This window comes from Paraburkholderia susongensis (assembly GCF_900177725.1).
GTDB classification, from domain to species: Bacteria; Pseudomonadota; Gammaproteobacteria; order Burkholderiales; family Burkholderiaceae; genus Paraburkholderia; species Paraburkholderia susongensis.
In genome coordinates, this window is the sequence record NZ_FXAT01000003.1 from 1 (window position 1) to 112,370 (window position 112,370).

Below are 112,370 nucleotides of genomic sequence, written 5' to 3' on the forward strand. Positions count from 1 at the left end.
GTGCCCGAGAGCGAGCACGCGGAGTTCGAGCGGTTTCGCGAAACGCTGGGTTATCCGCATTGGGAAGAGACGCAGAACCCGGTGTATCGGCTGTTTCTCGCCTGATCCTTCCGAACCGGAACGCACCCATGGCGCTTTCGCTTACCGACAAACTGGTGGTCGCCATCTCGTCGCGCGCGCTGTTCGACTTCGAGGAGGAGAACCATGTGTACGAGACGGGCGACCCGCGCGCGTACGAAGCGTTGCAGCGCGAGCGCCTGAACGTGCCCGCGAAGCCCGGCGTCGCGTTTCCGCTGATCCGCAAGCTGCTCGCGTTGAACACGGGCGGCCACCGCGTCGAAGTCGTGATCCTGTCGCGCAACGACCCGATCAGCGGACTGCGCGCGTTTCATTCGTGCCGCGAGCATGGGCTCGCGATCGAGCGCGGTGTGTTCACGCGCGGCCGCGCGCCGTTCGGTTATCTGAAGCCGCTGAACGCGGCGCTGTTTCTGTCCGCGAATCAGCAGGACGTGAGCGATGCGCTCGCCGCCGGCTTTCCGGCCGCACGCGTGTTGCCGGAATCGGTGAAAATGGCGAGTAAATACCCGGACGAAATCCGCATTGCGTTCGACGGCGACGCGGTCCTGTTTTCCGACGAAGCCGAGCGAATCTTCCAGAAAGACGGCCTGAGCGCCTTCGTCGGTCACGAGACCGACAACAAGCACCTGCCACTCGCGGACGGTCCGCTAAAGCCGCTGCTCGAAGCACTGCACGGGCTGCAAAAACTCGCGGATGCGGCCGCGCCGATGCGCATTCGCACGGCGCTCGTCACCGCGCGCTCGGCGCCCGCGCACGAGCGCGCGATCCGCACCTTGATGGCATGGAACATCGAAATCGACGAAGCGATGTTCCTCGGCGGCCTCGACAAGAGCGCATTTTTGCGTGAGTTCGAACCCGACTTTTTCTTCGACGACCAGATCCGCCACTGCGAATCGGCCCGCGTCGTAACGGCGACGGGGCACGTGATGAGTGGCATCGTGAATGCATCATGACACCCGAACAATCACCGCTCGGCAAGTCCTCGACTTACACCGAACAATACGACCCCACGCTGCTGTTTCCGATTGCGCGCAGGAACGCGCGCGAGGCGATCGGCATTAACGCGCAACTGCCGTTTTTCGGCACCGACATCTGGAACGCCTACGAGCTGTCGTGGCTCAACGCGCGCGGCAAACCGCAGATCGCGGTGGCGACGTTCTTCGTGCCGGCCGACTCGCCGAACATCGTCGAATCGAAGTCGTTCAAGCTGTACCTGGGCTCGTTCGCGCAGACCGCGTTCGAGTCGGCCGAGAGCGTGCGCGACACGATCAAGCGCGACGTGTCGGCGTCGTGCGGCGCGACGGTATCGGTTCATCTGGCGACGCCGCATGAGTTCGGCAAGCTGCGAATGGAAGAATTCGACGGCCTCTCGCTGGACCGGCTCGATCTCGACGCAAGCGCCTATCAGCCGGACGCGTCGCTCCTGAGCGCGGCGCACGACGAAGCGCCGGTCGAGGAAACGCTGTTCTCGAACCTGCTGAAATCGAACTGCCCGGTGACCGGCCAGCCCGACTGGGGCAGCGTGCAGATTCACTACGCCGGCCCGCAGATCGACCATGCGGGCCTGCTGCGCTACATCATCTCGTACCGCAATCACACCGGCTTTCACGAGCAGTGCGTCGAGCGGATCTTCGTCGACATCATGAAGATGTGCAAACCGCTCAAGCTCGCGGTGTACGCGCGCTATACGCGGCGCGGCGGGCTCGACATCAACCCGTTTCGCACCAACTACAACCTGCCGATGCCGGACAATCTCCGGCTCGCGCGGCAGTAGCCGTCAACCTGCGATAGTCGTAAACGCACAACGGGTGCGCGACGGGCTGTCATGCCCGTGGCGCACCCGCTGAACGAGGACTTCCTTCCGTACGAAAGGAAGGAAGCCCCCGGCATTAAACCGAGCCGCGAACTCAGGCCGCCGGCTTCTTGTAAGCGACGCAATCCACCTCGACCCTGCAGTCGATCACCATCGACGACACCACACACGCGCGTGCCGGCGGATTCTCTCCGAAGTACTCGCGGAACACCTTGTTGAACGACGCGAAGTCACGCGGATCGTCGAGCCACACGCCGCAGCGCACGACGTGCTCGGCGCCGTAGCCGGCTTCCTTGAGGATCGCGAACACGTTCTGGATCGCCTTGTGCGATTGCTCGACGATGCCGCCGTTGATCACCTCGCCGTTTTCCATCGGCGTTTGTCCGGACACGAACAGCCAGCCGTCCGCTTCGACCGCACGTGCAAACGGCATATGCTGACCGCCCGTTCCCTTTCCGCCTTCAACACCATATCGCTTCATCGTCACACTCCTTGAAAAGTTGCGCATGCGCGCGGCGCCCTCGCCGCGCGCATGCAATTGATCGATCAAAAAATCAGAACGCGCCCTGCGCATCGCCCTTTGACGGCGCGCCGCGCGTAACGAACCGGCCGGCCCGCTCGCCCGTCACGGCGCCGTCGCGATACGACAGCACGCCATTCACCCAGACCGCGTCGATACCGACCGCCGCCTGTTGCGGCTTGTCGAACGTCGCCGAGTCGTGCACTTTCGCGGGGTCGAACAGCACGAGGTCGGCGTGATAGCCGACATGCACCTCGCCGCGCTGCGCGAGGCCGAAGCGCCGCGCCGACAGGCTCGTCATCTTGCGCACCGCCTCTTCGAGCGGCAGCAGCCCAGCGTCGCGCACGTAATGGCCGAGCACGCGCGGAAACGCGCCCCACAGCCGCGGATGCGGCAGCGGATCGTTCGGCAGGCCGTCCGAGCCGACCATCGTCGCCGGATGCGAGAGGATGCGCCGCACGTCGTCCTCGGACATGTTGTGATAGACCGCGCCGGCCGGTTGCAGACGCTTGCCCGCTTCCTGCTGCGAGACGCCCCACTGCGCGGCAATGTCCTTCACGAGCTTGCCCGCCATCTCCGGATGCGGCTCGGACCACGTGATCGTGATGTCGATGTCGCCCGTCACCTGCTTGAGATCGAGCGTCGACGAGCTGCGGTTGTACGGATAGCAGTCACAGCCGACCGGCTGCATGCCGCGCGCGCTTTCGAGCGACTTCAGCACCTCGACGCTACGCCCCCAGTTCGCCGGCCCCGCGCACTTCAGATGCGAGATCACGACCGGCACGCGCGCGTGACGGCCGACGCGGTACGCCTCGTCCATCGCGTCGAGAATCGCATCGAACTCGGTGCGCATGTGGGTGGTGTACAGCGCGCCCGCGACCGCGAGCGGCTCGGCGAGCGCCATCACTTCCTCGGTCGGCGCGGCGAATGCCGAACCGTATGCGAGTCCGGAACTCAGGCCCAGCGCGCCGTGCGCGAGCGCTTCCTCGAGCTGCGCGCGCATGCCGTCGATTTCCTGCGCCGTTGCCGCGCGATCGAGCCGGTCCATCTGGTTGCTGCGCAACGCCGTGTGGCCGATCAGCGCACCGACGTTGACCGCCGGCCGCGCGGCGTTCACCGCGCTCACGTAGTCGGCGAAAGTCGGGTACTGGAACGCGTCGCGCTCGCCGAGCAGGTTCATCGGATCGGGCGGATCGCCCTTCAACGACACCGGCGACGCGCTGATGCCGCAATTGCCGACGATCACCGTCGTCACGCCCTGAGTGATCTTCGGCAGCATCTGCGGCGAGCGGATCACGTGCGTATCGTCGTGCGTATGCACGTCGATGAAGCCCGGCGCGAGCGCTCGCCCCTCGGCCTCGATCACCTCTTCGGCGAGCCAGTTCGACAGATTGCCGATCGCGGCGATGTGCCCGTCGCGGATCGCCACATCGCGCTCGACGGGCGGTGCGCCCGTGCCGTCATACAGTTGCGCGCCGACGATCAGCGTATCGGCTGCTTCGGGATGCGAATGCATGGATCAGTCTCCTAACGGTTGTCGTTCGCCGCCACCGCGGTGCGTATCCAACGCGTGCTTCATGCGGCGCAGCAATTCGCGGCTCTCGTCGCCCTGACTGACGGCAAGTTCGGTGACGAGCACATCGAGCGCCATCATCATCGCGTAACGGGACGACGACGGCTTGTAAATGAAATCGGTTTCGAACGCGACGATCGGGATCACCCAGTCGGCGAGCTTCGCGAGCGGCGACGCGGGCGCGGTCAGCGCGATCACGGCCGCGCCGTAGCTGCGCGCGATCTTGCAGTTCTCGACCATCTCGGGCACGCGGCCCGTGGTGGACAGCGCGATCACCACGCACTCGCGCGACACCGTGCTCGCGACCATGCGCTGCAACAGCCCGTCCTGATAAGTTGCGACCGGCCGGCCGAGGCGCACGAGCCGGAAGCGCATTTCGTCGGCGAGCGCGGTCGAGCCGCCACCCATGCCGAACACGTAAATCATGCGCGCGGCGCGCAGCGCGGCCGCCGCGTCAGAGAGCGGCGCCTGGCGCAGCAGCTGGTGATTGTGCGCGAGCGCGGTTTGCAGTTCGTCGAACACGCGGGTCGCGATCGGCTCGGGTGCATCGCCGGCTGCGCCGGGCTGCAGAAAGCGCTGACCGACCGCGGCCGCCTGCGCGAGCCGCAGCTTCAGTTCGCGCACGTCGCGGCAGCCCACGGCCTTGGCAAAGCGCGTGACGGTCGCGATGCTGACCTCGGCCTGCTGCGCGAGGGCGCCGATGCTCGCACGCGACGCGCCCGTGAGATCGTCGAGGATCAGCGCGGCGACCTTGCGTTCGGCCGAGCGCAACTCCGGCGCGCATTCGGCGATGCGTGCGACGATGTCGAAAGCGAGCGGCTCGGCGCTACTATTCATGGCAAGACGGGGGCTCGTGAAGGCCACGTGAAAGCCGTGGTACTAAATAACATTTTTCCGAACATCGTACTTTCTGTAACATGCTAAAGTCAAATCTGTTTTAATTTAACCGGTCGATGGAGCACGGAGACATGAAAGTTACAAACTATCAGGGCGCGGCGATTGATCCTCACAGCAAGGGCCTGGGCATGGTTCCGGGCGCGAGCATTCAACTGACGGACGCCGCGCGCCTCGAATGGAATCTTCTCAACGAAGACGTGAGCCTGCCGGCCGCCGTGCTGTACGCCGACCGTGTCGAGCATAACCTCAAGTGGATGCAGGCGTTCGTCGCGGAATACGGCGTGAAGCTCGCGCCGCACGGTAAGACCACGATGGCGCCGCAACTGTTTCGCCGTCAGCTCGAAACCGGCGCATGGGGCATCACGCTCGCCACCGCGCACCAGGTGCGCGCCGCCTATCACGGCGGCGTCTCGCGCATCCTGATGGCGAACCAGCTGGTCGGCCGCCGCAACATGATGATGATCGCCGAGCTGCTGAGCGATCCGGACTTCGAATTCTTCTGCCTCGTCGACTCGCCCGAAGGCGTCGAACAACTCGGCGAATTCTTCACGTCGGTGAAGAAGCCGCTGCAGGTGCTGCTCGAACTCGGCGTGCCGGGCGGCCGCACCGGCGCGCGCGACGCGGCGCAGCGCAACGCGGTGCTGGAGGCGATCGCGCGCTATCCGGACATCATCAAGCTCGCCGGCGTCGAACTCTATGAAGGCGTGCTGAAAGAAGAGCCCGAAGTGCGCGCGTTCCTGCAAGGCGCGGTCGCGGTGACGCGCGAACTCGTTGAGCAAGGGCGTTTCGCGCGCTCGCCGGCGGTGCTGTCGGGCGCGGGTTCGGCATGGTACGACGTGGTCGCGGAAGAGTTCGCACAAGCAACGCAAACCGGCAAGGTCGAGGTCGTGCTGCGCCCCGGCTGCTATCTGACGCACGACGTCGGCGTCTATCGCAAGGCGCAGACCGACATCTTCGCGCGCAATCCGGTCGCGAAGAAGATGGGCGAAGGGCTGCTGCCGGCGCTGCAACTGTGGGCTTACGTGCAGTCGATCCCCGAGCCGGATCGCGCGATCATCGGCCTCGGCAAGCGCGACTCCGCGTTCGATGCGGGCATGCCCGAGCCGGCGCGCCACTATCGTCCGGGCAACGAAGCGCCGCGCGATATCGCCGCGAGCGAAGGCTGGGAAATCTTCGGCTTGATGGATCAGCACGCCTATCTGCGGATTCCGCCCGGCGCCGATCTGAAAGTGGGCGACATGATCGCGTTCGACATCTCGCACCCGTGCCTGACGTTCGACAAGTGGCGTCAGGTGCTGGTCGTCGATCCGAAGTATCGCGTGAAGGAAGTGATCGAGACGTTCTTCTGATCGGACTGCGCTGCGCTGAAGCGCAGGCTTTGGAAACTGAAAAAGCTGTGGACCGATGGTCCACAGCTTTTTTATTGCGCCGCGAATATGCGGCAGAACTCAGGTGCAGTCAGGTGCGATCAGGCGCAATTCAGGCGCGTTGGGCCGCTCCGTCGCCGGCGGTTTCCGGCGCGGCCGCGGCGGCTGTGTCAGCGGCGCTCGCCGCGGCCAGCACGTCGCCGATCCGCGACTCGAGCATTTTCAGCGCACCCGACAGCGCCCCGATCGCCTCATCCGGCAACGCCGCCATCGTGTCGTGCAAAAACGCATTGCGGCGCGGCAAGCTCGCTTCGGTCGCCGCCTGGCCCTCCTCGGTCAGGCGCACGTTGGTCACGCGGTTATCGCGCGTGTCCATGCTGCGAGAGACCCAGCCCATGCCTTCGAGCGCCTTCAACTGCCGCGTGAGCGCACCTGGATCGACGCGCAACCGCTCGACGAGCCGCTTCTGCGACGACTCGCCGGCCTGGTCGTGCAGCGCGAGCAGAATGCGCCAGCGCGGCAACGGGTGCCCCACCTGTGCTTCGAATGCCGACATGAACGCCCGATACGTACGGCCGAATTGCTGCATCACGGCGACGCGGTCCTGTTCTTCCATGATCTGCCTGTCAAACCTCAAGTCCAAAAATCAGTCCGCGTGAATCACCGGTTCGAGCTTGCGTTGCAGCTTGATCGGCGGCACACGGCGGCTTTGCCACACCGACACCACGGCGATCACCGCGGCCATCGCGAGACCCAGATGAATCGCCGCGACCAGCGACTCGCGCGCACTTTCGAGCAGCATCGCGCCGTTGTGGCCGGCGTGCGTCAACTGGTCGACGAGCGTGGTCTGCGCATCGCGGTTGATGAGGATTTGCGGATCGCCGAGGTCGGCGAACCAGTGCGACGCGCCCGCGCTTTCGAGCGCGCTGCGCACGCCGCTTTTGTACATGTGGCTCACCAGCGTGCCGGTCAGCGCCGTGCCGATCATGCCGCCGATCATCCGCAGCGACTGCAGGAGCGCGGTCGCGATGCCGAGGTGTTCGCGGCCGGCCGTCTGCTGGGCGAAGATCGTCAGGTTCGGCATCACGAAGCCAAGCCCGAGGCCGCCCACCACCATGAACGACATCAGCACCCATTGCTGCATCGAGCGGGTCGCGACGACGACGCCGAGACACGACAGCGCCATCATCGCAAAGCCGACGTACAGCATCAGGTTCGGATTCTTCACACGCGACACGATGCGCCCGTTCGCGATACTGCCGATCGTGATGAACACGACGAGCGGCGTAATGACGAGCCCCGCCTCCTTCGGCGACATCCCGAAGCCGCCCTGGAACAGCAGCGGCGCGTAGAACAGCAGCGAGAACATCGAGAAGCCGCCGAGCACGGCCAGCGTGAACAGCGCGGCGAGACTGCGGTTGCGGAACATGTCGACTGGCAGAATCGCGGTCGGGCAGCTTTTTTCCCACTTCCACAATGAGATGGCCGACGCGATGCTCAGCGCGAGCAGCGCGAACGCGCTGAGCGTGACGCCGTGCTTCGGCAGCAATTCGACGAACAGTTGCAGCGAGCCGAGCGCGACTGCGATCAGGATCGCGCCGGGCCAGTCGAGCCGCATCTTGCCCTCGTGCTCGACGTGCCGCAGATGCGGCAGGAAACGCCAGACGAAAAACAGCGACAGCAGCCCGACCGGCAGATTCACGTAGAACACCGAGCGCCAGCCGTAGTACTGCGTGAGAAAGCCGCCGAGCGACGGCCCGACCGCGTTGGCGATGCCGAACGCCGAGCTCATCAGCACCTGCCAGCGCAGCCGCACGACCGAGTCGGGGAACAGATCGGGAATGCACGCGAACGCCGTGCCGACCAGCATGCCGCCGCCGATGCCCTGCAAGCCGCGCGCGAGCACGAGAAACAGCATGCTGTTGGCCGCGCCGCACAGCACCGAGGCACCGGTGAACACGACGATCGACGCGATCACGAACGGCTTGCGCCCGTAGTAATCGCCGAGCCGCCCGAAAATCGGCACGGTGATGACCGAGGTCAGCAGATACGACGTGGCGACCCACGCGTACAACTCGAAGCCCCTGAGTTCGGACACGATAGTGGGCAGCGCGGTGCCGACCACGGTCTGGTCGAGCGCGACCAGCATCGTGACGAACGAAATGCCGAGCATGGCCAGCAGGGATTCACGGAACGGTAGAACTTGCCCACTCGAATGGTGGGCGGCGGTATGGACAGCCATTTTTGATGGAGCAAAAGTTGACTCGTCAAGAGATTGGGAATCATACCACGGCGCGACGCTCTAAGCGGGACGCGCCGCGCGCTCCAGCGCGCCGCTAAACTCACCGAAAACATCTACGACACGACGCCAGGGAGGCTCATGCAGCCGAGTTCGCTCGCAGCACCATCCTTATCGGGGCAGGATCTGAACGCGCTGCGGCGCGCGAAGCGCCAGCTCGAAAGCCCCGCGCTCGCGATGAAGCTCGCGAGCATCATCGGTGCGCCGATCGAGAAACTGCTCTCGCGCATCCCGGCGTTCGCCAACGAAAAGGTCGCCGATGCGACACAGGCGGCATTGCGCAAATGCCTGTCGATCGCGCTGCGCACGCTCGGCCGGCGCGACGCGGCAAAGTTGCTCGCGCCCGACAAGCCGAGCAACCTGCTGCACAAGTTCGCGGTGGCGACCACCGGCGCGGCCGGCGGCGCCTTCGGACTGGTCGCGCTGCCGGTCGAGTTGCCGGTCACGACCACGCTGATGTTCCGCTCGATCTGCGACATCGCGCGCAGCGAGGGCGAGGACCTGACCTCGATCGAAACGCAGCTGCAATGCCTGACCGTGCTCGGCATGGGTAGCACGTCGAGCGAGGACGACGACGCCGACCTCGGCTATTTCTTCATGCGCGGCGCGCTCGCGCAGGCGGTCTCGAAGGCGTCGTCGGAAATCGCGAGCAAGGGCTTCACGACGCACGGCTCAGCGGCGCTGCTGCGCCTGCTGAATGCGATCGCCGCGCGCTTTTCGGTGCAGGTGAGCGAGCAGATCGCCGCGAAATCGATTCCGGCGATCGGCGCCGTGCTCGGCGCGATGGTCAACACCGTCTTCATCGACCACTTCCAGCAGGTCGCGCATGGACACTTCACCGTGCGCCGGCTCGAGCGGCAGTACGGTCAGGAAACGATCGAAGCCGTGTATCAGACGCTCGATGCCACGCTCGACGCCTGAGCGGCATGAGCGTCTTGCGTGGCGCGGCTCGTCGCGCGCCGCACGAACGCGGCCGCGCGGTCGAGCGCGCGGTTCGCCTCCGGCATGAACGGTGCGAACATTTGCCAGACGTGCGGCACCTTGTTCCACACCTCGCATTCGCAGTCGACACCCGCCGCGCGCGCGTTGTCGGCGACGCGCCGCGTGTCGTCGAGCAGCACTTCCGTGCTGCCCGCCATCATGCAGAGCGGCGGCAAGCCGCGCAGATCCGCGTAGACCGGCGAGGCGTACGGATGTGTGGCCGGTGTGTCGCCAAGATAGACCTTGGCCGCGCGCGTGAGCGCGGCGCCGCAGAACATCGGATCGACGCCGTCGTTGCCGCGGATGCTCGCGCCGGCCGTCGCGAGATCGGTCCACGGCGAGAACAGCAGCCCACCCGCGGGCATCGGCTCGCCGGCATCGCGCAACGCGACCAGCGTGGCGAGCGCGAGGCCGCCGCCGGCGGAATCGCCTGCAATCACGATCGAACTGGGCGCAATGCCCATAGCGAGCAACTGGCGATAGGCCGCGGTTGCATCGTCGAGCGCAGCCGGGAAGCGATGCTCGGGCGCGAGACGGTAATCGAGAGAAAAGAGCCGCACATCGGCGCGCGTCGCGAGCCCGAACGTCAGCGAACGATGCGTGAGCGGCGAGCAGAAGTAGTAGCCGCCACCGTGGCAATACAGCACCGTGGGTTCCATGCCGCCGGCCAGCGCGCCGTTTGCACGCTCGAGCCATTCACCGCGCAACGGCGCATCGTGCTCGCCGTACGTTTCACGCAGCTGCCAGCCGCGCGGCACGCGAGGCGACCAGACACGCTTCGCGGTCAGCGCGCGCGCCCGTTCGACATCGATATGCGGTTTGAGGGTTTCCGGCCGGAAGTGCCTGCGCAAATACCAGCATGCGAGCGCATTTTGCCAGCTCATCGGGACATGCTCCTTCAATGACGTCCCGTCATGGTACGTGCGTTGGCCGCGGTGCCGGTGGATGGCGGGTTCTAATCGCGCGGTGAGCGTACGATCGCCCGCGACCACGCCCCGCGCGGCCAGCCAATGCCAACGTCGATGCCAGCACCGCCTCAGGTTAGTTAGCCGGTAAAACCTGCCCGCGAATCTCGCCCGTTGGGTTTTGCGCGGTATGAACGTTGAAGTACCACTGCCCCGCCATCAGATCCGTGACCTGCTGTTCGCTCAGCTTTGCCATACCTTTGATCGGGCTCGCGAGCGCGCTCTTCTCGATCGGCACCTGGACCTTCGCGTTCTGTCCGACCGGCGCGGGGCCATGGAAATGCGCGGCGGTGGCCGGGCCGCTCAGGCCTTCATAGGTGATGGTCCATTGCAGCGATTGGGTCGACGTGTCGAAGGTCGCGTTCAGCATGCCGTGCCCGTGACTCACTCGCGGCGGCACTTCGCTCGACGGCTCGAGATCCGCCTTCAGTGCCACCGTATCGGCGAGCGCAACACCCGACGCCAGCGCCCACAACACGACGGCCAGATTCAATTTTCGCAGCGTAATCATGGTCTTCTCCGGACTTTTGAGGCGCCGCCACGGCGCACTTCGGCCGCGCGGAGTGCCTTCATACTAGTGCAAATCCGGCTAAGCCTGGGGATGTGCGCGGGTGTCCCGGCGATGCCGATCGAGCCTGGACGAATGTCGATTCATTACTATCCCTCGTGGCAAAAATATGCGATACGCACAGGTGTTCGCATAAACAGCCCTGAAACAAGGACTCAAATCCGCGACGTGCCTGCTTTGATCGATTTGCTCAAACAGTGAATTGCGCAATCTGTAATGAATAAATGACACTATCTCGATTATGCTTCTGTTTGCGAGAAGTGACTCCTTCATCGAAGGAAGTCTCCAAATTTTCAACGCGGCTTCGGCCGCGTTTTTTTTCGTCCTCTGCGTTTGATTACCGCTGATTTCCGCTGATTCGCGCTCTTTTAATTCGCGCTCTTTTTGCGCGGCGATACGCTACGCGAGCAGCGCCGCCTGCTGTTCGATGCCGTCCATCATCGCCTCGCACTCGCGGATCAACACCAACCCGTCATTGCGCAAACGCTCCGGTGTCTTTACGGCAATGTCGCGGCGATATTCGTCGAGCGCGTGAAGGAGCGGCGGATACTGCAACACGCTCGCCGCGCCCCACACCCGATGCAGCCACTCGCGCACGCGCACGATCTCCGCGCCGTCGAGCAAGGACGTCAGCGATTTCATGTCGTCGCGCATGGACGAAACGAACGAGTCGAGCAACGCCTTGACCGTCGATTCGCTCCCCCACAATTGCGCCATTTGACCGAGGTCGACTGGAATGAACGGTTCCGCGCCACCTTGCTGAACCGATACTCCCTCGATGTGTGGCTTCGCGATCGTTTCCGCAGGCGCGGCTTGCCAGGCGCTGTCGGTGCCGAACCAGCGGCTCAGGTAGTCGCGCAAGGTGGCAAGCCGCGTCGGCTTGACGAGACTGTCGTCCATGCCTGCTTCGCGGCACAGACCGAGGTCGTCGGGCGCGGTGTTCGCCGTAATGCCCAGAATCGGCAGACGATGCGCGCCACCGCGCCGCATCTCTGCTTCGCGGATGCACCGTGTGAGTTCGTAGCCGTTCAGATTCGGCATGTGACAGTCCGTGAGCAGGCAGCCGTAGTTCGTATGCTCGAGCGCGGCGAGCGCCTCCACCCCGTCGTTCGCGACATCGCACGCAAAACCGAGCAAAGCCAGTTGATGGCGGATCAGTTCCTGATTGACCGGATGGTCTTCCGCAACGAGAATCAGCCGCCCGCTCGCGATGGCGCGCTCGCGATCGGGCGGCGTCGCGACGCCTTCAGTCGTATGCGGACCGCCCGGCACGTCCGCCGCGCGCGGCGCCATCGCAGCGAGGCCCGTCGTCGCGGCGGCGCACGCGACGCCGAGGCCGCGCCACGAAATCGGATTGATGCTCACGCGCACCGTATCGTCGAGAATGCGGTAGCCCGTGGGCTTCGATTTTTCGGTCAGCGTGATGATGCGTGCGCGCGCGCCGGGATCCACGGGCAGCACTAAGTCCTCACCAACGAATAGCAGGTCCGCACCTGCCAGCGCAGCGCGTTTGCGCGCTTGCGGCGCCTCGGGCGCAATACTGCGCAGCTCGAGCCCAAGGGCCTTGCCGAAGTGCGCCAGCGCCCGGCCGATGCGCGGGTCGCTCACGATCACGACGCAGCGCTTGCCGCGCAAGCCGTTGACCGAATAGCGCTGCGCGACGACGGGCAGCGTGAGCCGCACGATCATGTTCGTGCCGCAACCGGGTTCGCTGCGCAGCGTGAGCGTGCCATTCATCAATTCGATCAGCTTGCGGCAGATCGTCAGGCCCAGACCTGTGCCGCCGAAGCGCCGCGTGGTGGACGATTCGGCCTGCACAAACGGCTCGAACAGACTGACTTGCACGTCGGACGCGATGCCGATGCCGGTGTCGTGCACGCTCATTTCGAGCGTCTGCGCGAGTTTGCGCGAGGCGCCGCCGCGCGCGAGAACCGACACGCTCACACCGACCTCGCCTTTCGGCGTGAACTTGATCGCATTGCCGAGCAGATTGAACAGGATCTGCCGCAAGCGCACGCTATCGCCGCGCAGCGTGGCGGCGACGTCCGCCGCAATCTCCACGCGCACCTTGAGCCCTTTTTCATGGGCTCGCCCGGCAAGCAGGCCGACCGCGTTATCGACGAGTTCGCGCAGGTCGATGGGCTCGGCTTCGAGCGCGAGCCGCCCCGCTTCGATTTTCGAATAGTCGAGCAGGTCGTCGAGAATCTGCAGCAGCGCGCCCGCCGACTCGTGAATCATGCCGAGCATTTCGCCTTGGTCCGTGCTGAGCGGCGTGCTCTCCAGCACTTCGACAAGGCCGAGCACACCGTTCATCGGCGTGCGGATTTCGTGGCTCATCATCGCGAAGAAGTTGTCTTTCGCGCGCGCGGCCGCCTCGGCCAAGTCGCGGGCGCGCGCCAGTTCCTCGGAGCGCGCGTGCTCCACGCTCGCATCGACCCAGTAGCCGCTCCAGACGACGCTGCCATCCGCTTCGCGGCGCGGCACGAGTTCAGCACGCATCCACTTGAGCTGCCCGCCGCTCCTGAGGCGAAACTCCGTGTGCACCGGCGTTTCGCAACGGGCGGAGTGCTCCAGTTCGGCGAGCACGAGCGGCCGGTCCTGCTCCGACACGCGCTCAAAGTCGACCCAGCTATGCTGACCCGGCGACACGCCGCCGTCGCCGAGCAGATGCCCGGTGTCGCCGCCGATATACGGAAACGAATACGCGCCGGCCGGCGTGCGCCGCAACTGGAATACGACGGCCGGCAACGAGCGCGTGACGTCGAACAGGCGCCGCTCGGTTTCGCGCGCGAGCATTTCGGCACGCCGGATGTCGGTGATGTCGACCATCGTGCCGAGAACGCATACCGGCTGGCCGTCGTTGCCGTTGCAGACGCTCGTCCAGAAGAGCCCGTGCCGCGTTTCACCCGCGCTGCCCTCGAATTGCAGCTCGACCTTCGCGATGCCCTCGCCGCGCAGGATCTCGCGCGTCATGTCGTCGAGCATGCGGCTGTTCGCCTCGCCCCACGTGCCCACCTCCGCCGTGGTGTGCCCGAGAACAGCCTCCCGGCTCATTCCGCACGCTTTTTCATAGGCTTCGTTGATCGCGATGTAGCGCCCGTCCAGATCTTTCGCGACGAGCGGATAGGGCACCGTCTTCATCATCGTTTCCTGGAAGTTGAGTTGCAGCGCGAGTTCGCGCTCGGTTTGCTTGCGCAGCCTGACTTCGCGTTGCAGCAGCAGGTAGGCGCGCAACGTGACCAGCAGCACGACGCCAATGCCGATCAACACCGGCAGCAGCCGCATCGCCGTCACGCTCCAGACCCTTTCGCTCGACGCAACGGGGCTCATCCACTTCTGCCGGATGCGCTGCTTTTCAGTGGCCGGCATCGCCTGCAAAGCGCGGTCGATCAGTTTGACGAGCGGGTTCAGGTCCTGACGCACCGCGAAATACAGCGAGTCGGATTCGCCGAGCGTGCCGAGCACCGTGAGCAGGCCCGCATAGTGCTGCTGAAGCTGCGCATTGATGGCGGCCGCGTTGCCGACCAGTATGTCTGCCTCGCCGCTCGCGACCCTTCGCAGCGCGTCGCCGAGGCTGGCTGCGACGACGATGTGGTCGGCCGGCACGGCTGCGAGCGCCAGCAGCGCCGAGCCGCCCACATGCGGCGCAATGACGGTGCGGCACGACGCGAAATCGCCGAACGAACACGCGGGCGGTGCGCCGCTGCGCCCGACGATCACCATTGGATCGCTCTCGTAGACGCGGCTATGCCCGGTGCCTTCGAGAAGCGGGCCGTGGCTCGACGCCGTGGCGAGAATCGCGAGGTCGCCGCGCTGGAACGCCGCGACGGTGGCCGGCCAGCCGGTCATGCTCGCGCGCTTGAACACGACGCCAAGCGTGCTGCTCAGATACGCGAGGTAGTCGGCGCTCAGGCCGACGGAATGGCCCTCGTCGTCGACATAGCTGAACGGCGGCCAGTCGCTGTCGAAACCGACCTGCAACGGCGGCAACGAGCGAAGCCAGCTCTTCTCCTGCGGCGTGAGAGTAAAGCCGGGCGCCGCTGATGCCGGTGCAGCACTGAAGTTGCCGGAAAGCCAGCGAGCGCGAATTGCCGCGGCCTCCACTGGATTCATCGACGCGAGCGCGCGGTTCAGATGATCGCGCAACGCAATCCGGTCGAGCGGAAGGCCGAAGCGCAGGTCGAGCGCCTTGCCGCCCTGCTCGAACGCCACACGCAGGCCGCGAAACTCGCCGGTAGCCAGTTCGAACTGCACGACGGGCGTGAAGCCGAAGTAGATGTCGGCATCGCCGTGCAGAACTGCGGCAAGTGCCTCGCGCGTGGTCGCGAATGGAATGATTGCTGCGCGCGGAAAACCCTCGCGCAGCGAGCGCTCGCGCGCGAACCCCCGCTCTATCGCGATACGCGCTCCGAAGAGCCCGGCGGGGCTCGTATGACGGTCGTCGTCGCGCCGCACGACCGCCGACGCGAACGAGCGGAAATACGGCGCCGTAAAGCTCAGGCAGCGCTCGCGCTCGGGCGTGCGGGCAACGCTCATCACCAGATCGACGTTACCGGCGCACGCCGCGGCAAGCAGTTGCGCCATGTCGGGAAAAGTCCTCGCCTCGATGACGACGTTCGGCCCCACGAGCGCGCGCAACAGATCGCCGCTCACACCGGTGAGCCGCTCGCCCTGCAGGACGTCGAACGGCGGCCAGCCTTCGGCGAGTACACCGACGGTCAGTTTGGCGGGGGTGTCGGCGAGGTGGGTCGGGGGATAGGTTGCGGAATGGGTGGTGGAAGAAGCTGTGGAAGAAGCAGTGGAACGAGCAGCCGGCAACGCGGACGCCCGAGGTGCATGCGACACCTGCGACGCGCCGCGAGACGTTCCGACCATGCCGGTCGCAAACCCTGCCGCCGCGAGCACTGCCACCGCGAGGCATGACGCGAGCAGATGCCGCGGCGAACGCCGTAGCCCGAGCATTGCCGCCATGATGCGAGGGCAACAATCGCTGAGGAAACCCGCGCGAAACAACAGAGAATGGCGCCGGCAACCGCTCACGCAACGTCACTCCGCCGATCGGCCGACGATGCGGATGGATCGGCGTTGCCGTTCAGAAACGAGAACAGAACGCCCGCCGCCACCGCGCCCGATAACGGCGCAGCCCAGAACAGCCAGAGCTGGTCGAGCGCCCAATTGCCGGCAAAGAGTGCCTGCGCCGTGGAGCGAGCGGGATTGACCGCGCCATTGGTGACCGGAATGGACACGAGATAAGCGAGCATGAGACAGGCGCCCGTGATGAGCGGCGCGACCCGCGCCATCTCTCTGCGCTCGACAACCAGCAGGCAGGCTATGACGAACACGAAGGACAGCACGAACTCGATGACGAGCGCCGAATGCAATGGATAGTCCGCCGGCGAATGAGCGCCAAAACCGTTCGCCGCGAATTCGCTCGCGCCGAGTTCGAAACCGGGCCGGCCGCTCGCGACGTACACGAGAAAAGCTGCGGCGAGCGTCGCGCCGACAAGCTGGGCAGCGATATACGGCAGCAGGTCGCGCACCGGAAAGCGCTGCGCGACCGTGAAGCCGATCGTGACGGCGGGATTGAAATGCGCCCCCGAGGTCTCGCCGAACACATAGCTCGCGGTGGCCAAAGCAAGACCGAACGCCAGCGACATTTCGAGCGCGCCGCTGCCTTGCAGCACCCCGCCGATATCGAGCACGGTGCTGCCGCACCCGACGAACACGAGCCATGCCGTGCCCACGCCTTCGGCCCACAACCGCTTACCTAGCGTGACCATTCATTCTCCCATTCGTCGAGGTACATGGCAGAAGGCGCCGCACAACGGCGCGAAGGCATCTGCGCTGAATATTTCCAGCCATCTTCGATAAGGATGGCGAAATAACCGCAGCAATATTCACAACCCGTGGCGAGAAGTGAATAGCACCGCGATCAGTTCAATATTATTGAATGGCGCATTCACCCCACCAATCAGAATATTCCTAGAATTCAGAGCAATCTGAATCACGCCATCGCGAGAGACTTCGCGCATATGTCAAACATCGTCATATCAATCCGATCTGGCTTGCGTAGTTAATAAGATCGCCTTCCGTTTCCAGACCGAGCTTGCGCATCGCGCTGCGTTTCTGCGTACTGATGGTTTTTCCGCTGCGCCGAAGACGCACGGCGATTTCATGCACGGCGAGCCCGCGCGCATAGAGCTGGAACACCTCCCACTCACGCACGCTCATCGCGCCGGTGCGCAACTGCGGCCTCGGCTGCACCGTTTCGAGCACGGCCTGTACCTGCGGCGACAGATGAGTGCGGCCTGCGGCAACCGCCTCGATTGCATCGATCAAGGTCTCGGCAGCGTCGCGTTTATCGACGATTCCGCTCACGCCGATGCTACGCAAGCCCGTCAGCATATGCGCGTGGCTCACGATCGTGAGCACGACGACGCGCGGATGCGGCTTGCGGCGCAACAACCGGCGCAACAGCGGCACCGCGTTGCCGCCGCCTTCGAGCCCCGGCATGCCGATGTCCGACACGACGACATCGCACGTGAGAGCATCGAGCAGCTTTTCGAGCGCGCGGGTGTCGGTCGCTTCGCCGACGATCTCGATATTCGGCCGGCCTTGCAGCAGATATCTGACGCCCGCGCGAATGCAGTCGTGATCGTCCGCCACGACGACGTGAATCTTGTTTGCCATGCCTTGTTGTGTTGTCGACCGGCACGCCCCGCACGCAATGTGCTTCCCCGGGTCATGCCGATACGGATGCCATTCGCCGCGCGAGCGCGCGGCACATCGCCGCCTGCTATCGCCCCTGGCTGTGGTCCAGCTCCTGGCCCTGCCAGTGGTCCTGCTGGTAGTCCGGCGTGTGGCCGTACTCGGGGCTCCGGTCATGCCGCTCGGACACCACGCCGTGCTCGAACGCGAAGCGGAACAGTTCGGCATCGCTATTGAGCGCGAGCTTGCGCATGGCCATGCATTTCTGCGCGCTGATCGTCTTCACGCTGCGCCCGAGACGCGCGGCGATCTCGGTCACGCCGAAACCGGCCGCATATTGCGTGAACACCTCGAGTTCGCGGCGCGACAGCGTGGCGCGCACGATGTCGAGCTGCTGGCTCATCGCGACATCCGCGAGCAACGCGCGCACCGCCGGCCCGATATAGCACTCGCGCGCGAGCGCCATGACCACCGCCACGTGAATCAGATCGATGCGGTCGCGCTTGCTCAGCAGTCCGTCGACGCCGAGCGACATCACCTTGCGCAGCGTCGCCGCCTCGGTTTCCATGGTCAGGATCACGAGCGCGACATCGGGGTAACGCTCCTTGAACTGCCTGACGGCGTCGAACCCGCCGCCGTCGAGTCCGCCCGGCATGTAGAGATCCATCAGCACCAGGTCGCATGGACTGCGGTCGACTTCGAGGAACAGTTCATTGATATCCGCCGCACGGCCAACCAACTGCAGGTCCGGATAATTTCCGATCAGATGCTCGATGGCGAGCAGAACCAGCGGATGGTCGTCCGCGATGATCGTTCGAACCGGTGTGCCTGCCGCAGCAGTGGAATTCATCGTCTGACGCTCCTCATACGTTCATTGTCTTGTGTCCGATTCCGTATGATCGGCATGCCCGAAATCATTGAAGATTTCTTCGACGATAGACATAAGAACGCTCTGAAATGGATCAGACAATCCGCGAATCCATGCCGTATTTTTCCGATTCAAGGAAAGACATACCGCAAGCGCGCACACGCGAAAAAAGGCCGGCATTGCTGGTGGCGCCGAGCAGCACCATGGCTTCGCGCTTTTGCCGGCTGACCGTGCGGCGGTGGCAACCGAGCGCCGCCGCGATTTCTCCAATCGACTCGCCGCATACGAGTCGGCGCACGATTTCGGTTTGCCGTCCTGACAAACGCGCTGCCGGCACGAACTGGCTCTCGTTCTGCGGCGAATGCGCGAGCGCCGCGACGACGGAACGGCCGAGGTAGCGCGCGCCGTCCGTGCTATCCAGAACGGCCTGCTGAAGCTCGTTCAGCGAGTCCGTTTTGCCGAGCACGCTGATTGCGCTATCCGCCGCGGCCGCACGCAGGATGCCGGGGTTCGTTTGCGCGGTCACCACGACGACGCGCACCGCCGGCCAGTTGCGGCGAACCTGCATCACGAGAGCGAGGCCGTCTTCGATATGGCCCGTAGGATCCGGCATGGAGAGGTCGATCACGAGCACGTCGCACGGCGTGCCCTGCAACAGCGCGAGCAACGAAGCAGGGGTGCGCGCCTCGCCGACGATCACGACGCCATTGTGCGCCGCCAGCATGGATCTGAAGCCGAGCAGAACGAAGGGCTGATCGTCAGCCAGAATGATTCGAAGCTTCGCCACGGTGGATTTCACCTCTTGCAGGAGTGGTTGGCTCGCGCAGCGGAAAGCCGGGCTTCGCTGCACGGGTTTTGCTGCAAGGGTCGGGCTGCCTCCCGGCGGCGATCCGACCTGCCCAACGAGCCATGGAATCACCGCCACCCTCTCACCACAATCGGAATGCTCCGAATCCGCTTCAAAAGCTCGTCACTCGATGTCCGTCAGGCTGCATCGCAGGCGCGTGTCGGCCGCACCGCACGCACCGGGGCCGCGCGCGGCAACACCGGCAGCGCAATCAATGCGCATGCGCTCGCGACCGCCCACACCATCGGCCACGAACCGGCGGACAACAACGCAGGAATGGCGAGCGGCGTGAGGAACAGCGTGAGGAACACACAGGTGTTGCCCATCGCGAGCGCGGTGCCCGCGCGGCTCGTACCGGCGAGCGTCGCGAGTTCCGTGAAGGCGACGCCGTGCCACGCCGATGCGCTCACACCGCCCAGCACGATCATCGTCACGAGCAGCGCCGTGAGCGCGGTGTGATGCATGCCGGCGAGCCCGGTCGCGAGCGCGAGCAACGCGAACAGCACCGCCGTCAGCAGGCTGCTGGCCCGCAGATACGCGCGACGATTGCCGCGCCGGTCGGTCCACGCGCCGCTCCATATCCGCGCGAACACGGCGCCGGTCTGCACGGCGGCCATCGTCGCGCTGATCGCGAACACGCCCGCGCGGCTGAAGTCATGCAGGAACACCGTACCGAACGTGATGACGGCGATCTGCGGCACGCACAGCGCGCCTGCGCCCAAGGCGACGCGCCAGATAGCGATGTCGCTCAACGGCGAGACCGTCGGCGACGCGTCGTGCTGGCGAGCCGGGCGCAGTTCGCTTGCACCGCTCGCGCCATTCGCACCCTCACCTTCCGCGCGGGCATGCGCGGGCTCATGCAGCCAGCGCCACGCAAACCACGCGGTGATCGCACATGCCAGCGCCAGCACCGCATACGCGCTCGCAAAACCGAAGCGCGACGCGAGCACCGGCAGCACCAATGCGCCGAGTCCGCCGCCCGCCGGCACGGCCGTCTGCCGGATGCTCATCGCGAGGCCGCGCTCGCCTTCGCGAAACCACGCCATCACGGCACGGCCACTCGATCCGTTGACACTGCCGCCGAGCAGGCCAACCAGCAGCAGCCCGAGCGCGAGCATCGTCACGCCCGGCACGTGCGCGCCGCCCGGCGACACGAACAGTGCGAGACCGGCGAGCGCGGCCGCGGTCGACAGCAGCCCGAGCAGCAGCACGCGGCGATCGCCCCAGCGGTCGGTCAAGAGCCCCCACGGCAGCTCGCTGATCGCGATGCCGAGTCCGAGCATGCCGAGCACGAGACCCAGCCCTTCGTTACCAAGGTGATAGCCCGAGCGCAGAAAAACCGCGGTCGTCGGAATGCCGGAGAACGCCGCCGAAAAGCTCGCGTTCGCGGCAAAGCCCACGCCCAGCACCTTCCAGCGATGATTCGCGCCGCGTTCGGCCACACCGGTCAACGCCGCCATAGATCTGTTGTTCATTACACCCTCCGCAAAGAATTCAGGGGTATCCTACGGCTGGGCCTTCCATCGGAAAAGCCGGAAAATCAGATAATCCATATCGGAAAAACCGAATCATGAGCCAGCGCGGATTTGACTTGACGCAGTTGCGGACTTTCGTCGCCGTCGCCGAATCGGGCAGCGTGTCGGCGGGCGCGGAGCGCGTGTTCCTGTCGCAGTCGTCGGTGAGCGAGCAGTTGAAGAAACTCGAGGAGCGCGCGTGTCAGCCGCTTTTCGTGCGCAGCAAGCAGGGCGTGAGCACGACGTCCGCGGGCGAGCGCCTGCTCGACCATGCGCGCCGCATCATCGCGATGAGCGAAGCGGCGTTCGACGACCTGCAAGGCCGCTCGCTCGACGGCGAACTGCGCATCGCGATCACCGACTATTACCGGCCGCACGACATCGCGCGCATTCTGAAAACGTTCTCCGAACAACACCCGCGCCTGAAGCTGCACGTCACCGTGCAGCCGAGCACCGTCATCGACAGCGGCGCGGACGATCGCGCGTCGTTCGACATCGGTTTGTCGGCGCGGCTCGTCACGAGTCAGACACGCGCGCGTGGCGGCGCCGCGGCGAGCACCGTCGTGCGGCGCGAAAAACTGTTGTGGATGAGCGCCGCCGATACCGCGGCGCGAGCGGCCGCGCCGTTTCAACTGGTGGTGCTGCCGTCGACGTGCCAGTTGCAACGCTTCGTCGTCAAACTGCTCGACGAACACAAAGTGCCGTACGTGGTGTCGCATTCGGCGTCGGGCGTCGCGGGTTTGCAGCTCGCGTTGAAGGCGGGGCTCGGCATCTCGTGTCTGAACGAATCGTCGGCCGGCAACGGCGTGGTGGCCTGTCCGGCCAACACCGGCTTGCCCACGCTGCCCGCGGTCGAGTTTCATCTGCTGCCGGGGCGGCCGGGCGAAAGCGAACTCGTCAGCAATGCGCGCACCGCGTTGACGCGGCTCTTCGCATGAAGCGCAGCGCCCGACATCGAACGGTCACATGCGCGTTGACGCTTCGATCGCATTAGCCAAGGGCCTGGCCGCGCGGCCGCACATTGAAATTGCCGCATTTCATGCATAGCATGTTTTGATCTAGCTCAAATAGCCGTACACGCGCTGGCCGCTTCCGGTTGACGCCCCGAATAAATTGCTGCAACCTGATGCGCACTGCCTGGTACTTAATGCCTTCATTTCAAGGGCATCACTCGTGCAGCGCGATAGCCGCCATCACCGGCGCATTCAGTGCAGATCATCGTTTCAGGTTAGGCAATTGCATCGCCGTAGCGAATCGATATTTCGCCGTCCCAGGTACGTCCGTTCCGCTTTGCTGTTCAGGCAGTCCTTAGAAGAAAAACTGATGGTCCGTCATGCGTCGCTTGCCGGATTCGCCAAAGAGCCCGCAAACGCACGCGTGAAAAAATAGATCGAGAGAAAAGAACGTTCCCCAACGAGGCTTGGCGTGCATCGTAGAACTATCGGATCTTCGATTCTGTTGTTCGTGCTGTACGCGCTGTGCAGCGGCGCGGCGCTCGCGGCCGCCGGCGCGCCCGGAGCGATGCCCTCGGCCATGGACGAGCGCGTGCGCGCCTGCACGTCGTGCCACGGCGTGCAAGGCCAAGGCCTGAACAACGACTACTTCCCGCGCATCGCGGGCAAGCCGGCCGACTATCTGTTCAACCAGCTCACCGCGTTTCGCGACGGCGGCCGCACCTATCCGCCGATGGGCTATCTGCTCGCGTTCCTGCCCGACGACTATCTGCGCAAGATCGCCCAGTATTTCGCCGACCTGCAACCGCCCTACCCCGAAGCCGATCACACCAGCGTCTCGCCCGATGTGCTCGCCGCCGGCGAGCGGCTCGTGCTGCACGGCGACCCGGCGCGCAAGATACCGGCATGCATTGCCTGCCACGGCGCGCGCATGACCGGCACGCAGCCGGGCATTCCGGGCCTGCTCGGATTGCATGCGAGCTATATCGCCGGCCAGATGGGCACGTGGCGCTCGGGCACGCGTCACGCGCTCGCGCCGGACTGCATGCACGCGATCGCGGTCAAGCTGAACGACCGCGACATCACCGCGGTGTCGAGCTGGCTCGCGCGCCAGCCGCGTCCGGCCGATCCTCGGCCCGCGCCGGTTGCCGCCGGGCCGCTGCCACTCGCATGCGGGAGCCAGCCGCAATGAAGCCGATACTGCGTTCGCCGGGTTTGCTTCGCTCGCTGGGTGCGCGCCTAGGCCTCGGTTCTGGCTTTGGTTCTGGCCTCGGTTCACGCTTCGGTTTGGATCGCGCTTCGCGCTTCGCCATACTCCGCGGCATGCGCCGCCATCGCATGGTCAGGTCGCTCGCGGCCGGTTCGCTGACAGTGGGCCTCACCGTGAGCGGCGCGGCCGTGCTGCTCCACCTGCCCGGCGCACCGCTGATCGCGTCAGCCCATGCCGCAGCGCCGTCCGCCACGCCGGCCCCGTCCACGGACACCACCGCTTCGGCCGCCGACACCCGCCCCGACATCGTCAAGCGCGGCGAATATCTGGCGCGCGCGGGCGACTGCATCGCCTGTCACACCGCGCCACGCGGCAAGCTGTTCGCGGGCGGACTCGCGATGGAAACGCCGTTCGGCACGCTCTATTCGCCGAACATCACGCCCGATCCGCAATACGGCATCGGCACGTGGAGCGCGGACGCGTTCTTCAACATGATGCGCACGGGCCGCAAGCCCGACGGCACGCTGATCTACCCGGCCATGCCGATTGCGCAGTACACGAAGGTCACGCGCGAAGACTCGGACGCGATCTTCGCCTTCCTCCAATCCGTCGAGCCGGTGCGCGAGCCCAATCGCAAGCACACGCTGCGCTTCCCGTTCAACCAGCGCAAGCTGCTCTACGGATGGCGCTCGCTGTATTTCCGCGAAGGCGAGTTCAAGCCCGATCCGAGCAAATCCGTCGAATGGAACCGCGGCGCGTATCTCGTCGAAGGGCTCGGGCACTGCACGATGTGCCATACGCGAATCAACATGCTCGGCGGCTCGTCGCAGCGCGAGCAGTTCGCGGGCGGGCTGATTCCGGTGCAGAACTGGTACGCGCCGTCGCTCACGTCCGACAAGGACGGCGGCCTCGGCGACTGGAGCATCCAGGACATCGTCGACCTGCTGCAGGCCGGCATCTCGAATCGCGGCGCCGTGTACGGTCCGATGGCCGAAGTCACCTATCACAGCCTTCAGTATCTGAGCGACGAGGACGTTCGCGCGATGGCCGTCTATCTGAAGTCGCTGCCCGACAATCGCGGCCGCAAGACCGGGCCGAGCGTGACACCCGACCCGCAGGTGCTCGCGCTCGGCAAGCAGATCTACGCGGATAAATGCGCGATCTGCCACGGCGCCAACGGCGAGGGGCAGTTGCCGCACTACCCGCCGCTCGCGGGCAACCAGTCGATCGAAATGGACTCGGCCGTCAACCCGATCCGCATCGTGCTCAACGGCGGCTTCCCGCCGGGCACGAAGCGCAATCCGGAGCCGTACGGCATGCCGCCATTCGGCCAGGAGCTGAACGACGCCGAAGCGGCCGCTGTCGTCACGTTCATCCGCACCGCGTGGGGCAATCACGGCCTGCCGGTGACGGCCCGCGAGGTCAACGAGTTGCGCAAGGCGCCGCTGCATTGAAGCGCTGAACGGGACAACGGCGGCAACGGAAGCACAACGGCAACACAGCAGTAACAACAACAGCAACGCAACGGAAACACAACGCAACACCGCGGGGAGAACCACCGGAGAACCGCAGATGGAAGCGAACGAGATCCCTAACGCGCCGCCCACCGACGAAGAAGTCGAACGCGTCGTCGCGGTCGGCCCGCACGGCGCGATTGCGCTCGCCGGCGTCGCCACGCTGATCGTCATCGCGATCTGGTTCGGCTTCTACTTTCTGGTGTTCCTGCCGCGCGGCGTTATCCACTGACCATGTCGACCGAATCGAGCCATCAACCGGATAGCGGCCACGCGGTCGCATTACGTGCCGAGCGCCGCTGGGCTGTCTTCGCCACCGCGATGATCGTGCTGCTGCTCGCCGTGGTCGTGTTCTCCGGCGTGCATTGGGCGATGATGCCGCCCTCGCGCGTCGAGACGATCGACCCCGCACGGCTGCAACTGTCCGGCGAATTCGTCGAGGACAATCTCGGCAGCGCGGTCCAGCCGGACGGCTCGGTGATCGTGCGCTTCATCGCGCAGCAGTACTCGTTCACGCCGCAATGCCTGCTCGTGCCCGCCGACACGCCCATCACGATGCGCACGACGAGCGCCGACGTCGTACACGGTCTGCTCGTCAACGACACCAACATCAACACGATGGTCGTGCCCAGCTACGTCGCGACGCTCAACACGCAGTTCGACCACCCCGCCGACCACGCGATGCCCTGCCACGAATTCTGCGGCTTCGGCCATCAGACCATGTGGGCACACGTGAAGGTGATCGACAAAGCCGCCTTCTTCGAGCAAGCCCGACAATCACGGAGGCTCAGCTGTGTTTCACGCTAAGCGACTCGTTCTCGCGCATTTCTGGCTCGCCTTCGTGCTGTTCCTGGTCGCGCTCGTGCTCGGCGCATGGCAGATGCTGGTGCGCAGTCCGTTCGCGCCGTGGGTCGGCGACCCCGAGCTGTACTACCGGTCGGTGACGGCGCACGGCACGGTGATGGCCTACGCGATGCCCACGCTCGTCGCGATGGGCTTCGGCTATGCGATCGTCGAGCTCGCGCTCGCGCAGCGCCTTGCCGGCCTCAAGTGGGCGTGGGCCGCGTTCGTCCTGCTGCTCGTCGGCGCGGTCATGGCGATGGTGCCGGTCGCGCTCGGCGAGGCCTCGGTGCTCTACACGTTCTATCCGCCGATGATCGGCAGCCCGTTCTACTACCTCGGCGTGGTGCTCGTCGTGGTCGGCTCGTGGATCTGGGTCGCGCTGATGCACGTGAACCTGCGCATCTGGAAGCGCGCCAATCCGGGCAAGCCGGTGCCGCTCGCGATGTTCGCGAACGTGGCGGGCGCGTACTTGTGGGCATGGACCGCGGTCGGCGCGGCGCTCGAAATCCTGTTCCAGATCCTGCCGGTCGCCTTCGGCCTCACGAAAACGATCGACGCCGGCCTCGCACGCATCCTCTTTTCGTGGACGCTGCATGCGATCGTCTACTTCTGGCTGATTCCCGCGTACATCGCGTACTACACGCTGGTGCCGCGCGCGATCGGCGGGCGGCTCTACAGCGATTCGATGGCGCGCGTGTCGTTCATCCTGTTCCTCGTCTTCGCGATGCCGATCGGCATTCATCATCTGTTCGCCGATCCGCAGGTCGGCGCGGGCTTCAAGTTCCTGCACGCGGTCTTCACCGGCATGGTGTCGGTGCCAACGCTGCTCACGGTGTTCACGATCTGCGCATCGGTCGAAATCGCGGGCCGGCTGCGCGGCGGCAAAGGCGCGTTCGGCTGGCTCACCGCGCTGCCGTGGCGCAACCCGATGATGCTCGTGATCGCGTTCTCGTTCGTGATGCTCGGCCTCGGCGGCGCGGGCGGCCTCATCAACATGAGCTATCAGCTGAACTCGACGGTGCACAACACGCAGTGGGTGACCGGGCACTTCCATCTGATTTTCGGCGGCGCGATCGTCATCATGTACTTCGCGATCGCATATGAACTGTGGCCGCAACTGACCGGCCGCGCGATCTTCTCCGTGAAGCTCGTGCGCACGCAGTTGTGGCTGTGGTTCATCGGCATGATGGTCGTCACCTTGCCGTGGCATTACGTCGGCCTGCTCGGCGCGCCGCGCCGCATGGCCTATTACGACTACAGCATGCCGGGCATGCAGGGGCAGGCGTTCTGGGTCGGCATGTCGGCGGTGGGCGGGCTGATCCTGCTCGTCTCGGGCGTGCTGTTCATCTACATTCTCGCGAAGTCGCAGTTCGGACCCGCGATCGAGCCGCAGACGTTCTGCTTCGCGAGCGCCGCGCATCCGGTCGACCGAGTGCCGGTCGCGCTCAATGGCTTCGGTTTGTGGGTCGCGCTGATGATCGGGCTCACGGTCGTCAACTACAGTGTGCCGATTCTGCAGTTGCTCAGGCTGCCGCAGACTTCCGTGCCGGCGGTCGTCATCGGAGCACAGCGATGAGCGAAGAACGCGTCTTCAGCTTGCGCAATCCGTGGTTCACGTGGAGCGTGGGCGGCACGATCGTGATTGCCATCGTGGGCATACTGATCGGCTTCGTCTGGCTGCCTTCGGCGAGCACCGCGTTCGGCGGCCTCGATCTGTGGGCGCGCATCTGCGGCGCGGCGGGCGTGCCGTCGAGCTGGTATAGCGGCAGCAGCGGCGCGTCGACGGTTCCGAGTGACGTGGTCGTGCTGCCGCCGCAGCGAGCAACGCACGCCGCGGCGGATTCGATCGGCCGAGGCGCGACGATCGCGACGCAGAACTGCTCGATGTGCCACGGCGTGCTCGGTACGGCGCCGGTCACGGCGCCCGCGCTCGCGGGGCAATACGCCGACGTGCTCTACAAGGAAATGCGCGACTATCAGAGCGGCCAGCGGATCAGCGCGGTGATGCAGGCGATCATCGCGCCGCGCAGCGATCAGGATCTGCGCGATCTCGCGGCTTACTACGCTTCGCTCACACCGCCCCCCGCGGCGCAAACGCCGCGCGCCAGCGAGGCACCCGATGCGACCGCGGTGCGGCTCGCGATGCAGGGTGACCCCGAGCGCAATATCGCACCTTGCGCGGCCTGCCACGGACAGCTCGATCGCAAGGGCGCGGCGCCGTGGCTCGGCGGACAGTCGGCGGTTTATCTGGCGGCGCAGATGCACGCGTTCGCTGCGGGCGAGCGGCATAACGACATCAACGAGCAGATGCGCAACGTGGCGCGGCAGATGACGCCCGAGGAAATAGATAGTTTAGCTAAGTACTATGCGGCGATGCCGTAGCGAGCGAGTCGGATGCGTGACGGCTCGTGCAAAGCCGAGCCATCCCACCGCTGGGTTCAGGCCGCTACGAACCCGCTTTGACTGTGCGTTGCCGGCCCGACAGCCACACCGGCACGCTGCGCGGTAAACGAAGCGGTCACCCCGCTCGCCGTGCGGAACACCGCCACCGCCGCCGACAACTTCCGCGCCTGCTCTTCGAGCGAACTCGCCGCCGCGGCAGCCTGCTCGACGAGCGCCGCATTCTGCTGCGTGACCTCGTCCATCTGCGCGACCGCGAGATTGACCTGATCGATGCCGGTACTCTGCTCGATCGCCGCCGCCGCGATCTCGCCCATGATCGCACTCACGCGCGCAATCGCCGCGACGATTTCGCTCATCGTCGAACCCGAGCGCTCGACCAGTTGCGAGCCGGCTTCGACGCGCGCGGTCGATTCGTCGATCAAGCCCTTGATCTCCTTGGCCGCCGCCGCGCTGCGCTGCGCGAGCGAGCGCACCTCGCTCGCGACCACCGCGAAGCCGCGCCCCTGCTCGCCCGCGCGCGCTGCTTCGACTGCCGCGTTCAGCGCGAGGATATTGGTTTGGAACGCGATGCCCTCGATCACACCGACGATGTCGGCAATCCGCCGCGAGTCGCCGACGATGCCATGCATCGTGCCGACCACCTGCCCGGTCAGCTCGCCGCCCTGCGCGGCCAGCGTCGATGCGCCTTGCGCGAGCGAACTCGCCTGCTTCGCGTTGTCGGCCGTCTGCTTGACCGTCGAGGTCAGTTGCTCGATGCTTGCGGCCGTTTCCTCGAGCGAGGCAGCCTGCTCTTCCGTGCGTTGCGACAGGTCGGCGTTGCCCGCCGCGATCTCGCTCACACCGGTGTCGATCGATTCGGTGCCCTGGCGCACCGCGCTCACCGTCGCGATCAGCGACTCCTGCATCTTGCGCAGCGCCGCCGCGAGACGGCCCATTTCGTTGTTGCTCGTCACGTCGATGCGGCCGGTCAGGTCGCCGTTGGCGATGCGCTGAAACTGCGCGATGGTCGCGTCGACCGGACTGACGATCGCGCGCACGAGCACGGCGCGGCCCAGCCAGCCGCCAAGCAGCGACAGCACCATGCCCACCGCCACCGTGACGCAGATCACGTAGAACAGGTTCTGCGCGTCCTGATAGCGCTGCGCACCATGATCGAGCTGCAGTTGTTCGAGTGCGAGCATCGCCTTTTCGTATGCGCTATAGAGCGATGGCAGCTTGTGCGCCTGCAGTTGCTGGAATGCGTTGGTGTCGCCGGACTTCAACGCGGCGAGCGCCGACTCGACGCCTTCGCGCAGGAACGTGTCGCGCTGCTGCTGCATGTCGCGAATCAGACGCTGCTCGTCGGCCTCGCCGCTCGCGCGGCCCAGGTAGCGGGCAAGACGCTCGTCGGATGCTTTGCGGTACTGATCGAAGCGCTTGAGCACCGCGCTCGCGCCGTCCTGATCGTTGAGCGCGACGAGCGACGCGTACGTCGCCAGCGCGAGACGCAAACGCAACAACTGGCCGGAGCTGCCTTCGAGATCGGCGACGGCGGGCGTGTCCACGGTGTACATCTGCTGCAGCGACGCATTGCTCGCGCGCAGCGACAGCAGCCCGGCGGCGGCGCCGAGCAACAGCACGACCCCAAAGGACGCGATCATCAGCGTGAGGCTCTTACGAATCGACAGATTTTTCAACATCGGGTGGGTCTCCTTGGGGCTGCATGAGCGGCTTTCCAGCGCGGATTGCCTGCGCGGATTCTCAGCGCGAACCGGCCCGCAACGGCCCCGGTCATGCATGCTGCGCCCCAAGCCGCGTTGGCCCAGTCCGCAACGTGTGTCTAAGATTTAAGCGAACATCACATTAAGGGACTACGGCGGATGGGCAGAAAACTTTATGGTTTGCAGGCTTGCTGACGCGTGCGGCTTGAGCTACATCAATAAAGTGTCGCAATACGGTTCTTCGTCGGGAGCATTCCTATGTCGGAAGTCGGTTCGGCGGTACTGGTGTTCGCGCTACTGCTGGTCGCAACCGGCATCGGCGTCGGCGTGCGGCCGCTTCTGCCCGAAGAGCACAAGGCGCACGAGACCGTGCAACTCATCCAGCTCGTGATCGGCATGCTCGTGACGTTCGCCGCATTGGTGCTCGGTTTGTTGACCGCGTCGGCGAAATCGAGCTTCGACACCGCGTCGAACGATCTGCGCACCTACGCGGCCGAACTCATCGAATTCGATACGACGCTGCGCGAGCTAGGCAGCGCCACCGACGAATCCCGGCACCTGCTGCGCCAGTACACGGCGGCGGCGATCGCGTCGACGTGGCCGCAGGAGCCGGCGCCGTCCGGCGACTATCCGCGCATTGGCACGCAGGACAACTCCAGCCACCTCGAGAACGTGCGGCTCGGCGACATGCTCACCTCGGTAGGCCGGCAATTGCGGGAACTGCGCGCGCACGATTCGCTACAGCAACGCGCGCTCGACGACGCGTTGACGCAGTACCGGCGCGTCGTCGATGCGCGCTGGAAGATCATCGAGGAAGCGCACAGTTCGATTTCGCAGCCGTTCTTCAAGACGCTCACGTTCTGGCTCGGCGTGATTTTTCTGAGCTTCGGGCTGATCGCGCCACGCAATGCGCTCGCGCTCGTGACGATCTCGCTGGGTGCGGTGTCGATTGCTTCGGCGATCTATGTAATCGTCGATCTGGATACGCCGTTCACAGGGCCGATTGTGATTTCGAGCATGCCGCTAAGAGATGCGCTCGAGCACTTGCGAAAGTGACGCGCGACTACCCGCCCAACCTGCTTCAGCAGATGCCGCGTGGGCTGCCGCACGCGGCCGTGAGTCCCGCCGCGCCCGCTCCGACTATCAAGCCGTCGTCCACCCGCCCGGACGGTTTCATGACGAATCGACAGCCGGATCTTTACAGCGCTTCCACATTTCGACTAATATCGAAACATGGAAACGAACCAGACCATTACCGCCCTCTCGGCACTCGCGCACGAATCCCGGCTCGCCGTCTTCCGCGCCCTCGTGCAGGCGGGGCCGCAGGGCTTGCCAGCCGGGCAGATTGCCGCGCTGCTGGACGTGCCGCCGTCGTCACTGTCGTTTCATCTGAAGGAGCTGGTCCACGCGCAGCTCGTCACGAACCGCCAGGAAGGCCGTTTCGTCTTCTATTGCGCGAACTTCGCGACGATGAACGGCCTGCTGGCTTACCTCACGGAGAACTGCTGCGGCGGCAATCCCTGCTCGCCCGCGTCAGCGTGTTCGACGTCAGGCGCGCGCCAATCGTGACACGCATTCGCGTGCCTCGCCCATGACCACGAACGTACTGATCCTCTGCACCCACAACTCCGCGCGCAGCGTGCTGGCGGAGGGCATGCTCAATCATTGGGCCGGGAAGCTCGGCAAAGACGTGCGCGCGTACAGCGCCGGCAGCGCGCCGAGCGGCCGGCTCAATCCGTTCGCGCTGGAAGCGCTGACGGGCGCCGGCGTCGATGTCGACGGATACCGCAGCAAGAGCTGGGACGAATTCGTCGGCGATGGCGCACCTGAAATGCGCGTCGTCATCACGGTGTGCGACAGCGCGGCCGCGGAGACGTGCCCGTACTGGCCCGGCAGTCCCGTGAAGGTGCATTGGGGCTACGCCGATCCGTCGAACGCGCCGGGCGGCGACGAAGGCAAGCGGCTCGCGTTCGAACTCACGCGCGAGGCGCTCGGCTACCGCATGCTGCAGTTGCTGATGCTGCCGCTCGATCGCCTGAGCAACGCCGAACTCCAGGCGGCCTTGACCGACATCTCGCAAAACTGAGCGTTCGCATCGCGGCACGCACGAATCAGGGTGCCGCCTGCGTCTCCAAGACTCCCTGTCCCATGAACACGTCCAACGTCATCCCGCCTCGAAAGGCCGTTGCAACGCCTTCCATCAATTTCTTCGAACGCTATCTGACGGTCTGGGTGGCGCTGTGCATCGTCGCCGGGATCGCGCTCGGCCAGGTGCTGCCCGGCCTGTTCCGGCAGATCGGCCGGATGGAATACGCGCAGGTCAATCTCCCGGTCGGGCTACTGATCTGGGTGATGATCATCCCGATGCTCGTCAAGGTCGACTTCGGCGCATTGCACGAAGTGCGTCGGCACGTCAAAGGCATCGGCGTCACGCTCGTCGTGAACTGGCTCGTCAAGCCGTTCTCGATGGCGTTCCTCGGCTGGCTGTTCATCCGGCATCTGTTTGCGCCGATGCTGCCGGCCGGGCAGCTCGACAGCTACATCGCCGGGCTGATCCTGCTGGCCGCCGCGCCGTGCACGGCGATGGTGTTCGTATGGAGCCGGCTGACGGGCGGCGATCCGCTGTTCACGCTGTCGCAAGTGGCGCTGAACGACAGCATCATGGTGATCGCCTTCGCGCCGCTGGTCGGCCTGCTGCTGGGCATGTCCGCGATCACGGTGCCGTGGGCGACGCTGCTCACGTCGGTCGTGCTCTACATCGTCATCCCGGTGATCCTCGCGCAGATCTGGCGCAAGCGGCTATTCGCGAAGGGACAGGCGGCGTTCGATGCCGCGATGGCAAGGATCGGCCCCTGGTCGATCGCTGCATTGCTCGCCACGCTCGTGCTGCTGTTCGCGTTCCAGGGCGAAGCCATCCTGAAGCAGCCGCTGGTGATCGCGCTGCTCGCGGTGCCGATTCTGATTCAGGTGTGCTTCAACTCGGCGCTCGCTTACTGGCTCAATCGCGCCGTGGGCGAGAAACACAACATTGCGTGCCCGTCGGCGCTGATCGGCGCATCCAACTTTTTCGAGCTGGCCGTCGCGGCCGCCATCAGCCTGTTCGGTTTCCATTCGGGCGCGGCGCTCGCCACCGTCGTGGGCGTGCTGATCGAAGTGCCGGTCATGCTGCTGGTGGTACGCATCGTCAACCGGTCGAAAGACTGGTACGAACGGACTTGAGCAAACAGGAGAGCCCATATACATGAACATGACCGACATCACGATTCATCGCAACCCGAATGGCGCAAGGGCGATCGACGTGGAGGGCAGGCATGTCTGAGCGCCTGGATGACCTGCCGCAACTCGACACCGCATCGTTCCGGGTGCCGGACGCCGGCCAGTTGCGGCCAGCGTCGCCATCGGCCCATCCGCCCCGGTTCCTGCTCCTGTACGGTTCGCTGCGCGAGCGTTCGTTCAGCCGCCTGCTGGCCGAAGAAGCCGCGCGCCTGCTCACGGCGATGGGCGCCGAGATCCGCGTATTCAATCCGAGCGGCCTGCCGCTGCCCGACGATGCGCCGGAGAGTCACCCGAAGGTCGTCGAGTTGCGCGGGCTGGTGCAATGGTCGGAAGGCATGGTGTGGTGCTCGCCGGAGCGGCACGGCGCGATGACCGGCATCATGAAGTCGCAGATCGACTGGATTCCGCTGTCGATGGGCGCTGTTCGGCCGACCCAGGGAAAAACGCTCGCCGTCATGCAGGTCAGCGGCGGCTCGCAGTCGTTCAACGCCGTGAACCAGATGCGCGTACTGGGACGCTGGATGCGCATGCTGACCATTCCGAACCAGTCGTCGGTAGCCAAGGCGTATATGGAATTCGACGAAGCAGGCCGGATGAAGCCCTCGGCCTATTTCGACCGTGTCGTGGACGTGATGGAGGAACTGGTCAAGTTCACGTTGCTGACCCGGGACATCGGCCCCTATCTGGTCGACCGGTATAGCGAACGCAAAGAAAGCGCCGAGGAACTCTCGAGACGAGTCAATCAACCTCGCATCTAGGATTGGCTATTGGGCTGCCGTGAGGGCGCTCGATCAACTTTCGTCGCGACGTATCAGGTCTGCTCCGGCGTATTCGATCAATGGATGTCGTGGCGAATCAACAAGTGGCCCGATAAACACATATGGGTAAAGAAAAAGCCCGCTCTTCATGGAAGTGCGGGCTTCTGCCAACGAAAAACTGTTTTAGTCAGATTTAGAACGGAATATCGTCGTCCATCTCATCAAACCCGCCGCCAGCCGGCGCGCTCGGACGGCTCGCACCACCGCCGCCGCCACCACTGCTGCCGCCACGCGAGCCGCCACCCGACGTCGCGCGACCGCCACCACCGCCGCCGCCACGCTCCGCTGGCTCGCCGCGGCTATAACCGCCTTCGTCGCCGCCCATCGACGCGCCGCCGCGGCCGCCCAGCATCTGCATCTGTTCAGCGACGATTTCGGTCGAGTAGCGATCGGTGCCGTCCTGCGCCTGCCACTTGCGCGTGCGGATGCGCCCTTCGAGGTACACCGACGAGCCCTTCTTCAGATATTCCGACACGATTTCCGCGAGGCGGCCGAAGAACGCCACGCGGTGCCATTCGGTCGCTTCCTTCATCTCGCCGGAAGCCTTGTCCTTGTAACGGTCCGTCGTCGCAAGGCGGATGTTCGCCACTGCGTCGCCGCTCGGAAGATAACGGACTTCCGGATCAGCTCCGAGATTGCCGACGAGAATGACCTTGTTCACGGATGCCATGAGTTTCTCCTGTTGATTCCATTGCAGGCGGCGCGGCACTGCGCGGTTCGCGTCTCATGGCCGGCAGCCCCGAGACCAGAAAAGCGCCTCTGCCCGCCGCCGGGTGAGTTCTGGATGATTCGGGACGTGCCCCGAGTACGCTGTCTTATGCCTTGCGCGGCGGCTGTTTCATCTGTGCGGCGATTATAAGCCAGCAGAACACCAGCCCAGAGCACGCGAAGAACACCGCGCTCTGGCCATCCACCTTCAGCAGCCAGCCGCCGACCACGCCGCCCAGCGCAAGACCGATCGACTGCGTGGTGTTGTACACGCCGACCGCCGCGCCCTTGCGGGTGCCGGGCGCGAGTTTCGACACCAGCGAAGGCTGCGAGGCTTCGAGAATGTTGAAGCCCAGAAAGTAGATGAAAAGGATCGCCGCCACACTGAGAATCGTATGCGGTGCAACGCCCAATAACAACTGGCCGATCAGGATAAGACTGATGGCCGAGAGCAGCACGGCCTTCATCTTGCCGCGCTTTTCCGCGGCGATGATCGCCGGCACCATCATCACGAACGACAGGCCCATCACCGGCAGATACACCTTCCAGTGCGACGCGACCGGCAGGCCGCCCGCTTCGAGAATGCGCGGCACGACGAGGAACAGCGCGGTTTGCGTCGCGTGCAGCGCGAGCACGCCGAAATTCAGGCGCAGCAGCTCGACGTTATGCAGCACTTCGGCGAACGGCGCGCGCACGTGCACGGGCTTCGGCGCATCGGGCACGACCCACAGCACCACGCCGATCGCCAGAATCGCGAAGATGCCGACCAGCGTGAAGAGCCCGCTCATGCCGAGCCAGTGAAACACGATCGGCGCCCCGACGATCGCGACCGCGAACGATATGCCGATGCTGCCGCCGACCATCGCCATCGCCTTGGTGCGATGCTCCTCGGAGGTGAGATCGGCGATGAACGCCAGCACCGCGGACGACACCGCGCCCATGCCCTGAATGACCCGCCCGACGATGATCCACGTCATGTCGTGCGCGCCCGCCGCGACGAAGCTGCCGATCGCGAAGATCAGCAGGCCCGTCGCGATGACAGGCTTGCGGCCGACCTTGTCGGAAATCCAGCCGTAGAAGATGTAGAGCATCGACTGCGTGACGCCGTACGCGCCGAGCGCGATGCCGACGAGCAGCACGTTGTCGCCGCCGGGGATGGTCTTCGCGTAGATCGAGAACACCGGCATGATCATGAAGAGACCGAGCATGCGCAACGCGAAGATGGCGGCAAGCGACGCGGTCGCGCGCACTTCGGGCGCGCTCATGCGTGTGGAAATGGCGGACGGATTGGACATCGGAAGCGTTGTTTGAATGAGCTGGGCGGCACACCGCGCGGCGAGCCCGTGGAGACAGTCGCAGCCACGGCCCCGGCGCGGACGGCTCGCGGCATGGTCTGCGGGGCGGTTGCAAAGCCGGCCTATGAAGCCTGCCTACCAGGCCGGTCTGCAAAACCAGCCGCGCTGCCGCACCTCGCCCGACCGCACCGCACGTGGACACCGCACCTTGTACTCGCGGAAACCGGCCCCAGTTAGACCGCTTTCCCACGACGCCGAACCGCCGCCTTACAGCGCGCATCGAGCCTTGTTCCCGCTGTCAGGAAGCCGTAACGGCGGTCTGGAAAAGTCGTTATAGTAGCAGGTTTAGCCTCTTCCCCTTTCCGCAGTTCGTGGAATAAATCCGTGGAACAAATCCGTATTCGTGGGGCTCGCACCCACAACCTGAAGAACGTCAATCTCGACCTACCGCGTCACAAGCTCGTCGTTGTCACGGGCCTTTCCGGCTCCGGCAAATCGTCGCTGGCGTTCGACACGCTCTATGCGGAAGGACAGCGGCGCTACGTCGAAAGCCTCTCAGCCTACGCGCGCCAGTTCCTGCAACTGATGGAGAAGCCGGACGTCGATCTGATCGAAGGCCTGTCGCCGGCCATCTCGATCGAACAGAAGGCGACTTCGCACAATCCGCGCTCGACGGTCGGCACCGTCACCGAAATCCACGACTATCTGCGCCTGCTGTTCGCGCGCGTGGGCACGCCCTACTGCCCCGATCACGAGATTCCGCTCGAAGCGCAAAGCGTCTCGCAGATGGTCGACACGGCGCTCGCGCTGCCCGAAGAAACCCGGCTCATGATCCTCGCGCCCGTCGTGGCGGACCGCAAGGGCGAGCACACCGAACTGTTCGAAGACATGCAGGCGCAGGGCTTCGTCCGCTTTCGGGTGCGCTCGGGCGGCGGCACCGCCAACGAAGGCGCGGCGAAAATCTACGAAGTCGACTCGCTGCCGAAGCTCAAGAAGAACGACAAGCACACGATCGACGTCGTGATCGACCGTCTGCGGGTGCGCCCGGACATGAAGCAGCGCCTCGCCGAATCGTTCGAAACGGCGCTGCGTCTCGCCGACGGCCGCGCGATCGCGCTCGAAATGGATACGGACAAGGAACACCTGTTCAGCTCCAAGTTCGCCTGCCCGATCTGCTCGTATTCGCTGCAGGAACTCGAACCGCGCCTCTTCTCGTTCAACAACCCGATGGGCGCGTGCCCCGAATGCGACGGCCTCGGCCAGATCACGTTCTTCGATCCGAAGCGGGTGGTCGCGCATCCGTCGCTGTCGCTCGCGGCGGGCGCGGTGAAGGGCTGGGACCGGCGCAACCAGTTCTACTTCCAGATGCTGCAGAGCCTCGCGGCGTTCTACGACTTCGACATCGACACCGCGTTCGAAGACCTGCCCGAGAAAGTGCGCAAGATCCTGCTGTACGGTTCGGGCAAGCAGGAGATTCCGTTCTCGTACATCAACGAGCGCGGCCGCACATCGGTGCGCGAGCACGTGTTCGAAGGGATCATCCCGAATCTGGAGCGGCGCTACCGCGAAACCGATTCGGCCGCGGTGCGCGAGGAACTCGCGAAGTATCAGAACAACCAGCCGTGCCCGGCCTGCGCGGGCACGCGCCTGCGCCGCGAGGCGCGCTTCGTGCGCATCGGCACAGATAGCGACGCGCGCGGCATCTTCGAGATCAGCGGCTGGCCGTTGCGCGATGCGCTCGGCTATTTCCAGACGCTGCACCTCGAAGGCTCGAAGCGCGAGATCGCCGACAAGGTGGTCAAGGAAATCGTCGCGCGGCTGATGTTCCTCAATAACGTCGGGCTCGATTACCTGTCGCTCGAACGCAGCGCGGAAACGCTCTCGGGCGGCGAGGCGCAGCGCATCCGTCTCGCCTCGCAGATCGGCTCGGGGCTGACCGGCGTCATGTATGTGCTCGACGAGCCGTCGATCGGCCTGCATCAGCGCGACAACGACCGGCTCATCTCGACGCTCAAGCATCTGCGCGATCTCGGCAACTCGGTGATCGTCGTCGAGCACGACGAAGACATGATCCGCATGGCCGACTACGTGGTCGACATGGGTCCGGGAGCGGGCGAGCATGGCGGCATGGTGATTGCCGAGGGCACGCCGAAGGAAGTACAGCGGAACCCTGCGTCGCTGACCGGGCAGTACATGTCGGGCGCACGCACGATCGAATTCCCCGACGAGCGCAAGGAGCCCGACGAGCGGCGCCTGCGCATCGTCGAGGCGCACGGCAACAATCTGCACAACGTGACGCTCGATCTGCCGGTGGGCCTGCTCACCTGCGTGACCGGCGTGTCCGGCTCGGGCAAGTCGACGCTCATCAACGACACGCTCTATCACGCGGTCGCGCATCACCTGTACGGTTCGGCCACGGAGCCGGCGCCGTACGAGTCGATCGAGGGTCTCGAGCATTTCGACAAGGTCATCAACGTCGACCAGTCGCCGATAGGCCGCACGCCGCGCTCGAATCCGGCCACCTACACGGGCCTGTTCACGCCGATCCGCGAACTGTTCGCGGGCGTGCCGGCGGCCAAGGAACGCGGCTACGATCCGGGCCGCTTCTCGTTCAACGTGAAGGGCGGGCGCTGCGAATCGTGCCAGGGCGACGGCGTGCTGAAGGTCGAAATGCACTTCCTGCCCGACGTCTACGTGCCGTGCGACGTCTGCCACGGCAAGCGCTACAACCGCGAAACGCTCGACGTGCAGTACAAAGGCAAGAACATCAGCGAAGTGCTCGACATGACGGTCGAACACGCGTACGAGTTCTTCAAGGCCGTGCCGGTCGTCGCGCGCAAGCTGAAAACCTTGCTGGACGTGGGTCTCGGCTATATTCGCCTTGGCCAGTCGGCTACCACGCTGTCGGGCGGCGAGGCGCAGCGCGTGAAACTCTCGCTGGAACTGAGCAAGCGCGACACCGGTCGCACGCTATACATCCTTGACGAACCGACCACCGGCCTGCATTTTCACGACATTGCGCTGTTGCTGGAGGTGATCCACCGGTTGCGCGACCAGGGTAATACCGTCGTGATCATCGAACATAATCTCGATGTAATCAAAACCGCCGACTGGGTCATCGATCTCGGTCCCGAAGGCGGCGCGGGCGGCGGGCAGATCATCGCCCAGGGCACGCCGGAGCAGATCGCGAAATCGAAGGCAAGTTTTACCGGCAAATATCTGGCGCCGCTTCTGAAGCGCACCGCCAGCGCAATGTAACGCTGCACATCACGGGTTGGAGACGGAATAAGCCATGGCCAAGCGGAATCAGGCGCGCGACGACGGGCAGGTGCAAGACCTGCGGCCACGCCCGGTCAGGCTGACGAGCGACATGAGCCTGCCGAAGCTGTCGGCGGTCGAAATCGGCAGCTACGTGCTGATGCTGTTCGGCATGTGGGCGGTGATCGAACTGAAGCTGCTCGGGGCGCTGCTCGCCGGGCTGCTCGTGTTTCAGCTCGTGCAAACGATCGCGCCGCGCATCGAGCGCCACATGTCGAGCAAGCGGGCGCGCTGGCTCGCGGTGGTGATCCTGTCCACGGTGATCGTCGGCGCGCTCACGGGGCTCACGCTCATCATCATCGAGCACTTCGAAAACGACGTGCCGAGCGTGCAGAAGCTGCTCGATCAGGCGATGCAACTGATCGACGAGGCACGCGGCAGGATTCCGCAGTTCATCGCCAACTATCTGCCGGTCGACACCGAGCAGATGAAAGCCCGCGCCGCGGAACTCATGCACACGCACGCGAACATGCTGCAGCAAGGCGGCACGACCGCGGCGCGCGGGTTCACGCACGTGCTGATCGGCATGATCATCGGCGCGATCATCGCGGTCGGCGCGCAGAAGCATATCCAGCGGCTGCCGCTATCCACCGCGTTCGTCACGCGCGTGACGCGCTTCGCCGACGCATTCCGCCGCATCGTGTTCGCGCAGGTCAAGATTTCCGCGCTCAACGCGGTGTTCACCGCGATCTTCCTGCTCGTGATCCTGCCGATCTTCCACGATCAGTTGCCGCTGTCGAAAACGCTGGTGATGATGACGTTCATCGTCGGCCTGCTGCCGGTGATCGGCAATCTGATCTCGAACACGATCATCGTCGCGGTCGCGCTGTCGGTGAGTTTTCCGGCGGCGGTCATGTCGCTCGTGTTTCTGATCCTGATTCACAAGCTCGAATACTTCCTGAACGCGCGGATCGTCGGCGGACAGATCGAGGCGCGCGCGTGGGAATTGCTGATCGCGATGCTGGTGATGGAAGCGGCGTTTGGGATTGCCGGCGTCATCGCGGCGCCGATTTTTTATGCGTATATCAAGCGGGAGCTGATTTATTTGCGGCTGGTGTGAGCGTGAGGGGCTGGAAAGAGCGGGCGGGTAGTCAAGCCCAGTAGCTCAAGCCCAGCCGTTCAAGCCTGGTGGTCATGCCCGTCGTCAAACCGGGCAGTCAGAATCAGCACTCTCCTCGGGCGGAAAATTCAGGTAGCTGAGCGAAGCGGCACTACGGTGCCGCTTTTTTTTGCGCTTCATCTGGGGAGGCACTCTCGGCGTGCTTCCTGACAGAAAACTTGCGGCAGATCGCGCAAGCCCCTAAGATGCGAACAATTCCCATTTACAATCAGTCCGCATCGTGACATTCCGATCGAATTTCCGCTCGAAGTTGCACCCGGGTTTCCGCTTTTCTCCGCCGGTTCGCGCATGAGACGCCAGTTCGTCCGTCTGCACCGCTGGTTCGGTGTCGCCACCGCGCTATTTCTGTTCGTCGCCGGACTTACGGGGGCGATCATTGCGTGGGACCACGAACTCGATGCCGCACTGAACCCGTCGTTCTACCAGGCCCGCACGGCAGGTCCGGTGCTGTCGAGCCTCGAACTGGCGAACCGCGTCGAAGCCGCCGACCCGCGCCTTCAGGTGACCTATCTGCCGCTCGCGGTCGAGCCCGGCCAGACGCTGCAGATGATGGTGCTGCCGCACACCGACCCTGCAACGAAGCAGCCCTACCCGCTCGGCTTCAACCAGATCGCCGTCGATCCCGTCACCGGCGGCATTCAGGGACGCCGCGAATGGGGCGCCGTCTCGCTCGCGCGGCTCAACCTGATCCCGTTCATCTACAAGCTGCACTACACGCTGCAACTGCCGTTCACCGGCGGCATCGACATCGGCACGTGGCTGATGGGGATCGTCGGCATCGTGTGGCTGTTCGATAGCGTGATCGCGCTGTGTCTGTCGTTTCCGAGCCTCAAAGCCTGGCGCAAGTCGTTCGCGTTCCGGTTAAAGCGCGGCGGCTACGCGCTCACGTTCGATCTGCACCGCTCCGGCGGCGTGTGGATCTGGGGCCTGTTGATGATCGTCGCGCTGACGTCGATCTCGATGAATCTGCCGTCGCAGGTGGTGCGGCCGATCGTCTCACGGCTATCGACGCTCACGCCCGATCCCATCAACAACCCGGAAATCCTGCGCGCGCCGCAACCCGGCGATCAGGCGCTGAGCCGCGAGCGCATCGTCGAGTTGGCCGGGCAGGCCGGCCGCGCGATGCATCTCGCCGCGCCGCCGGGCGGCCTCTACTACGCCGAATTCCTGCACACGTACGGCGTCGGCTTCTACACGCCGGGCAACGATCACGGCGACATCGGCCTCGGCAACCCGTGGCTGTACTGGGACGCCGCCACCGGCAAGCAGCTCGCCGCGCAGATTCCCGGCAAGGGCTCGGCCGGCGACATCTTCATGCAGGTGCAATTCCCGCTGCACTCGGGGCGCATCCTCGGTCTCGGCGGGCGGATCCTGATCAGCGCGGTGGGCATCGCCGTGGCCGTGCTGAGCATCACGGGCCTGCTGATCTGGCTGAAGAAACTGAACGCGCGCCGCCGCTCTGCGCAAAACGCGAATCTTGCGCGGGACGCGAGCGGCGCGGCGGCGCGCTCATAGGGCAATCAGGGGAATGAATGCGCCGGCATCGACCGGCGCATTTTTTTAGCGGAACACCACCGTCTTGCTGCCGTTCAGCACGACGCGGTGCTCGACGTGCCACCTGACCGCGCGCGCGAGCGTCACGCACTCGACGTCGCGGCCGATCGCCGTGAGTTGCTCCGGCGTCATGCTGTGGTCCACGCGCTCGACTTCCTGCTCGATGATCGGACCTTCGTCGAGATCGGTCGTCACGTAGTGAGCGGTTGCGCCGATCAGCTTCACACCACGGTCGAACGCCTGGTAGTACGGCTTCGCGCCCTTGAAGCTCGGCAGGAACGAGTGGTGAATGTTGATCGCGCGGCCAGCCAGCGCTTCGCACAGTTTCGGCGACAGAATCTGCATGTAGCGCGCGAGCACCACGAGATCGGCCTGATGCTCGTTGATGACTTCGAGCACGCGCGCTTCCTGTGCGGCCTTCGCATCCGGTGTGCCGCCGAGCAGCGGGAAGTGATGGAACGGAATGTCGTAGCTCGCGGCGAGCTGATAGAACTCCTTATGGTTCGAGATAATCGCCGGAATGTCGATATTGAGCTGACCGGTGCGGTAGCGGAACAGCAGGTCGTTCAGGCAATGGCCGATCTTCGACACCATGATGACGACACGCGGCTTCGCGTTCGCGTCGTGCAATTCCCAGCTCATGCCGAACTGTTCGGCGAGCGTCACGAACGACGCGCGCAACGCGTCGAGCCCCGGGTCGCCGCCTACCTGCTGAAAATGCACGCGCATGAAGAACTCGCCGGTGCGGCTGTCGCCGAACTGCGCGGAGTCGAGAATATTGCTGCCACGTTCGAACAGAAAGCCGGACACGGCGTGAACGATGCCGGGCCGGTCGGCGCACGACAGTTTGAGGATAAAGCTGTGATCGGTCGACATGACCTGGGTGACTCCCTTCTTCGATGCGTGGTTTGTTTCAGTGCGTACTGGCTGCTGATGTGAGTTGCTTCACGGTGCTTCGGATTGCTTCGCATGCGGCGGCGCGAACAGCGCCTCGATGCCAGCGCAAGCGTCCTCGTCGATCCAGCGGCGGCGCAGCAGGCAATCGAGCGTCGCGAGGCTCGCGTCCACCGTCATCGCACCCTCCTCGACCCAGCGCGCCACTTCGTCGATGCGCGCAAGGCGGTGCTCGCCCACTTCGCCGTCCTGATTGCGTGGCGCGAAATCCGCGGGCAGCGCGAGGTCGTAGATGAAAATCTGTTCGGCCTGCGTGCCTTCCGGCAGCGACTGCAGCACGTGCGCCGTGCGGCCCGCGACCGCGCGCTCGGCGATTTCCGCAGGAATGCCGGCTTCTTCCCAGCACTCCTTGACGATTGTCTCGCCGATGCCGAAGCCCCAGCCGATCCCGCCCGCGACGACATTGTCGAGCATGCCGGGGTCGGTCGCCTTGGTGTCGCTGCGGCGCGCGATCCACAACTGCGGCACGCCAGCCGCATATTCTACGACGCCGTTCAGATGCACCGCGTAGGTCATCGTGCCGAAGAAGCGTGACGCCGCGCGCTCGATATAGGCGAGCGGCGGCGCGTCGAACGCGTTGCGGATCGCGTAGGTCTCGTCGCGCCAGCCGGGAATGCGTCCTTCGGCGGCGAGCGCGCCGATCACGGAAGCAAGCGCCGCGCTGCGCAGTTCGACCGTATCGAACATGGGGGCGAGCGTCACGCCGCCGCTGGCGGTGCCGCTGTCCCCATCGATTTCGAACACGTCGGGCCAGCGCTCGAGCAACGGCACGTCGCCCTCGCGAATCCAGCCGACCTGTTCGGCGCCGATCCTGAACGGGCGATGCGCGTTGGCGTCGAAGCGGCGCGCGGCGGTGATGCAAGGCAAAGTCATCGAAAACTCCAGACTGTCCGCGCCGGGGCGAACCGAAGCAAAGCAGAAGCGGGCGCGTGAGCGGCGCGCTCAGTCGCGCAACGCGACGCGAATCCCGATCGCGATGAACGTCGCGCCAGCCACGCGATCGAGCCACACGCCCACGCGCGGACGACGCCTGAGCCAGCCGCCGATGATCCCCGCGCACACGCCGAACAGCGAAAACACCACGACCGTCTGCAGCATGAAGAGCGCACCGAGCTCGAGCATCTGCACCGCCACGCTTTGCGCGCCGTGCGGCTGCACGAACTGCGGCAGGAACACGACGAAGAACAGCGTCACCTTCGGGTTCATCAGATTGCCGAGCACGCTCTGGCGGAACACTGCGGAAAGTGGCTGCGGCGGACGCTGGTGCGCAGTCGCGAGACCCTGGCTGCGCAGCGCCTTGATGCCGATCCACACCAGATACGCGGCGCCCGCGAGCTTGATCGCCTGGAACGCGAGCGGCGACGAACGCAGCAACGCGGCAACGCCGAGCGCGGCGAGCGTCGTGTGAAACGTGATGCCGGCGGTGAAGCCGAGCGCGGCGACGAATCCGGCCGCGCGCCCCTGCGAAATGCCGCGCGCGAGCACCTGCAGATTGTCCGGACCGGGCGCCACGGTGATCGCGATCGACGTGGCGAGAAACAGCAGGAAATTGGGCATCGTGGTGACCTTCTCGTTGTGACCTTCTCGTTTCTCGTTATCAGGCTTGTGAGCCTCGTGCGCTCTCAATGACCGCCGAAACTCGTCACCGTGTAAAGCGCGAGCCCGCCTTCGCCGAGCAGCTTCGAGCCGCCCAGATCGGGCAAATCGACGATCGCCGCGCCTTCCACGACGACCGCGCCGAGCCGTTCGAGCAGCAGCTTGCCAGCCATCATCGTGCCGCCGGTCGCGATCAGATCGTCGACGATGATGACGCGATCGCCCGGCTCGCACGCATCCTCGTGAATCTCGACGGTCGCGGTGCCGTATTCGAGTTCGTACGATTGCGAGATCCGCTTGTACGGCAGCTTGCCCGCCTTGCGGATCGGAATGAAGCCGAGACTCAGCTCGTGCGCGACGATCGGCCCAATGATGAAGCCACGCGCATCGAGCCCGGCGACGTAATCGAGCTTCGCATCGATATAGCGCTGCACGAACAGATCGATCAGCACGCGCAGCGACTTCGGCTCGCGCAAAAGCGGCGTGATATCGCGGAATTGCACGCCCGGCTGCGGCCAGTCGGGCACCGTGCGAATGTGACTTCTGACGTAGTCGGCCGCATCGAGCGGCGCACTCTCGAGCGCGTTGGACATGATGTCTCCGGATGGACCTCGACGGGTCCGGTGAAAAGCTTGAATCAGGGCGGCCCGGGCCAGCTTGCGTCAGGGACGCGCGTAGAGTGCTCGCTTCAGGCCGCGGCGGCGCCCGGGCGGCGATGTTTCGAGAGCCGTTCCTCGGCTTGCGCCAGTTGTTCGGGCAGACCGCGCAACACCACGATGTCGCTCGCCCGCAGTTTCGTCGACGGGTCCGGCTCGACGCCGCGAATGCCGTGCCGGCGGATCGCGGTCACCTCGACGCCGAGCTCGAACAGGCCCAACTCCGCGAGCGTGCGGCCCACCGCGTCCGCGCTGGCGTCGACCGGAACCGATTGTAGCCGCACCTGTTCGTGGCTGTCGTCATCGTCGACGTCATCGGCGCCGTGGAAGTAGCCGCGCAGCAGCGAATAGCGCTCGTCGCGCATCTCCTCGACGCGCCGCACCACGCGCCGCATCGGCACGCCCATCACGACGAGCGTGTGCGAGGCGAGCATCAGGCTGCCCTCGACGATCTCCGGAATCACCTCGGTCGCGCCGGCGGCCAAGAGCTTTTCCAGATCGGAATCGTCGACGGTGCGCACGATGACCGGCAGCGTCGGCTCCATCTCGTGGATGTTGTGCAGCACGCGCAATGCCGAGGGCGTATTCGCGTAAGTGATCGCGACCGCGGCCGCGCGGTGCAGGCCCGCCGCGAGCAGCGACTCGCGCCGTCCCGCATCGCCGAACACGACCGATTCGCCGGCCGCCGCGGCGGCCGCGACGCGGTCCGGGTCGAGGTCGAGCGCGACATACGAGAGCCCTTCGTGCTCGAGCATGCGCGCGAGGTTCTGCCCGGCCCGTCCATAGCCGCAAATGATGACGTGGCCGCTCTGCTTCAGGCTTTGCGTCGCGATGCGCGTCATCTGCAACGACTGCATCATCCATTCGGTCGACGACAGCCGCAGCACGATGCGGTCGGCGTTCTGGATCATGAACGGCGCGGCGAGCATCGACAGCAGCATCGCCGCGAGAATCGCCTGCAACAGCGTCGCGTCGACGAGATGCCGGTCGAGAATCAGGTTCAGCAGCACGAAACCGAACTCGCCCGCTTGCGCGAGGCCGATACCGGTGCGCATCGCGACGCCCGGCGTCGCGCCGAAAAGCCGCGCGAGGCCGGTGATCATTACCGCCTTCAGCAGGATCGGCCCGACGAAAAAGCCCAGCACGATGAGCGGATGCTCCCAGATCACACGCGGATTGAGCAGCATGCCGGTGGTCACGAAGAAGAGCCCGAGCAGCACGTCGCGAAACGGCTTGATGTCCTCTTCCACCTGGTGCCGGTACGGCGTCTCGGCGATCAGCATGCCGGCGATGAACGCGCCGAGCGCGAGCGAGAGGCCGAACTTGTCGGTGATGAACGCGGCGCCGAGCGTGACGAGCAGCAGGTTCAGAATGAACAGCTCCTGCGAGCGGCGCCGCGCAACCACGTTGAACCAGCGCGTCATGAAGCTTTGCCCGACGATCAGCAGCAGCGCCAGGGCCACCACGATCTTGATCGCCGCCACGCCGAGCGCGCTGACCAGATTCTCCGAACGCCCGCCGAGCGCGGAAATGATGATGAGCAGCGGCACCACGGCCAGATCCTGAAACAGCAGCACGCCGAAAATGTTGCGGCCATGCTCGGTTTCGATCTCGAGCCGCTCGGCGAGCATCTTGCTGACGATCGCCGTCGACGACATCGCAAGCGCGCCGCCCAATGCGACGCTCGCCTGCCACGTGATATGCACCCAGCGCTCGAGCACGAAGCCGAGCGACACCGCCACCGCAACCGTGCCGATCACCTGCAGGAGGCCGAGACCAAACACGAGCCGGCGCATCGAGCGCAGCTTGGAGAGCGAAAACTCGAGCCCGATCGAGAACATCAGGAACACGACGCCGAATTCGGCGAGGTTCTGCGCGCCCGCTGAATCGGGAATCAGGCCGAACGCATGCGGCCCGACGATGATGCCGACCGTCAGATAGCCGAGCATCGGCGGCAAGTTCAGAAAGCGAAAGATCACCACGCCCGCCACCGATGCCAGCAGCAGGAACAACGTCATTTCAAGCGGGGAAATCATCGGCAAAAACGCATGGGTGAAGCGTCCTCGTTCGTCAACGGAACCCGTGCACGGGAGCACCGTGCGACATGGTTGAGGGGCCGGTAAAAAAACGCTAAAGGGCTGGTAAAGGGGCTGGCGAAAGGCTGGTGCAGCCAGCGGCTTGGCACAGCAGGCCCGGCGCGGCGAACAGGCGCCTTTGCTATACTCCGCGCATGATAGCGAAAATCAATGACGACAGGGCGCTTGCGCTTGCTCGCGACGTGCTCGACATCGAAGCGGACGCCGTGCGCGCGCTTCGCGACCGGCTCGACGGCGGCTTCGTCGGCGCGGTCGATCTCATCCTGGGTTGCCGCGGGCGTGTCGTCGTCTCCGGCATCGGCAAGTCCGGCCACGTGGCCCGCAAGCTCGCGGCCACGCTGGCAAGCACCGGCACCCCCGCGTTCTTCGTGCATCCCGCGGAAGCGAGTCATGGCGACCTCGGCATGGTCACCTCCGACGACGTGTTCCTCGCACTGTCCAATTCCGGAGAAACCGAAGAACTCGTGGCGATCCTGCCGCTCATCAAGCGGATCGGCGCGAAGCTGATCGCAATGACAGGCCGCCCGGGCTCGAGCCTCGCGCAGCTTGCCGACGCCCATCTGAATTCCGGCGTCGAGAAGGAAGCCTGCCCGATGAATCTCGCGCCCACCGCGAGCACCACCGCCGCGCTCGCGCTCGGCGACGCACTCGCGGTCGCGGTGCTCGACGCGCGCGGCTTCGGCCGCGACGATTTCGCGCGCTCGCATCCGGGCGGTGCGCTCGGCCGGCGCCTGCTCACTTATGTGCGCGACGTCATGCGTACCGGCGACCAGTTGCCGCAGGTCACGCCCGAGGCCACCGTGAGCGATGCCCTCTTCCAGTTGACCGCGAAGCGCATGGGCATGACCTCGGTCGTCGATCACGACGGCCGCGTGACCGGCATCTTCACCGACGGCGACCTGCGCCGCGTGCTCGAACGCGACGGCGATTTCCGCCGGTTGCCGATCGCCTCGGTGATGACCGCCAGCCCGCATACCATCGGCCCGGATCAGCTCGCGGTGGAAGCCGTGGAACTGATGGAGCGCTATCGCATCAATCAGATGCTGGTCGTCGACGCAACGGGCAAGCTGATCGGCGCGCTCAACATGCACGACCTGTTTTCGAAGAAGGTGATCTGATGGCCGCGACCCCTCCTACCGCTACTGAACGCGCAAGCCGCGTGAAGCTGATGATTTTCGACGTCGACGGCGTGCTGACCGACGGCGGCCTGCTGTTCACAGCGGAAGGCGACACGATGAAGGGCTTCAACTCGATGGACGGCCACGGCATGAAGCTGCTTCGCCAGGCCGGCATCGAGACGGCCATCATCACCGGGCGCAAGTCCGGCATCGTGGCGGCACGGGCGAAGGAAATGAACATCGCGCACGTCTACCAGGGCGTGCAGGACAAGCCGCAGGCGTTCGCCGACCTGCTCCGGCAGACCGGCGTCACCGCCGAAGAGTGCGGCTACATGGGCGACGACTGGGTCGACCTCGCGGTGATGCTGCGCGTCGGCTTCGCGGCGGCGCCGGCCAATTCGCATCCCGAGGTGATCGCGCGGGCGCATTGGGTCAGCGAGGCGCGCGGCGGTCACGGTGCGGCGCGCGAGGTCTGCGACACGCTGCTGCGCGCGCAGCACAAATATGAAGCACTGCTTGCGGCAGCGTGCAGCGGCGAGCAGCGGGGCCTCGTCGGATGAACCAGTTTCGCCTCACTTCGCTGATCCCGCTCGTCGCGATGGCGGCGCTCGCCGGCATCACGTGGTGGCTGCTGCAAGCCACCCTGCCGCGCAAGACCGACGACGAGGTGCGCCCCAAGGAGCACACGCCGGACTATTTCGCGGACAACTTCTCGGTGTCCGAACTCGACCAGTCGGGCGCGACGCAATACCGGCTGACCGCCCAATCGCTGATCCATTACGAGGACAACGAAATGAGCGACCTCGTCAAGCCGGCCATGCGTGCGTTCCAGCCCGGCAAGCCGATCGTGACCGCGACCGGCGACACCGGCACGGTCAACTCGGACGCGTCGATCGTCAATCTGTACGGCAATGCACGCATCCTGCGCGCGCCCGGCAACGGCGATCCGCAGATGCAGGCCGATTCGGAGCATTTCAGGGTACTCGTCAACGACGATGTGATCGAGACCGAAAAGCCAGTTAAACTTCAGCGCGGCATGTCGGTGATGACTGCCAGCGGCATGAAATACAACAATGTCACCCGGTTTATGCAATTGTTCGGCAATGTAAGAGGCGCAATCGCCGCGTCCGACGCCGGCAGCTAATCCAAGGCAACCCGGGTAATCCATTCCAGGCGTGATTGCATGAACGAATCGTTCCCCCGTTTTGATACCGGCCGCGCGCTATCCGCGTGCCGCGCCGGACTCGCCGCGCTCGTCGTCGCGCTGCCGCTCGCCGGCTTCGCGCCGCTTGCGCACGCGGACCGCGCCGACAAGGACAAGCCGCTCAACATCGAAGCGGACAACATGACTTACGACGACCTGCGGCAGGTCAGCATCTTCACCGGTCACGTGGTCGCCACCAAAGGGACGATCCTGATCAAGGCCGATCGTGTCGAAGTGTCGCAGGACCCGCAGGGCTACCAGTACGCCACCGGCACCTCGAGCGGCAGCAATCTGTCGTATTTCCGGCAGAAGCGCGAAGGTCTCGACGAGTACATCGAAGGCACGGCCGTGCGCATCGACTACGACGGCAAGCAGGATCTGACCACGCTAACGACGAACGCCACGGTGCGCCGCCTGCAGGGCATGTCGACACTGCTCGACCAGGTGCACGGCAGCGTCATCACCTACGACGGCCAGAACGACTTCTATACGGCGAAGTCCGGCAAGGACGTCGCCAGTCCTGGCAACCCGACCGGCCGTGTGCGCGCGATGCTGGCGCCGCGCAACGGCGGCGCCGCGCCGCTGACCGGCGCATCGGCCACGCTCGCGCCGTCCACCTCGATCCAGGGAGCGCCGAACCAGTGAGCACCATCAGCAGCACCATCACGCCCCTGCCCCATCGCAAGCCGGCCGGCACCAGCAGTTCGCTGGTCGTACGCAATCTGAAGAAGCGCTATGGCTCGCGCACGGTCGTCAAGGACGTGTCGCTCGACGTGAAAAGCGGCGAAGTGGTCGGACTGCTCGGTCCGAACGGCGCCGGCAAGACCACCTCGTTCTATATGATTGTCGGCCTCGTGCCGCTCGACGCCGGCGAAATCGATCTGGACGGCAAGTCGATCAGCCTGCTGCCGATCCATAAACGCGCGTCGCTCGGCCTGTCGTATCTGCCCCAGGAAGCTTCGGTGTTCCGCAAGCTCAGCGTCGAGGAAAACATTCGCGCGGTGCTGGAATTGCAGCACGAAGAAAACGGCAAGCGGCTCAGCAAGGACGCCATCACCACGCGCACCGAAGCGCTGCTCGACGAACTGCAGATCGCGCATCTGCGTGAGAATCCGGCGCTGTCGCTGTCGGGCGGCGAGCGCCGCCGCGTGGAAATCGCCCGCGCTCTCGCCACCAACCCGAGCTTCATTCTGCTCGACGAACCGTTCGCGGGCGTCGATCCGATCGCCGTGCTGGAAATCCAGAAGATCGTCAAGTTTCTCAAGCAGCGCAATATCGGCGTTCTGATTACCGACCACAACGTGCGCGAAACGCTCGGCATTTGCGATCACGCGTACATCATCAGCGACGGCAGCGTGCTCGCCGCCGGCGCGCCCAGCGAGATCATCGAAAACGAAAGCGTGCGGCGCGTCTATCTGGGCGAGCACTTCCGCATGTAAGCGCACAACGGGTCCCCAGCCGCACGAGCGCGTGCGGCTGGCCCTTTTTTGCGGCACCTGCACATCCCTCGCGCATTCATTTCCACACGGCGCCGGCTCGCGCCTCGCATCGCGCGAAAACGCGCGCACGCGTAATTGCGGGTGCCGCAATGTATCGCGGTCGTGGCAAACTCTCTACAATGAGTCTCAACCTGCCATGAAAGCCAGCCTCCAACTCCGCCTATCGCAGCATCTTGCGCTGACGCCGCAACTGCAGCAGTCCATCCGGCTGCTTCAGTTGTCGACGCTCGAACTGCAGCAAGAAGTCGCCACGGCGATCTCGCAGAATCCGCTCCTCGAAAACGAGGACGAATGGATCGCGAGCCCGTTGCGGGTGGCAGCCGACGGCTCGGTAATCGCCCAGGCACCAGGTGCTTCCGCGCCGTCCGATCCGATGTCCGGCAACGGCTCGTCTTCGTCGGAAGGTTCGGGCGAGCGCGCCGAAAACGGCGAACCGCGGGGTGTCGACGAATACAACGGCCTCTCGGGCGACGGCAACAGCGAGTCGTCGCAATGGAACCTCGACGACTACGGCCGCTCCGGCAGCGCCTCGGAAGACGACGATCTGCCGCCCCTGCAAATTCACGAGTCGAGCACCTCGCTGCGCGATCACCTGATGGCGCAACTGCGCGTCACCCAGGCGAGCCAGCGCGACCGGGCGCTCATCACGTTCCTGATCGAATCGCTCGACGACGACGGCTATCTCGTCGCCACGCTAGAAGAAGTGCTGGCCGATCTGCCCGAAGAGCTCGAAGTCGATCTCGACGAACTGAATGCCGCGCTTGCACTGCTGCATAGCTTCGACCCGGCCGGGGTCGGCGGGCGCTCTGCATCCGAATGTCTGAAGCTGCAACTGCTGCGGCTCGATCCTTCGCCCACGCGCACGCTCGCGCTAGACATTGTCGGCCATTACCTGGAGTTGCTCGCCGCGCGCGATTTCACGCGTCTGCGCAAGCACCTGAAGGCCAGCGACGACGACCTGCGTGACGCGCACATGCTGATCCGCTCGCTCGAGCCGTTTCCCGGCGCCGCCTACGGCAAGGCCGAAGCGGACTACGTCGTGCCCGACATCATGGTGCGCAAAACGGCACAGGGGTGGCAGGCCGAGCTGAATCCCGAAGTCGTGCCGAAGCTGCGCATTAACCATCTATACGCGAATATTCTGCGCAATAACCGGGGCGATCCCGGCAGCGGATCGTTGCGCCAGCAACTTCAGGAAGCGCGCTGGCTGATCAAGAATATCCAGCAGCGTTTCGAGACGATCCTGCGGGTTGCGCAGGCGATCGTCGAGCGTCAGAAGAGCTTTTTCGTGCACGGCGAAATTGCCATGCGCCCCTTGGTTTTGCGGGAGATTGCTGATACGCTGGGCCTACACGAGTCGACTGTCTCGCGTGTGACAACCGGCAAATACATGCTGACCCCATTCGGGACGCTGGAATTCAAGTATTTCTTCGGTTCACACGTATCGACCGACACGGGCGGCGCAGCCTCCTCCACGGCTATTCGCGCGCTGATCAAACAACTGATAGGAGCGGAAAACCCGAAATCGCCACTTTCAGACAGTCGCATAGCCGAACTGCTGGCGGAACAGGGCTTCGTGGTCGCACGGCGTACCGTTGCGAAATACCGTGAGGCGCTCAAGATCCCGGCAGTCAACCTGCGCAAGTCTCTGTAGCCCGCCGCGTTTTGCAGCGGGCATTTACCGGCCGCTCCGCAACTGGCGGACAGGCCGGCCGATGCGACCTGCCAGATGTCAGTCACCGGGGGGCGACACAGGCAAGCCGTCAGATCGACCGGACCTTTGCCATTGTGCGGAACAAGCGGCCATTAGCTTGGAGAAGCACTATGAATCTCAAGATCAGTGGACACCACCTCGAAGTAACGCCTGCGTTGCGCGAATACGTGATCACCAAACTGGATAGGGTGCTAAGACATTTCGATCAGGTCATCGACGGCAGTGTGGTCCTCTCGGTCGACAACCATAAGGAAAAGGACAAGCGTCAAAAGGTTGAAATCAACCTCCATCTGAAGGGTAAAGACATTTTCGTCGAGAGTTGTGACAGTGATTTGTACGCTGCGATCGATCTGGTGATCGACAAGCTCGACAGGCAGGTGATACGCCACAAGGATCGTCTGCAAGGACATCAGCACGAAGCGATCAAGTATCAGCCGGCGCCGCAACAGGACGTGCCGCCGCAATAGGAGAAATTGGAGGGAATTCCTCATTTCCCTGAAGTTCGTCAAATCGTCCTCGAACCGCCCGCAACCGGGCGGTTTTTCGTTTCGAGACCCTGTTTTCCGGCTGTCGCGTCAGCCCGCCGCTCGCCGTTTTCGCCGTGCTTTGCGCGATGCGGCACGTATCGCGCCGCAAGCAGTGAAAAACCTGATATGCATAGATGGCGCGCCGCACCATCGGCCGCCACCCTGTTCTATAATGTTCCGGTTACCATCGGGGTCAAGCCAGCTCTCACGAAATCCGGCCTGCGTCTCGCGCTTTGCGATTCTCACCGCACGTCTTCGCGAGCATCGAACGAATGGAACGCTACTTAAACGCCCCAGTGGGGAGAACCCAGGCCACGTTTTCGCCTGTCAACATGAATCGTTTAGCCAAATTTCTTCCCCTCGAGAACGTCGTCATCGGACTATCGGTCACCAGCAAGAAACGCGTGTTCGAGCAAGCGGGCCTGATCTTCGAGAACCAGAACGGCATCGCCCGCAGTACCGTCACTGACAATCTTTTTGCGCGAGAGCGCCTCGGCTCGACAGGGCTCGGTGAAGGCGTCGCGATTCCCCATGGGCGGATCAAAGGCCTCAAGCAACCGCTCGCCGCATTTGTCCGCCTCGCGGAACCCATCCCCTTCGAAGCGCCGGACGGTCAGCCGGTCTCGCTGCTGATCTTCCTGCTCGTACCCGAACAGGCCACCCAGCAGCACCTCGAAATCCTTTCCGAGATCGCCCAGTTGCTGTCCGATCGCGAGGCCCGCGAGCGCCTGCACACCGAAGAAGACCGCGAATCGTTGCATCGCCTGCTCACTCAGTGGCAACCTTGATGCAGCGGCGGTAGTCCCGCACGCACGCGAGTACGGCCCGGCAAGCGGCCCACACTGGAGTCACTGACTCATGGATACGTCCAGCATCAACGCCCAGAGCATTTTCGACGACAACGCAGCCATGCTGAAGCTCAGCTGGCTCACGGGGCATGAAGGCTGGGAGCGCGGCTTTTCCCTGGAATCGGTCGCCAACGCCACCTCGAGCGCCGACCTCGTCGGTCACCTGAACCTGATCCACCCGAACCGGATCCAGGTGCTCGGCGACGCCGAAATCGACTACTACAAACGCCAGACCGACGAAGACCGCTCGCGCCACATGGCCGAGCTGATCGCGCTGGAGCCGCCGTTTCTGGTGGTGGCGGGCGGCGTCGCCGCGCCGCCTGAACTGGTGCTGCGCTGTACGCGCTCGTCCACGCCGCTGTTCACGACGCCGACCTCGGCGGCCGCGGTGATCGACAGCTTGCGCCTCTACATGTCGCGCATTCTCGCGCCGCGCGCGACGCTGCACGGCGTGTTTCTCGACATCCTCGGCATGGGCGTACTGCTCACCGGCGACTCGGGCCTCGGCAAGAGCGAACTCGGGCTCGAGCTGATCAGCCGCGGCCACGGCCTCGTTGCCGACGACGCGGTCGACTTCGTGCGTCTCGGCCCGGACTTCGTCGAAGGGCGCTGCCCGCCGCTCCTGCAGAATCTGCTCGAAGTGCGCGGCCTCGGCCTGCTCGACATCAAGACGATCTTCGGCGAAACGGCGGTGCGCCGGAAAATGAAGCTGAAACTGATCGTGCAACTGGTGCGCCGTCCCGACGGTGAATTCCAGCGGCTGCCGCTCGAAAGCCAGACGGTCGACGTGCTCGGCCTGCCGATCAGCAAGGTCACGATCCAGGTGGCCGCGGGCCGCAACCTCGCGGTACTGGTCGAAGCGGCCGTGCGCAACACGATCCTGCAATTGCGCGGCATCGACACGCTGCGCGATTTCATGGACCGCCAACGCCTCGCGATGCAGGATCCCGACAGCCAGTTTCCCGGCAAGCTGATCTGAAACTGAGCCGAGCTGGCAGCGCCATGCAGCGCTCGCAGCGAAAGCCCGGCTGCGGGTACGCGCAAGGAGGCCAGATGCTATGATGAAATCTACGGTTTCGACGACTCCATGCGCATAATCCTGATCACCGGTATCTCCGGCTCCGGCAAGTCGGTTGCCCTGAACGCGCTTGAAGACGCGGGCTATTACTGCGTCGACAATCTGCCGCCGCGTTTTCTGCCGCAACTTGCCAGCTATCTCGCCGAGGACGGACAAGCCCGTCTCGCGGTCGCGATCGACGCGCGCTCCGGCTCGTCACTCGACGAAATGCCCGCGATGATCCGCGACCTGAAGCGCTCGCACGACGTGCGCGTGCTGTTTCTGAGCGCGAGCACGCAGTCGCTGATTCAACGCTTCTCCGAGACGCGCCGCCGTCATCCGCTATCCGGCTCGCCCGCGCACGACGCAGACGTGGGACTGCTCACCTCGCTTGCGGAAGCGATCGAGCACGAGCGCGAACTGGTTGCGGGCCTGGCCGAATTCGGCCATCAGATCGACACCAGCAATCTGCGCGCGAACGTGCTGCGCGCGTGGGTCAAGCGCTTCATCGAGCAGGAAGACGCGGGGCTCGTGCTGATGTTCGAGTCGTTCGGCTTCAAGCGCGGCGTGCCGCTCGACGCGGATTTCGTATTCGACGTACGCACGCTGCCAAACCCATACTACGATCATGAACTGAGGCCGCTCACCGGCCTCGACCAACCGGTGATGGATTTTCTCGATGCGCAGCCGGTCGTTCACGAAATGATCGACGACATCGAGAAGTTTCTCTCCAGGTGGCTGCCGCATTTCCGCGACGACAATCGCAGCTACCTCACTGTCGCAATCGGTTGCACGGGCGGCCAGCACCGCTCGGTGTTCATCGCGGAGACGCTTGCCGCGCGTCTCGCAACATCGGCGAATGTAATTGTGCGGCACCGCGATGCGCCGGTCGACGTCGGCGAATCATCGAAGCTGATCGCTTAACTGGCCGCATCGCGCGGCCTTAACCGAAGCGTTGCGCCATGTCCTCTACGCCTACTGTGTACGCCGATTTGCCGCTGTTTCCACTGCATACGGTGCTGTTCCCCGACGGATTGCTGCCCCTGAAGATCTTCGAAGCGCGCTATCTCGACATGGCGCGCGACTGTCTGCGTGAAAAAACGCCGTTCGGCGTGTGCCTGCTGAAAAGCGGCGCGGAAGTGGCGCGCGAGGAAGAGCCTTCGGTGCCCGAAGCAATTGGCTGCCTCGCCGAAATCGACGAGTGCGATGTCGAAGCGTTCGGCATGTTGCTGATTCGCGCGCGCGGCACCAAGCGCTTTCGCCTGCTGTCGCATCGCGTCGAAGCGAGCGGTCTGCTGGTCGGCATGGCGGAGCCGCTTGCCGAGGATATGCCGCTCGAAGGCAACGAGTTGCTCGCCAAATTCGGCGCCTGCGCGGAAGTGCTCGAACGGATCATCGCGACGATCCGCGAACGCGATCCGGACAGCCTGCCGTTCGCGGAGCCGTTCAGGCTCGACGATCCGTCATGGGTGTCGAACCGTCTCGCCGAAGTGCTGCCGATCGCGTTGCGCGCGCGCCAGAAGCTGATGGAGCTGACCGATGCCGGTGCGCGCATCGACGTCGTGCATCACTATATGCAGCAGCATCAGCTGTTGTGACGGCGGCCGCGCTCGTTGCGAAAGCAGCGGCGCACACGACGCGTGCATCGCCGCCGCTTTATCCCATCCGTTAGATCAACGAACCCTGCAGGCTGTCCAGCAGCTTGCGCACCGGCGCCGGCACGCCGAACGAATCGAGATCGCTGAGCGCGACCCACGCGGTATCGGCATCGTTCAATGCGGCCAATGCGCCGACACCGCGATCCAGTTCCGCGATACGCGGCTCGATATCGAGCTTGAAATGCGTGAACACGTGCGAAAACGACGCGAGCGACATGAGCGACGACACCGCGCCATCGCCGCCGAAGGATCGCGCGCGCTCGGCGAGCGCGGCTTCGCCGGCGGCTTCGGGCAAGCTCCACAAGCCGCCCCAGATGCCCGACGGCGGACGCCGCTCCAGCATCACCGCATTGCCGTCGCGTAGCACGAGCATCCAGGTGCGGCGCGTCGGCACGGCTTTCTTCGGCCGCGCGGCCGGCAATTCGCGCTGACGTCCGGTGACGTTGGCGACGCAGTCGGCGGCGAACGGGCAACGCGCGCAGTCCGGCCTGCCGCGCACGCATAGCGTCGCGCCGAGATCCATCAGGCCCTGCGTGTACGCGCTGACTTCGCCGTCCGATGCATCGACCGGCAGCAGCGACTCCGCGAGCGTCCACATCGCGTTCTCGACTTTCTTCTCGCCCGGGAAACCTTCGACGCCGAACACGCGCGCGAGCACGCGCTTCACGTTGCCGTCGAGAATCGTCGCGCGCGCGCCGAATGCGAACGAGGCGATCGCGGCGGCGGTCGAGCGGCCGATGCCCGGCAGGTCCGCGAGTTCATCGACCGATGCCGGAAACTCGCCGCCATGCTGCTCGACCACGACCTGCGCGCAGCGGTGCAGATTGCGCGCGCGCGTGTAGTAGCCAAGGCCGGCCCACAGCGCCATCACGTCGTCGGGCGGTGCGGTGGCGAGCGCGGCGACATCCGGAAAACGCGCGAGAAATTTCGCGTAGTACGGAATCACCGTCGACACCTGGGTCTGCTGCAGCATGATTTCCGACAGCCAGATGCGGTACGGATCGCGCGTGTTCTGCCACGGCAGATCGTGCCGGCCATGCTGGCGCTGCCACGCGATCAGGCGCGCGGAAAAATCGGGCATCGCCGGAAAAACGGGCGCGGCGGCGGAAGCGCCCGGGCGCGAATCGGAACGCGCGTTCGAGCGCGAACGTGTATCTGGAGTCAGGCGGGAAGGCATCGAAAATCTAGCGCTGGCAGGTAGGACAGAAGTACGTGGAGCGTTGCCCTTGCACGATCTGTCTGATTGGCGTTCCACACACGCGGCATGGCAGACCCGCGCGATCATAGACGAAATAGTCGAGCTGGAAGTAACCGCTTTCGCCATCGCTGCCGACGAAATCGCGCAGCGTGCTGCCGCCCTTCTCGATCGCGGCGGCGAGCGTCACGCGCACGGCATCGGCAAGCAGTTCATAGCGCACGAGCGACACGCGGCCCGCCGCGGTGGTCGGCCGGATGCCCGCGCGAAACAGGCTCTCCGACGCGTAAATATTGCCCACGCCCACGACGATTTCCCCGGCGAGCAGCGCCTGCTTCACCGACACCTTGCGCCCGCGCGTCAGCCGATGCATCAGCGCGCCGGAGAACGCCGGCGAAAAAGGCTCGACGCCGAGCCCCGCGAGCAACGGATGCTCGAGGATGTCGCCGGCCTCGCGCGGATGCCACAAGACCGCGCCGAAACGCCGCGGGTCGCGATAGCGCAGGATGAAGTCGTCGAAGATCCAGTCGACGTGATCGTGCTTCGCCACAGCCGGTGGATGCGGCACATGGCGCAGCACCCGCAGCGTGCCGGTCATGCCAAGATGCACGATGAACCAGCCCGCGTCGATCTCGAACAGCAGGTACTTGCCGCGCCGCTCTACTTTGCGCACCACGTGACCGCGCAAGGTTTTCGCAAGGTCGGCGGGAATCGGCCAACGCAGCGCGGCCGTACGCACCTCGACGCGCTCAACCTTGCGCCCGGACACATACGGTTCGATCCCTCGTCGGGTAACCTCGACTTCTGGCAACTCTGGCATCTCTGATTGGTCTGCTACTTGCGTGAGTGGTTGTGCGCTTATTGTAGCGAGCGCGTTACAATCGACTGAAACATTGAACGGATTTCCATGATCGTGTCCTTCGTGAAGCTGCTTTCAAGGCGCCTCGCGCGCGTGTCCAACGTGCCGCACGCCGTATCCGCCCGCAGGATGCTCGGCGCAGCCGCGCTCGCATTGTGGGCGCTGGCCGCCGTGCCCGCGCATGCGCAGGACCCCTCGCCGGATTCGGACGACACGTCGGTCACGCTGCCGGACGTATTGGGTCCAAGCACGCCGGAAGACGAGAAGTCGCTGCCGGACGTGCCGTTGTCGAGCCAGATCGTCTTCCAGGTGCTTGCCGCCGAAATCGCGCTGCAACGTGACCAGCCAGCGCCCGCTTACCAGACCTACCTCGCGCTCGCGCGCGATACGCACGACCCGCGCATGGCGCAGCGCGCCACCGAAATCGCGCTGGCAGCGCAAAGCCCGACCGACGCGCTCGCCGCCGCGCAATTGTGGCAGCAGTACGCGCCGAACTCGGAGCGCGCCGCGCAGCTCGACGCATCGCTGCTCGTGCTGTCCGGCAAGCCCGACGACGCGGCGCCGATCATCTCCCGCGAACTCGCGAAGGTGCCCGAGGAGAACCGCGGCAACGCGATCCTCGCGCTGCAACTGCTGCTCTCGCGCGGCCCGAACCGGATCGGCGGCCTGCATGTGTTGCAGGATCTCGTGAAGAACGACCTGAACCGGCCGGAAACGCAACTGGCGCTCGCGCGCCAGCAATTGCTGGCCGACGACGCGCCGGGTGCACGGAAATCGCTCGAGCAGGCCCTGACGCTAAGGCCCGACTATCTCCCGGCAGCGCTCACGCTGTCGCAAATGGGCCCGGACGAGCGCAAGGAAGCCATCGCGACCGTCGAGAAGTACGTGCAGCAGAATCCGAAATCGCATGACGCGCGTCTCGCGCTAGCGCAGATGTATCTCGCGAGCGACCGCCTCGACGACGCGCAGAAGCAGTTCGAGACCATGCGCAAGGACAACCCGAAAGACCTGACGCCGCTGATGGCGCTCGCGCTGATCAAGGTCCAGCAGAAGAATTTCGCCGACGCGCAGACGTATCTGATGCAGTACGCGCAGCAGGCTGAAAAGACGCCGGGCGCCGACGCGGGCCAGGCGTATATCTACCTTGCGCAACTGTCGCTCGAGCAGAAGAACGATGCGGCGGCGAGCGACTGGCTGAACAAGATTTCGCCGGCGAGCCAGCAATACATGCCTGCGCAGATCACGCGGGCGCAACTGCTCGCGAAGCAGGGCAAGACCGACGACGCGCGCAAGCTGCTCGCCGATCTGCAAACCTCCGATCCGCGCGACATGGCGGTGATCGCGCGCACCGACGCGGCCATCCTGTTCGACGCGAAGCGCTACCCGGAGGCGGAGGAACGCCTGCAGCAAGCCACGGCAAACTTTCCCGACGACCCCGACCTCACCTACGACTACGCGATGGCCGCCGAGAAAACCGGCCATTACGACATCATGGAAGCGCAGTTGCGCAAACTGATCCAGACGCAGCCGGACAATCCGCAGGCGTATAACGCGCTCGGCTATTCGCTGGCCGATCGCAATCAGCGCCTGCCGGAAGCGGACAAGCTGATCGAAAAGGCGTCGTCGCTCGCGCCGAACGACGCGTTCATCATGGACAGCGTGGGCTGGGTCAAATACCGCATGGGCGACACGGCAGATGCGGTCAAGCTGCTGCGCAAGGCGTACAGCATCCAGCCGAACGCCGAGATCGGCGCGCACCTTGGCGAAGTGCTGTGGAAAATCGGCGAGCAGGAACAGGCGCGCGCAGCATTCCGCGAAGCGCGCAAGCTCGAACCCGACAATGACACCCTGGTCAAAACGCTGCAACGTCTTCAGGTAAACGATCTTTGATGCGTCTTTCCCGTTTGATTTCCTTACCCCGGGCGCCGCGTGGTATGGCGCTCGGATTCGCGGCGGCAGCGGTTGTCGCGCTCGCCGGTTGCGCGTCGCTGAAGCCGCAGGGGCCGTCCACGTCGAACGCCGCCACCGAAATGACCGCGCAGACGAGCCGCTCCTATCAAGGCCGTTTCGCGGTCCAGTACAACGATCAGAACGGCCAGCAGCGCAACGCTTACGGCAATTTCTCGTGGCAGGAAACGGGCGACACCGTGACCCTGCAATTGCGCAATCCGCTCGGCCAGACGATGGCTATCGTCACTTCGTCGCCGGCTTCGGCCACGCTCGAATTGCCGAACCGCCCGCCGCTCACCGCGGATAACGTCTCCACGCTGATGCAGAACGCGCTTGGGTTCACGCTGCCGGTCGAAGGTCTGCGCTACTGGCTGCAACCCTCGCCCGCGCCGACGTCGCGCGCGAAGACCGAGAAGGATCCGGAGCAGCCGACGCGTCTGAAGCAGATCATGCAGGACGGCTGGACCATCGACTATGTCGCATATGCCGATGCGCCTGCCACTGGCGTGAAGCGTGTCAATCTGAGCCGAGCGGAGCCGCCGCTCGATATCAAGCTCGTGCTGGATCAATGATCCGATTTTGCCGAGGCCGTTCTTGCCTCGGCCGCTTTTGAAGGCATCCGCCGCCGCATCCGTTCACGCAGCGTTGCTGCCCGTTTGGCGCCACCTTGGCGCATGTAGCTTTCACTCATGATCGAAACAGCCGATTCGCTGCGCGACTGCCTCGCGCCAGCGAAACTCAATCTCTTCCTGCACATCACCGGCCGCCGGCCGGATGGCTACCACACGCTGCAAACGGTCTTCCAGTTGCTCGACTGGGGCGACACGCTGCATTTCACGCGACGCGACGATGGGCTCATCACGCGCCGCACCGAAATCGCCGACGTACCGCCTGAGCACGACCTCACGGTGCGCGCCGCGACGCTTCTGAAAACGCACACGGGTTCGCGCGGCGGCGTCGATATCGAAATCGAGAAGCGCCTGCCGATGGGCGCCGGTCTCGGCGGCGGCAGCTCGGACGCCGCAACGACGCTGCTCGCGCTCAATCGCTTGTGGAAACTCGACCTGCCGCGCGAGGAGTTGCAGGATCTCGCGCTGAAGCTGGGAGCGGACGTACCGTTTTTTGTTTTTGGAAAAAATGCGTTTGCAGAGGGTGTCGGAGAAGCTTTGGACGTTGTACAATTGCCGCCGCGTTACTTCCTGGTGGTGACACCGAGGGTGCAGGTTCCAACTGCAGCGGTTTTTTCCGAAAAATCGTTGACAAGAGATACAAAGCCCCTCATAATTACGGACTTTCCTGCAGAACATAGCTGCAATACTGAATGGCCGGAAAGTTTCGGCCGGAATGACATGCAGCAGGTTGTCGTAGGAAAGTACGCGGAAGTAGCGCAAGTGCTGCGATGGTTTGAAAATATCGCGCCAGCGCGGATGTCCGGATCAGGTGCAAGTGTTTTTGCAGCGTTCCGTAGCAAAGCTGAGGCAGAAGCGGCACAAGCCAAACTGCCGGGCGAATGGAACAGCGCAGTAGCCGCAGGCCTGGATCAGCATCCACTCTTTGCTTTCGCATCATAAGTTTCGCATCGTCGAACGAAACTCCACGTTCGGCGAAGCTCAAAGTTAGTGTAGGGGAGTCGCCAAGCTGGTTAAGGCACCGGATTTTGATTCCGGCATGCAAAGGTTCGAATCCTTTCTCCCCTGCCAAAAATTCCTGTAGTTCGCTGTAGTTCGCATTTCTCCCTCGCCCCCAGCCTGAAGTAGGTGCACGATGAGCAGCCATGACGGCCTGATGGTTTTTACTGGCAACGCAAATCCGGCGCTTGCACAGGAAGTCGTCAAAAACCTCGGTATTCCCCTCGGCAAAGCAATGGTCAGCCGTTTCTCGGACGGTGAAATCCAGGTCGAGATTCAGGAAAACGTGCGCGGCAAGGATGTCTTCGTCCTGCAATCCACGTGTGCACCGGCGAACGACAATCTGATGGAACTGATGATCATGGTCGATGCGCTCAAGCGCGCATCCGCCGGCCGGATCACCGCAGCCATCCCCTACTTCGGTTATGCCCGCCAGGATCGCCGCCCGCGTTCGGCGCGCGTCGCCATCTCGGCGAAGGTCGTGGCGAACATGCTGGAAATCGCCGGCGTCGAGCGGATCATCACGATGGATCTGCACGCCGACCAGATTCAAGGCTTCTTCGACATCCCGGTCGACAACATCTACGCAACGCCCGTGCTGCTCGGTGATCTGCGCAAGCAGAACTACGAGGACCTGCTGGTCGTTTCGCCGGACGTCGGCGGCGTGGTGCGCGCCCGTGCATTGGCGAAGCAGCTCAATTGCGATCTCGCGATCATCGACAAGCGCCGCCCGAAGGCGAACATCGCCGAAGTGATGAACATCATCGGTGAAGTTGAAGGCCGCACCTGCGTAATCATGGACGACATGGTCGACACCGCAGGCACGCTCTGCAAGGCAGCACAGGTTCTGAAGGAACGCGGCGCGAAGCAGGTGTTCGCTTACGCCACCCACCCGGTTCTGTCGGGCGGTGCAGGCGAGCGTATCGCAGCTTCCGCACTCGACGAACTCGTGGTCACGGACACGATCCCGCTCGGCGAAGAAGCCCGCTCGTGCGCGAAGATCCGTTCGCTGACGAGCGCCGGCCTGCTCGCCGAAACGTTCTCGCGCATCCGCCGCGGCGATTCGGTGATGTCGCTGTTCGCTGAAAGTTAAGTATTTGCGAAGGCGCCGCGTACCGCTTCATGCGGCGCGGCGTCTTTGCACAATCGGCACGAACGGACGAAGGTTCGTGCCGCCGTTGCGGGCCTCAGCCATTACGGCCTCGAGGCCCTGTTTTTACTGCCTGGTCGCGGGCAGTACATTGGAGATTCAACATGAAAGTAGTCGCTTTCGAGCGTTCCCTGCAAGGTACGGGTGCGAGCCGCCGCCTGCGTAACTCGGGCAAGACCCCGGGTATCGTTTATGGCGCTGGTGCTGACACGCAACTGATCGAACTCGATCACAACGCACTCTGGCACGCGCTGAAGAAGGAAGTTTTCCACTCGTCGATTCTCGACCTGGAAGTGGGCGGCAAGTCGCAACAGGTTCTGCTGCGCGACGTGCAATACCATCCGTTCCGTCAGCTCGTGCTGCATGTGGACTTCCAGCGTGTCGACGCATCGAAGAAGCTGCACACCAAGGTGCCGCTGCACTTCATGAACCAGGAATCCAACCCGGCAGTGAAGCTGTCGAGCGCGGTGATCTCGCACATCCTCAATGAACTGGAAATCGAGTGCCTGCCGTCGGCACTGCCGGAGTTCATCGAAGTCGACCTCGCGAAGATCGAAGCAGGTCAATCGGTTCACGCGAAGGACATCGCGCTGCCGGCAGGTGTCGCGCTCGTCAATCACGTCGAAGTGGAAAATCCGGTCATTGCTGCCGCGACGATCCCGGCTGGCGCAATCGCTGAAGACGCAGCTGCTGCTGAAGGCGACGAAACGCCGGCTGCTTAAGAGCCTTCCGGTTCAAAGCAAGCAATCCTCTCGAACCGTTTTCAATGAAACGGTCGATGTGACCCGCCGAGGTTCGCCCTGGCGGGTTTTTTTTCGGCTTTTTTTGGTCCGGCTGTGCTTCACTGTCGGACCGGGTGAATCCACGCAATCATGATCAAGCTGATCGTCGGGCTCGGCAATCCGGGCGCCGAATACACCGCGACGCGTCACAACGCCGGCTTCTGGCTGGTCGATCAACTCGCGCGCGAGGCCGGCACGACGCTGCGCGACGAGCGGCGTTTCCACGGCTTTTACGCGAAGGCGCGGCTGCACGGCGAAGAAGTGCATCTGCTGGAGCCGCAAACATATATGAACCGCTCCGGTCAATCGGTCGTGGCGGTCGCGCAGTTCTTCAAGATTCTTCCCGATGAGATTCTGGTCGCGCACGACGAACTCGACATGCCGCCCGGCAGCGTCAAGCTGAAGCTCGGTGGCGGCAGCGGCGGGCATAATGGACTGAAGGACATTAGCGCGCATCTGTCGTCGCAGCAGTACTGGCGGCTGCGGATCGGCATCGGCCATCCGCGCGACCTGATTCCCGAAAGCGCGCGTGCCGGCGCGAAGCCGGACGTCGCCAATTACGTGCTGAAACCGCCGCGGCGCGAAGAGCAGGACGTGATCGACGCGTCGATTGAACGCGCGCTCGCGGTGATGCCGCAGGTCATCAAGGGCGAACTGGAGCGCGCGATGATGCAACTCCATCGCAATAACGGCTGACCGGCGCTGCCGCCCAACGTACCGCGCCACAGCGCGATCAGCCTATCGCCATTGCAATCGACATCGCGAGGAGAGTCGCTTGAGCCGCTACTGGAGTGACATCGTTCACCGCCTGACGCCGTATGTGCCGGGCGAACAGCCCGCGCTCGCGCATCCGGTGAAGCTGAACACCAACGAGAACCCGTACCCGCCGTCGCCACGCGTGCTCGAGGCGATCCGGCAGGAACTCGGCGATACGGCCGAAGCGCTGCGCCGCTACCCCGATCCGACCGCGCGCAAGCTGCGCGAAACGGTCGCGGCGTATCACGGCATCCGCGCCGAGCAGGTGTTTGCGGGCAACGGCTCGGACGAAGTACTCGCGCTCACGTTCCAGGCGCTGCTCAAGCACGACAGGCCGCTGCTGTTCCCGGACGTCACGTACAGCTTCTATCCGACCTACGCGAAGCTGTTCGAAGTCGATTACCGCACGATCGCGCTCGACGAGAGCTTCGCAATCAGCGTCGACGATTACGCGGTGCCCAACGGCGGCATTCTGTTCCCGAACCCGAACGCGCCGACCGGCCGGCCGCTGCCGCTCGCGGACATCGAGCGCCTCGTGGCGAGCCATCCCGATTCGGTCGTCGTCATCGACGAGGCCTATGTGGATTTCGGCGCCGAATCGGCGATTGCGTTAATCGATCGCTATCCGAATCTGCTCGTCGTGCAGACCGTGTCGAAATCGCGTTCGCTCGCCGGCATGCGCGTGGGCTTCGCGTTCGGCAATCCGGCACTGATCGACGCGCTCAACCGCGTAAAAGACAGCTTCAATTCCTACCCGCTCGACCGGCTCGCGCAGGCAGCCGCAACCGCCGCTTACCAGGACGACGCCTGGTTTCGCGACTGCCGCGCGAAGGTCATCGCGAGCCGCGAGCGCCTGGCGGCCGAACTGACCGCGCTTGGCTTCGAGGTCGTGCCGTCGGCCGCGAATCTGCTGTTCGCGCGCCATGAAGGCTACGACGCGGCGACGCTCGCGTTGCGGCTCAGGGAAAAGGAAATTTTCGTGCGCCATTTCAAGGCGCCGCGTATCGGCCAGCATCTACGGATTTCGATCGGCACCGATGCCGAATGCGACATTCTGCTGGACGCGCTGCGCGACATCTTCGGCGCTTACGTCGGGTGACGCTGCGCGCCGCCGCGGCATCAGGTACGGGCACAAAAGCAAACCCCGAAACGCGCGCAAAAAACGGCGAAGCGCCGCGATAAAGCAAAACGGCGAAGGCCTCACGAGCCTTCGCCGTTTTTTGTTTTACGCTCCAACCCCGAAATTCACGCGCCCTTCGCGGCCTGCAGCGCGTGATACTTCGCCATCAAGCCTTCCCGCGTTTCCAGATGTTCCGGGTCGCGCGGAATGCATTCCACCGGACACACCTGAATGCACTGCGGCTCGTCGAAATGGCCGACACATTCGGTGCATTTCTTCGGGTCGATCACATAGATTTCCGGGCCCATCGAAATCGCGTCGTTCGGGCACTCCGGCTCGCATACGTCGCAATTGATGCACTCGTCGGTAATCATCAAGGCCATGCTTTTCTCACTTCATGCCGGCCGAAACCGGCTTTGATCCGTCAAACCGACAGTTTACGCCGGTTACGGCTGCGCCGCCTGAGCGCTGCCGTCCGAATCCAGCGAAGCGACCTTTTCCTTCAGCCATTTTTCGACCGATGGGAAAACGAATTTGCTGACATCGCCGCCCAGTTGCGCGATCTCGCGCACGATCGTGCCCGAAATGAACTGGTATTGGTCGGACGGCGTCATGAACATCGTTTCGACGTCGGGCAGCAGATAGCGGTTCATGCCCGCCATCTGAAACTCGTACTCGAAGTCCGATACGGCGCGCAGACCCCGCACGATCACGCGCGCGTTATTGGTCCGCACAAAGTCCTTTAGCAGCCCCTTGAAGCTCATCACCTTGACGTTCGGGTAGTGCCCCAGCACCTCGTGCGCAATCGCAAGGCGCTCCTTCAGCGTGAAAAACGGCTTCTTGTTGCGGCTGTCGGCAACGCCCACCACCAGCGTGTCGAAAATACTCGACGCGCGCCGAACGAGGTCTTCGTGACCGCGCGTCAGCGGGTCGAACGTGCCCGGGTACACGGCGACTACCATGAGACTTCTCCTCTCTTCAGAAAAAAGGGCACGGCAAAGCGTCCACGCGACGCATTTGACACCGGACGCGCAGACGATAAACCGCCCGGCCCTTTTTTGGAACGCGCATTATTCCTTATTTTCGCGCTGCAGCAAATGAAAGTGGACAGCGCCCGCCTTGCCCTGCCGCACGATTTCCCAGCCGGCAAGCGGCTCGCGGCCATCCGTGGCGAGCGCCTCGCCCGCTTCCACGTACAGAAAACCATTCGCGCTGACGAGCGGCACGGCCAGCGCCAGCGCCTTGTCCAGCAGACCGGCGTCGAACGGCGGATCGAGGAACACGACGTTGAACGAGCCGGGCGCGAGACTCGCGGCAAGACGCAGGCCGTCCGCCTCGGCAATTTCGATCATGCGCGCCGCGAGGCGCTGCTGGTTCGTGCGCAATTGGCCGGCGGCGCGCGCGTTGCGCTCCACCATCAGCACGCGCGCCGCGCCGCGCGAGGCGGCCTCGAAGCCGAGCGCGCCGCTGCCGGCGAACAGATCGAGACAATGCTGGCCGTCCAGACGCTGGCCGAGCCAGTTGAACAGCGTTTCGCGCACGCGGTCGGGCGTGGGGCGCAGGCCGTCCAGATCGAGCACGGGCAGCGGCGTGCGCTTCCAGTCGCCGCCGATGATACGAATGGCGTGCGGCTTGCCGCCTTTGGACGAAGCGCCAGCGGCGCGTGATGGTGCTAAACGAGGCATGCAGTTTCGGCTAGGTGATGAAAACGCCCGCAGCGCCGATGCGCGCGGGCCGGAGCGCCCACGTTACCACAGGGACGGCCCGCGTCCAGCCCGGCTGATCGGCCGATACGATACGACGCGCCGCGGCACGCCTGATAAAATGTGCGGCTGCCAGCGCCTTGCTTCCCGCATCGCGGCGCTGCCTTCCGCTTCGCCGGTCCCGTGCCGGCTGCGCGCATCGGCGCGCTCTCCCATACGCCAGATCATGTTCAGCTTTTTCAAACGATTCAAGGGTTCGAAAGAGTCCGATACCGCAGCCGACGAGTCGCAGGCGGTGCAAGACGGCGCACAGCCCGAAGCCGCCTCCCCGGTGCCCGCCGCGGCGCCGGCTTCTCAGGCCGCGATCGTCCTCGAACCGCAGCCCGAGGAGCCGGCTGACGCCGCATTCGAAACCGTCGAGACCGTCGAAATCGTCCCGCCGCCCGTGCAGGACGCGGGCGCGAGGCGCTCGTGGCTGACGCGCCTGAAAAGCGGTCTGTCGAAAACGAGTTCGAACCTGACCGGCATTTTCGTCGGCACGAAGATCGACGAAGACCTTTACGAAGAACTCGAAACCGCGCTGCTGATGTCGGACGCGGGCGTCGAGGCCACCGAATTCCTGCTCGAATCGCTGCGCGAAAAAGTGCGCAGCGAGCGCCTCACGGACCCGCAGCAGGTCAAGACGGCGCTGCGCACGCTGCTCGTCGAGTTGCTCAAGCCGCTCGAAAAATCGCTCATGCTCGGCCGCGCGCAGCCGCTCGTCATGATGATTGCCGGCGTCAACGGCGCGGGCAAGACCACGAGCATCGGCAAGCTCGCCAAGCATCTGCAGAGCTTCGACCAGTCGGTGCTGCTGGCCGCCGGCGACACGTTCCGCGCCGCCGCGCGCGAGCAGCTGGCGGTCTGGGGCCAGCGCAACAACGTGACCGTGGTGGCGCAGGAAAGCGGCGACCCCGCCGCGGTGATCTTCGACGCGGTCGGCGCCGCGCGAGCGCGCAAGATCGACGTGATGATGGCCGACACGGCTGGCCGTCTGCCCACGCAACTGCACCTGATGGAAGAATTGCGCAAGGTGAAGCGCGTGATCGGCAAGGCGCAGGACGGCGCGCCGCACGAGGTGCTGCTCGTGATCGACGCGAACACCGGCCAGAACGCGCTCACGCAGGTCAAGGCATTCGACGACGCGCTCGGCCTCACCGGCCTGATCGTCACCAAGCTCGACGGCACCGCGAAGGGTGGCATCCTTGCCGCGATCGCACGGCAAAGGCCGATTCCGGTGTATTTCATCGGCGTCGGCGAAAAGGTCGAGGACCTTCAGCCATTCAGCGCCGAGGAATTTTCGGACGCGCTGCTCGACGTTTGACGAGCGCCTGATCGGCGTTCAGCCGGCGCTCGACGGGCGTTGAGGCTCGGCCCCCCAATAGAAAGGGCACTCCACGGAGTGCCCTTTCGTCATTTCACGCCGCTGTCACGCGCCAGCCGTTGCGTCACTCCGCGTCGGGCTGCACACCCGGTGCAGCGCGTGCAAATGCGTCGATCTGCATCGCGTAATCGTAGATGCGCTGGATCGTCGGAAACTTCGCCGTGTCGACCTTGAAGCGCTGCGCATTGAACACCTGCGGGATCAGACAGGCGTCGGCGAGCGTCGGGGTGTCGCCGAAGCACAGCTTGCCGGTGCGCGCGTCGCCCGCGAGGTGGGTCTCCAGCGTCGCGAAGCCCGCGTCGATCCAGTGCCGGTACCAGGCGTCTTTCGCATCGTCGTCGACACATAGCGTGTGCTTCAGATACCGCAGCACGCGCAGATTGTTCAGCGGATGAATCTCGCACGCAACCTGCAGCGCCACCGAGCGCACATACGCGCGATCGACCGGCGCCTTCGGCAACAGCGGCGGCTCGGGATGCGTCTCCTCCAGATACTCGATGATCGCAAGCGACTGCGGCATCACGTCGTTGCCGGCGACGAGCGTCGGCACGATACAGTCCGCATTGATCTTGCGATATTCGGGTTTCAGTTGCTCGCCGCCGTCGCGCACGAGGTGCACGGGCACGTAGTCGTACGGCAGGTTCTTCACGTTCAGCGCAATGCGTACGCGATACGACGCCGAGCTGCGGAAATAGCTGTAGAGCTTCATGTTGTCTGCCTCCTCCAACCTGGTCTTCAGGCCGTCAGACGACGCGCACGCTGAACTCGCCGAGTCCGTCCACGCCGCCCTTCATCAGATCGCCCTGCACCACCGCGCCGACGCCTTCGGGCGTGCCGGTGAAAATCAGGTCGCCCGGTTGCAGCTCGAACAGCGTCGACAGATACGCCACCGTTTCGCCGACCGACCAGATCAGTTGCGACACGTCCGAGCGCTGCCTGTCCTCGCCGTTCACTGTCAGCCAGATCGCACCCTTGCCGATATGGCCGACCTTCGAAGCCGGATGGATCGGGCCGAGGGGCGCCGAATGATCGAAGCCCTTCGCGGTATCCCACGGACGGCCCATCTTCTTCGCTTCGCCCTGCAGGTCACGGCGCGTCATGTCGAGGCCGAGCGCGTAACCGTACACGTGGTCGAGCGCGCTTTCGGCGGGGATGTTCTTGCCGCCCTTGCCGATCGCCGCGACCATTTCCATTTCGAAATGCACGTTCTTCGTCTGCGACGGATACGGAAATTCGCCGGTGGCGCCCGGCGCGACGTACACGACGGCGTCGGCCGGTTTCGTGAAGAAGAACGGCGGCTCGCGGTCCGGATCATGTCCCATCTCGCGCGCGTGCGCCTCGTAGTTGCGCCCCACGCAGTAGATGCGCCGCACCGCGAACTGTTCGCTCGCCCCCACGACCGGCACCGCGACCTGCGGTGCGGGTGCAAATACGTAACTCATCCGGTTCTCCGTTTTCCGATTGGCTTCCGATTGGCGCCGCCGACGCGGCGATAAGCATCGAGTGTAACGCGCGGCACGGGCCGGTGCGCGTGAGGCGGGCAGCCGGCATAGATGCGATACTCATACCGAATAGCATCCTTTGAATGACGTGACGACCCGCTCCCGCGCGGTACGCCACGCCGCCCGCCCCCTTGCGCCCGATGACCGACTCCACCGACACCGCTACCGCCCCCCCCTTCTCCTGCGCCCGTTTCATCAAGGAAATCGGCCGCGGCCCGAACGGCGCCCGCGCGCTGAGCGCCGACGACACCCGCTCGCTTTACGCCGCGATGCTGGACGGCCGCGTGGCCGAACTCGAACTCGGCGCGGTGCTGCTCGCGTATCGCGTGAAAGGCGAAACCGCCGACGAACTCGCCGCGATGCTGGCCGCCGCGCATGCGTCATTCGATCCGGTTCAGTTGCCGCATGGCGCGCACCGACCTGTGTCGATTCCGTCGTACAACGGCGCGCGCAAGCAGCCGAATCTCGTGCCGCTGCTCGCGCTGCTGCTCGCGCGCGAGGGCGTGCCGGTGCTCGTGCATGGCGTCACCGAAGATCCGGGCCGCGTGACGAGCGCGGAAATCTTCACGCATCTGCGGATTCCGCACGCACAATCGCACGCGCAGATCGAAGACGGCCTCGCCGAGCGCCGCCTCGCGTTCGCGTCGATCGACGTGCTCGCGCCGAAGCTCGCGCGTCTGCTCACGCTGCGCCGGCGCATGGGCGTGCGCAATTCGACGCACACGCTCGTGAAAATCCTGCAGCCGTTCGCGCCCGCGGGACTGCGTCTCGTGAACTACACGCATCCGCCGTATCGCGACAGCCTCACACAACTGTTCAACTCGCATCCGGACGCGGCCGCCGGCGGCGCACTGCTCGCGCGCGGCACCGAAGGCGAGGCGGTCGCGGACACGCGGCGCCAGGTGCAGGTCGACTGGCTGCATGACGGCGTGTGCGAAACGCGTCTGCCGCACGAGCGCTCATCGCCCGAGGCTCCCGAAGTCGAGTTACCCGAAGCGCGTGACGCAGCCACCACCGCCGCGTGGATCGACGCCGTGCTGCGCGGTGAAGCGCCGGTGCCGAGCGCGATCGAACGGCAGGTCGAACTGATCGTCGATATCGCGAAAACGGCAAGCTGATCGTGCGGCGCGCGGCCGCCGCAGGTTGACAGGCCGCCGCGCAACGTCATACATTTGCCCCCATGCGTTCCCTTCCGAACACCCTCCGAATTATCTCCGGCCGCCTAGCGCGGCCCCTATCGCTACGCCTGGCGTAAGTCACGCGTAGCGCCGCGCGCGGGCAGCTCCGGTTGCTCACGGCGGTCCTCCCGCAGTTCCCGCAGTTCTGTTTCACCCCCAGTCGTAGTTCTCCACAACCAGTCGTCGTTTGCATTCGTCCGTTTACCGCGCGGACGAAGCGAGAGGATCAAATGCACGTTGCATGGGCAGCATCAGCGTTCGCTTTTTTGTTCGCTTTCGTCGTCATGACGCCGTTGCGTTCACGCCCGTTCGTCGCCGCCGCCGGCCATCGGCGGACAAACCGTGCATGCGTGGCAGCCGGCCAACCGCTCGACGCCACATCCCCTCGCTTACGACAACACGAATGAGGCACATCACCATGTTGCGCAATCCCGCTGAAAAATACCGCCCCTTCCCCGCCGTGCGGCTGACCGGCCGCAAATGGCCGGGCCGCACGATCGACGCGGCGCCGGTCTGGATGAGCACCGACCTGCGCGACGGCAATCAAGCGCTGATCGAGCCGATGAACGCCGCGCAGAAGCTCGAATTCTTCGAGATGCTGGTCGCGATCGGCTTCAAGGAGATCGAAGTCGGCTTTCCGTCGGCGTCGCAAAACGATTTCGATTTCGTGCGCAAGCTGATCGACGAGCATCGCATTCCCGACGACGTGACGATCGAGGTCTTCGTGCCGTCGCGCGCGGAACTGATCGCGCGCACGTTCGAGGCGCTCGAAGGCGTGCCGCGCGCCATCGTGCATCTGTACAACGCGATCTGCCCGTCGTTCCGGCGCATCGTGTTCAATCAGTCGAAGAATGAAATCAAGGCGCTGGCCGTCGAAGGCACGCGCCTCATCAAGGAACACGCGCAGGCGCGGCCCGGCACGCGCTGGACTTTCCAGTACTCGCCCGAAACCTTCAACATGGCCGAGTTGCCGTTCGCCCGCGAGGTGTGCGACGCCGTCGCGCAGACGTGGCGGCCCACGCGCGATCACAGGATGATCGTCAATCTGCCCGCGAGCGTCGAAGCGGCCACGCCGAACGTGTTCGCCGACCAGATCGAATGGATGCACCGCAATCTCGGTTATCGCGACAGCATCGTGCTGTCGGTGCATCCGCACAACGATCGCGGCACCGCAATAGCCGCGGCGGAACTGGCGCTGCTCGCGGGTGCGGACCGCGTCGAAGGCTGCCTGTTCGGCAACGGGGAGCGCACGGGCAATGTCGATCTCGTCACGCTCGCGATGAATCTCGACGCGCAGGGGATCGACAGCGGTCTTGATTTTTCGGATCTCGCGGCGGTGAGGCGCGTGGTGGAGCACTGCACGCGGATTCCGGTGCCGGTGCGGCATCCGTATGCGGGCGACGTGGCGATGCGAATCGCCGAGGCGGCGAGCTCGGACGTTGTCGATGCCGGCAAGGGCGGCGCGGCCGAGCGTGACGAAGCTAACGAATACGCGATTGCCTGAGCCTGAAATTGAGCCCGACCCTGAACCTGAGTTTGCAGTGAAGTGAACCCATGGCGGCAGAACGTATATCCCGCTTTCTGCTGCCGCCGCCGACGCGCTCACGAGGCGCGTGCCGCGCGCGAGCACGGACTCGACGTGAAGCCGACACGAGTCCGGCGTGAACTGGACGCGCGCCCGCAAGACCTGCGGGCTCGCGACACACGACACTCAATACGAACGTTACGAGCGCCGCGCAAGAAAAACCCTCACTCGAGCGCGCAACGCGTCGCCTGCCAGGCGATCAGGCGCCACTGCCCGTCTTCCTGCGTGTGAATCGCCGTGTAGGCAATCGGAAAAAGCAGCGCACCGTTATTCGCTTCCATCTCGATCAGCGCGCGGCCCGTGACGACGTAGGTTTCCCGCCCGGCCGGCAGCACGTCCTGCGACTGCACCTCGATCTGCCGATAACGGCGGCGCCCTCCGAGAATCCCGTCGATGAACTGCCGCTTCGTCTCGCGCTTGCCGTTCGTGTGGACATAGCTCACGTTGTCCGCGAGCAGCGTGTCGAGCGACTGGCCGTCGCCGTCGACCATCGCGCGAAAGCGCTCCCGCTCGAGCCCGCGAATCGCTTCGATCATCTTTGCCGCCATTGCAGAGCCCCCCGCACACCGTGGGCCGATGGCGGCACGGTCGTCAGAAGTTATATTGCAAATATAGCTGGCTGAAATTTATACCAGGATTCGGCTCTTTGATACCGCCGTTGGAAATATGCTGGAAACGATAGCCCGCGAGATATTGCTGATGCTCGCCGAACTGCACGCCGACGCCCGCCATGTCGGCGAACTGGAACGCGGTGCCGAGCGAGAAGTCGGAAGAAATAGTCGGGCTCGTCAGCAGCCGGATGCCGGCGCCCACCTCGACGAACGGGCGCACCAGACCCGAAGCCTTGATGAAGCGAATCACCGGCGTCACGCCGATTTCGCCGATATCGCCGTGAACGTTTCCTTCGTTGGTGTGCCACCACGCAACGTGCGCCTCGCCGATCAGCGCGAAATGCCAGTCGCCGATCTGCCACCAGGTCCAGTTCGGGTCCCACGCCACGCCCAGATCGAACTTTTTCACGTGATGGTCGCCGAGGCCGGCGGCGACCTGGATGCCGAACTGGTCGGCGGGAGCCGCGGCCGCCGCTCCCATCAGCAGGCTGGCCAGCAAGCCGTTTAGAGTAAGTCCACGCAAAATTGTGTTTTTGTTTTTCATCTGGCACCCGTACTTACGAGCATTAACGATGACGCGCAGCTGTCCTACTTATTCTAGATACAAACCTAGTAGTGCGGATCGTATGAATAATTGCCTGAATTCGCAATTACTCACGTCAGAATCGGAAAATATCAGTCAATTATAAGAACCAAAGACACCCTCCCGGTAACTCCTACAGCCTCCGGTGCACCGGTAAAATACGTCATCCCATGGCTATCAAATGGCGAATTTCAATAGGGTTTAGGGAACCTGGATGCCCCTACGGGCTCTAAGTATTAGCACTCAATAGATCAGAGTGCTAACATCCATCGCTGGAGTCCATCACTGAGTACGCTATTGTCTGATTCCAAAGGAGTTTCACACGTGAGCCATGCAATGACCCTTCCGAGTACTTTGAGCCCGTCGTCGGCTAAGGCCGCTCCGGCAGGTGCACTGGCGCTCTCGCATTCCTCGCTGCTGCCCGGCCAACTGGGCAATATCGATGCCTACATCCAGGCCGTTAACCGGATTCCGATGCTGACGCCGGCAGAAGAGCGCCAGTTCGCCACCGAATTTCGCGAGCACGACAACCTCGAGTCGGCGCGCCGTCTCGTACTGTCGCACCTGCGCCTCGTCGTGTCGATCGCGCGCAACTACCTGGGTTATGGGCTGCCGCACGCCGACCTGATCCAGGAAGGCAACATCGGTCTCATGAAAGCCGTCAAGCGCTTCGACCCGGAGCAGAACGTGCGCCTCGTGTCGTACGCCATGCACTGGATCAAGGCTGAGATTCACGAATACATCCTGCGCAACTGGCGGATGGTGAAGGTCGCCACCACCAAGGCGCAGCGCAAGCTGTTCTTTAACCTGCGCAGCCACAAGCAGGGCCTGGGCGCGTTCACGCCGGACGAGATCGACGGTCTCGCGAAAGAGCTGAACGTGAAGCGCGAAGAAGTCGCGGAAATGGAAACGCGTCTGTCGGGCGGCGATATCGCGCTCGAAGGCCAGGTCGAAGATGGCGAAGAGTCGTATGCGCCGATCGCCTATCTGGCCGACTCGCACAGCGAGCCGACCGCCGTGCTGGCGTCGCGTCAGCGCGACCGGCTGCAAAGCGACGGCATCGCCACCGCGCTGGAGGCGCTCGATCCGCGCAGCCGCCGCATCATCGAAGCGCGCTGGCTGAAGGTGGAGGATGACGGCTCGGGCGGCTCGACGCTGCACGAGCTGGCTGACGAATTCGGCGTGTCGGCCGAACGTATCCGCCAGATCGAAGCCAGCGCGATGAAGAAGATGCGCGGCGCTCTGACCGAATACGCGTAAAGAGCCCGCGAAGCTGCCGTCTGCGGCTCGTGGAGCAGCCGGCACATCGCAACGATCGCGCAACAATCCCACAACAATCCGTTCGTGAATCAAGCCCCGCCCTCGCAAGACGGCGGGGCTTTTTTATCCCCGCGGCGGCGCATTCGCGCCTGTCCGCACGCGGCCGAAAATATCGGCTGGCCGCCATACCTTTCTTGACGTATCGCAAGTCAGATAGCAATACTGCTCGGAAGCGGCGAATTTCGCGACTCAATGCCGCACGGCGCAAACCCAGGCGCGCAAGGTTCTACTCCTAAAATCGGCATGCATTCGCCAGTTCGTCCGACAGCCCGGGCGGCCTGGATCCAGCCGGACTCCCCGGCGTGAAGTCGTCTTCGACCGAACATGACCCTAGCCCTCAATCGCAACAGCACACTCCGGACGCGCTGGCGCAACCGGTTCACCAGGTGGGTACGCGGTCCAACACTGGCACGTGATATCGCCATCATCCTTGCCATCAAACTCGTCCTGCTGATGGCGCTCAAGTACACGTTCTTCAATCATCCACAGGCGCAGCACATGACGCTGCCGCCTGAGCAAGTCGCGCAGGCCCTGCTGTCGGTGCCTGTCCAGCATCCGTCTCGAGGTGATCAACATGCCCGTTAGCGAAGTCGTAGAACTGTCGCGCCTCCAGTTCGCCATCACGGCGCTCTATCACTTTCTGTTCGTGCCGCTCACGCTCGGCCTCACGTGGCTGCTCGTCATCATGGAGTCCGTCTACGTGATGACCGGCAAGCAGATCTACAAGGACATGACACAGTTCTGGGGCAAGCTCTTCGGCATCAACTTTGCGATGGGCGTCGCGACCGGTCTCACGCTCGAGTTCCAGTTCGGCACCAACTGGGCGTACTACTCGCATTACGTCGGCGATATTTTCGGCGTGCCGCTCGCCGTCGAAGGGCTGATGGCGTTCTTCCTCGAATCGACCTTCGTCGGCCTGTTCTTCTTCGGCTGGAACCGGCTCTCGAAAGTGCAGCATCTGATCGTCACGTTCTGCGTCGCGCTCGGCTCGAACCTGTCGGCGCTGTGGATTCTCGTCGCCAACGGCTGGATGAACAATCCGGTCGGCGCGACGTTCAACTACCAGACGATGCGCATGGAACTCGACAGCATCTTCTCGGTGATCTTCAACCCGGTCGCACAGGTGAAATTCGTGCACACGGTGTCGGCCGGCTACGTGACCGCGGCGATGTTCGTGCTCGGCGTGTCGTCGTGGTATCTGCTCAAGCGCCGCGACACCGAGTTCGCGCTGCGCTCGTTCGCGATCGCCGCCGGTTTCGGCCTCGCGTCGACGCTGTGCGTGATCGTGCTCGGCGACGAATCGGGCTACCGCACCGGCGAAGTCCAGCAAGTAAAGCTCGCCGCGATCGAATCCGAATGGGAAACCATGCCCGCTCCGGCGCCGTTCACGATCTTCGGTATTCCGAACCAGCAGGAGCAGCGCACCGACTACGCGATCCGGATACCGTACGCGCTCGGCATCATCGCCACGCGTTCGCTCGATGAGCCCGTGGTCGGTCTGCGCGATCTGATTACGGAAAACGAAGGCCGCATCAAGAACGGCATGTTGGCTTTCGCCGCGCTGCAAAAGCTCAAGAGCGGCGACACGACGGACGAAGCCCGCGCCACCTTCGAAGCGCACAAGGACGATCTCGGCTACGCCCTGCTGCTCAAGCAGTTCACGCCGAACGTGACCGACGCGACGCCGGAGCAGATCGCCGAAGCAGCGAAGAGCACGGTTCCGCCAGTGCTGCCGCTGTTCTTCTCTTTCCGCATGATGGTCGGCCTCGGCCTGCTGTTCCTCGCGACCTTCGTGCTCGCGTTCTGGTTCTGCGCGCAGCGCACGCTGCTGCTCGAGAAGCGCCGCTGGTTCCTGCGCTGGGCCGTGTGGGCGATTCCATTGCCGTGGCTGGCTGCCGAACTCGGCTGGATCGTCGCGGAAATGGGCCGCCAGCCGTGGAGCATCGCCGGCATCCTGCCGACCAATCTCGCCGCGTCGAGCCTGACGCCTCGCGATCTGTACCTGAGCATCGGCGGCTTCGTGCTGTTCTACACGGTGCTGTTCATCATCGAGATCATGCTGATGTTCAAGTACGCGCGGCTTGGCCCTTCGTCGCTGCACACGGGCCGCTATCACCATGAAATCGCGCAGGCGGTGAACCCGCCGCTGTCGCCGAATACGGCCGCGTGACGCGCCGCCACACCGCTCGAGAGGAATCGACACCATGGATTACGCAACTCTCAGACTGATCTGGTGGGTATTGATAGGCGTACTGCTGATCGGCTTCGCGCTCACCGACGGCTTCGACATGGGCGCGGCGATCCTGCTGCCGTTCATCGCCAAGACCGATGCCGAGCGCCGCATCGTCGTGAACACGGTCGGCGCGACGTGGGAAGGCAATCAGGTCTGGCTCGTCACCGCGGGCGGCGCGATGTTCGCCGCGTGGCCGCTCGCCTATGCCGCGTCATTTTCCGGCTTCTACTTCGCGATGCTGCTGGTGCTGTTCGCGCTGTTTTTCCGGCCGGTCGGCTTCGACTATCGCGGCAAGCGCGAAGATCCGCGCTGGCGCAATGCGTGGGACTGGGGGCTTTTCATTGGCGGGCTCGTGCCGGCGCTCGTGTTCGGCGTCGCGTTCGGCAACCTGCTGCAAGGCGTGCCGTTCTCGTTCGACAACGACCTGCGCGTCACCTATCACGGCAGCTTCTTCGGTCTGCTCAATCCGTTCGCGCTGCTGACGGGTCTCGTCAGCGTGTCGATGCTCACCGCGCACGGCGCCGCGTTCGTGAAGTGGAAGTCCGATGGAGTGGTCCACGAGCGCGCGTCGAAGGCGCTGCGGCTCGCGGCGCTCTGCGCGGTCGTGCTGTTCCTGATAGCGGGTGCGCTCGTCGCGACGATGATCGGCGGCTATCAGATCGTCGACGCGCCGCCGCTCGACGCGGTCTCCAATCCGCTGCTGAAAACCGTGATCGGTGCGCCGGGCCTGTGGCTCACCAATTACGCGCTCTATCCGTGGATGGTGCTCGGGCCGGTGGCCGGTCTCGTCGGCGGCATCCTCGCGGTGCTGCTCGCACGCTCGCGCTTCGAGGCGAGCGCGTTCCTGTCGACCTCGCTGATGGTCGTCGGCGTGATCCTGACCGCGGGCTTCTCGATGTTCCCGTTCATCATGCCCTCCTCGCTCGACGGCCGCAGCAGCCTGACCATGTGGGACTCGACCTCGAGCCGCATGACGCTCGAGATCATGCTGTTCGCCGTGATCGTGTTCCTGCCGCTCATCCTGCTCTATACGAGCTGGGTGTATCGCGTGATGCGCGGCAAGGTGACCGCCGCGGCAATCAAGGAAAACAACCACTCGATGTATTGAGCGGCACGACGCTTAACAGGATCAACAGGAAACAGGAGTGTGTGATGTGGTATTTCAGCTGGATGCTCGGCATTGGCGTCGCGTTGGCGTTTGGCATCGTCAATGTGATGTGGCTCGAGTCGCACCATAATTCGCGCGATAAATCGCGCGAGGCGTTGCAGCCGGTAAAGCGCACTGCGCGCTAAAGCGCTGTGGGTCGGCTGAATGCTGGTCCGTTCGCCAACGCGAAAGCGGCACCTTGAAAACAAGGTGCCGCTTTTTTTCACTGCTGATCGCCGCGAATCACGCCGGCACCGGCTCCGCACCCGCGCTGCCGCCGCTTTGCGACAGACGCGTCGCGAGCTTCTGCGCGTAACGCTGCGCAGCCTCGCCGACGACGATATGAAACGTGTCGGCGGCGACCCACGCCGTATCGAGCGAAGCGAGGCGCTGACGATCGACCGCCGACGGATCGCGCACGACGATACGCAGACGCGTCGCCGCCACCGCATCGAGCGACACCACGTTGCCCGCGCCGCCGAACACGGCGAGCCAGCGCAGCGGATCGGGATCGAGCGGACCGCCTTGCGCGTGCTGAGCGGCCTGAGCGTTCTGCGCGGCGACGGCCGGCGCAGCAGCAGCAGCAGCAGCCGGCGCAACCTCAGCCGCGCTCGCCACGCCGCCCCCCTGCGCGATCACCGTACGGATTTCATCGGCGATGATGTCCGCTTCCGGCCCAATGATGACCTGCACGTTGGTCGCGCCGCGCTTGAGCACGCCGCGCGCGCCGATCGTCTTCAGCTCGCTCTCGGAGACCTTGTCCGCATTGACCACCGACAGACGCAGACGCGTCGTGCACGCATCCACGACCGACAGATTCGCCGCGCCGCCGAGCGCCGCGATATAACGCTGCGCGCGCGGCACGGCTGCACCGGCCGCCGGCGCAACGAAGCCGCCGGCCGTGAACGAATCGACCTGCTCGTCAGCGGCAGCAGGTTCGCGGCCCGGCGTCGCCATGTTGAACTTGCGGATGAAGAAGCGGAACAGCCCGTAATACAGCACCGAGTACACGATGCCGATCGGAATCGCCCACCAGCCCTTGGTCGACAGGCCGAAGTTCAGCACGTAGTCGATGAAGCCCGCCGAGAACGTGAAGCCGAGGTGAATGCCGAGCGCCGAGCAGATCGCGAGCGACAGCCCCGTCAGCAGCGCGTGGATCGCGTAGAGTACGGGCGCGAGGAACATGAAGCTGAATTCGATCGGCTCGGTCACGCCGGTCAGGAACGACGTGAGCGCCATCGAGGCCAGCAGGCCGAACACCATCGCGCGACGTTCCTTCGGCGCCTCGTGATACATCGCGAGACACGCGGCCGGCAGGCCGAACATCATCACCGGGAAGAAGCCCGTCATGAAGGTGCCCGCGGTCGGATCGCCCGCGAAGAAGCGGTGCAGGTCGCCCGTGACCGGCGTGCCGCCTGCCGGCGTGAACGTGCCGAACACGAACCATGTGAGCGAATTGAGGATGTGATGCAGGCCCGTGACGAGGAGCAGCCGGTTCAGCACGCCGAACACGAATGCACCGAGCGCGCCCGCCGTGGTCAGCCAGTGGCCGGCCGTATCGATCGCATTCTGCACCGGCTGCCACACATAGCCGAACACGATGCCCAATATCAGACAGACCACCCCCGTGACGATCGGCACGAAGCGTTTGCCGCCGAAGAACGCAAGGTAATCGGGCAGCTTGATGTCCTTGTAGCGGTTGTACAGCAAGCCCGCGACGATACCCGCCACGATCCCCGACAGCACGCCCATGTTGAGCTTGTCGTTGATGTCCTTCATCACCGCGATCTGGACCAGATAGCCGATCGCACCCGCGAGCCCCGCCACGCCGTTGTTGTCTTTCGCGAAACCGACCGCCACGCCGATCGCGAACAGCAGCGGCAGGTTGTCGAAGATCGCGCCGCCGGCGTCGGCGATCATCTTGATGTTGAACACATCGGGCTGGCCGAGCCGCAGCAGCAAGCCGGCGACCGGCAGCACCGCGATCGGCAGCATCAGCGCGCGTCCCAGGCGCTGAATCTTCAGAAACGGATTTCCATCCATTGATATCTCCTGTCCTGTCTCGTAGTTGGACGTTGTGGTTGGGTTCTGTAGCGATATGCGGGGATCGGGCTCGGAAAAGCCCGTCCCCCGGAGAGGTTCAGTCGAGCGGCCAGGTTTCGCGGCTCGCCGCCCGGACCGCCTGCGCCGATTCGAGCGCGAGCGCATCCTGGGCCCGCTGACGGCACAGCTGGTAGTCGAGCGTGCGCACGCGCGCCTTGATGCCCGGCACCGACACCGGGTCCACCGACAGCTCGGTCACGCCGAGGCCGACGAGCAGCGGCATCGCAAGCGGATCGCCCGCGAGCGCGCCGCATACGCCGACCCATTTGCCGTGTTTTTGCGCGCCCTGCACGGTGGCCGCGACCAGGCGCAGCACGGCCGGATGCAGACCGTCGGCCTGCGCGGCGAGATCGGGCTGGCAGCGATCCATCGCGAGCGTGTATTGCGTCAGATCGTTGGTGCCGATCGAGAGGAAATCCGCGTGTTGCGCGAGTTGATCGGCGAGCAATGCCGCCGACGGCACTTCGATCATCACGCCCACTTCGACCGGCTCCGTGCGGCTCGCTTCGCGGGCGAGTTCATCGATCCGCTTACGGATACGGATGAGTTCGCCCGCATCGGTGACCATCGGCAGCAGGATGCGCACGGCACCGACCGGCCGCACCGCGAGCAGGCCGCGCAGCTGATCGTCGAGCAGATCGGGGCGCACCTGGGCGAGACGCACGCCGCGCAGGCCGAGCGCGGGGTTCGGCTCGGGCGGCAGCGTCAGGTAGTCGACTTCCTTGTCCGCGCCGACATCGAGCGTGCGAATGATCGCGGTGCGGCCGCCCAGTGCGTCGACGATCGCCTGGTAGCTCTGGCGATGCTCGTCCGGGTTCGGCGCGGCAGGGCGGTGAATAAACAGCAGCTCGGTGCGCAACAGGCCGACCGCGTCGGCGCCGTTGTCGGCCGCGGCCTTCGCGTCATCGAGCGTCGCGATGTTGGCGGCCACTTCGATCGCGCGTCCATCGGACGTGACCGCCGCCTGCTGCGACGTGCGGCGATTCGCTTCGCGCACGTCGGCGAGGCGGCTGCGCTCGCGGCGCGCGCGCTCGACGTCGAGCTCGGTCGGCGCGAATTCGAGCCGGCCCGTGCTCGCGTTCACGACCACCTCGGTGCCCTCCGGAATCGCATGCAGCGTGTCGCCGATCGCGACGAGCGCGGGAATGCCGGCCTGGCGCGCGAGAATCGCCGCGTGCGAGGTCGCGCCGCCGCGCGCCATCACGAGCGCGGTGACTCGCGTGCGATCGAGCGACGACAGATCCGACGGCGTGAATTCGTCCGCCGCGAGCACCGCTTCGTCCGGCAGCGTGCGCGCTGCCGCGCTCGTGTAGCCGAGCGTGCGCAGCACGCGCTTTTCGATGTCGCGCAGATCGGCGGCACGCTCCGCGAGCAGCGCGTCTTCGACCTTGCTCAGGATTGCGATCTGTGCGCGGATCGCGTCGCGCCACGCAAATCCCGCGCTCTTGCCGAGGCTGATCAGATCACGCGCCGCGTCGAGCAGCGTCGGATCTTCGAGCAGCACGCGATGCACCGCGAAAATCCCCGCTTCGCCGACCGCGCCGCGTTGCGACGCATCGCGCACGGTCGTGTCGAGATCGGCGTCGACGCTCGCGATCGCCTTGTCGAGCAGACGGCTTTCCGCCGCCGAGGTGCCGCTCGCCTGTTCCGGCGGATCGAGGTCCGCGTCGTCCCAGCGCACGAGCTTGCCGACCGCGACGCCCGGCGACGCACACACGCCCGCGAGCGTATTCGGCGCAAGCGGCTCGCTTCCCGCAAACGCGGCCGCGGCCGCCGGTGCGGCCGGTGCCGTCGCGGCCTGGCGCGCCGGCTTCTGTTCGACTTCGCCGTGCGCTTCGCGCGTCAGCTCGTGAGCGACGGCATCGACCGCCGCTTGTGCTTGCGGGCCGACGCCGAGCAGTTCGACCGTCGCGCCTTCGCCAGCCCCGAGGCCGAGCAGACCGACCACGCTTTCGATCGCCGCCTTGCGGCCTTCGTAGCGCACCTCGACGCGCGCGTCAAAACCACGCGCCGCTTCGCGCGCCCGCGCGGCAGGCCGCGCATGCAGGCCGCCCGCGTGAGTCAGCGTGATCTGGCGGCGCGCTTCGTCCGCGATTTGCGCGGCGCTCGCCTCGCGCACGGCATCGGTGTTCACGCCGTCGCGTGCGCGCAGCACGAGCAGCGGCGTTTCGCCTGCCTTCACCTGGCCGGCCGGCGCGCGCTCGATCACCTCGAACGCATCCGAATTGGCAATCGCGATCACCGAGATGAGGCTCGGCGCATTGAGCGCGATCTGATCCTGATCGAACTCGATCAGCACGTCGCCGGCGCGCACCTGCGCGCCCTGCTCGACCATCGGCGCGAAACCCTTGCCGTTCAGCCCGACCGTGTCGATGCCGATATGCAGCAGAATCTCGGCGCCTTCCGCGCTCGCGAGCGTGACCGCATGGCCGGTGCGCGCGAGATGGGTGACGACGCCGTCGCACGGTGCGACGAGGCGCCCCTCGAGCGGATCGATGCCGATGCCGTCGCCGAACATGCCGCCCGAAAACACCGGGTCCGGCACGTTCGCGAGCGGCACGACCGGACCGGTCAGCGGTGCGAGCAAAACAATGTGATCTATGGAATGGCTCATCAGGCTAGACTTCTCGACACGTCGCATCTGCGTTCTCGTCAGTGAGTTTCGGTGACTTTGTTGAGATGGCGCGGCGCATCGGGATTGCGCCCGCGCGCGGCGGCGAGATCCGCGGCCATCACGTAAAAGGACAGGATGGCGGCGATCGGATCGAGCGCCGCGTGAGCGGTGGAAGCAAGCGGCAGCGAAGCGTCCGCCACGTCGTCCGGCGCGGCGAGCAGCACGCGCGCGCCGCGCGCGCGCATGTCGTGCGCGAGTTGCAGGAGGCCCGCCTGCTCCGGTCCGCGCGGCGCGAATACGAGCAGCGGATAGTCGCGGTCGATCAGCTCCATCGGACCATGACGCACTTCCGCGCTCGAAAACGCTTCAGCCTGAATGCCGGAAGTTTCCTTCAGCTTCAACGCGGCTTCCTGGGCGATCGCGAGGCCAAGGCCGCGGCCGATCACGATCATCCGCTCGATACCGCGCAGTTCGTTCACGGCCATCGACCAGTCGAGCCGGCCCGCGCGTTCCAGCGCATCGGGAAGCGTGGAGAGGGCGCCGAGCAGTTCGGCGTCGTTCTGCCAATGCGCGACCAGTTGCGCGGAAATCGACAGCATCGCGATATAGCTCTTGGTCGCGGCAACGCTCAACTCAGGGCCGGCGACGAGCGGCAGATGCCATTCGCACGCGTCGGCGAGCGGCGAGCTCGGCGCATTGACCGCGGCGACCGTCAACGCACCGGCCGCGCGCAAGGCGTTCATCGTGCCGACCAGATCGGGGCTCTTGCCCGATTGCGAAAACGCGAGCGCGAGCTGGCCGCGCACCTGCAGCGGCGCCTGCTGCAACGTCGCGACCGACATCGGCAGCGACGCGACCGGCACGCCGAGGCGGCTCATCGTCAGTGATGCGAAGTAACTTGCTGCGTGGTCGGAACTGCCGCGCGCGACCGTCAATGCGACGTGACGCGGCTGTTGCGCGAGCTTCGCGGCGAGCGCCGCGACGCGCGAGGTGTCCTTGAGCTGCTCGGCGACCGTTCCCGCGGACGCGAGCGCTTCTTTAAGCATATTCGACAATGGCTTCTCCTTCGACATAAGTCGCACTCAGCGCCAGCTCGCGATCGAACACGACCATGTCGGCCCACGCGCCGCGCGCGATACGGCCGCGGTCCTCGATGCCGAGATAGTCGGCGGCGTAGCGCGACAAACGGTGTGATACATCGGCGATCGGCAAGCCGATCGAGACAAGATTGCGCAGCGCCTGATCCATCGTTAGCGTGCTGCCCGCGAGCGTGCCGTCGGCAAGACGCACGCCGCCGAGGCACTTGGTCACATGCTGGCTGCCGAGGCGGTATTCGCCGTCGGGCATGCCGGTGGCCGAGGTGCTGTCCGTGACCACGTACAGGCGCGGAATCGCGCGCAGCGCGGCGCGAATCGCGCCCGGATGGACGTGCAGCAGGTCGGGAATGATTTCGGCGTATTCGGCATGCGCGAGCGCCGCGCCGACGAGCCCCGGGTTGCGGTGATGCAGCGGCGACATCGCGTTGAACAGATGGGTGAAGCCGCACGCGCCGTGCTTGAGCGCAGCGACCGCGTCGTCGTAGGTGCCGAGCGAATGGCCGAGCTGCACGCGCACGCCGCGCGCCGCCATCTCCGAGATGATCTCCATATGGCCAGCGATCTCGGGCGCAAGCGTGACGACACGGATCGGCGCGATCGACAGATACTTGAGCACCTCGTCCATCACCGCCGAGACCGCCGCGTCCGGCTGCGCGCCGAGCTTGCCGGGGTTGATGTACGGCCCTTCCAGATGCACGCCGAGCACTCGCGCGCAACCCGGCGTGCGCACCCGCGCGACGTTGCCGAGCCCGGCGACCACGCTCATCAGCTCGTCGCGCGGCGCGGTCATCGTCGTGGCGAGCAGGCTCGTCGTGCCGTAGCCCGCATGCGTGCGCGTGATCGTTTCGATCGCGTCGCCGGCTTCCATCACGTCGGCGCCGCCGCCGCCGTGCACGTGCAGATCGATGAAGCCGGGCAGGATGTACGGCGCGTCGTTCGTCGACGGATCGACGCGCTCGCCGGTCAGTGCCGTGATACGGCCGTTTTCGTATTCGAGCGTGCCGTGGATCCACCCATCGGTGGTGAGTATGTTTCCGGTCAGCATGAGTCTCTCTGGTGCGTGATACGTGTACGTGTGCGGCAAATTCGCGCCCGTCAGGCTCGCGGCCTGCTCTGGCCGCGCCGTTCAGGTGCCTGACTCAGGTGCGCATTCAGGTGCGCAATTCAGCGACGAAGTCGTAGTAGTCGTCGCGGCAATAGGTGTCGGTCAGCTCGATCGCGCGCTGGTCGGCGCTATAGCCGATACGGGTAATGACCAGCAGCGCCGTGCGCGGTTCGATGTCCATCAATGCGGAGATCTCGCTCGACGCGTTGACCGCGCGGAAGTGCTGCAACGCGCGCACGACCGACGCGCCGCGCTGCTCGAGATAGCTGTAGAGCGAATCGCCGATTGCGAGCGGATCGGGCACGATCGCGACCGGCAACGCCGAATGCTCGACCGCCATCACGATGCCGTCCGCGCGCCGCAGCCGCCGCAGGCTCGCGACCGCCGCACCGGGCGACAGGCCGAGGTGCAGCAGCTCGTCGCGGTTGGCGGCGCGCACATCGCGCTCGAGCCACACCGAATCGGGCCGGAAGCCACGCTGCTGCATCTTCTTCGTGAAGCCGGTGAGGCGCGAAAGCGGATCTTCGACGCGCGGCGTGATGAAGCTGCCCGCGCCGCGCGAGCGCCGGATCAAGCCCTGCTCGACCAGCAACTCGATCGCCTTGCGCGCAGTGATGCGCGACACGCCGATCGCGTCGGACAGCGAGCGCTCCGACGGCAGCGCCTCGCCGGCCGACCAGACGCCGCAATGGATCGCCGTCGCCAGGTTGCGCGCGAGCTGCAGGTAGAGCGGCGTGACGTTGCGCACGTCAGGCATCAATGCGGACCAGCGAGTTTCCATGGGGCTCCAGGGGACGCCGCGAGCAGCACGGCCCGGAAAATTTAGAGCCCATTATATAACCAACATAATACCAGTCAATCGAGTGGTTCCATGCTGGTATAGACAGGCGAAAACCCTTGCCAGATAAGGATCAGAGGCAGTTTGGCGGGGTCTGCCGGGGGGAATTCAAGGACCAGGACTTACCCGCATTGGGGCTACCGGAACGATACCAGCAGACGCTTAAACGGCTTTCGCCGGGCTCGAAAAGACCGTCTGATCGATACCTCTTTAATACCAGTTTCGATCCACCGTCGGCACAGCGGCTTTGCTCACCGGAGGCGTTCCAATATAGTGCTGCGTACCAATCCCAAAAAAGTCTCCGGGGAGCCGCACTTGACAGATTCCGAGGCGCTGCGGCGCGCTCAGGCCGTCCGCCATTTCAACCGCTTCTATACCCAATGCATTGGCGCTTTGCATGAGCATCTGGCGAAAAGCGAGTTCTCGCTGACCGAGGTGCGCGTGCTGCACGAGCTTTCCCGCGGGCGGGCGCAGACCGCGTCCGTGCTGGGCCGTGCGCTGGGTCTCGACAGCGGCTACCTGAGTCGCCTGCTGACCAGCTTCGAGCGCCGCGACCTGATCGCGCGCCGCCCATCGGACACGGACGCGCGCCAGTCGCTGATCGCGCTCACCGAGCACGGCCACGCGACCTACGCGCCGTTTGACGCCGCTGCCGTGCAGGAGGCGCTGGCCTTGCTCGGCCAGCTCTCCGCCCTCTCGCAAGAGCAATTGATTGCCGCGATGAAGCTGATCGAGCGGCTGCTCGGCGACAAGCCGAAACACGAACTCGTGCTGCTGCGCGAGCCGCGCGCGGGAGAATGCGGCTGGCTCGTGCATCGGCAGGCGCAGTGGTTCGCCGCGCAATACGGTTGGGATCAGACGTTCGAGGGACTGCTCGCGCGAGTCGTCGCCGATTACGCGCAGCGCAACGATCCGCTGCGCGAGAAATGCTGGGTCGCCGAACAGGAAGGCGTGGTGGTCGGATCGGTGTGCATCGTCGGCGTATCGACGACGGTGGCGGGCGTGCGTTTGCTGTGGGTCGAGCCGGACGTGCGGCACCTCGGCATCGGCACGCAGTTGCTCGGCGAATGCGTGCGCTTTGCGCGGCGCGCGGGTTACACGAAACTCACGCTGACCACCGCGAGCACGTTCGCGGAACCGCGACGGCTATGTGAGCGCGTGGGGTTCAGGATGGCCGGCAGCGCGGCGGCGAGCCGCTTCGGCCACGATCTGACGATCGAAAGATGGGAGCTGGCGTTGTAGGCGCTGCGGCAAAAGAAAAGGCGCGGCGCGAACAGATGTCGCGCCGCGCCTCGTCAGGCAACCGATGCGTCGCTTAGAACGACGGAACCATCGAACCCTTGAACTGCGTCTTGATGAACTGACGCACTTCTTCCGACTGATACGCCGCGACCAGCTTCTTGACCCACGGCTGATCCTTGTCCTTGGCACGCACCGCGATCAGGTTCGCGTACGGGCTGTGAATGTCTTCCAGCGCGATCGCGTCCCTGGTCGGCTGCATGCCGGCGGCCAGCGCGAAGTTCGTATTGATGACGGCGACATCGACGTCCGAGAGCGAACGCGGCAGTAGCGCGGCGTCGAGTTGAACGAACCGGATCTTCTTCGGATTCTCGACGACGTCGAGAGGCGTGGCGTTGTTGCCGCCCGTGGCCGCGCCGTCCTTCAGCTTGATGAGGCCTTGCGCCTGCAGCAACAGCAGCGCGCGGTTCTCGTTCGACGGATCGTTCGGCACCCCGACCTTCGCGCCCTGCGGCAGGTCCTTCAGCGACTTCAGCTTCTTCGAGTAGACGCCGAGCGGCGAGATGTACGTGAGGCCCACGTTGACGAGCTTGTAGCCGCGCTGCTTGATCTGGCTATCGAGGTACGGCTGGTGCTGGAAGCTGTTCGCGTCGAGGTCGCCTGCGTCGAGCGCGGCGTTCGGCTGGATGTAGTCGTTGAATTCGATGACCTTCACATTCAGGCCTTCACGCTTCGCGACCTTGGTGACGACTTCCCAGATCTGCGCGTCAGGGCCGCCGATCGTGCCGACCTTGATGACCTTGTCGTCGGCGTGGGCGCCGATGCTGGTCAGGAGCGCCGCGCCGGCGACGACTGCGGTGAGGGCTTTGAGGATGTTTCTGCGCTGCATGTGATTCTCGCTGTTGCTGTTCGATTCTCTGATCGGTGTCAGATCCGGATGAAAAACGGGCGATGCGCCTACTCGCGCGGGCGCGCCGCCGACGAAACCTCGAATGGTCTCATATGCCCGGCAAGTTGGAAAATACCCTGATCGCATATGGTTATGCGGTGTGCACCGGCCAGGCAACCAATGCGAGAGGGCGGAGTGCGTGAAACGTATGCGGCGAACCGGTGGCTGCCCGATAATTCAAGGCCGTGGCCGCGAGCGCGCTAACCAGTGCGAATGCGTGCGAATACCTGCAAATACGTAAGTCGAGCAGAAGCGGCCCATTCCATTGCCTGTGAGAACCTTATGTACGTCATCAACCTGATCTACACCGCCCCGCTCGACCGTATCGACGACGCGCTGGACGCGCATCGCGCGTTTCTCGCGAAACAGTTCGACGCGGGCGTGTTCGTCGCGGCCGGACCGAAAGTGCCGCGCGACGGCGGCATCATCCTCGCGGTGCGCATCGAGCGGGACAGGCTGGACCGGATTCTCGCAAGCGATCCGTTCGCCGAGCAGAAGCTCGCGCGCTACGAGGTGACGGAGTTCAAAACGACACGTCTCGCGCCGGGGCTCAATTTGCCGATACCGGCCTGAGCGTAACGGGCTGGAAATTCACGAACCGGTGCGTGAGGAGTGCATGCGCACATCACATCGCGCACCGTGTTGCCGCAGTCGCGGAAACCGCAGCGGTCCCGCCTCAATCAAGCAGCAGCTTGATGTCATGCACCCACGGCGTCGCGCCCTGACCATCGCGCGCGAACAGACGCAGCTTGCCGTCCGTATCGAACACATAGCTCGCGGCCGTGTGGTCCATCGTATAGCTGTCGGGCGTCTTGCCCGGCACCTTCGCGTAGTAGACGCGGAAGTCCTTCGCGAGCTTGGCAAGCTGCTCCTCGCTGGCCGGGCGCAGGCCGACGAAGCTCGGATTGAATGCAGGCACGTATTGCGCGAGCAACTGCGGCGTATCGCGCTCGGGATCGACGGTGACGAAGAGTACCTGCACGCGCTTCGCGTCTTCCGGGCCGAGTTGCTGCAAGGCCTGCGACAGTTCGGCCATCGTCGTCGGGCAGACGTCCGGGCAATGCGTGTAGCCGAAGAACAGCACCACCACCTTGCCCTTGTAGTCCGCGAGCGTGCGGATCTTGCCGGACGTGTCGGGCAGCGAGAAATCGCTGGCGAATTGCGTGTTGCCGGTGATGTCGAGATTCGTGAAGGCCGGCGGTTGCTTGCCGCAGCCTGCCGCGAGCAACGCGCCGCCGAGCGCGCAAGCCATAACAGTGGCGCGCGCGACGCGCGCAAAGCGGTTCTTGAGCATGGTGTTACGCGCCGATCACGACACGTGCGTAGTGATCGATCAGCAGCGCGGCAAACAGCAGCGACAGATAGACGATCGAATAACGGAAGGTTCTGCGCGCGAGATCGTCCGAATATTTCCGGTAGATCTTCCACGCATAGGCGAGAAACACGGCGCCGAGCAGCACCGCCGCGCCAAGGTAGACGACACCGCTCATGCCGGAGATGAACGGCATCAGCGTGACCGCGAACAGGATCACCGTGTACAGCAGGATATGCAGGCGCGTGTACTTCTCGCCGTGCGTGTTCGGCAGCATCGGCAGACCGGCGTTTTCGTAGTCTTTACGGCGATACAGCGCGAGCGCCCAGAAATGCGGCGGCGTCCAGACGAAGATGATCAGCACGAGAATCCACGCATCGCCCGGCACATGGCCCGTGACCGCGGCCCAGCCGAGCGCCGGCGGCATGGCGCCCGAGGCGCCGCCGATCACGATGTTCTGCGGCGTGGCCGGTTTCAGCAGCAGCGTATAGATGACCGCATAGCCGACGAAGGTGGCGAGCGTGAGCCACATGGTCAGCGGATTGGCGAACGTGTAGAGCGTCCACATGCCGAGGCCGCCGAGCACGGCCGAGAACAGCAGGATCTGCACGGTGGTGATTTCGCCGCGCGCGGACGGGCGCCACGAGGTGCGGCGCATCTTGGCGTCGATCTGCTGCTCGACGAGACAGTTGATTGCGAACGCGGCGCCCGCGAGCAGCCAGATGCCGACGGTGCCGCCGATCAGCACGGCCCACGGGACCATGCCGGGCGTCGACAGGAACATGCCGATGACGGCGCAGAACACGGCGAGTTGCGTGACGCGCGGCTTCGTCAGGGCGATGTATTGGGAAACCCGGTTGCCGGGAGTTTGGGAGAGTGTCGTGCTGTCCATGTGAGTCACGCTGGCGCGGCATCGCGCGCAGGGAACACGGCGCGGCCGGGACGGCTATAAGCGATCCGAAAGTTTAACATAACGAGCAGCAGCAGCAGGATCGCGGCGCCGCCGTTATGGGCGACCGCAATCGGCAGCGGCCACTGCAGCACGATGTTCGACAGCCCCGTGATGAACTGGATCAGCACCACCAGCAGCACGCCGTTCGCGGGCCGCCGCAGCGACTCGAAGCGGCGCATTTTCAGCGCGAACCACACGAGATAGGCGATCACGACGAACGCGAACGTGCGATGCGTCCAGTGAATCGCGACGAGCGCGTCCTGCGTGATGACGTCGCCGTCGCCGGTCATGCCGAGCGCACGCCACAGGTGGAAGCCGTGCGCGAAGTCCATCGGCGGAATCCATTGGCCGTTGCAGGTCGGGAAGTCGGTGCACGCGAGCACCGCGTAGTTCGTGCTGACCCAGCCGCCGAGCGCGATCTGCAGCACCAGCAGCGCGAGACCGGCGAGCGCCGCCGCGCGCCAGCGCGCGGCCTCGGGCTCGTAGGCGGGCAGCGGAGTGAGCCGCGCGGCGAGCCAGCCGAGCGTGCCGAGCAGCGCGAGGCCGAGCAGCAGATGCGTCGTCACGATGATCGGTTGCAGCTTCATCGTCACGGTCCATGCGCCGAATGCCCCCTGCACCACGATCAGCAGCAGCAGCGAGGTCGGCCACCACGGCGACACATGCAGCGGACGGCGCTTGATGCGTGCGGTCCACGCAATGACCGTCTGCGCGATGATCAGCACGCCGATCGCCATCGCGAAATAGCGGTGGATCATTTCGATCCACGCCTTGGTCATGCTGACGGGCCCGGTCGGCATCGCCTGATAAGCGGCGGAAATCGCCGCATGCGCGATGAACGGCGACGACGTGCCATAGCAGCCCGGCCAGTCCGGGCAGCCGAGGCCCGAATCGGTGAGACGCGTGAAGCCGCCGAACATCACGAGATCGAGCGTGAGGAAGGTGGTAAGCCAGACCAGCTTGCGAAATTTGTTGTCGTCGGCCTTGACCCACACATAGGACAGCGGCAACAACGCGATACACAAGCCGATCAGGGCCAGTTGCAATACGAACATCTTTCTTACCCTGGTTGCGGCATCAGCCGATGCTCGACCATTTGAGCAGTTTGGTCACGTCACCCTTGATCTTGCTCGGGTTCGGATCTTTCGGAAAACGCATCATCAGGTTGCCGTTCGGATCGACCATGAAGATATGGTCGCTGAGCTGCGTGCCGGCGTCGACGGGCAGCCACGCGGCCACCTGTGCCGGGTCGGCGATCAGCATGTTGGTGTCGGGGTAGGCGGTTTGTATCACGTCGGCGACCTTGTCTGCGTCGGTGCGCAGCCACACTTCTACGACGCGCTCACGTTCCGGGCCTTGGGCTGCGCGGATTTGTCGCATGAAGTAGAGCTTCGTGACGCACGCTTTGTCGCACGCACTGCTGTCGACCGAGACCATGAGCCAGCGGCCGCGCAGCGAGGCGAGCTTGATTGGCTTGCCGTCCTCGCCGGTGACCACGAGCGAGCCGGGAATCGGCCGCTGCGGCTCGATCAGCGTGCCATAGCTCGTGCTGCCGCCGGTGGGCTTGACCACGTAGTACATGAAATACGACACGGCGATCGGCGCCGCGCCGATGATCACCAGCAGCAGCAGAATCCAGCGGCCGCGCCGCCACGAGCCCGTGCCGTTGGGCTGGCCGGGGATCGCTTTCGCGGTGGCGGGTTTGCCGGCTTGCGGCGAACGGGGAGTTTGAGTCGACACTACAGAACCTCTTCTCTTTCAATGATTTCGCGGTTGCCGGGCTGTTGGCGCGCGGCGGCTCGCACATGCACCACCGCATGCACCACATCACGCGCCCGGCACCTGCTCTTTTCTCGCCGCACGGCGCGCGGCATACAAACCGAACGCGAGCGCCGCGGCGGCCATACCCCACCACTGGAGCATGTAGCCATAGTTGCGCTCGACACCGGTGGTCGGCGCGGGCCAGTCGCGTACCAGTTTGTCGCCGTCGTCGCTCATTTGCTGGATCACGAACGATTGCAGCGGCAGCCCCGTTTCCGCGGCATACGCGGCGACATCGAGATTCTGCCGGATCCGCTGATGCGCGGCCGAGCCGCCCTGCCCCAACTCGAACGCGCGCGACGCATCGGCCCGCGCAATCCCTTCGATCTCGACCTCGCCTTGCGGCGTGGTATACGGCGCGATGGTCTCGCGGTTGCTCATGTTGCGCGGCAGCCAGCCGCGATTGACCAGCACGTAGCCGCCGTCGGTCAGTTTAAAAGGCATCACGACGTAAAAGCCCGGCTGGTCGTTATAGGGACGATTATCGAGGTACACGACCTTGTCCGCGACGAAACTGCCGCGCGCCTTCACGCGATGAAATTCGACGTCCTTCAGCGCAACCGGCGCGGCGCTCACCGGCGATGCGGGCGCGTTCTCGAATTGCGTGATGCGCGCCTCGAGCGCTTCCTTCTGATGCGCGCGGTCGCGCTGCCAGAAACCGAGCCGCACCGTCACGACGACCACCAGCAGGATCAGCAGCGCGGGAATCAGGCGAAACTTCATCGCACGCACTCCGTGATCGCATCGAGAGTCACCGGCAACCCACGGCAGATGCTCGCACGCGGTGCGATAATGAGCGTCTTGCCACTTCGCTTTCCGGTTTCAGTTGGTTCCATGCACATTATCGTTCCCATCGCCTTTGCTCTAATCATCGCCAGCATGGTGTCGGCGCTGTATTTCATGATGCACGACAAAGGCAAAACCAAGCGGATGGTCTGGTCGCTCGCCACGCGGGTGGGCCTGTCGATCTCGTTGTTCCTGTTCATCCTGTTCGCGCACTGGATGGGCTGGATTCAGTCGACCGGAATTCCTTACGGGCGCTGAGTCTGGCGCGCTAAAAGCGGCGCGCTGGATGCTGGTCTGCCGGGGCTCGTCTGCTGCTCGTCTGCTGCGTCAGTCCGCAAAATCCGGGTCGTCGATCTTGCGCATCGACTCCGCGGCACGGATCCTGATGCATCAGGCTTCAGACCACTCACGTCCCGAACGTCAGCAGCGAATTTCCGCGCCGCCAAACAAAACGCCGCCCCGACAGGTCGAGGGCGGCGCTGCACATACTTTGCATACTGCTCGTGCGCGCCGCCCGAAGGGCATTGCGCAAACGGCGCGCGCGTTCCGGCCAGCCGATGCGCGCGAGCCGGGCTGCGTTACAGCCAGTACACGACGACGTACAGCCCGAGCCACACGACGTCCACGAAGTGCCAGTACCAGGCCGCGCCTTCGAACGCGAAGTGATGCTCAGCCGTGAAGTGACCACGGATCAGACGCGCCAGCACCACAGCGAGCATCGTGCCGCCGAGGAACACGTGGAAGCCGTGGAAGCCCGTCAGCAGGAAGAACGTCGAACCGTAGATGCCCGACGCCAGCGTCAGATTCAGCTCGTTATACGCGTGGAAATATTCGAAGCCCTGCAGGAACAGGAAGCACACGCCCAGCACGAGCGTGGCGGCCAGCCAGGCGATCGCCTTCGTGCGATGGTTGTCGCGCAGCGCATGGTGCGAAACCGTCAGCGTCGCGCCCGAAGACAACAGCAGCGCCGTATTGATGGTAGGCACCGGCCACGGCTGCATCGACTTGTAGGTCGACACCAGATTCGCGGGACCGTTGTTCGGCCACACCGCAGAGAAATCCGGCCAGATCAGCTTGTAGTCGAGGCTGCCGAGCTGATGCAGCGCAATTTCGCGGGCATAGAAGAGCGCGCCGAAAAACGCGCCGAAGAACATCACTTCGGAGAAGATGAACCAGCTCATGCTCCAGCGATACGAGCGGTCGACGTTCTTGCCGTACATACCGCCTTCCGATTCGGCGATCGCGTCGCCGAACCAGTGCCAAAGCGTAAAGAGCAGCCACAACAAACCCGCGAAGACGCCGATCGGCGCCCAGCTCTGTTCGTTGATCCAGGCCGCAAGCGATCCGAGCATGACCAGCAACCCGGCAGCGGCGCTGATCGGATGCCGCGACGGATGCGGTACGAAATAGTACGGGCTCTCGTTTTGACCGCTCATTCTTGATTCTCCACTTCAGTCCAGTTGTTCCGGAATCTCCGGCTGTATCTTCGGCGGCGCGTCGATACCGCACCGCTTCACTCTAATTCGTGGGCTCTGCTGCTCCCGCTTTTGCCACGCTCGCCACGCTTCGTTCCGCTCCCGCGCTGCCTGCGCAAGCACGCGCCCTACCCCACCACGGCGCGCACGACGAGAATCAGCACGCCGATAAAAACCGCCGCACCGATCAGCGCCGCCGCGACCACATGCAGCGGATTGAGCTGCGCGGCGTCCGCTTCCAGATCGCGCCGCTTGCGCACGCCGAAAAACGACCAGAACACAGCGCGCATCGATTGCCCGAAACTGCTTTTGCGCGGACTGCTGCCGTTATCGCTCATCTCGTCCCGTCTTTCTTCGTCAACGGCTTACGCCGTCAGATCGGTCTGGCGGAGTTTGCCGCCGTATTTGCCGTGGGCGCCGCGCTGTCCGCGTTTGCCGCCGCCGGCGTGTCCAGTTCGAAGAACGTATACGACAGCGTGATCGTTTTCACGTCCTTCGGCAACTTCGTGTCTACCACGAACACCACCGGCATCCGCTTCGTTTCGTTCGCTTTCAACATCTGCTGCGTGAAGCAGAAACACTCGATCTTCCTGAAGTACTCGGTCGCCTGCTTCGGCGCGTAGCTCGGAATGGCCTGCGCGCGAATCGAGCGCGCCTGTTCGTTGCTGACTTCGTACATCACCGTCGTCACTTCGCCCGGATGCACGTCGAGACTGCGCTGCTCCGGCTTGAAGCCCAGCGGGCCGCGCGCGTTCGCATCGAATTCGATCGAAATCGTGCGGCTCATGTCGACCTGCGTGTTCTTCGCTTCGCGCGCCGAGACATCGCGCTGCACGAGGTTATTGATACCGGTGATCTGACAGATCGCGCGATACATCGGCACCAGCGCGAAACCGAACCCGAACATCATCACGGCGACGACGCACAGCTTGACCAGCATCGAACGGTTGAAAGAGCGGTCGGCCGGAGCCGGCGTTTGCGTCGACATTTCAATCCTCAACAAACCTGCAAGCAGACTTCAACGGTTGCGGCCGTGGCGTCTGCGTCAACCCAAACCGGTCAGCTACTAAACCAGCACTGCTTGACGATGACGCTCGCGAAAAACAACGCCGCAATCGTGAACATCACAAACCCTATCCGCCTGTTCCCCGCGCGAATCTGCTCCGGCGTACGTCTTTCCTGTGGATTGCGCGTCATGCTCGACTTTCTGAATGCTGTTCGTGACTGACAAGGCCGCCCTCGTGGCTGCCTCTCGAGGCGCCGGACTCGGGCGAGCGGCATGTCGCGCCGCCGGAATCCGGCACTTCGCCAAAAGAATGCTTACTCGACGGTCGGCGGATGCTCGAACGTGTGGAACGGAGCCGGGCTCGGCACGGTCCACTCGAGACCCGTTGCGCCGTCCCACGGCTTGTCGCCCGCTTCCACGTGCTCACCGCCGCCACGATAGGCCGGCAGCGCCACCGCGAACAGGAAGTAGACCTGCGACAGACCGAAGCCGAATGCGCCGATCGAGATCACCTGATTCCAGTCGGTGAACTGCGCCGGGTAGTCCGCATAACGACGCGGCATGCCTGCGAGACCGACGAAGTGCATCGGCAGGAACGCGAGGTTGAAGAAGAACATCGACGCCCAGAAGTGAATCTTGCCGCGCGTTTCGTTGTACATCCAGCCGGTCCACTTCGGTGACCAGTAGTACCACCCGGAGAACAGCGCGAATAGCGAACCCGCCACCAGCACGTAATGGAAATGCGCGACCACGAAATAGGTGCCGTGATACTGGATGTCGAGCGGCGCCATGGCGAGCATCAGACCCGACAGACCGCCGAACGTGAACACGATCAGGAAGCCCACCGCGAACAGCATCGGTGTTTCGAAGGAGAGCGAACCGCGCCACATCGTCGCAACCCAGTTGAACACCTTCACGCCGGTCGGCACGGCGATCAGCATCGTCGCGTACATGAAGAACAGCTGACCCGTCACCGGCATGCCCGTTGCGAACATGTGGTGCGCCCAGACCATGAACGACAGGATCGCGATCGACGACGTGGCGTACACCATCGAGCTATAGCCGAACAGCGGCTTGCGCGAGAACGCCGGGATCACCTGCGACACGATCCCGAACGCCGGCAAGATCATGATGTACACCTCGGGGTGCCCGAAGAACCAGAAGATGTGCTGGTACATGACCGGGTCGCCGCCGCCCGCCGCATTGAAGAACGACGTGCCGAAGTGGCGGTCGAACAGCACCATCGTGATCGCCCCCGCCAGAACCGGCATCACGGCGATCAGCAGGTACGCGGTGATGAGCCACGTCCACACGAACATCGGCATCTTCATCAGCGTGAGGCCGGGTGCGCGCATGTTCAGGATCGTCACGACGATGTTGATGCCGCCCATGATCGACGAAGCGCCCATCAGGTGGATCGCGAAAATCGCGAAGTCCATGCCCGGGCCCATCTGCGTGGAGAGCGGCGCGTAGAGCGTCCAGCCCGCGGCGGTCGCGCCGCCAGGAGCGAAGAACGAACCCACGAGCAGCACGGCAGCCACCGGCAGCAGCCAGAAGCTGAAGTTGTTCATGCGCGCGAAGGCCATGTCCGATGCGCCGATCTGCAGCGGCACCATCCAGTTCGCGAAGCCGACGAACGCCGGCATGATCGCGCCGAACACCATGATCAGCCCGTGCATGGTGGTCAACTGGTTGAAGAACTCGGGACGCATGATCTGCAGCCCAGGCTCGAACAGCTCGGCACGGATCATCAGCGCCATCACGCCCCCGGACAGGAACATGGTGAACGAGAAGATCAGGTACAGCGTACCGATGTCCTTGTGATTGGTTGCGAACAGCCAACGACGCCAACCGTGCGGCGTTTCGTGGGCATGGTCGCCGTGCACGTGCTCGTGGCCCGCGACTACATCGTGTCCGATGCTAGACATGACAATCTCCTAAAGCGAATTCTGCGGTGCTGACCATGAACACGTCAGGCCGCCGGGCTGATCTGAACACGCCGGGCTTCCTTCGCGTCGGTGCCGCCCGTGATCGTTTCCGGCTTCTTCAAAATAATATGATCTTCGGCAATGCCGGCTGCTTTCAGTGCGTCGCGCACGGCTTCCGCGCGATCCTTCGCGAGCTTCGCGTTGAGATCGGCTGAACCGGTGGCGTCGGTGAAGCCCGACAGCGTGAATTTCGCATCCGGATGCGCCTTCGCGTAGGCCGCGGCCGCGTCGACCGCCGCTTTCGCGTCGGCCGGCAGCGCGCTCTTGCCGGTATCGAAGTAGACGCTCGCCGGCAGCGTGGCCGACGCGGCAGCCGCGTTGTCCGGCGCAGCCGGCGCCGAGGTCGCTTCCGCGCCCGAAGCCGAGCCGCCCGCCGCGGCACCGGCCAGATGATTGCCGCCTTCCGGCAGCTTGCCGTTGCGCGCGTCAGCCACCTGCTTCGGCTGGAGAATGTCGCCGGTGTGGTTGCCCCACGAGTTACGTTCGTACGTGATCACCGAAGCGATTTCGACGTCGTTCAACGTCGGCGCCCACGAAGGCATCGCGTTCTTGCCCTTGAGCACGAGACTCACGTGCTCGGCGATCGGACCGTTGGCGATCTTGCTGCCGTCGAGCGCCGGGAATGCGCCCGCGCCCTTGCCGGTCGGCTGGTGGCAGACCGCGCAGTTCGCCGTGTACACCTTGGCGCCGCGCTCCATCAACTCGGCCATCGTGTAGGTCTTGTTCGGGTCGTCCTGGCCGGCGGCCATTTTCTGCTTCTGCACGTCGACCCACTTCGCGTAGTCGTCGGCGGACAGCACTTCGACCACGACCGGCATGAACGCGTGTTCCTTGCCGCACAGTTCGGTACAGAAGCCGCGGAACGTGCCGGTGCGGTTAGCCTTGAACCACGTGTCGCGCACGAAGCCCGGAATCGCGTCCTGCTTCACGCCGAAGGCCGGTACGTACCAGGAGTGGACCACGTCGTTCGCGGTGGTGATGATGCGGATTTTCTTGTCGACCGGCACCACGAGCGGGTTGTCGACTTCCTGCAGATAAAGCGTGCCGATCGGCTCGCGGCCGTCGGTCTGCGCACGTGGGGTGGCGAGCGTAGACAGGAAGTTGATGCCCTCGCCCGGACCCTTCACGTAGTCGTAGCCCCACTTCCACTGGTAGCCGGTGACCTTGATCGTGAGGTCGGCGTTCGAGGTGTCCTTCATCGCGACGACGGTCTTGGTGGCGGGCAGCGCCATCAGCACGACGATGACGAACGGCACGATCGTCCAGATGATTTCGACGGTGGTGCTTTCGTGGAAATTGGCTGCCTTGTGACCTTTCGATTTGCGGTGAGCAAAGACCGAATAGAACATCACCCCGAACACGCCGACGAAGATCACCGTGCAAAGAGCCAGCATGAACATGTGGAGGCTGAACAGCTCCTCGGCGATTCTCGTTGCAGGCGGCTGGAGATTGATCGCGTTGACGGCGGGGCCGCCGGGAGCATCGCCCACTGCCAGGGCCGCGCCGGCGAAAAGCAGTCCGCTTGTCGCCAGCACGCTCGTGAGCGCTCGCTTGATTGTTTTCATAGCTTCCTTACCCAAATTTTCCATTCAAACCCTCGACCCCGCTGGCAGCGTGTCTCGTGCGCCCCCTTGAACGCCGCATGCCCGGCACCACCTTAACAACGTGCCAGCCACATACGCAGCTCGCCTGCGAACTGCGCGCGCCGATTCTGCGCGAGATGTTGCCCGATCATGATCGTCTGGCCGCGCGAGATCAGCTTGATCTGGTCACGCGGCGTTGCGCCCGGCTCGATCCGCACCCAGCGCGGATTGAATTCGAACTGCGTAATCTGCTCGGCGCTGACCTGCTCGATCACGAGCCGGTTCGGAAACAACCGGACGCGCTCGTAATCGACAGCATGACGCGCATATATTGCAAACGCGATGCCTACCGCCAGCAATTCGATTCCAGTGAACGGCAACACCAGCCAGGCACCGACCAGAACCAGCATGAACGCAATTGCCAGCGAGAACAACGCAAGCGACACGTACAGACAGACGAACTGCCGCGGCGAGATCGAACAGTTGCGCTTCATGGTCCAGTCCTTGAGAACTGGGCCCGAATCCGCCAGCAGATGATCTGATGCGCCCATCGCTGCCTCCTGCGAATCGTCGCTTCCGGTCTGCCTTCTTCTACTTCCTCTACTGCCCGGATGCCCCTGCGGCCGCCGCTTTTGCCATGCGCCTTTGCATGACTTCCGCCACCACTTGCGACCGCTCCAAACACTACCGCGTCACCCCATGTCGCGGCTCTGCGTCTTGGGCTTGCCGCGCCAGATGTGGGAACTCCGGGCGACAAACTGACGCATTATAGGCGCGATCCATAGCATCCACAAGCAAGCCCCGATTGGCCCTCAAGCCAGGCGCGACAAGCCTTCGCGCCATTTTGCCCGGCGTTTTGCGGCTCTTTCGGAGAGCAAATCCCAGGCATAACAGATGTCCTCTTTACCGCTTCGACAACACCATTGCAATTGCGCCAAACCATCTGTCGACAACACTCCAGCAACGTGCTAACGACACGTCGACAACCGGCCTGTCTACGCCGGCGGCGCATGCCCGCACATACCGGCAACATACCGACAACACGCCGTCAATCCGCTAACGATGCTTGCCCGGACCGCGCCCGATGTCCTCGATCCGCACGATCCCATGTCCCTCGGCCGTGGTGCGCGGCACCGCCTTCCATGCGTGCCCATAGATCACCTCGAAGGTCAGCGCGATCGTGCCGTCGGCGCGCCGGCGCGCTTCGAGCGCGGCCAGCAGGGCCTTGTGCATTCTGCGCGCGACAGCGCCCGGCACTGTCGCGCGCTCGAACGGATACGCGCCCCAGCGACGCACATCAGCGAGCAGCGACTCGGGCGACTTATAGGTGATCGTGAGCGTCTCCTGGTCCATCACCGGAATCTCGAAACCGGCCTCGACGAGCATGTCGCCGAGATCATGCATGTCGACGAAGTCGATCACGTGCTTGCGCGAAGTGACGCCATGCGCCGCCTCGATTTCGGCATATGCGCCGCGTAATTCCTTGAGCGTATCAGGACCGAGCGTGCTGAACATCAGCAGCCCGTTCACCTTGAGTGCGCGCTGCCATTCGGGAAAGACGAGATCGGGCCGCGAGTGCCAATGCAACGCGAGATTGGACCAGATGAATTCGAATGCGCCGGCCGAGAACGGCAGCGCGGAGAAGTCGGCTTGCGCGAAACGCGGACCGCGCGCGCCGAGCGCCTTGCCGAGCGAGGCCGGCAAAAACCGCCGCCAGCTCGTATCGCCGGCATCGTGACGAAGCGCGCGCTTCAGCATGCCGTGGGACAGATCGCAGCCGAACACCGGCGCCTCGGGAAAGCGCTCGCGCAAAGCGGGGATGTCTTCGCCCGCGCCGCAGCCGGCATCGAGCACGCTCGCGGGCGCCACCTTGATGTAGTCGAGACGCTCTCTCATGCGCTGCGCGATCTCGCGCGGCAGGAAGGCCACCTCGTCGAAGGTTGCGGCGCGGCGGTCGAAAATACGCCTGAGGCGCCGGGAATCATAGGCCGGACGGCCAGATTGAGCGGATGTTGGGGACATGAGTGTCGTGCTGGCGTAGAGCCCGAAGTATACTCGTTCGCTTTCCGGCATTCAGCGCGAAAGGCCTTCGCGACCGCCCATCCGTGCGATTTCAATCATTTTCTTCGTCCTGTCGCAATCACGTCGCGCGTTTTACGCGCGGCCTGCATTCGGCATGGCCGCATGCGTTGCACGCCGCGCTGCCGAACCTTTGCGCGTTATGCGGCAATTTGTCGCATACGACGCTGTGCCACGGTTGCGACGCAGCCTACTGGAACGAAAGCCGCCTGCGCTGCACCGTATGCGCGGTGCCATTGCCCGCCACGCGATGGGCCTCTCGTGCGCACTATCGCTGCGCGGATTGCGTGGCCGAGCCGCCGCCGTTCGACGCGAGCTTCGCGCTCGCCGACTACCGCGCGCCGCTCGACACGCTCGCAGTGGGCCTCAAATTCCGCGCGCGGTTGATGCTCGCGCGCGAATTCGCGCAACGCCTCGCGCGGCTCGCGCAAGACGCTTCATCGCATGAAGCCGACTACCCGGACGTGATCGCACCGGTGCCGCTCGCCGGTCGCCGTCTCGCCGCGCGCGGCTACAACCAGGCCTGGCAGATCGCCAAACCGCTCGCACGCGCACTCGGCGTGCGCAGCAACGCCACGCTGCTGCAGCGAACGCTCGACACCACACCGCAGTCGCGGCTCGATCTCGAAGCGCGCCGGCAGAACGTCAGCCGCGCGTTTCGCGTCGCGCATGCGGTGCGCGGCCTGCATGTCGGCATCGTCGACGACGTGATGACGAGCGGCGCAACGCTCGAAGCGCTCGCACACACGCTGAAGGCCGCCGGCGCGCGGCGGGTCACGAACTTCGTCGCGCTGCGCACCCCCAAAAACTAGTCTCCGCGTGGTCCAGTTATGTTCAACGTCGTTCTCGTAGAACCAGAAATTCCGCCGAACACCGGCAACGTGATCCGCCTGTGCGCGAACACCGGCGCGCGGCTCCATCTGATCGAGCCGCTCGGCTTTCCGCTCGACGACGCCAAAATGCGGCGCGCCGGACTCGACTATCACGAGTACGCGCAAATGCACGTGCACGCCGATTGGGATGCGTTCATCGAGAAGGAAACGCCAGACCTCACGCGCATGTTCGCGTTCACGACGCGCGGCTCGGGGCGCTTTCACGACCATGTTTTCCAGTCCGGCGACTGGTTCGTGTTCGGCGCCGAAACGCGCGGCTTGCCGGACACGGTGCTCGAACACTTCCCGAACGAACAGCGCGTGCGTCTGCCGATGCGTCCCGGCAATCGCAGCCTGAATCTGTCGAACACCGTTGCGGTCGTCGTGTTCGAAGCCTGGCGTCAGGCCGGCTTCGAGGGCGGCGCCTGACGGCGTTCGAGTTCGGCTTCGTAGCGCGCGAACATCGCGCCGTCGAAACAGGCGAATACCACGTGGTCAATGCGCGGCGCGCGCGGCAAGGTGTCGAGCACGGCGGCGATTGCGATGCGCACGGCGTCGTCGGCGGGGAAACGGTAGATGCCGCAACTGATGGCCGGAAACGCAATGCTCCTGCAATGCGCGTCGTGCGCGATTTCGAGCGAACGCCGATAGCACGACGCGAGCAGATCGGCTTCGCCATGCGCGCCGCCGCGCCATACCGGGCCGACTGCGTGAATCACGTGCTTCGCGGGCAGGCGGTAGCCGCGGGTGAGTTTCGCGTCGCCGGTCGCGCAACCGCCGAGCGTTTCGCACTCGCGCAGCAGGTCCCGGCCAGCCGCGCGATGAATCGCGCCATCCACACCGCCGCCGCCCAGCAATGACGTATTCGCCGCGTTGACGATCGCATCGACCACGAGCGTCGTGATGTCGACCACGCGCGCTTCGAGCGAGCACGCTGCGTGACTGAGATTGAATGTGGGCATGGGAGCCTCGCGAATTCAGCCCTGCTATTCAGCCTTCGAATCGCGCCGCAGCAGCACGCTGACCGCATCACGCGGCGCCACGCCGTCGAACAGCACGGCACAGACCGCCTGCGTGATCGGCATCTCGATCGCGTGAGCGCGCGCGATCGCAAGCACGGCCTGCGCGCAACGCACGCCTTCGGCTACGTGACCGAGGCCGCCGAGGATGTCGTCGAGCGTGCGGCCCGCGGCGAGTTGCAGACCCACCGTGCGGTTGCGCGACAGATCGCCGGTGGCGGTCAGAATCAGATCGCCGAGACCGGTCAGACCCGTGAACGTTTCCGCACGCCCGCCGAGGGTCACGCCGAGGCGCGACATTTCGGCGAGCCCACGCGTGACCAGCGCCGCGCGCGCGTTGAGACCGAGCCCGAGGCCATCGGCGATGCCGGTGGCAATCGCGAGCACGTTTTTCACCGCGCCACCCACTTCCACACCGACGACGTCGTCACCGGTATAGATGCGCATCGCGTCGTGATGGAACGCCGCGACCGTGCGCTCGCGGCACGCCGCCGACGCGCTCGCGATGGTCAGCGCGACCGGCAGGCCCTGCCCGACTTCGCGCGCGAAGCTCGGCCCGGACAGTACGCCGTTGCTCGCATGATCCGGCAGTTCGGCCGCGACGACCTGATGCGGCAGCAACTGCGAGTCGGCTTCGAAACCCTTGCACAACCACACGACATGCGCCGGCACCTTGCCCGCGTCGCGCATCGTGCGCAGGAGACCGCGCAGGCCGGCGACCGGCGTCGCGACAACGCACAGGGCGTGGTCGGCGAGCGCGTGATCGAGCGCCGCGCCGAGGTCCGCTTCATAGCGAAGCGTCGGCGGCAACGCGACGCCCGCCAGATAGCGGGCGTTTTCGTGCGCAGTGGAAAGCTCGGCGATGAGCGCGGACTCGCGCGCCCACAACACCGTGTCGTGCCTCGAGGCCAGATGGCCGGCGAGGGCGGTGCCCCATGCGCCGGCGCCGAGAACGGCAACTTTCATAGCCGGCGCTGCGTGCGGCGCGTTAATGCGTGACGCCGTTTTGCGCCGCGCCTTGCTGAGCCGCGCCCAGTTGCGCGAGACGCTGCTCGTACAGGGCCTGGAAGTTGATCTCGGCGAGGTGGATCGGCGGGAAGCCCGCGCGGGTGATCGCGTCGGCGATGTTCGAGCGCAGGTACGGGAACAGGATGGTCGGGCATGCAATGCCGACGAGCGGATCGATCTGCTCGGCGGGAATGTTGCGAATGTCGAAAATGCCGGCCTGCTTGGCTTCGATCAGGAACGCGACCTTGTCCGACACCTTGGCCGTGACCGTGCCCGTCACGAGGATTTCGAACACGGTCTCCGCGAGGCGCTCGGCCTTCACGTCGACTTCAACTTCGACCGCCGGCATTTCCTGTTCGAGGAAGATAGCCGGCGAATTCGGCTGCTCGAGCGACATGTCCTTCAGGTAGATGCGCTGGATGTTGAAGAACGGCTGGTTATTCTCGTCGGACATGATTGTGTGATTCCCTGATAGGTATGCATAGCGGCAGCCCATGCAGGCATGGACCGCCAGATTGTTGCGACGGAGCGCGCCCCTGAGGGGGCGTGCATGCGCCGGCTTGTCGAGTCGTCCGCCCGCTCGCGCGACGCGGGACGCGCGAACTCAGGCTGCTTCGAGCAGCGGCGTCAGACCGCCCGCGCGATCGAGCGCTGACAGGTCATCATAGCCGCCCACATGCGTCTCGCCGATGAACACCTGCGGCACCGTGCGACGACCGGTGCGGGTCATCATCTCCTCACGACGGGCCGGGTCCTTGTCGATCAGTACCTTCTCGACGTGCTCGACGCCGCGCGACTTTAAAAGACGTTCGGCCATCTGGCAATACGGGCACACCTGGGTGCTGTACATGATCACTTTGTTCACTTAACCGCTCCTTGTTTCACAACCGGCATGCCGGCTTTCTGCCAGGCGTCGACACCGCCTTCGAGAACATGGACTTCCGCGTATCCCGCTTCCTGCACGATACGCGCTGCCTTGTTCGACTGCTGGCCGGTTTGACACACCAGCAGCACCGGGTTGCTCTTGTTCTTCGCGAGTTGCGCGACTTTCGTCTGCAATTCCGCGAGTTCGAAGTGCCGTGCCGAAGGCAGATGCCCTTTGGCGTAATCGGCGGACGGCCGCAGATCGATGACCGCCGCGTTGCGCCGGTTGATCAGCTGGGTGGCTTCGGCAGCCGAGAGGCCGCCGCGCCCGCGCCGGCTGATGGTCGGCCACAGAAGCAACCCACCGGAGATGAGGACGACTGCGATCAGTACAAGGTTTATGTAATCGGTGAAGAACTTCACTGAAAATCCGCCGGAAAGAGAGAAATCGGAAAGGGCAATCCAGCCATTATAAAATAACCGTTTGACGCGATGGCGGCGCTCCCCTGGATGCGCCGCTCAGCGCCTCACCGCTTCCTCACTACCGACCGGCAATTCTCATGTACAAACTCGTTCTCATCCGCCACGGCGAATCGACGTGGAACAAGGAAAACCGCTTCACCGGCTGGGTCGACGTCGACCTCACCGAGCAGGGCAACCGTGAAGCACAGCAGGCGGGCGTGCTGCTGAAGGAATCGGGCTACACGTTCGACATTGCGTACACGTCGGTGCTCAAGCGCGCAATCCGCACGCTGTGGCACGTGCAGGACAAGATGGACCTGATGTACCTGCCGGTCGTGCATTCGTGGCGCCTGAACGAGCGCCACTACGGCGCGCTGTCGGGCCTGAACAAGGCGGAAACCGCCGCGAAGTTCGGCGACGAGCAGGTGCTCGTCTGGCGCCGCAGCTACGACACGCCGCCGCCCGCGCTGGAGCCGACCGACGAGCGCGCGCCGTACGCCGACCCGCGTTACGCCAAGGTGCCGCGCGAACAGCTGCCGCTCACCGAGTGCCTGAAAGATACGGTCGCGCGCGTTCTGCCGCTGTGGAACGAGTCGATCGCGCCGGCCATCAAATCGGGCCGCAGCATCCTGATCGCCGCGCACGGCAACTCGATCCGCGCGCTCGTCAAGTATCTCGACAACATCTCGGACAACGACATCGTCGGCCTCAACATTCCGAACGGCGTGCCGCTCGTTTATGAACTCGACGAGAACCTGAAGCCGATCAAGCACTACTATCTCGGAGACCAGGAAGCGATCGCGAAGGCGCAAGCCGCGGTCGCGAGCCAGGGCAAGGCGGGCTGATCGCGCCGACCGTACGGCCCCGCCCGACAACGCGCGAGGCCGCACGGAGCCGAGGAGGTCCGGCAGGAAATACTGTTTTGCGAGTCGTGGCCGGAGTCGCGGGCCGTGCCGGGCTGGCCTTGCAGTTGGTGGTGCTGGGTTGGCCTTGCACCGGGCTCGTGGCGGCGTTACGGCAGGCGGCCGCGGCAGGCCGTCGAATGTGACTGCGCACGACTTCGCCATCCGCGAGCCGGATCTCGCGAACCAGGGCCTTCCCGTACTGTCGAATCACGATTGCCTGCACCGCGCCCTGAGCAGGCGGGTGTGCAGTTATACTTGTCCGTCCAATCTTTATCGACGCTGCCACGCGCTTCCGACCCGCAACAGACTCCATATGCGAAAGAACCTGAAAAATATCGGCCTGATTGCCGCGGGCCTGGCTACCGGTGTCCTTGCCACCCTGCAATTCTCCGCCTCGGCCGAGCAACCCGCGAGCGCCGCAGTCGCACCCCTGCCGCTAGACCAGCTCAGGCTCTTTGCCGAAGTGTTCGGGCAGATCAAGCACGAATACGTCGAACCGGTCGACGACAAAAAGCTCCTCACCGCCGCGATCAAGGGCATGGTGTCGAGCCTCGACCCGCACTCGTCGTATCTCGACAAGACCGATTACCAGGAGCTGCAGGAGCAGACCAAGGGCCGCTTCGCGGGCCTCGGCATCGAGATTTCGTCCGAAGACGGCCTGATCAAGGTGATCTCGCCGATCGAAGACACACCCGCGTTTCGCGCCGGCATCCGTCCGGGCGACCTGATTACGCGCATCAACGACAAGCCCGTGCGCGGCATGACGCTCGACCAGGCGGTCAAGCAGATGCGCGGCGACCCGGGCACCAAGGTCACGCTCACGATCTTCCGCAAGACCGACGACCGCACGTTCCCGCTCACGGTTACGCGCGCGATCATCAAGGTGCAGTCGGTCAAGGGCAAGATCATTGCGCCGGGATTCGCGTATGTCCGCATTACGAGCTTCCAGGAACGCACCACGCCTGATCTCGCCGCCAAGCTGCAAGACCTCGCGCGCCAGGAGCCGAACCTGAAGGGCCTCATCCTCGATCTGCGCAACAACGGCGGCGGTCTGCTGCAAAGCGCGGTCGGCGTGGCCGGCGCGTTCCTGCCGCCGGATTCGGTGGTGGTGTCCACCAACGGCCAGATCCCGGATTCGAAGCAGATCTACCGCGACACGTACGACAACTACCGCCTGCAATCCTTCGACAGCGATCCGCTCAAAGACGTCCCGGCCATCTTCAAGACCGTGCCGATGATCGTGCTGACCAACGCGTACTCTGCGTCGGCGTCGGAAATCGTCGCGGGCGCGCTGCAGGACCAGCACCGCGCGCTGATCCTCGGCAAGACCACGTTCGGCAAGGGTTCGGTGCAAACCGTGCGGCCCATGACGGCTGACACCGCGCTGCGCCTGACCACCGCGTACTACTACACGCCGAGCGGCCGTTCGATCCAGAACAAGGGTATCCGCCCCGACATCCCGGTCGACCAGTACGCGGACGGCGATCCGGACGACGCGCTCGTGACCCGCGAAGTCGACTACTCGAATCACCTGGCGAACACGCAGGATCCGAACGAGAAGAAGGAAGCGGAGCAGCGCGAGCAGGAGCGCATGGAACAACTGCGTCAGCTCGAAGAGCAGAACGACAAGAAGACGCCGGAACAGCGCCAGAAGGATCGTGACCGCAAGCCGGTGGAATTCGGCTCGAACGACGACTTCATGATGCAACAGGCGCTCGACAAGCTCGAGGGCAAGCCGGTTCAGGAATCGAAGTCGCTGATGGAGCGCCGTCTCGCGCAGGACAAGCCGGCCACGTCGGCCTCCGCGCCGGTCGCGGTGAAGCCGACGCAACCGGTGCCGGGCGCGTCGGGTCCGGCACCGGCCTCGGCTCCGGCCACGCAAGGCAAGTAAGCAGTCAAGCGCGCGTGTCTTCGCAGCGAATCGTGCTGCGAAGACACGCGCGCAGCTTCCCGAGAAAGGCGCGGCTCGACTGACGGCACCTCAACCGGTACGCGTCACAGGAAGCCGCAACAAGCCCTCTCCCCGCGCGATTAAAATAACAACCACGAATACGCGCCGCGGACCACCGGTCTGCCTCCCTCTGCGCGACACAGCGACACACTCACGCGCCCTCGCCATGAATGACGATCAACTTCTCCGCTACTCCCGCCATATTCTCGTCGACGAAATCGGCATCGAGGCGCAGCAGCGTTTTATCGACGCCCACGCGATCATCGTCGGCGCGGGCGGGCTTGGTTCGCCGGCGGCGCTGTACCTCGCGGCTGCGGGTGTCGGCCGTCTGACGCTCGTCGATGCGGACACGGTCGACCTCACCAATCTGCAACGGCAGATCCTGCACGTGAGCGCATCGGTGGGGCGAAAGAAAGTGGACTCCGGGCGCGATATGCTCGCGCAGATCAACCCCGAGGTCGTCGTGAACACCGTGGCCGAACACGTCGACGATGCGTGGCTCGACCGCGAGGTGCCGCACGCGACGGTCGTGCTCGATTGCACCGACAACTTCGCGACGCGTCACGCGATCAACCGCGCGTGCGTCAAACATCGCGTGCCGCTCGTGTCGGGCGCGGCGCTGCGCTTCGATGGCCAGATCAGCACCTTCGATTTCCGCGACGATGCATCCCCCTGCTACGCGTGCGTGTTCCCCGAAGACCAGCCATTCGAGGAAGTCGCGTGCTCGACGATGGGCGTGTTCGCGCCAACGGTCGGCATCATCGGTTCGATGCAGGCCGCCGAAGCGCTCAAGGTGATCGGTGCAATCGGCACGCCACTCGTGGGGCGCCTCTCGATGCTCGATTCGCTGCGGATGGAATGGAACACGATGCGCATCGCGCGTCAGCCGGATTGCCCGGTGTGCGGGCAAGCGCATCGAGCTTGATACCCGCTCGCGCCGCAAGGCGTTGGCAACGTGCAGAACAGAAAAACGCCGCACATGTGCGGCGTTTTGTATTCGACGAACGTCAATCAATGCGGCATTTCAGGCCAATGCGACCCGCTTGAGCGCGGCCTGCACCTCTTCCGGTTCGAACGAAGCGAGCACGTCGGCCACCGGCTTCTCCAGCGTCTTCAAGTGCGAGCGCAGGACCTCCTGCTTCACTTCGAGCAACTGGCTCGGATGCATCGAAAATTCGGTGAGACCCATGCCGAGCAACAGACGCGTCAACGCCGGGTCGCCCGCCATCTCGCCGCACACCGACACCGGCACGCCCGCGCGCTTCGCCTCGCGCAGCGTGAACGCGATCAGATGCAGCACGGCCGGATGCAGCGGATCGTACAGATGCGCGACCGCATTGTCCGCGCGATCGATGGCGAGCGTGTACTGGATCAGATCGTTGGTGCCGATCGACAGGAAATCGAGCCGCTTCAAAAATAGCGGCAACGCGATCGCGGCAGCCGGAATCTCGATCATCGCGCCGACCTGCACGTTCGGATCGTAGGCGATGCCTGCGTCGTCGAGCTGACGCTTGGCTTCGCGGATCAGATCGAGCGTCTGGTCAATTTCCTGTGCGTGCGCGAGCATCGGAATCAGAATCTTCACCCTGCCGAACGCCGACGCACGCAGGATCGCGCGCAACTGCGTGAGGAACATTTGCGGCTCCGACAGACTCCAGCGAATCGCCCGCAACCCGAGCGCGGGATTCGCCGCGCTTTCGTAGCCGTCGCCGCCGCTCATCGAATCGAGCGGCTTGTCGGCGCCGACGTCGATCGTACGGATCGTGACCGGCAAGCCGTTCATCAGCTCGACCGCGCGGCGATACGCGCTGAACTGCTCCTCCTCTTCCGGCATCCGGTCCTTGTGATTCATGAACAGGAACTCGGTGCGGAACAGGCCCACACCGGTCGCGCCCGAATTGACCGCCGCGCGCGCGTCTTCCGGCAATTCGATGTTCGCGCACAGTTCGATGTGGGTGCCGCACAAGGTTTGCGTCGGCGAGAATTTGAGCCGCTGCAGTTTGCGCTGCTCCAGCTCCTTTTCGCTTTGACGGTACGAGTATTCCTCGAGCACGATCGGCGCGGGATCGACGATCACGATGCCATGATCGCCGTCCACGATGATGAGGTCGTCCTGGCGGATCAGCGCACTCGCATGCTGCACGCCGACCGCGGCCGGAATGCCGAGGCTGCGCGCGACGATCGCGGTGTGCGAAGTGCGCCCGCCGAGATCGGTGACGAAGCCCTGGAACGTCTGCGTCTTGAACTGCATCATGTCGGCCGGCGCGATGTCGTGCGCGACCACGATCATCTCGCTGCACGCGCCATGTACGCCATCGGCGAGGTTGGACGCACCCGCGAGCGCCTTCAGCACGCGCTCGACGACCTGCTCGATGTCGGCTTTGCGCTCGCGCAGGTATTCGTCTTCGATATCGTCGAAATGGCGCGACAGGCGCTCGAGCTGTTCGGTCAGCGCCCATTCCACGTTGTAGCGGCGCGTGCGGATCAGGTCGATGGTTTCCTGAACGAGCATTGCATCGTTCAGGATCATGCTATGAACGTTGATGAAGGCGCCCATTTCGCTAGGCGCGTCGGCGGCGAGATCGGCACGCAGCGCGTCGAGCTCTCCATGAACGCGTTGCTGGGCCGCGCGAAAACGCTCGACCTCCCCTTCGATCTGGGCGGGCTCGATCAGATAGTGGTCTACGTCGAGTGCAGCCGGGGCGATCAGATAGGCCCGCCCGATGGCGATACCGCGTGACACGGGAATTCCATGCAGCGTGAACGACACGCGCACCTCCTCTAGTTGTGTGATGCCGCGGCAAACCGCTGCAATGCTCTCAGACTGTACTGGGCATTATAAATTCCGCGCCTCTTTGAAGTATGCCAGGGGTGTGTGCAGCGCAGCACGAATTATCGTAATCGGGAGTAACGTATAGCCCCGAAAACCCCGTATCGCTTACGCGCCCTTTCACTCTGATTAACCCGCTCGCCTTTTCGT

At 64.5% G+C, this 112,370-nt stretch carries 107 protein-coding genes, 1 tRNA gene and 1 pseudogene; 54 read left to right on the forward strand and 55 right to left on the reverse strand.

Going from position 1 to position 112,370, the window contains the following annotated elements:
• Positions 1 to 128: 128 nt before the first annotated feature.
• Together B9Z01_RS09105 and queF are read left to right on the forward strand one after the other, a co-directional pair.
• The gene (locus B9Z01_RS09105) at positions 129 to 1,031 is read left to right on the forward strand and encodes a 5'-nucleotidase (RefSeq protein WP_085482128.1); all 903 of its coding nucleotides are present in this window, start codon (positions 129 to 131) and stop codon (positions 1,029 to 1,031) included.
• Positions 1,028 to 1,852: an NADPH-dependent 7-cyano-7-deazaguanine reductase QueF gene (gene queF, locus B9Z01_RS09110; protein WP_085482130.1), complete on the forward strand. Its 825-nt coding sequence runs from the start codon at positions 1,028 to 1,030 to the stop codon at positions 1,850 to 1,852. The genes B9Z01_RS09105 and queF overlap by 4 nt, the downstream gene beginning before the upstream one ends.
• 133 nt (positions 1,853 to 1,985) lie before the next feature.
• On the opposite strand, the gene B9Z01_RS09115 is transcribed toward queF, so the two are convergent.
• From B9Z01_RS09115 to B9Z01_RS09125, 3 genes are all read right to left on the reverse strand, one after another.
• Positions 1,986 to 2,372, reverse strand: a complete 387-nt coding sequence (locus B9Z01_RS09115; protein WP_064265547.1) for a RidA family protein — start codon at positions 2,370 to 2,372, stop codon at positions 1,986 to 1,988.
• Between the two features lie 73 nt (positions 2,373 to 2,445).
• Entirely contained in the window at positions 2,446 to 3,927 is a 1,482-nt protein-coding gene (locus tag B9Z01_RS09120) for an N-acyl-D-amino-acid deacylase family protein (RefSeq protein ID WP_085482132.1), read from the reverse strand.
• A gap of 3 nt (positions 3,928 to 3,930) precedes the next feature.
• Positions 3,931 to 4,821, reverse strand: coding sequence for a MurR/RpiR family transcriptional regulator (locus tag B9Z01_RS09125; protein WP_085482134.1), 891 nt, complete (start codon positions 4,819 to 4,821; stop codon positions 3,931 to 3,933).
• Between the two features lie 131 nt (positions 4,822 to 4,952).
• Here B9Z01_RS09125 and B9Z01_RS09130 point away from each other — a divergent pair, with 131 nt between their 5' ends.
• Positions 4,953 to 6,230: an amino acid deaminase gene (locus B9Z01_RS09130; protein WP_085482136.1), complete on the forward strand. Its 1,278-nt coding sequence runs from the start codon at positions 4,953 to 4,955 to the stop codon at positions 6,228 to 6,230.
• 130 nt (positions 6,231 to 6,360) lie between these two features.
• Here B9Z01_RS09130 and B9Z01_RS09135 read toward each other — a convergent pair whose 3' ends face one another.
• A complete protein-coding gene (locus B9Z01_RS09135; protein ID WP_085482138.1) occupies positions 6,361 to 6,864 on the reverse strand; it encodes a MarR family winged helix-turn-helix transcriptional regulator in 504 nt (167 codons plus the stop codon).
• A 30-nt stretch (positions 6,865 to 6,894) separates the two neighbouring features.
• The gene (locus B9Z01_RS09140; RefSeq protein ID WP_085482140.1) at positions 6,895 to 8,490 is read right to left on the reverse strand and encodes an MDR family MFS transporter; all 1,596 of its coding nucleotides are present in this window, start codon (positions 8,488 to 8,490) and stop codon (positions 6,895 to 6,897) included.
• A gap of 138 nt (positions 8,491 to 8,628) precedes the next feature.
• Here B9Z01_RS09140 and B9Z01_RS09145 point away from each other — a divergent pair, with 138 nt between their 5' ends.
• Positions 8,629 to 9,468 (forward strand): EcsC family protein, encoded by an 840-nt coding sequence (locus B9Z01_RS09145; protein ID WP_085482142.1) that lies wholly within the window; start codon positions 8,629 to 8,631, stop codon positions 9,466 to 9,468.
• Here the strand turns inward: B9Z01_RS09145 and B9Z01_RS09150 are convergent.
• The 8 genes from B9Z01_RS09150 to B9Z01_RS09185 all read right to left on the reverse strand — a co-directional run bounded on the left by B9Z01_RS09150 (position 9,438) and on the right by B9Z01_RS09185 (position 20,959).
• Positions 9,438 to 10,412 (reverse strand): alpha/beta hydrolase, encoded by a 975-nt coding sequence (locus tag B9Z01_RS09150; RefSeq protein ID WP_085482144.1) that lies wholly within the window; start codon positions 10,410 to 10,412, stop codon positions 9,438 to 9,440. The two genes, B9Z01_RS09145 and B9Z01_RS09150, sit on opposite strands and share 31 nt — an antisense overlap.
• 157 nt (positions 10,413 to 10,569) lie before the next feature.
• The gene (locus B9Z01_RS09155) at positions 10,570 to 11,004 is read right to left on the reverse strand and encodes a CHRD domain-containing protein (RefSeq protein ID WP_085482146.1); all 435 of its coding nucleotides are present in this window, start codon (positions 11,002 to 11,004) and stop codon (positions 10,570 to 10,572) included.
• 456 nt (positions 11,005 to 11,460) lie between these two features.
• On the reverse strand, positions 11,461 to 16,023 hold the full coding sequence (locus tag B9Z01_RS09160) for an ATP-binding protein (RefSeq protein ID WP_244195970.1): 4,563 nt from the start codon (positions 16,021 to 16,023) through the stop codon (positions 11,461 to 11,463).
• Between the two features lie 74 nt (positions 16,024 to 16,097).
• On the reverse strand, positions 16,098 to 16,841 hold the full coding sequence (gene aqpZ, locus B9Z01_RS09165) for an aquaporin Z (RefSeq protein ID WP_085482148.1): 744 nt from the start codon (positions 16,839 to 16,841) through the stop codon (positions 16,098 to 16,100).
• A 265-nt stretch (positions 16,842 to 17,106) separates the two neighbouring features.
• Positions 17,107 to 17,751 carry a response regulator gene (locus B9Z01_RS09170; protein ID WP_085482150.1) on the reverse strand — a complete coding sequence of 215 codons (645 nt, stop codon included), beginning with the start codon at positions 17,749 to 17,751 and terminating at the stop codon, positions 17,107 to 17,109.
• A gap of 106 nt (positions 17,752 to 17,857) precedes the next feature.
• A complete protein-coding gene (locus tag B9Z01_RS09175) occupies positions 17,858 to 18,619 on the reverse strand; it encodes a response regulator (RefSeq protein WP_085482152.1) in 762 nt (253 codons plus the stop codon).
• Between the two features lie 112 nt (positions 18,620 to 18,731).
• The gene (locus B9Z01_RS09180) at positions 18,732 to 19,424 is read right to left on the reverse strand and encodes a response regulator (protein WP_085483467.1); all 693 of its coding nucleotides are present in this window, start codon (positions 19,422 to 19,424) and stop codon (positions 18,732 to 18,734) included.
• 197 nt (positions 19,425 to 19,621) lie between these two features.
• Complete coding sequence (locus B9Z01_RS09185; RefSeq protein ID WP_085482154.1) at positions 19,622 to 20,959, reverse strand: MFS transporter; 1,338 nt, start codon at positions 20,957 to 20,959, stop codon at positions 19,622 to 19,624.
• A 95-nt stretch (positions 20,960 to 21,054) separates the two neighbouring features.
• On the opposite strand from B9Z01_RS09185, the gene B9Z01_RS09190 reads away from it, so the two are divergent.
• From B9Z01_RS09190 to B9Z01_RS09215, 7 genes are all read left to right on the forward strand, one after another.
• Positions 21,055 to 21,936: a LysR family transcriptional regulator gene (locus tag B9Z01_RS09190; RefSeq protein ID WP_085482156.1), complete on the forward strand. Its 882-nt coding sequence runs from the start codon at positions 21,055 to 21,057 to the stop codon at positions 21,934 to 21,936.
• A gap of 487 nt (positions 21,937 to 22,423) precedes the next feature.
• Positions 22,424 to 23,143: a c-type cytochrome gene (locus B9Z01_RS09195; protein WP_085482158.1), complete on the forward strand. Its 720-nt coding sequence runs from the start codon at positions 22,424 to 22,426 to the stop codon at positions 23,141 to 23,143.
• 131 nt (positions 23,144 to 23,274) lie between these two features.
• Complete coding sequence (locus tag B9Z01_RS09200) at positions 23,275 to 24,615, forward strand: c-type cytochrome (protein WP_143808879.1); 1,341 nt, start codon at positions 23,275 to 23,277, stop codon at positions 24,613 to 24,615.
• A gap of 118 nt (positions 24,616 to 24,733) precedes the next feature.
• Positions 24,734 to 24,907: a hypothetical protein gene (locus B9Z01_RS35490; protein WP_167387459.1), complete on the forward strand. Its 174-nt coding sequence runs from the start codon at positions 24,734 to 24,736 to the stop codon at positions 24,905 to 24,907.
• Positions 24,908 to 24,909: 2 nt separating this feature from the next.
• The gene (locus tag B9Z01_RS09205) at positions 24,910 to 25,482 is read left to right on the forward strand and encodes a cupredoxin domain-containing protein (protein WP_085482162.1); all 573 of its coding nucleotides are present in this window, start codon (positions 24,910 to 24,912) and stop codon (positions 25,480 to 25,482) included.
• Positions 25,469 to 27,094, forward strand: a complete 1,626-nt coding sequence (locus B9Z01_RS09210) for a b(o/a)3-type cytochrome-c oxidase subunit 1 (protein ID WP_085482164.1) — start codon at positions 25,469 to 25,471, stop codon at positions 27,092 to 27,094. Before B9Z01_RS09205 ends, B9Z01_RS09210 begins: the two co-directional genes overlap by 14 nt.
• A complete protein-coding gene (locus tag B9Z01_RS09215) occupies positions 27,091 to 27,900 on the forward strand; it encodes a c-type cytochrome (protein WP_085482166.1) in 810 nt (269 codons plus the stop codon). The genes B9Z01_RS09210 and B9Z01_RS09215 overlap by 4 nt, the downstream gene beginning before the upstream one ends.
• 56 nt (positions 27,901 to 27,956) lie before the next feature.
• On the opposite strand, the gene B9Z01_RS09220 is transcribed toward B9Z01_RS09215, so the two are convergent.
• Complete coding sequence (locus tag B9Z01_RS09220) at positions 27,957 to 29,600, reverse strand: methyl-accepting chemotaxis protein (protein ID WP_085482168.1); 1,644 nt, start codon at positions 29,598 to 29,600, stop codon at positions 27,957 to 27,959.
• A 279-nt stretch (positions 29,601 to 29,879) separates the two neighbouring features.
• Between B9Z01_RS09220 and B9Z01_RS09225 the strand changes: the two genes are divergently transcribed.
• The 5 genes from B9Z01_RS09225 to arsH all read left to right on the forward strand — a co-directional run bounded on the left by B9Z01_RS09225 (position 29,880) and on the right by arsH (position 33,655).
• Positions 29,880 to 30,677, forward strand: a complete 798-nt coding sequence (locus B9Z01_RS09225) for a bestrophin-like domain (protein ID WP_085482170.1) — start codon at positions 29,880 to 29,882, stop codon at positions 30,675 to 30,677.
• Positions 30,678 to 30,854: 177 nt separating this feature from the next.
• A complete protein-coding gene (locus B9Z01_RS09230; RefSeq protein ID WP_085482172.1) occupies positions 30,855 to 31,190 on the forward strand; it encodes an ArsR/SmtB family transcription factor in 336 nt (111 codons plus the stop codon).
• A 22-nt stretch (positions 31,191 to 31,212) separates the two neighbouring features.
• On the forward strand, positions 31,213 to 31,707 hold the full coding sequence (locus tag B9Z01_RS09235; RefSeq protein ID WP_085482174.1) for an arsenate reductase ArsC: 495 nt from the start codon (positions 31,213 to 31,215) through the stop codon (positions 31,705 to 31,707).
• Positions 31,708 to 31,769: 62 nt separating this feature from the next.
• Entirely contained in the window at positions 31,770 to 32,840 is a 1,071-nt protein-coding gene (arsB, locus tag B9Z01_RS09240; protein ID WP_085482176.1) for an ACR3 family arsenite efflux transporter, read from the forward strand.
• A gap of 92 nt (positions 32,841 to 32,932) precedes the next feature.
• The gene (gene arsH / locus B9Z01_RS09245; protein WP_085482178.1) at positions 32,933 to 33,655 is read left to right on the forward strand and encodes an arsenical resistance protein ArsH; all 723 of its coding nucleotides are present in this window, start codon (positions 32,933 to 32,935) and stop codon (positions 33,653 to 33,655) included.
• A gap of 193 nt (positions 33,656 to 33,848) precedes the next feature.
• Here the strand turns inward: arsH and B9Z01_RS09250 are convergent, their stop codons facing one another.
• Together B9Z01_RS09250 and B9Z01_RS09255 are read right to left on the reverse strand one after the other, a co-directional pair.
• Positions 33,849 to 34,385: a single-stranded DNA-binding protein gene (locus B9Z01_RS09250; RefSeq protein ID WP_085482180.1), complete on the reverse strand. Its 537-nt coding sequence runs from the start codon at positions 34,383 to 34,385 to the stop codon at positions 33,849 to 33,851.
• A gap of 145 nt (positions 34,386 to 34,530) precedes the next feature.
• Positions 34,531 to 35,718, reverse strand: a complete 1,188-nt coding sequence (locus B9Z01_RS09255) for an MFS transporter (protein WP_143808880.1) — start codon at positions 35,716 to 35,718, stop codon at positions 34,531 to 34,533.
• 384 nt (positions 35,719 to 36,102) lie between these two features.
• On the opposite strand from B9Z01_RS09255, the gene uvrA reads away from it, so the two are divergent.
• The 3 genes from uvrA (at position 36,103) to B9Z01_RS09270 (ending at position 41,671) form a co-directional block, all read left to right on the forward strand.
• Complete coding sequence (gene uvrA, locus B9Z01_RS09260) at positions 36,103 to 38,976, forward strand: excinuclease ABC subunit UvrA (RefSeq protein ID WP_085482184.1); 2,874 nt, start codon at positions 36,103 to 36,105, stop codon at positions 38,974 to 38,976.
• Between the two features lie 34 nt (positions 38,977 to 39,010).
• On the forward strand, positions 39,011 to 40,096 hold the full coding sequence (locus tag B9Z01_RS09265) for an AI-2E family transporter (RefSeq protein ID WP_085482186.1): 1,086 nt from the start codon (positions 39,011 to 39,013) through the stop codon (positions 40,094 to 40,096).
• A 348-nt stretch (positions 40,097 to 40,444) separates the two neighbouring features.
• Complete coding sequence (locus tag B9Z01_RS09270; protein WP_085482188.1) at positions 40,445 to 41,671, forward strand: PepSY-associated TM helix domain-containing protein; 1,227 nt, start codon at positions 40,445 to 40,447, stop codon at positions 41,669 to 41,671.
• A 45-nt stretch (positions 41,672 to 41,716) separates the two neighbouring features.
• Here B9Z01_RS09270 and purU read toward each other — a convergent pair whose 3' ends face one another.
• The 5 genes from purU to B9Z01_RS09295 all read right to left on the reverse strand — a co-directional run bounded on the left by purU (position 41,717) and on the right by B9Z01_RS09295 (position 46,952).
• On the reverse strand, positions 41,717 to 42,586 hold the full coding sequence (gene purU / locus B9Z01_RS09275) for a formyltetrahydrofolate deformylase (RefSeq protein ID WP_085482190.1): 870 nt from the start codon (positions 42,584 to 42,586) through the stop codon (positions 41,717 to 41,719).
• Between the two features lie 69 nt (positions 42,587 to 42,655).
• On the reverse strand, positions 42,656 to 43,537 hold the full coding sequence (locus tag B9Z01_RS09280) for an NUDIX hydrolase (protein ID WP_085482192.1): 882 nt from the start codon (positions 43,535 to 43,537) through the stop codon (positions 42,656 to 42,658).
• Between the two features lie 69 nt (positions 43,538 to 43,606).
• Positions 43,607 to 44,221 carry a LysE family translocator gene (locus tag B9Z01_RS09285; protein ID WP_085482194.1) on the reverse strand — a complete coding sequence of 205 codons (615 nt, stop codon included), beginning with the start codon at positions 44,219 to 44,221 and terminating at the stop codon, positions 43,607 to 43,609.
• Positions 44,222 to 44,286: 65 nt separating this feature from the next.
• The gene (locus B9Z01_RS09290; protein WP_085482196.1) at positions 44,287 to 44,853 is read right to left on the reverse strand and encodes an adenine phosphoribosyltransferase; all 567 of its coding nucleotides are present in this window, start codon (positions 44,851 to 44,853) and stop codon (positions 44,287 to 44,289) included.
• 95 nt (positions 44,854 to 44,948) lie between these two features.
• A complete protein-coding gene (locus tag B9Z01_RS09295) occupies positions 44,949 to 46,952 on the reverse strand; it encodes a monovalent cation:proton antiporter family protein (RefSeq protein ID WP_085482198.1) in 2,004 nt (667 codons plus the stop codon).
• Between the two features lie 194 nt (positions 46,953 to 47,146).
• Here B9Z01_RS09295 and kdsD point away from each other — a divergent pair, with 194 nt between their 5' ends.
• The 11 genes from kdsD (at position 47,147) to B9Z01_RS09350 (ending at position 56,577) form a co-directional block, all read left to right on the forward strand.
• Positions 47,147 to 48,130 (forward strand): arabinose 5-phosphate isomerase KdsD, encoded by a 984-nt coding sequence (gene kdsD, locus B9Z01_RS09300; RefSeq protein WP_085482200.1) that lies wholly within the window; start codon positions 47,147 to 47,149, stop codon positions 48,128 to 48,130.
• On the forward strand, positions 48,130 to 48,690 hold the full coding sequence (locus B9Z01_RS09305; RefSeq protein ID WP_085482202.1) for a KdsC family phosphatase: 561 nt from the start codon (positions 48,130 to 48,132) through the stop codon (positions 48,688 to 48,690). The genes kdsD and B9Z01_RS09305 overlap by 1 nt, the downstream gene beginning before the upstream one ends.
• A complete protein-coding gene (lptC, locus tag B9Z01_RS09310; RefSeq protein WP_085482204.1) occupies positions 48,687 to 49,274 on the forward strand; it encodes an LPS export ABC transporter periplasmic protein LptC in 588 nt (195 codons plus the stop codon). Before B9Z01_RS09305 ends, lptC begins: the two co-directional genes overlap by 4 nt.
• Before the next feature lie 39 nt (positions 49,275 to 49,313).
• On the forward strand, positions 49,314 to 49,979 hold the full coding sequence (gene lptA, locus B9Z01_RS09315) for a lipopolysaccharide transport periplasmic protein LptA (RefSeq protein WP_085482206.1): 666 nt from the start codon (positions 49,314 to 49,316) through the stop codon (positions 49,977 to 49,979).
• A gap of 17 nt (positions 49,980 to 49,996) precedes the next feature.
• Entirely contained in the window at positions 49,997 to 50,773 is a 777-nt protein-coding gene (gene lptB, locus B9Z01_RS09320; protein ID WP_143808909.1) for an LPS export ABC transporter ATP-binding protein, read from the forward strand.
• Positions 50,774 to 50,969: 196 nt separating this feature from the next.
• Positions 50,970 to 52,487 (forward strand): RNA polymerase factor sigma-54, encoded by a 1,518-nt coding sequence (locus tag B9Z01_RS09325; RefSeq protein WP_085482210.1) that lies wholly within the window; start codon positions 50,970 to 50,972, stop codon positions 52,485 to 52,487.
• Positions 52,488 to 52,657: 170 nt separating this feature from the next.
• Positions 52,658 to 53,014, forward strand: a complete 357-nt coding sequence (hpf, locus tag B9Z01_RS09330) for a ribosome hibernation-promoting factor, HPF/YfiA family (RefSeq protein WP_085482212.1) — start codon at positions 52,658 to 52,660, stop codon at positions 53,012 to 53,014.
• A 332-nt stretch (positions 53,015 to 53,346) separates the two neighbouring features.
• On the forward strand, positions 53,347 to 53,862 hold the full coding sequence (locus B9Z01_RS09335; RefSeq protein ID WP_085482214.1) for a PTS sugar transporter subunit IIA: 516 nt from the start codon (positions 53,347 to 53,349) through the stop codon (positions 53,860 to 53,862).
• 70 nt (positions 53,863 to 53,932) lie between these two features.
• Positions 53,933 to 54,901, forward strand: a complete 969-nt coding sequence (gene hprK, locus B9Z01_RS09340; RefSeq protein ID WP_075295276.1) for an HPr(Ser) kinase/phosphatase — start codon at positions 53,933 to 53,935, stop codon at positions 54,899 to 54,901.
• Positions 54,902 to 55,009: 108 nt separating this feature from the next.
• Positions 55,010 to 55,903, forward strand: coding sequence for an RNase adapter RapZ (gene rapZ, locus B9Z01_RS09345; protein WP_085482216.1), 894 nt, complete (start codon positions 55,010 to 55,012; stop codon positions 55,901 to 55,903).
• Positions 55,904 to 55,941: 38 nt separating this feature from the next.
• Entirely contained in the window at positions 55,942 to 56,577 is a 636-nt protein-coding gene (locus B9Z01_RS09350) for an LON peptidase substrate-binding domain-containing protein (protein ID WP_085482218.1), read from the forward strand.
• Positions 56,578 to 56,647: 70 nt separating this feature from the next.
• Here the strand turns inward: B9Z01_RS09350 and mutY are convergent, their stop codons facing one another.
• Positions 56,648 to 57,718, reverse strand: a complete 1,071-nt coding sequence (gene mutY / locus B9Z01_RS09355) for an A/G-specific adenine glycosylase (RefSeq protein WP_085482220.1) — start codon at positions 57,716 to 57,718, stop codon at positions 56,648 to 56,650.
• Between the two features lie 103 nt (positions 57,719 to 57,821).
• Positions 57,822 to 58,652 carry a bifunctional DNA-formamidopyrimidine glycosylase/DNA-(apurinic or apyrimidinic site) lyase gene (gene mutM / locus B9Z01_RS09360; protein WP_085482221.1) on the reverse strand — a complete coding sequence of 277 codons (831 nt, stop codon included), beginning with the start codon at positions 58,650 to 58,652 and terminating at the stop codon, positions 57,822 to 57,824.
• An 87-nt stretch (positions 58,653 to 58,739) separates the two neighbouring features.
• On the opposite strand from mutM, the gene B9Z01_RS09365 reads away from it, so the two are divergent.
• From B9Z01_RS09365 to hisC, 8 genes are all read left to right on the forward strand, one after another.
• Entirely contained in the window at positions 58,740 to 60,581 is a 1,842-nt protein-coding gene (locus tag B9Z01_RS09365; protein WP_085482223.1) for a tetratricopeptide repeat protein, read from the forward strand.
• Positions 60,581 to 61,213 carry a lipoprotein insertase outer membrane protein LolB gene (gene lolB / locus B9Z01_RS09370; protein WP_085482225.1) on the forward strand — a complete coding sequence of 211 codons (633 nt, stop codon included), beginning with the start codon at positions 60,581 to 60,583 and terminating at the stop codon, positions 61,211 to 61,213. Before B9Z01_RS09365 ends, lolB begins: the two co-directional genes overlap by 1 nt.
• A gap of 117 nt (positions 61,214 to 61,330) precedes the next feature.
• On the forward strand, positions 61,331 to 62,212 hold the full coding sequence (gene ispE, locus B9Z01_RS09375; protein WP_085482227.1) for a 4-(cytidine 5'-diphospho)-2-C-methyl-D-erythritol kinase: 882 nt from the start codon (positions 61,331 to 61,333) through the stop codon (positions 62,210 to 62,212).
• A gap of 52 nt (positions 62,213 to 62,264) precedes the next feature.
• Positions 62,265 to 62,341: transfer RNA gene (locus B9Z01_RS09380), tRNA-Gln, on the forward strand.
• Between the two features lie 64 nt (positions 62,342 to 62,405).
• Positions 62,406 to 63,362 carry a ribose-phosphate pyrophosphokinase gene (locus B9Z01_RS09385; protein ID WP_085482229.1) on the forward strand — a complete coding sequence of 319 codons (957 nt, stop codon included), beginning with the start codon at positions 62,406 to 62,408 and terminating at the stop codon, positions 63,360 to 63,362.
• Positions 63,363 to 63,523: 161 nt separating this feature from the next.
• The gene (locus B9Z01_RS09390) at positions 63,524 to 64,141 is read left to right on the forward strand and encodes a 50S ribosomal protein L25/general stress protein Ctc (RefSeq protein WP_085482231.1); all 618 of its coding nucleotides are present in this window, start codon (positions 63,524 to 63,526) and stop codon (positions 64,139 to 64,141) included.
• Positions 64,142 to 64,291: 150 nt separating this feature from the next.
• Complete coding sequence (gene pth / locus B9Z01_RS09395) at positions 64,292 to 64,897, forward strand: aminoacyl-tRNA hydrolase (RefSeq protein WP_085482232.1); 606 nt, start codon at positions 64,292 to 64,294, stop codon at positions 64,895 to 64,897.
• Between the two features lie 79 nt (positions 64,898 to 64,976).
• Positions 64,977 to 66,056 (forward strand): histidinol-phosphate transaminase, encoded by a 1,080-nt coding sequence (hisC, locus tag B9Z01_RS09400; RefSeq protein WP_085482234.1) that lies wholly within the window; start codon positions 64,977 to 64,979, stop codon positions 66,054 to 66,056.
• 146 nt (positions 66,057 to 66,202) lie between these two features.
• Here hisC and B9Z01_RS09405 read toward each other — a convergent pair whose 3' ends face one another.
• From B9Z01_RS09405 to rsmD, 3 genes are all read right to left on the reverse strand, one after another.
• Positions 66,203 to 66,460 carry a YfhL family 4Fe-4S dicluster ferredoxin gene (locus B9Z01_RS09405; protein WP_085482236.1) on the reverse strand — a complete coding sequence of 86 codons (258 nt, stop codon included), beginning with the start codon at positions 66,458 to 66,460 and terminating at the stop codon, positions 66,203 to 66,205.
• A 63-nt stretch (positions 66,461 to 66,523) separates the two neighbouring features.
• Positions 66,524 to 67,039, reverse strand: coding sequence for a pantetheine-phosphate adenylyltransferase (gene coaD / locus B9Z01_RS09410; protein WP_085482238.1), 516 nt, complete (start codon positions 67,037 to 67,039; stop codon positions 66,524 to 66,526).
• Between the two features lie 108 nt (positions 67,040 to 67,147).
• A complete protein-coding gene (gene rsmD / locus B9Z01_RS09415) occupies positions 67,148 to 67,762 on the reverse strand; it encodes a 16S rRNA (guanine(966)-N(2))-methyltransferase RsmD (protein WP_085482240.1) in 615 nt (204 codons plus the stop codon).
• A gap of 244 nt (positions 67,763 to 68,006) precedes the next feature.
• Between rsmD and ftsY the strand changes: the two genes are divergently transcribed.
• Positions 68,007 to 69,143 carry a signal recognition particle-docking protein FtsY gene (ftsY, locus tag B9Z01_RS09420; RefSeq protein ID WP_085483469.1) on the forward strand — a complete coding sequence of 379 codons (1,137 nt, stop codon included), beginning with the start codon at positions 68,007 to 68,009 and terminating at the stop codon, positions 69,141 to 69,143.
• Between the two features lie 124 nt (positions 69,144 to 69,267).
• On the opposite strand, the gene maiA is transcribed toward ftsY, so the two are convergent.
• Together maiA and B9Z01_RS09430 are read right to left on the reverse strand one after the other, a co-directional pair.
• Entirely contained in the window at positions 69,268 to 69,912 is a 645-nt protein-coding gene (gene maiA / locus B9Z01_RS09425) for a maleylacetoacetate isomerase (RefSeq protein WP_085482242.1), read from the reverse strand.
• A gap of 34 nt (positions 69,913 to 69,946) precedes the next feature.
• Positions 69,947 to 70,645: a fumarylacetoacetate hydrolase family protein gene (locus B9Z01_RS09430; RefSeq protein ID WP_085482244.1), complete on the reverse strand. Its 699-nt coding sequence runs from the start codon at positions 70,643 to 70,645 to the stop codon at positions 69,947 to 69,949.
• A gap of 200 nt (positions 70,646 to 70,845) precedes the next feature.
• Here B9Z01_RS09430 and ybiB point away from each other — a divergent pair, with 200 nt between their 5' ends.
• On the forward strand, positions 70,846 to 71,823 hold the full coding sequence (gene ybiB / locus B9Z01_RS09435) for a DNA-binding protein YbiB (RefSeq protein ID WP_085482246.1): 978 nt from the start codon (positions 70,846 to 70,848) through the stop codon (positions 71,821 to 71,823).
• A 478-nt stretch (positions 71,824 to 72,301) separates the two neighbouring features.
• Positions 72,302 to 73,289, forward strand: a pseudogene (locus B9Z01_RS09440) (2-isopropylmalate synthase); the annotation flags it as partial.
• A 343-nt stretch (positions 73,290 to 73,632) separates the two neighbouring features.
• On the opposite strand, the gene B9Z01_RS09445 reads toward B9Z01_RS09440, so the two are convergent.
• Together B9Z01_RS09445 and B9Z01_RS09450 are read right to left on the reverse strand one after the other, a co-directional pair.
• Positions 73,633 to 74,016 carry a nuclear transport factor 2 family protein gene (locus tag B9Z01_RS09445; RefSeq protein WP_085482250.1) on the reverse strand — a complete coding sequence of 128 codons (384 nt, stop codon included), beginning with the start codon at positions 74,014 to 74,016 and terminating at the stop codon, positions 73,633 to 73,635.
• Between the two features lie 43 nt (positions 74,017 to 74,059).
• Positions 74,060 to 74,623: an acyloxyacyl hydrolase gene (locus B9Z01_RS09450; RefSeq protein WP_085482252.1), complete on the reverse strand. Its 564-nt coding sequence runs from the start codon at positions 74,621 to 74,623 to the stop codon at positions 74,060 to 74,062.
• 363 nt (positions 74,624 to 74,986) lie between these two features.
• Between B9Z01_RS09450 and rpoH the strand changes: the two genes are divergently transcribed.
• From rpoH to cydX, 5 genes are all read left to right on the forward strand, one after another.
• Positions 74,987 to 75,922: an RNA polymerase sigma factor RpoH gene (gene rpoH, locus B9Z01_RS09455; protein WP_085482253.1), complete on the forward strand. Its 936-nt coding sequence runs from the start codon at positions 74,987 to 74,989 to the stop codon at positions 75,920 to 75,922.
• A 384-nt stretch (positions 75,923 to 76,306) separates the two neighbouring features.
• A complete protein-coding gene (gene cydP, locus B9Z01_RS09460; RefSeq protein WP_085482255.1) occupies positions 76,307 to 76,567 on the forward strand; it encodes a cytochrome oxidase putative small subunit CydP in 261 nt (86 codons plus the stop codon).
• Positions 76,557 to 78,152 carry a cytochrome ubiquinol oxidase subunit I gene (locus B9Z01_RS09465; protein ID WP_085482257.1) on the forward strand — a complete coding sequence of 532 codons (1,596 nt, stop codon included), beginning with the start codon at positions 76,557 to 76,559 and terminating at the stop codon, positions 78,150 to 78,152. The genes cydP and B9Z01_RS09465 overlap by 11 nt, the downstream gene beginning before the upstream one ends.
• 34 nt (positions 78,153 to 78,186) lie before the next feature.
• A complete protein-coding gene (cydB, locus tag B9Z01_RS09470) occupies positions 78,187 to 79,323 on the forward strand; it encodes a cytochrome d ubiquinol oxidase subunit II (protein WP_085482259.1) in 1,137 nt (378 codons plus the stop codon).
• 44 nt (positions 79,324 to 79,367) lie between these two features.
• The gene (gene cydX, locus B9Z01_RS09475) at positions 79,368 to 79,508 is read left to right on the forward strand and encodes a cytochrome bd-I oxidase subunit CydX (protein WP_085482261.1); all 141 of its coding nucleotides are present in this window, start codon (positions 79,368 to 79,370) and stop codon (positions 79,506 to 79,508) included.
• 97 nt (positions 79,509 to 79,605) lie between these two features.
• Here cydX and nagE read toward each other — a convergent pair whose 3' ends face one another.
• From nagE to B9Z01_RS09500, 5 genes are all read right to left on the reverse strand, one after another.
• Complete coding sequence (gene nagE / locus B9Z01_RS09480; RefSeq protein WP_085482263.1) at positions 79,606 to 81,405, reverse strand: N-acetylglucosamine-specific PTS transporter subunit IIBC; 1,800 nt, start codon at positions 81,403 to 81,405, stop codon at positions 79,606 to 79,608.
• Between the two features lie 97 nt (positions 81,406 to 81,502).
• Positions 81,503 to 84,079: a phosphoenolpyruvate--protein phosphotransferase gene (ptsP, locus tag B9Z01_RS09485; RefSeq protein ID WP_085482265.1), complete on the reverse strand. Its 2,577-nt coding sequence runs from the start codon at positions 84,077 to 84,079 to the stop codon at positions 81,503 to 81,505.
• A gap of 38 nt (positions 84,080 to 84,117) precedes the next feature.
• On the reverse strand, positions 84,118 to 85,125 hold the full coding sequence (locus B9Z01_RS09490) for an SIS domain-containing protein (protein WP_085482267.1): 1,008 nt from the start codon (positions 85,123 to 85,125) through the stop codon (positions 84,118 to 84,120).
• Positions 85,118 to 86,221 (reverse strand): N-acetylglucosamine-6-phosphate deacetylase, encoded by a 1,104-nt coding sequence (nagA, locus tag B9Z01_RS09495; RefSeq protein WP_085482269.1) that lies wholly within the window; start codon positions 86,219 to 86,221, stop codon positions 85,118 to 85,120. The genes B9Z01_RS09490 and nagA overlap by 8 nt, the downstream gene beginning before the upstream one ends.
• Before the next feature lie 106 nt (positions 86,222 to 86,327).
• Positions 86,328 to 87,062: a GntR family transcriptional regulator gene (locus B9Z01_RS09500; protein WP_085482271.1), complete on the reverse strand. Its 735-nt coding sequence runs from the start codon at positions 87,060 to 87,062 to the stop codon at positions 86,328 to 86,330.
• Positions 87,063 to 87,434: 372 nt separating this feature from the next.
• Between B9Z01_RS09500 and B9Z01_RS09505 the strand changes: the two genes are divergently transcribed.
• On the forward strand, positions 87,435 to 88,361 hold the full coding sequence (locus tag B9Z01_RS09505) for a bifunctional helix-turn-helix transcriptional regulator/GNAT family N-acetyltransferase (protein WP_085482273.1): 927 nt from the start codon (positions 87,435 to 87,437) through the stop codon (positions 88,359 to 88,361).
• A 73-nt stretch (positions 88,362 to 88,434) separates the two neighbouring features.
• Here B9Z01_RS09505 and B9Z01_RS09510 read toward each other — a convergent pair whose 3' ends face one another.
• Positions 88,435 to 89,247, reverse strand: a complete 813-nt coding sequence (locus tag B9Z01_RS09510) for a MetQ/NlpA family ABC transporter substrate-binding protein (RefSeq protein ID WP_085482275.1) — start codon at positions 89,245 to 89,247, stop codon at positions 88,435 to 88,437.
• Between the two features lie 342 nt (positions 89,248 to 89,589).
• On the opposite strand from B9Z01_RS09510, the gene B9Z01_RS09515 reads away from it, so the two are divergent.
• Entirely contained in the window at positions 89,590 to 89,880 is a 291-nt protein-coding gene (locus tag B9Z01_RS09515; protein WP_085482277.1) for a YciI family protein, read from the forward strand.
• A 103-nt stretch (positions 89,881 to 89,983) separates the two neighbouring features.
• Here B9Z01_RS09515 and B9Z01_RS09520 read toward each other — a convergent pair whose 3' ends face one another.
• The 5 genes from B9Z01_RS09520 to B9Z01_RS09540 all read right to left on the reverse strand — a co-directional run bounded on the left by B9Z01_RS09520 (position 89,984) and on the right by B9Z01_RS09540 (position 94,115).
• The gene (locus B9Z01_RS09520) at positions 89,984 to 90,601 is read right to left on the reverse strand and encodes an SCO family protein (protein ID WP_085482279.1); all 618 of its coding nucleotides are present in this window, start codon (positions 90,599 to 90,601) and stop codon (positions 89,984 to 89,986) included.
• Positions 90,602 to 90,605: 4 nt separating this feature from the next.
• On the reverse strand, positions 90,606 to 91,511 hold the full coding sequence (gene cyoE / locus B9Z01_RS09525; protein WP_085482281.1) for a heme o synthase: 906 nt from the start codon (positions 91,509 to 91,511) through the stop codon (positions 90,606 to 90,608).
• A gap of 5 nt (positions 91,512 to 91,516) precedes the next feature.
• Positions 91,517 to 92,626, reverse strand: a complete 1,110-nt coding sequence (locus tag B9Z01_RS09530; protein ID WP_085482283.1) for a COX15/CtaA family protein — start codon at positions 92,624 to 92,626, stop codon at positions 91,517 to 91,519.
• A 22-nt stretch (positions 92,627 to 92,648) separates the two neighbouring features.
• A complete protein-coding gene (locus B9Z01_RS09535) occupies positions 92,649 to 93,311 on the reverse strand; it encodes an SCO family protein (RefSeq protein ID WP_085482285.1) in 663 nt (220 codons plus the stop codon).
• Between the two features lie 87 nt (positions 93,312 to 93,398).
• On the reverse strand, positions 93,399 to 94,115 hold the full coding sequence (locus tag B9Z01_RS09540) for an SURF1 family protein (protein ID WP_085482287.1): 717 nt from the start codon (positions 94,113 to 94,115) through the stop codon (positions 93,399 to 93,401).
• A gap of 111 nt (positions 94,116 to 94,226) precedes the next feature.
• Here B9Z01_RS09540 and B9Z01_RS09545 point away from each other — a divergent pair, with 111 nt between their 5' ends.
• A complete protein-coding gene (locus B9Z01_RS09545; RefSeq protein WP_008921867.1) occupies positions 94,227 to 94,436 on the forward strand; it encodes a twin transmembrane helix small protein in 210 nt (69 codons plus the stop codon).
• Between the two features lie 320 nt (positions 94,437 to 94,756).
• On the opposite strand, the gene B9Z01_RS09550 is transcribed toward B9Z01_RS09545, so the two are convergent.
• The 8 genes from B9Z01_RS09550 to B9Z01_RS09580 all read right to left on the reverse strand — a co-directional run bounded on the left by B9Z01_RS09550 (position 94,757) and on the right by B9Z01_RS09580 (position 102,252).
• Positions 94,757 to 95,614 (reverse strand): cytochrome c oxidase subunit 3, encoded by an 858-nt coding sequence (locus B9Z01_RS09550; RefSeq protein ID WP_085482289.1) that lies wholly within the window; start codon positions 95,612 to 95,614, stop codon positions 94,757 to 94,759.
• Between the two features lie 167 nt (positions 95,615 to 95,781).
• Positions 95,782 to 95,991, reverse strand: coding sequence for a DUF2970 domain-containing protein (locus B9Z01_RS09555; protein WP_085482291.1), 210 nt, complete (start codon positions 95,989 to 95,991; stop codon positions 95,782 to 95,784).
• 35 nt (positions 95,992 to 96,026) lie between these two features.
• Positions 96,027 to 96,641, reverse strand: coding sequence for a cytochrome c oxidase assembly protein (locus B9Z01_RS09560; protein ID WP_085482293.1), 615 nt, complete (start codon positions 96,639 to 96,641; stop codon positions 96,027 to 96,029).
• Positions 96,642 to 96,712: 71 nt separating this feature from the next.
• Positions 96,713 to 96,850, reverse strand: a complete 138-nt coding sequence (locus B9Z01_RS36140; protein ID WP_244195972.1) for a cytochrome oxidase small assembly protein — start codon at positions 96,848 to 96,850, stop codon at positions 96,713 to 96,715.
• A 123-nt stretch (positions 96,851 to 96,973) separates the two neighbouring features.
• Positions 96,974 to 98,587 carry a cytochrome c oxidase subunit I gene (gene ctaD / locus B9Z01_RS09565; RefSeq protein ID WP_085482295.1) on the reverse strand — a complete coding sequence of 538 codons (1,614 nt, stop codon included), beginning with the start codon at positions 98,585 to 98,587 and terminating at the stop codon, positions 96,974 to 96,976.
• A 44-nt stretch (positions 98,588 to 98,631) separates the two neighbouring features.
• The gene (gene coxB, locus B9Z01_RS09570) at positions 98,632 to 100,236 is read right to left on the reverse strand and encodes a cytochrome c oxidase subunit II (RefSeq protein ID WP_085482297.1); all 1,605 of its coding nucleotides are present in this window, start codon (positions 100,234 to 100,236) and stop codon (positions 98,632 to 98,634) included.
• 68 nt (positions 100,237 to 100,304) lie between these two features.
• Positions 100,305 to 100,781, reverse strand: a complete 477-nt coding sequence (locus tag B9Z01_RS09575; protein WP_085482299.1) for a DUF2244 domain-containing protein — start codon at positions 100,779 to 100,781, stop codon at positions 100,305 to 100,307.
• Between the two features lie 505 nt (positions 100,782 to 101,286).
• Positions 101,287 to 102,252, reverse strand: coding sequence for a methyltransferase domain-containing protein (locus B9Z01_RS09580; RefSeq protein WP_085482301.1), 966 nt, complete (start codon positions 102,250 to 102,252; stop codon positions 101,287 to 101,289).
• 83 nt (positions 102,253 to 102,335) lie between these two features.
• Between B9Z01_RS09580 and B9Z01_RS09585 the strand changes: the two genes are divergently transcribed.
• A complete protein-coding gene (locus B9Z01_RS09585; RefSeq protein ID WP_085482303.1) occupies positions 102,336 to 103,121 on the forward strand; it encodes a ComF family protein in 786 nt (261 codons plus the stop codon).
• Between the two features lie 18 nt (positions 103,122 to 103,139).
• Entirely contained in the window at positions 103,140 to 103,610 is a 471-nt protein-coding gene (gene trmL / locus B9Z01_RS09590) for a tRNA (uridine(34)/cytosine(34)/5-carboxymethylaminomethyluridine(34)-2'-O)-methyltransferase TrmL (RefSeq protein ID WP_085482305.1), read from the forward strand.
• On the opposite strand, the gene B9Z01_RS09595 is transcribed toward trmL, so the two are convergent.
• The 5 genes from B9Z01_RS09595 to B9Z01_RS09615 form a co-directional block, all read right to left on the reverse strand.
• Entirely contained in the window at positions 103,583 to 104,143 is a 561-nt protein-coding gene (locus B9Z01_RS09595; protein WP_085482307.1) for an O-acetyl-ADP-ribose deacetylase, read from the reverse strand. The genes trmL and B9Z01_RS09595 overlap by 28 nt on opposite strands.
• Positions 104,144 to 104,167: 24 nt before the next feature.
• Positions 104,168 to 105,166, reverse strand: coding sequence for an NAD(P)H-dependent glycerol-3-phosphate dehydrogenase (locus tag B9Z01_RS09600; RefSeq protein ID WP_085482309.1), 999 nt, complete (start codon positions 105,164 to 105,166; stop codon positions 104,168 to 104,170).
• Between the two features lie 22 nt (positions 105,167 to 105,188).
• Positions 105,189 to 105,662 (reverse strand): protein-export chaperone SecB, encoded by a 474-nt coding sequence (secB, locus tag B9Z01_RS09605; RefSeq protein WP_085482311.1) that lies wholly within the window; start codon positions 105,660 to 105,662, stop codon positions 105,189 to 105,191.
• Positions 105,663 to 105,812: 150 nt separating this feature from the next.
• On the reverse strand, positions 105,813 to 106,073 hold the full coding sequence (gene grxC, locus B9Z01_RS09610) for a glutaredoxin 3 (RefSeq protein ID WP_013088272.1): 261 nt from the start codon (positions 106,071 to 106,073) through the stop codon (positions 105,813 to 105,815).
• Entirely contained in the window at positions 106,070 to 106,495 is a 426-nt protein-coding gene (locus B9Z01_RS09615; protein ID WP_085482313.1) for a rhodanese-like domain-containing protein, read from the reverse strand. The genes grxC and B9Z01_RS09615 overlap by 4 nt, the downstream gene beginning before the upstream one ends.
• Before the next feature lie 137 nt (positions 106,496 to 106,632).
• On the opposite strand from B9Z01_RS09615, the gene gpmA reads away from it, so the two are divergent.
• The 3 genes from gpmA to B9Z01_RS09630 all read left to right on the forward strand — a co-directional run bounded on the left by gpmA (position 106,633) and on the right by B9Z01_RS09630 (position 110,315).
• Positions 106,633 to 107,379, forward strand: coding sequence for a 2,3-diphosphoglycerate-dependent phosphoglycerate mutase (gpmA, locus tag B9Z01_RS09620; protein WP_085482315.1), 747 nt, complete (start codon positions 106,633 to 106,635; stop codon positions 107,377 to 107,379).
• 373 nt (positions 107,380 to 107,752) lie between these two features.
• Positions 107,753 to 109,330: a S41 family peptidase gene (locus B9Z01_RS09625; RefSeq protein ID WP_085482317.1), complete on the forward strand. Its 1,578-nt coding sequence runs from the start codon at positions 107,753 to 107,755 to the stop codon at positions 109,328 to 109,330.
• Between the two features lie 226 nt (positions 109,331 to 109,556).
• Positions 109,557 to 110,315 carry a HesA/MoeB/ThiF family protein gene (locus tag B9Z01_RS09630; RefSeq protein WP_085482319.1) on the forward strand — a complete coding sequence of 253 codons (759 nt, stop codon included), beginning with the start codon at positions 109,557 to 109,559 and terminating at the stop codon, positions 110,313 to 110,315.
• Between the two features lie 99 nt (positions 110,316 to 110,414).
• Here B9Z01_RS09630 and ptsP (B9Z01_RS09635) read toward each other — a convergent pair whose 3' ends face one another.
• Positions 110,415 to 112,160: a phosphoenolpyruvate--protein phosphotransferase gene (gene ptsP / locus B9Z01_RS09635; protein ID WP_085482321.1), complete on the reverse strand. Its 1,746-nt coding sequence runs from the start codon at positions 112,158 to 112,160 to the stop codon at positions 110,415 to 110,417.
• Between the last annotated feature and the right edge of the window lie 210 nt (positions 112,161 to 112,370).

Excerpts from the sequence above, each read along its gene's own strand:
- B9Z01_RS36140 (WP_244195972.1), bottom strand. The coding sequence starts at position 96,850 with ATGACGCGCAATCCACAGGAAAGACGTACGCCGGAGCAGATTCGCGCG.
- B9Z01_RS09250 (WP_085482180.1), bottom strand. The coding sequence starts at position 34,385 with ATGGCATCCGTGAACAAGGTCATTCTCGTCGGCAATCTCGGAGCTGAT.
- B9Z01_RS09215 (WP_085482166.1), top strand. The coding sequence starts at position 27,091 with ATGAGCGAAGAACGCGTCTTCAGCTTGCGCAATCCGTGGTTCACGTGG.
- B9Z01_RS09160 (WP_244195970.1), bottom strand. The coding sequence starts at position 16,023 with ATGCTCGGGCTACGGCGTTCGCCGCGGCATCTGCTCGCGTCATGCCTC.
- B9Z01_RS09625 (WP_085482317.1), top strand. The coding sequence starts at position 107,753 with ATGCGAAAGAACCTGAAAAATATCGGCCTGATTGCCGCGGGCCTGGCT.
- B9Z01_RS09540 (WP_085482287.1), bottom strand. The coding sequence starts at position 94,115 with ATGAAGTTTCGCCTGATTCCCGCGCTGCTGATCCTGCTGGTGGTCGTC.
- B9Z01_RS09325 (WP_085482210.1), top strand. The coding sequence starts at position 50,970 with ATGAAAGCCAGCCTCCAACTCCGCCTATCGCAGCATCTTGCGCTGACG.
- hpf (WP_085482212.1), top strand. The coding sequence starts at position 52,658 with ATGAATCTCAAGATCAGTGGACACCACCTCGAAGTAACGCCTGCGTTG.
- B9Z01_RS09530 (WP_085482283.1), bottom strand. The coding sequence starts at position 92,626 with ATGTTCGTATTGCAACTGGCCCTGATCGGCTTGTGTATCGCGTTGTTG.
- B9Z01_RS09200 (WP_143808879.1), top strand. The coding sequence starts at position 23,275 with ATGCGCCGCCATCGCATGGTCAGGTCGCTCGCGGCCGGTTCGCTGACA.
- ctaD (WP_085482295.1), bottom strand. The coding sequence starts at position 98,587 with ATGTCTAGCATCGGACACGATGTAGTCGCGGGCCACGAGCACGTGCAC.
- B9Z01_RS09295 (WP_085482198.1), bottom strand. The coding sequence starts at position 46,952 with ATGATTTCCCCGCTTGAAATGACGTTGTTCCTGCTGCTGGCATCGGTG.
- aqpZ (WP_085482148.1), bottom strand. The coding sequence starts at position 16,841 with ATGGTCACGCTAGGTAAGCGGTTGTGGGCCGAAGGCGTGGGCACGGCA.
- kdsD (WP_085482200.1), top strand. The coding sequence starts at position 47,147 with ATGATAGCGAAAATCAATGACGACAGGGCGCTTGCGCTTGCTCGCGAC.
- B9Z01_RS09560 (WP_085482293.1), bottom strand. The coding sequence starts at position 96,641 with ATGTCGACGCAAACGCCGGCTCCGGCCGACCGCTCTTTCAACCGTTCG.
- B9Z01_RS09235 (WP_085482174.1), top strand. The coding sequence starts at position 31,213 with ATGACCACGAACGTACTGATCCTCTGCACCCACAACTCCGCGCGCAGC.
- B9Z01_RS09365 (WP_085482223.1), top strand. The coding sequence starts at position 58,740 with ATGATCGTGTCCTTCGTGAAGCTGCTTTCAAGGCGCCTCGCGCGCGTG.
- B9Z01_RS09450 (WP_085482252.1), bottom strand. The coding sequence starts at position 74,623 with ATGAAAAACAAAAACACAATTTTGCGTGGACTTACTCTAAACGGCTTG.
- purU (WP_085482190.1), bottom strand. The coding sequence starts at position 42,586 with ATGTCGACCGATCACAGCTTTATCCTCAAACTGTCGTGCGCCGACCGG.
- arsB (WP_085482176.1), top strand. The coding sequence starts at position 31,770 with ATGAACACGTCCAACGTCATCCCGCCTCGAAAGGCCGTTGCAACGCCT.
- lptA (WP_085482206.1), top strand. The coding sequence starts at position 49,314 with ATGAACGAATCGTTCCCCCGTTTTGATACCGGCCGCGCGCTATCCGCG.
- mutM (WP_085482221.1), bottom strand. The coding sequence starts at position 58,652 with ATGCCAGAGTTGCCAGAAGTCGAGGTTACCCGACGAGGGATCGAACCG.
- ybiB (WP_085482246.1), top strand. The coding sequence starts at position 70,846 with ATGACCGACTCCACCGACACCGCTACCGCCCCCCCCTTCTCCTGCGCC.
- B9Z01_RS09265 (WP_085482186.1), top strand. The coding sequence starts at position 39,011 with ATGGCCAAGCGGAATCAGGCGCGCGACGACGGGCAGGTGCAAGACCTG.
- coxB (WP_085482297.1), bottom strand. The coding sequence starts at position 100,236 with ATGGAAAATTTGGGTAAGGAAGCTATGAAAACAATCAAGCGAGCGCTC.
- B9Z01_RS09130 (WP_085482136.1), top strand. The coding sequence starts at position 4,953 with ATGAAAGTTACAAACTATCAGGGCGCGGCGATTGATCCTCACAGCAAG.
- coaD (WP_085482238.1), bottom strand. The coding sequence starts at position 67,039 with ATGGTAGTCGCCGTGTACCCGGGCACGTTCGACCCGCTGACGCGCGGT.
- B9Z01_RS09115 (WP_064265547.1), bottom strand. The coding sequence starts at position 2,372 with ATGAAGCGATATGGTGTTGAAGGCGGAAAGGGAACGGGCGGTCAGCAT.
- B9Z01_RS09510 (WP_085482275.1), bottom strand. The coding sequence starts at position 89,247 with ATGCAGCGCAGAAACATCCTCAAAGCCCTCACCGCAGTCGTCGCCGGC.
- B9Z01_RS09255 (WP_143808880.1), bottom strand. The coding sequence starts at position 35,718 with ATGTCCAATCCGTCCGCCATTTCCACACGCATGAGCGCGCCCGAAGTG.
- B9Z01_RS09550 (WP_085482289.1), bottom strand. The coding sequence starts at position 95,614 with ATGAGCGGTCAAAACGAGAGCCCGTACTATTTCGTACCGCATCCGTCG.
- B9Z01_RS09270 (WP_085482188.1), top strand. The coding sequence starts at position 40,445 with ATGAGACGCCAGTTCGTCCGTCTGCACCGCTGGTTCGGTGTCGCCACC.
- B9Z01_RS09280 (WP_085482192.1), bottom strand. The coding sequence starts at position 43,537 with ATGACTTTGCCTTGCATCACCGCCGCGCGCCGCTTCGACGCCAACGCG.
- lptC (WP_085482204.1), top strand. The coding sequence starts at position 48,687 with ATGAACCAGTTTCGCCTCACTTCGCTGATCCCGCTCGTCGCGATGGCG.
- B9Z01_RS09135 (WP_085482138.1), bottom strand. The coding sequence starts at position 6,864 with ATGGAAGAACAGGACCGCGTCGCCGTGATGCAGCAATTCGGCCGTACG.
- secB (WP_085482311.1), bottom strand. The coding sequence starts at position 105,662 with ATGTCCGACGAGAATAACCAGCCGTTCTTCAACATCCAGCGCATCTAC.
- B9Z01_RS09575 (WP_085482299.1), bottom strand. The coding sequence starts at position 100,781 with ATGGGCGCATCAGATCATCTGCTGGCGGATTCGGGCCCAGTTCTCAAG.
- gpmA (WP_085482315.1), top strand. The coding sequence starts at position 106,633 with ATGTACAAACTCGTTCTCATCCGCCACGGCGAATCGACGTGGAACAAG.
- ptsP (WP_085482265.1), bottom strand. The coding sequence starts at position 84,079 with ATGAGCCATTCCATAGATCACATTGTTTTGCTCGCACCGCTGACCGGT.
- B9Z01_RS09120 (WP_085482132.1), bottom strand. The coding sequence starts at position 3,927 with ATGCATTCGCATCCCGAAGCAGCCGATACGCTGATCGTCGGCGCGCAA.
- B9Z01_RS09155 (WP_085482146.1), bottom strand. The coding sequence starts at position 11,004 with ATGATTACGCTGCGAAAATTGAATCTGGCCGTCGTGTTGTGGGCGCTG.
- cydP (WP_085482255.1), top strand. The coding sequence starts at position 76,307 with ATGACCCTAGCCCTCAATCGCAACAGCACACTCCGGACGCGCTGGCGC.
- B9Z01_RS09230 (WP_085482172.1), top strand. The coding sequence starts at position 30,855 with ATGGAAACGAACCAGACCATTACCGCCCTCTCGGCACTCGCGCACGAA.
- B9Z01_RS09145 (WP_085482142.1), top strand. The coding sequence starts at position 8,629 with ATGCAGCCGAGTTCGCTCGCAGCACCATCCTTATCGGGGCAGGATCTG.
- B9Z01_RS09630 (WP_085482319.1), top strand. The coding sequence starts at position 109,557 with ATGAATGACGATCAACTTCTCCGCTACTCCCGCCATATTCTCGTCGAC.
- B9Z01_RS09595 (WP_085482307.1), bottom strand. The coding sequence starts at position 104,143 with ATGCCCACATTCAATCTCAGTCACGCAGCGTGCTCGCTCGAAGCGCGC.
- B9Z01_RS09175 (WP_085482152.1), bottom strand. The coding sequence starts at position 18,619 with ATGAATTCCACTGCTGCGGCAGGCACACCGGTTCGAACGATCATCGCG.
- B9Z01_RS09170 (WP_085482150.1), bottom strand. The coding sequence starts at position 17,751 with ATGGCAAACAAGATTCACGTCGTCGTGGCGGACGATCACGACTGCATT.
- nagA (WP_085482269.1), bottom strand. The coding sequence starts at position 86,221 with ATGCTGACCGGAAACATACTCACCACCGATGGGTGGATCCACGGCACG.
- B9Z01_RS09500 (WP_085482271.1), bottom strand. The coding sequence starts at position 87,062 with ATGGAAACTCGCTGGTCCGCATTGATGCCTGACGTGCGCAACGTCACG.
- B9Z01_RS09445 (WP_085482250.1), bottom strand. The coding sequence starts at position 74,016 with ATGGCGGCAAAGATGATCGAAGCGATTCGCGGGCTCGAGCGGGAGCGC.
- trmL (WP_085482305.1), top strand. The coding sequence starts at position 103,140 with ATGTTCAACGTCGTTCTCGTAGAACCAGAAATTCCGCCGAACACCGGC.
- rapZ (WP_085482216.1), top strand. The coding sequence starts at position 55,010 with ATGCGCATAATCCTGATCACCGGTATCTCCGGCTCCGGCAAGTCGGTT.
- B9Z01_RS09555 (WP_085482291.1), bottom strand. The coding sequence starts at position 95,991 with ATGAGCGATAACGGCAGCAGTCCGCGCAAAAGCAGTTTCGGGCAATCG.
- cydX (WP_085482261.1), top strand. The coding sequence starts at position 79,368 with ATGTGGTATTTCAGCTGGATGCTCGGCATTGGCGTCGCGTTGGCGTTT.
- B9Z01_RS35490 (WP_167387459.1), top strand. The coding sequence starts at position 24,734 with ATGGAAGCGAACGAGATCCCTAACGCGCCGCCCACCGACGAAGAAGTC.
- B9Z01_RS09600 (WP_085482309.1), bottom strand. The coding sequence starts at position 105,166 with ATGAAAGTTGCCGTTCTCGGCGCCGGCGCATGGGGCACCGCCCTCGCC.
- B9Z01_RS09150 (WP_085482144.1), bottom strand. The coding sequence starts at position 10,412 with ATGAGCTGGCAAAATGCGCTCGCATGCTGGTATTTGCGCAGGCACTTC.
- B9Z01_RS09405 (WP_085482236.1), bottom strand. The coding sequence starts at position 66,460 with ATGGCCTTGATGATTACCGACGAGTGCATCAATTGCGACGTATGCGAG.
- B9Z01_RS09205 (WP_085482162.1), top strand. The coding sequence starts at position 24,910 with ATGTCGACCGAATCGAGCCATCAACCGGATAGCGGCCACGCGGTCGCA.
- B9Z01_RS09515 (WP_085482277.1), top strand. The coding sequence starts at position 89,590 with ATGTACGTCATCAACCTGATCTACACCGCCCCGCTCGACCGTATCGAC.
- B9Z01_RS09140 (WP_085482140.1), bottom strand. The coding sequence starts at position 8,490 with ATGGCTGTCCATACCGCCGCCCACCATTCGAGTGGGCAAGTTCTACCG.
- hprK (WP_075295276.1), top strand. The coding sequence starts at position 53,933 with ATGGATACGTCCAGCATCAACGCCCAGAGCATTTTCGACGACAACGCA.
- B9Z01_RS09335 (WP_085482214.1), top strand. The coding sequence starts at position 53,347 with ATGGAACGCTACTTAAACGCCCCAGTGGGGAGAACCCAGGCCACGTTT.
- maiA (WP_085482242.1), bottom strand. The coding sequence starts at position 69,912 with ATGAAGCTCTACAGCTATTTCCGCAGCTCGGCGTCGTATCGCGTACGC.
- B9Z01_RS09390 (WP_085482231.1), top strand. The coding sequence starts at position 63,524 with ATGAAAGTAGTCGCTTTCGAGCGTTCCCTGCAAGGTACGGGTGCGAGC.
- B9Z01_RS09290 (WP_085482196.1), bottom strand. The coding sequence starts at position 44,853 with ATGTCCAACGCGCTCGAGAGTGCGCCGCTCGATGCGGCCGACTACGTC.
- cyoE (WP_085482281.1), bottom strand. The coding sequence starts at position 91,511 with ATGGACAGCACGACACTCTCCCAAACTCCCGGCAACCGGGTTTCCCAA.
- B9Z01_RS09545 (WP_008921867.1), top strand. The coding sequence starts at position 94,227 with ATGCACATTATCGTTCCCATCGCCTTTGCTCTAATCATCGCCAGCATG.
- B9Z01_RS09105 (WP_085482128.1), top strand. The coding sequence starts at position 129 with ATGGCGCTTTCGCTTACCGACAAACTGGTGGTCGCCATCTCGTCGCGC.
- arsH (WP_085482178.1), top strand. The coding sequence starts at position 32,933 with ATGTCTGAGCGCCTGGATGACCTGCCGCAACTCGACACCGCATCGTTC.
- nagE (WP_085482263.1), bottom strand. The coding sequence starts at position 81,405 with ATGGATGGAAATCCGTTTCTGAAGATTCAGCGCCTGGGACGCGCGCTG.
- B9Z01_RS09285 (WP_085482194.1), bottom strand. The coding sequence starts at position 44,221 with ATGCCCAATTTCCTGCTGTTTCTCGCCACGTCGATCGCGATCACCGTG.
- B9Z01_RS09225 (WP_085482170.1), top strand. The coding sequence starts at position 29,880 with ATGTCGGAAGTCGGTTCGGCGGTACTGGTGTTCGCGCTACTGCTGGTC.
- B9Z01_RS09190 (WP_085482156.1), top strand. The coding sequence starts at position 21,055 with ATGAGCCAGCGCGGATTTGACTTGACGCAGTTGCGGACTTTCGTCGCC.
- ftsY (WP_085483469.1), top strand. The coding sequence starts at position 68,007 with ATGTTCAGCTTTTTCAAACGATTCAAGGGTTCGAAAGAGTCCGATACC.
- cydB (WP_085482259.1), top strand. The coding sequence starts at position 78,187 with ATGGATTACGCAACTCTCAGACTGATCTGGTGGGTATTGATAGGCGTA.
- ispE (WP_085482227.1), top strand. The coding sequence starts at position 61,331 with ATGATCGAAACAGCCGATTCGCTGCGCGACTGCCTCGCGCCAGCGAAA.
- B9Z01_RS09185 (WP_085482154.1), bottom strand. The coding sequence starts at position 20,959 with ATGAACAACAGATCTATGGCGGCGTTGACCGGTGTGGCCGAACGCGGC.
- B9Z01_RS09125 (WP_085482134.1), bottom strand. The coding sequence starts at position 4,821 with ATGAATAGTAGCGCCGAGCCGCTCGCTTTCGACATCGTCGCACGCATC.
- B9Z01_RS09220 (WP_085482168.1), bottom strand. The coding sequence starts at position 29,600 with ATGTTGAAAAATCTGTCGATTCGTAAGAGCCTCACGCTGATGATCGCG.
- mutY (WP_085482220.1), bottom strand. The coding sequence starts at position 57,718 with ATGCCCGATTTTTCCGCGCGCCTGATCGCGTGGCAGCGCCAGCATGGC.
- B9Z01_RS09490 (WP_085482267.1), bottom strand. The coding sequence starts at position 85,125 with ATGCTTAAAGAAGCGCTCGCGTCCGCGGGAACGGTCGCCGAGCAGCTC.
- B9Z01_RS09430 (WP_085482244.1), bottom strand. The coding sequence starts at position 70,645 with ATGAGTTACGTATTTGCACCCGCACCGCAGGTCGCGGTGCCGGTCGTG.
- B9Z01_RS09305 (WP_085482202.1), top strand. The coding sequence starts at position 48,130 with ATGGCCGCGACCCCTCCTACCGCTACTGAACGCGCAAGCCGCGTGAAG.
- rsmD (WP_085482240.1), bottom strand. The coding sequence starts at position 67,762 with ATGCCTCGTTTAGCACCATCACGCGCCGCTGGCGCTTCGTCCAAAGGC.
- B9Z01_RS09350 (WP_085482218.1), top strand. The coding sequence starts at position 55,942 with ATGTCCTCTACGCCTACTGTGTACGCCGATTTGCCGCTGTTTCCACTG.
- B9Z01_RS09580 (WP_085482301.1), bottom strand. The coding sequence starts at position 102,252 with ATGTCCCCAACATCCGCTCAATCTGGCCGTCCGGCCTATGATTCCCGG.
- B9Z01_RS09520 (WP_085482279.1), bottom strand. The coding sequence starts at position 90,601 with ATGCTCAAGAACCGCTTTGCGCGCGTCGCGCGCGCCACTGTTATGGCT.
- B9Z01_RS09385 (WP_085482229.1), top strand. The coding sequence starts at position 62,406 with ATGAGCAGCCATGACGGCCTGATGGTTTTTACTGGCAACGCAAATCCG.
- queF (WP_085482130.1), top strand. The coding sequence starts at position 1,028 with ATGACACCCGAACAATCACCGCTCGGCAAGTCCTCGACTTACACCGAA.
- pth (WP_085482232.1), top strand. The coding sequence starts at position 64,292 with ATGATCAAGCTGATCGTCGGGCTCGGCAATCCGGGCGCCGAATACACC.
- lolB (WP_085482225.1), top strand. The coding sequence starts at position 60,581 with ATGCGTCTTTCCCGTTTGATTTCCTTACCCCGGGCGCCGCGTGGTATG.
- B9Z01_RS09465 (WP_085482257.1), top strand. The coding sequence starts at position 76,557 with ATGCCCGTTAGCGAAGTCGTAGAACTGTCGCGCCTCCAGTTCGCCATC.